The organism is Komagataeibacter saccharivorans (assembly GCF_004348195.1).
Taxonomy (GTDB): Bacteria; Pseudomonadota; Alphaproteobacteria; order Acetobacterales; family Acetobacteraceae; genus Komagataeibacter; species Komagataeibacter saccharivorans.
On record NZ_CP036404.1, the window covers coordinates 353,358 to 467,939 of the forward strand.

Consider the following 114,582-nt stretch of genomic DNA (forward strand, 5'->3'; position numbering starts at 1 on the left):
TGCAGACCCCCAACCTGCGCGCAACACAGGTCGAGATCCATGACGGCCTTGTCGCCATCAGCCAGAACCGCTTTCCATGCCTGAAATTCGATCTGGGCGCGGTCAACACGCTGGCTGCCCCGCTGCTGCCTGCCGGCTTCTACTACAAGACCTTCATGTGGCCGCGCAGCTTCTGGGACAAGGTGTACGAGCCGATCATCCGTGCCTCAGCCGGGCTGGGTGTAGCACCCACCGCGCCGGACCCGGACCAGTATGCTTTCCGTTATGAACACTGCGATGTGCTGGTGGTGGGCGCCGGGCCTGCCGGTCTTGCCGCGGCACTGGCGGCGGGCCGGGCTGGCGCGCGTGTCATCGTGGCTGATGAAACGGCGGAAGCCGGTGGCTGGCTGCTGTCGGACACGACATCGCGCATTGATGGCAAGACGGGCGCCGCCTGGGCGCGTGAAGTCGTTGATGAACTGAACGCCATGCCCAATGTGCGGCTTCTGACCCGTTGCACGGCGTTCAATTACGGCCCGCATAACATGGTCGCGCTGAATGAGCGCATGACCGATCATCTGGCGCATCCGGCCGTCGGCCAGCCAAAAGAACGGCTGTGGCAGGTCCGGGCGAAGGAAGTCGTGCTGGCGGCGGGCGCGCTGGAACGCCCGCTGGTATTCGATGGCAATGACCGCCCCGGTGTCATGCTGGCGACTGCGGCGCGTACCTATCTGAACCGCTACGGCGTGGCCTGCGGCAGGCGGGCGATCGTGGTCACGGCGGATGACGCCGCCTACCGCGTGGCGCTGGACCTGAAGGATGCGGGGGTGACGGTCGCGGCCATTGCCGACCTGCGGCCCGCGCCGGATGGCGTGCTGGTGGCGGCTGCCATCCGTGCGGGCATTACCGTGCTTCCCAACACCACCATCCAGCGCGCGCATGGTCTCAACCGTGTGTGCAGCGTGGAACTGGCGCAACTGCTTCCCGATGGTTCGGTGGGCAAGGGGCACCAGTGGCGGGCCGATCTGGTGCTGATGTCGGGCGGATTTACGCCCAGCGTCCACATGTTCTCCCAGTCGCGTGGCAAGCTGGTGTTTGATGAGGAACTGGGCGTTTACGTGCCCGGCCAGTCGGCTGAACGCGAACGTTCCGCCGGTGCGTGCCGTGGCGTCTATCGTCTGGACAGGGTGCTGGAAGACGGCGCGCGGGCAGGGGCCGAAGCCGCTGCCGCCACCGGGTTCGATGGATCGGCCCCGCAATGGCAGACGGGCGATCTGGACGAACCGGGCCGGGGTGGTTTCGCCGGTGCGCTGCCACGACGCGGCAAGGGCCTGCGTGCCATGGCTTTCGTCGATTACCAGAACGACGTGACGGCCAAGGACGTAAAGCTTGCCGTGCGCGAGGGCTTCCGCTCCATCGAACATATCAAGCGTTACACCACGACCGGCATGGCGACCGATCAGGGCAAGTCATCCAATGTGAATGCGCTGGGCATTGCATCCGAAGCGCTGGGCCGCCCGGTGGAAAAGGTTGGCCTGACCACCTTCCGCCCGCCGTTTACGCCGGTCACGTTTGGCGCTTTTGCCGGTCATGCGCGCGAATTCCTGTTCGATCCGGTGCGGCGCACGGCAGCGGATGGCTGGGCGCGGGATCGTGGCGCGGTGTTCGAGGATGTCGGCCTGTGGCAGCGCGCGCGGTATTTCCCGATCAACGGGGAAGACATGGAAGCGGCTGTCCGGCGCGAATGTCTGGCCACGCGCAGTGCGGTGGGCATTTTCGATGCCTCCACGCTGGGCAAGATCGAGGTGGTCGGCCCCGACGCCGCCACATTCATGAACCGCATGTATGTCAATGGCTGGACCAAGCTTGCGGTCGGCCGGTGCCGGTATGGCCTGCTGTGCCGTGAAAACGGGTTCGTGTATGATGATGGCGTTGTGGGCCGGGTTGCCGCGGACCGCTTCCACGTCACCACCACCACGGGTGGGGCCGCCGGCGTGCTGAACATGATGGAGGACTATCTCCAGACCGAATGGCCGGATCTGGATGTGTGGCTGACCTCCACTTCGGAAGAATGGTCGGTCATTGCGGTACAGGGGCCGCTGGCGCGCAAGGTGCTGGCGCCGCTGGTCGATGGTCTGGACATCTCCGCCGAGGCCCTGCCGCATATGAGCATGGCCGAAGGCAGCATCTGCGGTGTGCCGATGCGACTGTTCCGCGTCAGCTTCACCGGTGAACTCGGCTTCGAGGTCAACGTGCCCAGCAGGCATGGCCGCAGGATCTGGGATGCGATCTGGGCTGCGGGCGAGCCGCACGGCATGACGCCGTATGGCACCGAAACGATGCACGTGCTGCGTGCGGAAAAGGGCTACATCGTCGTCGGTCAGGAAACCGATGGCACGGCAACGCCTGATGATGTCGGATGTGGCTGGGCGGTCAGCAAGGTCAAGAAGGACTTTGTCGGCAAGCGGTCGCTGGCGCTGCCCGCGCTCAAGGCCCCTGACCGGCTGCAGCTTGTCGGCCTGCTGACGCTGGACCCGTCCGAGGTGCTGGAAGAAGGCACGCAGCTTGTGGCCCGTCCCGATGAGGCCGTGCCCATGCACAAGCTGGGTCATGTCACGTCATCCTATTTCAGCGCGACGCTGGGTCATTCCATCGCGCTGGCGATGGTGGCCGGTGGCCGCGCCCGTATGGGGGAGACGCTGTATGTGCCCGTGGAAGGCCGGTCGATCCCGGTCAAGGTTACCAATCCCGTGTTTTATGATGTCGAGGGAGCCCGCCTGAATGTCTGATGTCATGACAGCGTCTCAAGCCCGTTTTGATGTGGCGGCGGGACCGGATCTGCGCCGCTGGGTGCTGCAGGGGCGCGATGCCGGACTTGCGGCGGGGGCTGCGGCGTTTGGCCTGTCCGGTGTGCCGGACATGCTCCGTACGGCGCAGGTGGCTGGCGGTACTGCCGCCCGCCTCGGCCCGCACGAACTGGTCTTTTTTGCCGAGCCGGACAGGGCGGACGCCATTTACTCCGCCCTGCAGGCCGGGTTGAAGGATATCCCTTCCAGCCTTGTTGAAATCAGCGACCGGCAGGTTGCCATCGATATCAGCGGGCCAGACGTGGAACTGGTTCTGTCCAGCCTCTCCCCGATGGATTTCAACATCCGCGCCTTTCCCGTCGGCATGGCCACGCGCACGCTGCTGGCCAAGGCGGATGGCATGGTCTGGCGCACGGGGCCGCAATCGTTCCGGCTGGAGGTGTGGCGTTCGTTCGTCCCCTACATGACGGAATATCTGCAGAAAGTAGCCTGCGATGTCAGGTTCTGACGACGCAGCGAGCAGCGAAACAGGGACGGCATGATCAGCCTTTTTGAGTTGTTCAAGATCGGTATCGGCCCATCGTCCTCCCATACGGTCGGGCCGATGCGCGCGGCGCATGACTTCGCGGTCGCGCTGCGCGCCTGTCCCGATGTGGCGCGGATAGAGGTCACCCTGCTGGGATCACTGGCCTGGACCGGCGTGGGACATGCGACGGACAAGGCCGTCATTCTGGGGTTGATGGGGTATCTGCCCGATACCGTCGATCCAGACATGGCCGATGAACTGGTCGCCCATGTCAGGGCGGCCCACAGGTTGTCGCTGCCGGATCGGACGCTGTCCTTCGATCCGGCCGGTGACATCGTATTCGACCGTGTGACGGTGCCACCCGTCCATCCCAATACGGTGCAGTTCATCGCCTATGATGCGGTCGGCGAACAGGTTGCGTGCCAGCGGATCTGTTCGATCGGTGGTGGCTTTATCGTGGCCGAGGCCCATGCCCATGATGCGGTGATGGCCACGGCGGATGTGCCGTTCGAGATTACATCGGCCCGCGACCTGCTGGAGATCACGCGCCGTACCGGCCTGACGATTGCCGAAATCGTGCTAGCCAATGAACGCGCCCTGCGCCCGGAACATGAAATCACCGCCGGGATTGACCGGATCATTGCAACCATGATGGGTTGCGTTGACCGGGGCATGCACCAGCAGGGGGTCCTGCCGGGGCGTCTGGCGGTGCGACGGCGGGCGGCGGCCATTTATGACCGGCTGAAAGGGGACCGTTTCCGCAATGTGCGCGCGGCGCACGAGGTCATGGACTGGGTCAGCCTTTACGCCATTGCCGTGAATGAGGAAAACGCGGCCGGGGGCCGTATCGTAACCGCGCCCACGAACGGGGCGGCGGGCGTGGTGCCCGCCGTGCTGCGGTATTACCGTGACTTCTGCCCCGGCGCCACGCCGGAGCGGGAATATGACTTCCTGCTGACCGCAACGGCGGTGGGCGGCCTGTTCAAACGCAACGCCTCCATTTCCGGCGCGGAAGTTGGTTGCCAGGGGGAAGTCGGGGTTGCGTGTTCCATGGCGGCGGCGGGCCTTGCGGCGGCTCTGGGTGGCAATGTCCAGCAGATCGAGAACGCCGCCGAAATCGGCATGGAACATCATCTGGGCATGACATGCGACCCGGTTGGCGGCCTGGTGCAGATTCCCTGTATCGAACGCAACGCCTTTGGCGCGGTCAAGGCGATCAATGCGGCGTCGCTTGCCATGCGGGGGGACGGCACGCATTTCGTGTCGCTCGATCAGGTGATCGTCACCATGCGCGAGACGGGTGCGGATATGAGCAGCCGCTACAAGGAAACCTCGCAGGGGGGGCTGGCTGTCGGATTTCCTGAATGTTAGCGCCGTATACAAGAAAGTCGTTCTGATATAATAATATGTCGCATATACGCATAAGATGTTATTGTGTTGGAACGATACTGGTAATCGCATAACGCGTATTTCTAAGGAAAGGTCCACCGTGCGATGGCCAAGGATAGCGTGGTTTCAGTCAGCGAACTGATCGCCCGGCGCAAGCCGGGGTTTTCGCTGGAAGCGCCGTTTTATACCAGTCCCGAAATCTTTCGGATGGATATGGAGGCGATTTTCGGCCGTCACTGGATCTATGTCGGTGTTGAACCCGACGTAGCCGAGGAAGGTGACGCGATGGTGGTCAATATCGGCAATTCCTCCGTCATCATCGTGCGTGATGATGAAGGTGCCGTCAGGGCCTACCACAATGTCTGCCGCCATCGCGGCGCGCGCATGATCCCTGAAGGCAAGACAATCATCGGCAATATTGTCTGCCCCTACCATTCATGGACCTACGGGCTGGACGGCGGCCTGAAATTCGCGGAACACATGACCCCCGATTTCGACCGCGGCTGCCACGGGCTGAAGCCGGTCCACCTGCGTTCGGTGGGGGGGCTGCTGTTCATCTGTCTGGCCGAAGATGCGCCCGACGATATCGACGCGATGGCCGAAATCATGGAACCGTATCTGGCCCCCCATGACATCCGCAACACCCGCGTTGCCCATCAGGCTGACCTGATTGAAAACGGCAACTGGAAGCTGGTGATGGAAAACAACCGCGAGTGCTATCACTGCGGCCCGAACCATCCCGAACTGACCATCCCGCTGTTTGCCTATGGTTTCGGTTTCGCGCCGGAATCCCTTGATGAGGAAGGGCGCAGGGAAGCCGAACGCTATAACCAGCTTAGTGAATCGTCGCGCGCGAAATGGGAAGCTGCGGGCCTGCCATCGCGTGAGGTCGAGCATCTGAGCGACCGGGTCACCGGCTTTCGTACCGAACGCCTGCCGATCGACCGCGCGGGCGAAAGCCAGACGATGGACACCCGCGCCGCATGTCGCATCCCGCTGGGGACGATAGGCGACATGGCGGCTGGTGGCCTGTCGTTCTGGACACAGCCCAATTCCTGGCATCACTTCATGGGCGATCATATCGTCACCTTCTCCGCCATTCCCATTGACGAGGGCCATACGCTGGTCCGTACGCGCTGGCTGGTGAACAAGGATGCGGTGGAAGGCGTCGATTACGACCTGACCCGCCTGACCGAAGTGTGGAACGCCACCAACCAGCAGGACGCCGACCTTGTCGCCATCGGCCAGCAGGGGGCTATGGACCCGGCCTATGAACCCGGTCCCTATTCGCCCCATACAGAAGGTCTGGTTGAGAAATTCGTGAGCTGGTACATCGACCGCCTCTCCCATAACGTGAAATGAACGGAGGCCGCGCATCCATGTCGGCTATTGTGACACATCCACCAGCCCAGGGGGTCCCGTTCTGGGATCCTGAACGTGATGAGGTTCTGGTCTGCCGTCAGGTACGCGATGAAACGCACGATGTCCGTACATTCGTGTTTACCGCTCCGCAGGCACGGCTGTTTTCCTACGCACCCGGACAGTTCATGACGCTTACGGTCATGATCGACGGGCAGGAAATCAACCGCTGCTACACGATTTCCTCCAGCCCCACGCGGCCCAACACGCTGGAAATCACCATCAAGCGCGTGCCCGGTGGCGTGGTGTCGAACTGGTTGCATGACAACCTGCGTCCGGGCATGGAAGTGCGCGCCCTTGGCCCGATGGGTGATTTCACCTGTGCGGGGTCCAAGGCGCGGAAAATGCTGTTCCTGTCCGGTGGCAGCGGCATTACGCCCATGATGTCCATGTCGCGTGCGTTAAGCGACATGGCGGCTGATGTGGATATCATGTTTGTCCATGCGGCCCGTAGCCCGCGCGACCGCATCTTCCGCCACGAACTGGCGGCACTGGAACAGGCGAACGCGCATCTGCGCACGGTGACGCTGTGCGAACATGATACGCCTGCTGACCGCTGGGATGGCTATCGTGGCAGGCTGTCGGCCAGCGCGCTGGAACTTGCCGTGCCCGACTGGCGTGAGCGTGAGGTATTCGTATGCGGTCCCGCGCCCTTTATGGATGCGGTCCGGAACATGCTGGGGCAGGGCGGTTTCGACATGACCCGCCACCATGAGGAAAGCTTCGATTTCGGTACGCTGGTTGCCGACGAACCCGAAATCATCGAAGCTATCGAGGAACTGGAAGCGGCCCAGTTCAGCATTTCATTCACCAAAAGCCAGCGCGATATCCAGTGCGGCGCGGATACGCCGGTACTGTCCGCCGCGCGGGCGGCGGGCATGCGTCTGCCCGCATCGTGCGCCAAGGGCATGTGCGGGACGTGTAAATGCCGTCTGGTATCCGGCACGGTGGAAATGAAGCACGATGGCGGCATTCGCCAGCGTGAGATCGACCGCGGCATGATCCTGCTGTGCTGCGCGAAACCGACCAGCGATCTGGTTATCGAACGCTGATCATGAATCGTAAGCTGGATCTCGCCGGGCTGAGCCGTTTTGGTTTCCTGACACTCAACAGCTATTCGATGATCGCGGTCAGCAATGCGATCGAAGTCCTGCGCATGGCCAACCGCGTAACGCAGCAGGATGTCTATGAATGGGACATCCTGACCCAGAGCGGGGAGGCCGCGACCGCCAGCAACGGCCTCATGCTGCATCCCACCGTCGCGCCCGAGCGTACGCGGCCATACGATGTCATATTCGTGTGCGGCGGCATCAATGTCCGTGCGGCCAGTTCGGCATCGCTGCGTAACTTCCTGCGTGTGCAGGCCCGGGCGCATGTGGTGCTGGGGGCGTTGTGCACGGGCACCTTCACACTGGCGGAAGCGGGGCTGCTGCGCGGTTACAAATGCGCCATCCATTGGGAAAACCTGTCCGCGATCCGGGAGGAATTTCCGGAAATCGACATTACGGACGAAATGTTCGTAATCGACCGTGACCGTTTGACCTGCGCGGGCGGTTCCGTGCCGCTGGACATGATGCTGCGCATTGTTGAAGCCCGTTTCGGGCGCGAGCGGATGCAGGCGGTTGCCGCGCAGTTCATCCTTGATCGCAGCCGCACGGGAAACGAGGCCCAGCCCGTCTCCACGCTGGCGGATGCGCCGCCCGCCCTCATGCGGGCGATGCGCCTGATCGAACGCGATATTGACCGCCCCCTGCGGATCAGCGGCATCGCCGCCGATGTCGGGCTGTCCGTCCGCCAGCTTGAACGCCTTTTCCGTCGTCATGCCGACTGCACGCCTGCGGTGTATATCGTGGGTGTGCGCCTTGAGCGCGCGCGGCGGCTGCTACAGCAGACGGGCATGTCGATCACCAATGTCAGTCTGGCCTGCGGTTTCGTATCGCCAGCGCATTTCAGTACGGCCTATCGCAGCCGTTTCGGCTGCGCACCGCGTGATGAACGGCGGCTCCGTCCGTCCATGTCGCGCCTGAACGATTATCTTTCCCGACAACCAAGCAATGCTGGATTCCCTGAATGAACGCCAATGCAGAGGTGCTGTTCAAGCCACTACGCATCAAGGGTCTTGTAATTCGCAATCGCATCATGAGCACAAGCCACGCGCCGGGCTATGCCCGCGATGGCAGGCCGCAGGAGCGTTATCAGCTTTATCATGCCGAAAAGGCGAAGGGCGGCATTGGCCTGACCATGTTTGGCGGCTCGTCCTCGGTTGACTGCGACAGCCCGGCAACGCCGTGGAATCAGGTTGCGGTGGCGGATGACGGGATCATTCCGTATTTCCAGCAGTTTGCGGACCGTGTGCACCAGCATGGCGCGGCACTGATGATCCAGCTTACGCATATGGGCCGTCGCACGCGATGGGATACGGATGCGTGGCTGCCGGTCATCGCCCCATCCGTCGTGCGCGAACCCGCATCGCGCTCGGTGCCCAAGGATATGGAAGTGGAGGACATCCGCCGCGTTATCCGCTCCTTCGCCGATGCCGCGCGGCGGTGCCGGCAGGGGGGGCTGGACGGGTTCGAGATTTCGGGTGCGCATGGGCATCTGCTGGACCAGTTCTGGTCGCCCGGGGTCAACCGCCGTACGGACGCCTATGGCGGATCGCTGGAAAACCGCATGCGCTTTGGCATCGAAATCCTGACCGCCATGCGTGAAGCCGTGGGTGATGATTACATCATGGGCATGCGCATGAGCGGCGACGAACTGCTGAAGGACGGCGTGTCGCACGAAGATGCGATCGCCATCGCCACCGAATATGCCCGCCGTGGCCTGATCGATTTCGTCAATGTCCTTGGCGGTCAGGCGCGCGATGACATGTCGCATGCCGTCAGCCTGCCGAACATGGCCTTTCCCGTGGCGCCCTTCCTGCATCTGGCCAGCGGCATCAAGCGTGAGGTCGACATCCCGGTTTTCCACGCCCAGCGCATTACCGATGTCGCAACCGCCGCGCGTGCGGTGGCCGAAGGGCATATCGACATGGTGGCGATGACGCGCGCCCATATTGCCGACCCGCATCTGGTCAACAAGCTGGCGCAGGGGCGTGAGGAGGATATCCGCCAGTGCGTGGGGGCGGGGTACTGCATCGACCGCATTTACGTCGGCGGCGATGCCTTGTGCCTGCAGAATGCCGCCACGGGGCGCGAAGCGACCATGCCCCACGACATTCCCCGCGCGGACATCAGCCGCCGGGTGGTAATCGTGGGCGGCGGGGTGGCGGGGCTTGAGGCCGCGCGCGTCTGTGCGCTGCGCGGGCATCATGTCGTATTGTTCGAGCAGGAAGCCCAGACGGGCGGGCAGGTAACCATCGCCGCGCGGGCGGGCTGGCGCGAAGCGCTTTCTGGCATCGTGCGCTGGCTGGACGCGCAGGTGCGCAAGCTGGGGGTTGACCTGCGGCTGGGCACCCGCGCCACGCCCGAACTGATCGCGGCGGAAAAGCCGGACGTGGTGATCGTGGCCACCGGCGGCCATGCCTCGGTCGGGGACCGTCCGGGTTCCGATCTGGTGCATGATGCGCGCGCCGTGCTGGAAGGCACGGTGGAACCCACGGGCAGCGTGCTGCTGTATGATGACATGGGCCAGCATAACGCGGCATCCGTGGCGGAAGTTCTGGCCACGCGCGGCTGTCTGGTGGAAATGGCGACAGGCGACCGCCTGATCGCGCAGGAAGTGGGAACGACCAACCAGCCGGTGCATCTGCGTGAACTCTACCGCCTTGGCGTGGTGCTTTCGCCCAACATGGAACTGACGGAAGTTTACCGCGAGGATTCCCGTCTGGTCGCCGTGTTGCGCAACACCATGACGGATGTGGAGGAAGAGCGCGTCGTCGATCATGTGATTGTCGAATACGGCAACCTGCCGCGTGAGGATCTGTATTTCGCGCTCAAGGAAAATGCCGCAAATCACGGCCAGACCGACCTGCCCGCCCTGCTGGAAGGCAGGACCCAGCCCGTTTTTGCCGAAGGACAGGATGGTTACGCGCTGTTCCGTATCGGCGATGCGGTAGCCGGGCGCAATATCCATGCCGCCCTGTATGATGCGCTGCGCCTGTGCAAGGATCTGTAACACCCATGGCATGGCTTATGATCGGGCTGGTCTGGCTGCTGGCCATCGCGGTTGCGGTCGGGGCTGCGGGTTTCGTGCGCCTGTGGCGACGCGGCGCTCCTGCGCGGGTGGACTGGGTCGGTGGCCTGCTGGCGCTGCCCCGGCGGTATCTGGTGGATGTGCACCATGTGGTCGAACGTCGCCCCGGTGCCGGGCGCATGCATGTCCTTGCCGCCGGTGGCCTGCTGGGCAGCCTTGTGCTTGTGATGCTGGCCATGCTGCCACCGCTGGGATCAAGCCGGATTTACTGGGGGCTGGTTCTGGCATGTGCGCTGGCGGGCATGGCCGGGTCGGCGCTGGTGCGGGCGCGGCGGGTGCCGGTGCGGCCGTCTTTCCTGTCCGGCGGTCTGTTCAACTGGCTTGCCTCCGTCCTTGCTGCCATGACCGGGGCGATCGCCGTGCTTGCGGCCTGTCAGGTTGTCCTTGCCTACACGCCCGCGCGGCAGGGGGTAATGGCGTTCGCCACCATGCTGCTGGCGGTGGGTGGTTTCGGCCTGCTGGGCCTGTTCCTGTATGGCCCGATGCGCCATGCCTTCGCGGGTTCCACATGGCTGGTGGCCCATTCCCGTCCCGGCCGGTTCGGTGGCGGGCGCGATACCGCGCTGCAACCGCTTGATCTGACCCAGCCGGTGCTGGGGGCGGTGACGCCGGGCGATTTTGCCTGGAATATGCTGTCCAGCTTTGATGCCTGCATCCAGTGCGGGCGGTGCGAGCAGGCCTGTCCCGCCTTCGCCGCCGGGCAGAGGCTGAACCCCAAGGCGCTGATACAGGGCATGGTCAGCGCCATGCGTGACGATGGCGGCGCGTCCTATACCGGCAGTCCGGCCCCCAACGCCCCACCCGTGGCAGGGAATGGCGGCATGGACCATCCGGTTGTCGGAACGGACGCCATGATCCACCCTGACACGTTATGGGCATGCACGACCTGCCGTGCCTGTGTCGAGGAATGCCCGATGATGATCGAACATGTCGATACGGTCATCGCCCTGCGGCGCGGGCAGACCCTTATGCATGGCGATGTCCGCCCCGGCGCGGCACAGGTGTTGCGGCGCATGCGCGACAGCGCCGAACCGGGCGGTCGCCCCCTGTCCGAACGTGCGGACATGCTGGCGATGGATATTCCCGTCCTGAAGGAAGGGGAAGAAACCGACATCCTGCTCTGGCTGGGGGAAGGGGCGTATGACCGGCGGTATGCCCGCACCCTGCAGGCACTGGTCCGGTTGATGCAGCAGGCGGGCCTGCGCTTTGCGATACTGGGTGAAGCCGAGAGTGATTGCGGCGATCTGGCCCGCAGGCTGGGCGATGAAGCGACATTCCAGATGCTGACGGCGGATGTCATCACGACGCTGGGGCGGCGTAAATTCAGCACCATCGTCACTGCCGATCCGCATTGCTATAATATGCTGCGTAACGAATATCCGGCGCTTGGGGGCATATGGCGCGTCCGGCATCATACGGCCCTGCTGGATGATCTGGTCACACAGGGCAGGCTGGTGCTGGCGGCGCGCGACCTGCCGCCGGTCGCATGGCATGATCCATGTTATCTGGCGCGCTACAATGGGGAAACACAGGCCCCGCGCCGCCTGCTGCAGGCCGCCTGCACCCGGACCGTGGAAATGGAACGCCATGGCATGCAGGCCATGTGCTGCGGTGGTGGTGGGGGTAATCCGGTCAGCGATGTTGACGCGCAGGTGCGTATACCCGACCTGCGCATGGGGCAGGCGCGTGATGCGGGGGCGCGTATCGTTGCCGTTGGCTGTCCCGGCTGCACCGCCATGCTGGAAGGTGTGACGGGCGACCGACCGGACGTGCGCGATATAGCCGAACTGGTTCTTGACGCCGTGGTGCGGGCATGACCCGGCTGCGGCCTGATCCCCGGGCACTGCGCCTGCGCCGGATGACGGCGGGGCAGGCCGGGCGTGTGCGCCTTGTCCCGGCAGCACTTGCAGACAGGGCAGGGCAGGTCTCGCCGTCCGGTCGCCTGCGTCGGGACCCGCGCGCGGAACGTCAGCGCCTGCTGGTGCCCGGTCTGGCCCGTGCGCGCCTTGTTCGTGACGGGCGGGCAGGCACGGGTGGCAGCGCCACCCCCGTTCAGGAAGCACGCAGTCAGGTCATCCGCATTGATGACCCGCAATGTCTGGTCATGGTGGTGCCTGACCTGCCTGATGGCCGCCCTGGGCGTCTTGACCGGCAGGTGATGGGCGCGGCCCGCCTGTTGGCCGATGCATGGAAGGGGGCTGTTGTCCTGTGCTGTCCTGCCAGTCTGGACAGTGCAGCCTATACTGATTTTGCTCAGGCAGGCGCGGACCGGGTGCTGCCGTTGCCGCTGGACCCCACCGACCCCGAACGCAGTGTCGCGGCAATCGGTGACGCAGTGGCCCGGTTTATGCCCCGGACGGTGCTGTTTGGCGAAAGCACCAATGGCGGCGACATGGCCCGGCGCGTGGCGGTTGCGACCGGACGCAGTTTCATGGGTGATGTGGAGGTTCTCAATCCCCGCAACGCCATCCGTCCCGCCATGGCCCGCCGGTCGGAACAGGTTGCATCCACCCTGCCGGGCATCATGGCCCTGTCGCCCGATCGGGTGGCGCCCTATGGCGGGAATGCGCACGAAGCCCGCGTGACGGGGATGGATGGTGATGACCGTCAGTCCCCGGTCCATGGCGGGGGGCGCATACGTGTCGCCCCGCCCCAGCCGGGCGATCCGGCGACGATGGCGCTGGCGGAAGCGCCCTTTGTTGTCTCCGCCGGGAATGGCGTAACGGATTTCGACATATTCCGGCAGATGGTGAGCGCGCTGCATGCTTCCCCCGGTGGCAGTCGCATGGTCTGTGATGCAGGGCTCCTGCCACGGGAGATGCAGGTGGGCGCATCGGGTACGGTGCTGGATGCCATATGCTATGTCGCCATGGGCATATCCGGCGCGCCGCAGCACCTGCAGGGGCTGGGACGGGTCGAGCATGTCGTGGCGGTGAATACGGACCTGCACGCGGCCATGGTTGAGCGCGCGGGGCTGGCGATCATCGCGGATGCCCAGCTTGTCATGCCAGCCCTGCTGGACGTGTTGCGCAACGGGACGGAAGAATAGGATGCGCACGATCATACTGCTGTCAGCCGGATACGATACGGTATCAGGCAGGCCCGCACCCGTTGCGGGGGAAATCGGCGCGATTGGCATGGCGCTGGCGTTAGGTGGCGAAGTACTGGGCGTGCATGTCGGTCCTGCTGGCCCCACGATGCGTGAATATGCAGGCTACGGGCTGGAACGCATTGTCGCCCTTGGGGCGGGGCAGGCGGGAGTGGTGGAAGCCCTTGCGGCCTATATCCGTTCCGGCGCGCCGGTCGATCTTGTGCTGACCGGGCGACGGGGTTCGGGCGGCGAGGATAGCGGGCTGTTTCCCTACGCGCTGGCGCATGCGCTGGACTGGCCCATCATGCGCGATATCGTTGCCATTCAGGCGACACAGGGCGTGGTCGAGGTTGAACAGGCCCTGCCACGCGGGGTGCGGCGCAGGGCGCATGTAAAAGGTCCGTGCGTGTTGGGCGTGCATGAAATGGCGCCCTTCACCCCTGCATTTTCCTTCGCCGCCATGCGGCGGGGCGAGGTGCTGACATATGGCGAGACAGCCGACAGCCCCCCTGCCGACATGGCAGGGGCAGACATGCAGATCCGGCCCTACCGCGCCCGGCCACGCCTGATACAGGCTCAGGCATCGGGCACGGGGGGACAGGTCATGATTGATCCCACGCCGCGGGCAGCGGCGCAGGCGATCAGGGACCATCTGGTCATGCTGGGTGTCCTGCAAACCGATAGGTAGGCAGGTCGTGGCATGAATTTTTCATAAAAGACCGGGAGTTTAAGGTTATGGATGTAAGGGCAGCCGTTGCATTTGAAGCGGGCAAACCGCTGGAAATCGAGACCGTACAGCTTGAAGGCCCGCGCGAGGGCGAGGTTCTGGTGGAAATCAAGGCCACCGGGCTGTGCCACACGGACAAGTTCACCCTGTCCGGCGCGGACCCCGAAGGGCTGTTCCCGGCCATTCTGGGCCATGAGGGCGCAGGCGTGGTGGTGGAAGTTGGCGCGGGCGTGAAGCACCTGCGGCCCGGCGATCATGTCATCCCGCTCTACACCCCGGAATGCCGGGAGTGTAAGTCGTGCCTGTCGCGCAAGACCAACCTGTGCACGGCCATCCGCAGCACGCAGGGCAAGGGCCTGATGCCCGATGGCACGTCGCGCTTTTCGTTCAGGGGGCAGCCGATCCATCACTACATGGGCTGCTCGACCTTTGCGAACTACACGGTCCTGCCTGAAATCGCGCTTGCGAAAATCCGTCCCGACGCGCCGTTCGACAAGGTCTGCTACATCGGCTGCGGCGTCACCACGGGTATTGGCGCGGTGCTGTTCACGGCCAAGGTGGAAGCCGGTGCGTCCGTTGTGGTGTTCGGGCTGGGCGGTATCGGCCTCAACGTGATCCAGGGTGCGAAGATGGTCGGGGCTGACAGGATCATCGGCGTGGACATCAACCCCGCACGCGAAGCGATGGCGCGCAAGTTCGGCATGACCGATTTCGTCAACCCCAACGATCTGGGACCGGATGGCGATATCGTGGGCCATCTGGTGGAACTGACCGGTGGTGGGGCGGACTACTCGTTCGAATGCGTGGGTAATCCCACCCTCATGCGGCAGGCGCTGGAATGCGCGCATCGGGGCTGGGGCGTGTCCACCATCATCGGTGTTGCGGGTGCGGGACAGGAGATCAGCACGCGCCCGTTCCAGCTTGTGACCGGACGGCGGTGGATCGGCTCGGCCTTCGGTGGCGCGCGCGGGCGTACGGACGTGCCCAGGATCGTTGACTGGTATATGGAAAACCGCATCAACATCGACGACCTGATTACCCACACCCTGCCGCTGGAGCGCATCAACGAAGGCTTCGACATGATGGCCCGTGGCGAGAGCATCCGTACCGTCGTGGAGTTCTGAGCCGTGACGGATACCGGCCAACGGCTGCTTGACCTGCTGGCCGAACTCGACATCCAGCCCGAAATCCTGTCCCATCCGCCGGTGCGCACCGTTGAGGACGCGGAGGCCTACTGGGGGGATATACGCGGCCAGCACACCAAGAACCTGTTCCTGAAGGATGCAAAGGGGGCGATGTTCCTGCTGACGGTCCCGGCGGACAGGAAGGTCGATCTCAAGAAGCTGCCGCAACTGCTGGACTGCAAGCGGCTGTCCTTTGGCAGTGCGGAGCGGATGATGGAAAGACTGCAGACCATACCGGGGTCACTCGGCCCGCTCAGCATGATTGCGGATACGGATCATCAGGTGCGTTTCGCCATTGATGCCGCACTTCTGCAGGGTGATTACATCACCATGCACCCGATGGATAATACGCAGACATTTTCCATCAGTCCTGATGACCTGCGTAAATTTCTCCACGCCCTCGGGGTGGAACCACTGGTCGTCACCTTTACCGATGCGGAGACGGTCTGACCGTCTCCCCCGTAACATGGCGCAGGCTGTCCATATGGATGGTCCGGAAAGGGGGACAGGACCATCCTGTCCCCCTGTGTGCATCTGGCGCGGATGCGCATGGCCACAGCCGGACAGATTATATTCAATGCCGTAATGAAATAAATTTCTGTCGCATAAGGAAAAGTCTGGGGCGATACTGTCTCATACTCTCATGAATACGCCATCGGGATAATCGGTCGGTCATTGCCGTGCGGCCAGGCTGTGCAGGGGTAAGCATGATGCGTTTTCAGTCCGATAGTGCCAGGCCAACCCCACGTCTGCGGGTCGGCATCATACTGGCCGAAAATTTCACGCTTTCCGCTTTTTCGCTGTTTGTCGATTACCTGCGTCTTGCAGGGGACAAGGACGATAACAGCCGTCCCATCCTGTGTAACTGGACGATCATGAACAGTCGCCCCGATCCGGTGCGTTCAAGCTGCGACATCCCGATCAGCCGCCATAGCGAGTTCCGCGATCCTTCCGAATTCGACTGTATCGCGGTTGTCGGCGGCCTGCTGCATGGCAGGCGGCAGGTGGATGACAGCACGCTGCAGTACCTGCGCCGCGCCGCCAGCGCGGGTGTCACGCTGATCGGGCTATGCACCGGCGTCTTTGTCCTGTGCCGTGCGCGGGTGATGGAAGGCCGTGCGTGCTGCCTGAGCTGGTATCACCGGCAGGACTTCATGGAGGAGTTTCCCGAACATGAAGTCGTCAGTGACCGGATGTACCTGGTCGAAGGCGATCGCATTACCTGTTCGGGCGGCGGCGGGACCGCGGACATGGTGCTGTACCTGATCGAACAGTATCTGGGCCGTCAGGTCGCCAAGAAGGCAAGTCATATCCTGCTTCTGGACCGTCCGACGCGAAGCAATGCGCCATTACTGCAACCCTATCCCCCCATTATTGATGAAATAAATCATATTACTGATTCCCGTATCCGTCGCGCGGTGCTGGAAATGGAACAGAATATGAATGAACCGGTTTCGATCAGTCGGCTGGCATCCTATCTGGGCATATCCTCGCGCCAGCTTGAACGCCTGTTCCAGACGACGCTGGGCATGAAACCGACGGATTTTTACCGCCTGATCCGCCTGCGTTACGCGCGCTCCCTGCTGCAGCAGGGGGAACTGTCGGTCACGGAAATCGCGGTCGAGACAGGGTTTTCAGACTGCGCGCATTTTTCCCGGCATTTCAAATCCATGTTCGGCCAGAGCCCGAGCGAGGTCAGGGGCGCGAAACGTCTGGTGCCCGACGGTGGCATATCCTTCATGCCCGAACGTTCGCTGACGGAACGTGTCGGCGTGCGTCTGTTTGAGGAGTTGTAACGGGTGTCTCCATCACAGGAAACGACTGCGTGGGTCCTGATTGTCACCTGCGACAGTGTTCCCGGCATTGTTGCTGCGTTTTCCCGCACGCTGTTTGAAACCGGCGGCAATATCATTGAAATGAATCAGTACAATGACGTTGCCAATGGCCAGTTTTTCATGCGCATCTATTTCACCCATCCCGGTGGGATGCCCGATGATGGACTGCATGATGAACTGGCGGTGGTTGCAGGTCGTTTCGGGGCCATGTGGTCGCTGCGCAATACGGCGGTACGGCAGAAAGTGCTGATCATGGTCTCCCGCTTCGATCACTGTCTGGCGGACCTGCTTTACCGCTGGCGTATTGGCGAACTGCATATGGACCCCGTCGCCATCGTATCGAACCACCCGGTCGAGGCCTGCGGGCAGGTGGATATGGGCACCATCCCCTTCCATCACCTGCCAATTACGCCACAGACCAAGGCCATGCAGGAAGACCGCCTGCGCGAACTGATCGGGCAGACCGGCGCGGAACTGGTCGTTCTTGCACGGTATATGCAGATACTGTCTGATGAGCTTTCGCGTGAACTTGCGGGGCGCTGCATCAATATCCATCATTCCTTCCTGCCTGGCTTCAAGGGCGCGCGGCCCTATCATCAAGCGCATCGGCGGGGGGTAAAGCTGATTGGCGCGACCGCTCATTACGTTACGGCCGATCTGGATGAAGGGCCGATCATCGAACAGTCCGTGGAACGCATCAGCCATTCGGATACGGCGGAAGACCTGATCCGCAAGGGGCGTGATATCGAAAGCCGCGCCCTGTCGCGTGCCGTACATTACCATCTGGACGGGCGGGTCATCATGCACGGCATGCGCACGGTGGTATTTGGCGATTAGGGGCGCGGATCAAACACGTTTCCTTGTCAAAACATTTGTCCTGACATACAGATTGACCGCCGCAGGCGCATCCGTGCGGCAGATCAGCGGGGACAGGGCATGACCGGATCGCAGGCCGCCGAAATGAAAGCCGGACGCACGCTGGCAGGACGCATGCTGGTGCAGGGCAGGGCGCAGGCCCCGCTGCTTTATGCCGATGTGGGGCTGAGTTTCTGGGGCGCGGTCGATCCCTTCACGGGGATGGTGGTTGACAGTCACCACCCGTTAAGGGGGGCCTGTCTTGCGGGCAAAATACTGGCCATCCCCAAGGGGCGGGGGTCATGCACCGGCAGCAGCGTCATGCTGGAACTGATACTGAACGGACATGCGCCAGCGGGCCTGATACTGGCGGAACCTGACGAAATTCTGGTGTTGGGTGTGGTTGTGGCCAATTTCATGTTTGGCCGCTCCCTGCCTGTGATCAGCGTCGGTCACGATGCCTTCACCACCCTTGAACATGCGCGGTCCGCCTGTATGGCGGATGGTTGCGTCATGGTGGGTGAAAATGTCCATATTGCCGATCCGAAACCAGCACAACGGCAGGCCGGGCATACGGTTTCCTTAAGCGCATATGACCGTCGCGTGCTGGATGGTGCGCATGGGAAAGCCGCGCAGGCCGCCATGAATATCGTGCTGGAAATGGCAGCGCTACAGAATGCGGACAGGCTGATTGACATCGGGCAGGCGCATATAGATGGCTGTATCTACACCGGCCCCGCAAGCCTGCGTTTTGCACGGCAGTTTGTGGAATGGGGTGCGAAGGTCCGGGTCCCCACCACGCTCAATTCCATTTCCGTCGATCAGCGGCGCTGGCGTGCGCAGGGCGTCGATCCATCATTGGGCGACCCGGCGGCAGCACTGGGTAATGCGTATGTGGAAATGGGTGCGCAGCCCAGCTTTACCTGTGCGCCCTACCTGCTGGATGGCGCGCCGGTGCGTGGTGAACAGATTGTATGGGCGGAATCCAATGCGGTCGCGTTCGCCAATAGTGTGCTGGGCGCGCGCACGCTGAAATATCCGGATTATCTGGACCTGTGCGTTGCACTGACGGGGCGCACGCCTTTTGTCGGTACGCATTGCGATAGCGGACGGCACAGGACCGTACATATTGCGGTGCAGCCGCCCGATAATGCCGATGAATCCTTCTTCCCGCTGCTGGGCTATCATATTGGCCTGTTGAGCAGCACCGAAATCCCGGTGGTAAGCGGGTTGCAGGACATGGCGCCGGATCGGGACGCGCTCAAGGCCTTCAGCGCGGCGTTCGCCACGACTTCCGCCGCGCCGATGTTTCATATCGTTGGTGTTACACCCGAAGCCCCCACAGCGCAGGCCGCCCTTGGCCATAAACCGGCGCGGCGTGAATATGGGGTGCGGCCGGGCGATCTGGTCCGGTCGTGGCAGGAACTCGATAGCGCCGCGGAAACGGCCATACAGCTTGTATCGCTTGGTAATCCGCATCTCTCCCTTGAGGAGTGCGGGCATCTGGCTGCCCTGTGCAACGGCAGGGTCAGGCATGGCGGGACCGAATTCATTCTGACCATGGGACGCGAGATCCATGACCGGGCCAGCGCGGCCGGTTATATCAAGGTACTGGAAGCATTCGGCGCGCAGATCATAACCGATACATGCTGGTGCATGATCGGGGAGCCGGTCATTCCCCGCAACGCCCGGACATTGATGACCAATTCCGGTAAATATGCCCATTACGCGCCGGGTCTGGTCGGCAGGCAGGTGCGTTTCGGCAGTCTGGCCGCCTGTGTTGATGCGGCAGAGACCGGAACAGCCCTGAAGAAACTGCCCGTATGGCTGATGCCGCCCGGATGATACATGGCGTAAAGATACTGATATGGTGACGTTTTCGTCTTTTTGCTTTTGGGCGTCGTCAAAAGAAAGTTTTTTGTGAAGCTTTTTTCAAAAAGCTTCGGAATCTGTCACACCAGAATTTTCCGCCGACATCTGGCGTCTCCATGCGTTTATCCCATCAGGCGGGCAGGGCGTGCGCCCGGCTGGCCGGGTTGCGCGGCGGCCCCTTTTTGTACGATGCTGCCTGCCTGAACGGATATGGGAAAACGAGATGCGCATTGATCTGACAGGTCGCAAGGCCATTGTAACAGGTTCGACAGGCGGTATCGGACTGGCCATTGCAAAGGGGCTTGCCGCCAGCGGGGCACAGGTCGTGGTGAATGGGCGGCGGCCCGAAGCGGTTGAACGGGCCGTGGCTGCGCTGTCCGGCCTTGGTTCTGGCGGTGCGGTCGGCTTTACGGAAGATCTGGGCACGGCTGCCGGGTGTGCGGCGCTGGTCAAGGCCCATCCGGATTGCGATATCCTGATCAACAATCTGGGGATATTCGAGCCCAAGGATTTTTTCGACACCCCCGATGAGGACTGGAGCCGGTTTTTCGAGGTCAACGTCATGTCCGGGGTACGGCTCTCGCGTGCCTACCTGCCGGGCATGAAGGCGCGGGGCTGGGGGCGTGTCGTGTTCATATCGTCGGAATCCGCGTTCAATATCCCGGTGGAGATGATCCATTACGGCTTCAGCAAGACAGCACAGGTTTCCGTCGCGCGCGGTCTGGCCGAACGGATGGCCGGAACCGGGGTTACGGTGAATTCCGTGTTGCCGGGGCCGACCCTGTCCGAAGGACTGGCGGAGATGCTCAGGCCCGAGCAGGAAAAAACCGGCAAACCGCTGGAAGAAGTGGCAGCGGAATTCGTCATGGCGCATCGGCCCAGTTCGATCATCCGCCGTGCCGCCACGGTGGAGGAGGTGGCGAATATGGTGGTCTATCTTTCATCCCCACAGGCATCGGCCACGACCGGGGCATCCGTGCGCGTGGATGGGGGCGTGCTGAGCACGATCTGAACGGCGTGAAACGGGCCGGGACGGCAGGGAATGGTACACAGCCGTGCATCCGTTCCCCGGCTGCGTTAGGCCCTGCCAGACCGGTATGGCAGGAAGGGGAACGACAATGAAAACGGCACTGGTCATCCTTAACCGCCCGCAGGATGTGACCGGCCTTCTGGCTGCCGGGCTGTCGGTTCTTCGTGCTGTTGGGGGCATGACGATGAGTGTTCTGGCCGCGCGTGAACCGCCCGAGGACACCATCGTACCGACCGAGGAAATGCTGACCGACACGGATCGCGTCCGTATCCGTGCGCAGCAGCGTGAATGGGCCGACGGGCTGCATGACCGCTATCACGACTGGCTGGCAAAGTGCCGCGCGGATGGTACGCTGGGGGAGATGGAAACCAACTGGCTCGATCCCGAAATATCGGTTGAGCGGATGATCCGTGCCTATGCCAGTGAGACCGACCTGATCGTAATCGGTTTTCCCCAGTCGCATGATAGTGACCAGAAACGCCGCGCCGTGCGGGCCGCGATATTTGATTCTGCCCGGCCCGTGCTGTTCATCCCGCCTGGCTGGGATGGCCCCGTGGGTCGTAATGTCCTGCTGGCATGGAAGGATACGGCCTCCTGCCGCAGGACATTCCTTTCAGTAAGGCCCATCCTTGATGCGGCGCGGGATGTGGAAATCGTGGGTGATGGCGCGGGGTCCGCCGTGGATAAACTGCTGCCGGGGCTACAGGTCACGCCTGTCATGGCGGATGATGGCGGGGCCCCGGTGGAACTCGCCGCAGCCCTCCTGCGGCTGTGTCGTGACAACGGGCGCGATATGCTGGTTATGGGGGGATACGCGCATGGCAGGCTTTATAACCACATTATTGGAAGCGTTACGCAGATCATGCTCGAAAGTCCCGAAATCCCGATTTTCCTGCAGCACTGATCGGGTCATGTGGAACCGTATTAAACAAGAGAATGTTCATGGATTTCGATAGATTGCCCGCAACCCTGTGGATTGCGGCGGGCGGTGCGCTGGGCACGGTCGGGCGCTACTGGGTCGGTATCTGGATGGCGCGATGGAGCCAGAGCCTGCCATGGGGCACAATCGCGATCAATGTGACCGGGTCTTTCGCCATCGCGTTTTTCGCCACGCTGACAACAGCGGCGGGGCGCTACCCGGTCTCGGATGTGGGACGCCTGTTCTTCATGGTTGGCATCTGTGGCGGGTATACTACGTTTTCATCATTCACGTTACAGACGCTTGACCTGCTGCGTGGTGGTGCGCCGGGTCGTGCCCTGCTGAATATCGGCATTTCCGTCGTTTTGGGCATGCTTGCGGTATCAGCGGGTTATCTGGTCGCCGAACGCCTTAACCAGACAACCGTATAGGAGTGCCGCGCATGCCGTGGACACCTGACGAGGCCGAAAAGCATACGCACAAAGCTACTACCCCGGTCCTGCGCAATCTGTGGGCGAAGGTCGCCAATGAATGTCTGGACCGTACAGGTGATGAAGGCCGCGCGATCCGCGAGGCAAACGCCGTCGTCGCCCGTCATGCACAGGCGGATGGCTGATTACGGAACGATATCTGCAAACGGAAGCCCGTTACTGTCCGGGCTTCCATCCGCATCTTACTGTCATACGAAAAATATCAGCGCGGTTGAAATCGCGAATGCCGTTGCCAGCAGGGCGGGGCCGATGATGTCCCATCTGTCAAGACGTCCGGCCTGTGAAGTGCCAGTATTACGCTGGCGGCGCGAATACATCCACATTGCAAGGCTCCTGTAGCCATATTCCCGGTTGGGTCGTGTGTGTCAGCAATGACTGTACGGATCGGGCTTTATATGAAGATCAGCGACAGCCATAATGCCAGTGTCAGCAGAAGAACCCCAATGCCCAGTATGGTCATGATATTGGGATTTGAGCGGTATCCAGTTCCCATAACCATGGCAACCTCCAGTTCGGCAGGAAGATCCTTCCGATACCACGCCATATGGGTGGGCGCAGGGTGGCCGGAAAGGGGCTGCTACCGCGTGAAGGCCCAAAAAGAAGCACGCCCGATCACAAAACAGGCATCACCCACTGGTCCTGTTACCGCCCGGTTTCCGGGGTAGGGCGTCAGGTCGCCGCCTGCGTATCGCCGGGACGGGTCAGGCGTTGCCGTTCTGCCGGGGTGATGACATCAGCCAGCGTATGGCTGTCCAGCACGGCCATGAAGGAGCCCATCGCCTGTCCCAGCACGCCGCGCAGGCGGCACGCATCGGCCAGGATGCAGGGTGCGTCCTTGCCCGGTTCCATCTGCATGCAACTGACCAGCGCCATATCGTCCTCGGTAAAGCGTACGACATCCCCGATCCTTATGGTGGCTGCCGGGCGGGCAAGACGCAGCCCGCCGCCACGCCCGCGCACGGTTTCGATGAAACCGCCAAGGCCAAGCCGGTGGATGATCTTCATCAGGTGATTTTCCGAAATACCGTAGGTTGTCGCGATTTCACGGATGGATGAAAGCCGTTCGGTATGGACGGCCAGATACATCAATGTTCTCAGCGCATAGTCGGTATGTAGGGTCAGTCGCATGCTTAAAGATATACAGACTTGACATCTTTTTTCCAGCGGACTTTAAAGATGTGCGAAACATACATCTTAGGAGTCAGAGATGGCCGCTCCCCTGGACGACAAGACCCGCGCGATCATCACGGCCTGCGTGCCGGCACTGGAAGGTCACGGACTGGCAATCACGACCGAAATGTACCGGCGCCTTCTGGCCAACCCGGCCATTCGTGACCTGTTCAACATTTCCCACCAGAAGGATGGGGAGCAGCCCCGCGCGCTTGCGCTGGCGGTTCTGGCCTATGCGCGGCATATCAATGATCCGGGCGTACTGGGCGCGATGGTCGAACGCATTGCTGAAAAGCATGTCGGCCTGAATATCCTGCCCGAACATTACCCGTATGTGGCCGAGGCCCTGCTGGGGGCGATCGGGCATGTTCTGGGCGATGCCGCCACGCCGGAAATTCTGGATGCGTGGGGCAAGGCCTACTGGTTCCTTGCCGATATCCTGATCGGGCGTGAAAAGGAGATTTATGAGGCGCATGAGGCAGCGCCCGGCGGCTGGATCGGCTGGCGGCCCTTCCGCGTAGCCCGTCGCGTGCGTGAAAGCGAGACTGTTACGTCCTTTGAACTTGTCCCCACCGACGGCCAGCCTGTCATGCGTCATCAGCCCGGTCAGTATCTCAGCTTCCGCCTTGACGTGCCGGGGCATGGATCGCAGCGGCGCAATTACAGCATTTCCTCCGCCCCTGATGACAGCGTCTATCGCATCAGCGTGCGCCGGATCGAAGGCGGTGTCGTATCGGACTGGCTGCATGCCAGCGTGGATGAAGGCACCGAACTTCTGGTTTCGGCCCCGGCGGGTGATTTCGTGCTGGAGCAGGCGCCTGCAATTACCCTGCTGAGTGCGGGTGTGGGTCTTACGCCGCTTATGTCGATGCTGGATACGCTGATGGGTGCAGGCAATGCGCCCGCCCTGCATTATATTCACGCCACCCGCACCCCGCAGACCGAGGCATTCGGCAGCCACGTGCGCACTCTCGCGGCTGGCGGGCGTATCCGTCATGATGTGTTCTACAGCCGTGAAACCCCGGCGGACGACGTGGTGGATGCGGGCACGACGCAGCACGCCGGTCACCTTACCCCCGAGTGGCTGAAGGCGCAGGTCCAGCCCGGCAGTGTCTATTACATCTGTGGTCCCGATGCGTTCATGCGCAGCATGGTCGCCACGCTGAAGGAAGCCGGAGTACCCGAAAAGGCGATCCGGTTTGAATTCTTCGGTTCCGCAGCGGATGCCGAACTGGCGGCGTAAGGGACGCCGCCATCCGTTACCGCCCTCTGTCGTCAGGCAGGGGGCGTTTTTTACCAGTGTCCCCTTGGTCCACCCCGGTAGGGGCCGGGTCCGTTGTGGCCGCCACGGTAATAACCATCATGCCAGCCGCGATGGTGATAGCGTGGTCCGTAACAGCCTGCGACGGAGAGCGCCAGAACAAGCGTGGTCAGTATCCTTAGGGTTCTGTTCATCGCAACCTCCTGCGGGATGCAGGTAGGAACGCCACGGGACAGGAAAGGTTTTGCGGGCGGTGGCGGGGTTCAGGTCCGGTCCGGCACGGCGAAGCAGGCCATGGCATGGGCATGCAGCGTTGCGCAGGCCGTGCTGGCATCGGCGGGCGCGAAACCGATCAGGCGCGCGCGGTACAGCGTGCCCCCGCTTGCCGGAACCGGCATGACCACGGCGGAAAGCTGAGCGCCATTGATGCCAATCATGCGCCGCGTGGTATCCAGTGCGCTGCGGGCCTCGTTACTGGTGGAAAACGCACCCACCTGAACCGCCCAGCTTCCGTGGGTCGCGGCGGTGTAGCTGACCGGCTGGACAAAGGCCGGTCGCGCGGGCAGGCCCGGTTCACCCACGGGCTGCGCGCCATCGGGTATGACAGCATCGCGCGATACCGTATCATCCGCGACCGAGGCCACCTGCCGGGTTCCCGCGCTATCGGCATGCGGGGTGTCCTGATCCATCAGGCACGGCGAAGCAGGGTCATAGGCGGCATCGGCATTGCGCAGGCATCCATCCGCCGTGCGTGACAGGGCAGCGGCCTGCGCTGGCATGACCTGCGCGCCACCACCACCGGCATAGGCGGCATTGGCATTGATGCCATCAGCACTGACCAGCATGACCGGGGCCGCCATAGGGGCCGACGGGGCAACGCCACCACCCAGATTGGGCGTGATCGCCGCGACGTACTGCACGGTTTCATCGGGCAGGGGCGTGCCGTTCTGCCGCCATGAATCCACGCGCTCCGGCCCGGCGTTGTAGGCGGCCAGAAAATCCGGTGCGCCAAACCGGTCATACATCAGCCGGATATAGGCAGTCCCGGCCATGATGTTGTCATGGGGTTCGTACGGATCGCCGCCCAGCCCGTACTGGGCCTGCATGTCGGCATAGGTTTCGGGCATTAGCTGCATAAGGCCCATCGCCCCGGCATCCGATGTGGTGAGCTGGCCACCCAGATACTCCTTACCGCCGGATTCCTGCTGCATGACGGCGCGTATCCATGAATCCGGCACGCTGAAGCGGGTTGCGGCTTCCTGTATATAGGGGCCCCATGGATCATCAGCCGTGCCCGGCGCGTGGTAGATGCGCTGTCCTGCCGTGGCGAGGGGACCGCGCACCGTCTGCGGTGCCGTGGTACACGCCGCCATGGCCAGCGTTAACGCGACAGACAGCCCGAACCGGCATCGTGCGATGGCATCCGTGCCCACGGCCATGATCTTCTACCTTTGCCCTGTAATATGTCCCCTCATATCAATCCCGGCCCCTGCGCCGCAATCAACTTTGTGCAGGGACGGGCAGGGAAGGCCGGTTTTCGATCAGGGCAGGAAACCCGCGCCCATCACATCGTCAATCAGGTTGTCAAGGAAAGTGCGGTGGCGTCCGCTTCCCCCGTCGGAAGGGGACTGCTCCCCGGCCTGCGCCTCAGCGGGTGGCGGCGGGTTCTGGCCTGACGCCAGACGCCACAGATAGTCGGAGCGCGTGCGTTCCTCTTCCATGGAAACGGCGGCCCTGCGCAGGTTCTCCAGCGCCGTTTTCGCGGCCGGGTTGCCATGTTTCACAAGGGGAAGCAGGGCTTCAGCCGCGTCGCTGACACGGGCCTGACTTTCCTCGATCTGGGCGCGGACGTTGAAATAGGCTTCCGCGATGGCTTTTGTGTCCATGACCTCTCTCCGCATGCATCTGGAACATGAACGTAGCGCAACGCCGGTCCGGACGCCAATCAATGCAGGTGTGAAGGGGAAGCGGGGAAGGAAGGGGGCGGTATGGGCCGTGGCGTCCCCTACGCATCGTGAACCGGATACGGTCACGGTCCGTGCTATCGTGACAGTTGCGGGGTCTGCCGGTTTTTCATTCCGCAAATCGAAATCGTCATCTGCCGGAAATGGGGGTTGTCGCGGCGCGGGGCGTGGGGATCAAGTGCGCACATGAACAACCTTGCTACTGCACAGGCGGCTGACGGGCCTGTCATTCATGCCTCCCCGCCACGGCCTTCGTATATTCCGCCGTTCGGGCTGCGGACGGTCATCGGCTGCCTTGGCATGCTGCTGGCTGTGCATGTGGCGGGTTTTAATGAACACGTAACCGAAATCGGCCTGTCCGATATCCGTGGGGCGATGCATATCGGCCACGACGAGGGCACGTGGGTCATCGCCATCTATGAAGCGTTCAATATTGCCGCCATGGCTTTCACGCCGTGGTTTTACATGACGTTTTCCATCTACCGTTTTTCCATTTTCATGACGGCGATGCTCGCGCTGCTGTCCATCCCGGCGCCCTTCATGCCCGATGTGACGTCACTGTGCATCCTGCGTGCGTTCCAGGGACTGGCGGGCGGGTGCCTGCCGCCGGTGCTGATGACCGTCATGCTGAAATACCTGCCACCACAGATCCGGGTGTTCGGCATCGGCGGCTATGCCATGAGCGCCACCTTCGGCCCCAATCTCGGCCTGCCGCTGGAAGCGTTCTGGTTCGAGCATGTGGGCTGGCACTGGCTGTACTGGGAAATCATACCCACGGCCGCCGCCGCCATCGCCATGATGGCTTACGGCCTGCCGCGCGATCCCATGCATTTCGAACGGTTCGAGAAGTTCAACTGGTTCGGCATCCTTGTGGGCCTGCCTGCCATCTGCTCGCTGGTCATCGTGCTGTATCAGGGCGACCGGCTGGACTGGTTCCGTTCCCCAATCATCACGGATCTGGCGTTGTGGGGTGGTGCGGCCTTCGTCGTCTTTGTCATTAACGAGGCGTTTCACCCCAGCCCCTATTTCCGCATCCAGTACTGGCGGTCGCGCAACATTCAGGCGTCGCTGCTATCGCTGGTGGGGATTCTCGCCATCTGCGCGATGATGGGGGATATTCCGGCGGTCTATCTTGAGGGCGTGCGTGGTTACCGTCCCATACAGGCCGCGCCCGTGGCGCTGGTGGTGGCGCTGCCGCAGCTTATCATGCTGCCGCTGATCGCGGCCATCTGCAACCGGCGCACGGTGGACTGCCGCTATGTGCTGGCGGGGGGCATGCTGTGCCTGGCGGCAGCGGCGTGGCTGGGCACGTGGCTTACGGTGGACTGGGTGCGCGACAATTTCTACGTGCTGCAGGTGCTGCAGGTCTTTGGCCAGCCCATGACCGTCATCCCCACGCTCATGCTGGCGACCATGGCCATGGGGCCCGCGGACGGGCCGTTCATTTCCGGCATGGTGAACATGCTCAAGGGGCTGGCCAATGCGGTGGCCTATGCCCTGTTTGCCGCGCTGACCCGGCGGCGGGAACAGTATCATTCCACCATGCTGCTGGACCATAACGGCACGCACGGCCTTGCGCTGCAGGGCATGGGCAACCCCATCGGGCAGCAGCTGTCCGCAACATCACCCGACAGTGCGCATGTGGCGCGCAACACGCTGCAGGTTTTCCATACCTACGTGCATGAACAGGCGCTCGTACTGGCGCTGAACGACATCTATTACATCCTCATCTGGGTCTGTCTTGGCTACGCCGTCATGAATCTCATCCTGCCGCACCGGGTCTATCCGCCGCGTGCGCCATCCCCCGATACTCCAGCCCGCTAAACCGGAATTACCGATCATGATTTACAAGAAACCGCTGCTTTACGCCGGTTGCGCCGCAGGTGTGCTCGCCCTTGTCGCCTGGGGTGGCACGCGGCTGGTCAATGGCGATGGTGTCAACCAGTACACGAACGATGCCTATGTCACGGCGGATTTCCCCACCGTGGCCCCCAAGGTTTCGGGACGTATCGACCGGGTGATCGCGCAGGACAACCAGCAGGTCCACACCGGCGAGGAACTGGCCCATATCGAGGATGACGACTACCGCGCGGCACTGGAGGTCGCACGCGGCAACCGGCAGGCGGCGCAGGGCGATGTCGCCAATCTGGAAGCGGAAATCGCACGGCAGGATTCCGTAATCGCGCAGGCCCGCGCCGCCGTGCTGGCCGATCAGGCGGCACTGGTGTTCGCGCGCCAGAACGCGACGCGGTACCGCAACCTGTCGTCAGGCGGGGCAGGCACCATCGAGCAGAAACAGGCATCCGATGCCCATGAGAAGGAAGCCGAAGCCGCCATATCACGCGATCAGGCCGGCGTGGACGCCGCCATCCGTCAGGTTGCTGTCCTTCAGGGCCAGCTTGAACGCGCCCGTGGCGTGCTGCTGCGCGCGCAGGGGGATGAAAAACAGGCCGAACTGAACCTGTCCTACTGCACCATTCCCGCCCCCATGGATGGCGTTGTGGGCGAACGCGGGGTGCGCGTGGGTAACTACGTCCATCCGGGCACGGGCATCCTTGCCGTCGTTCCAACGCATGAAGCCTACGTGCTGGCCAATTTTCAGGAAACCCAACTGACGAAGGTGCAGACCGGGCAGCGCGCGACCATATGGGTCGATACGTTTCCCGGCCATCCGCTAAAGGCGCATGTGGACTCCCTTGCGCCCGCGACCGGCGTGGCTTTCGCCCCCATCCAGCCCGATAACGCAACCGGCAACTTTACGAAGGTGGTCCAGCGCATCCCCGTCAAGCTGACCTTCGACCCCGGCCAGCCGCTTGCGGAGCGGGTGCGTGTCGGCATGTCGGTCGAAGCGAATATCGATACATCTTCCACGCCGGAAGGCCCGCATGCCAGTGACGCGCGCTATGTCTGGCAGTAACGCGGTGAAGCGCCTCCTCCTTCCGGGGCTGTCGATGCTGGCGCTGGCGGCATGCACCGTTGGCCCGGACTATCACAAGCCGCAGGTCAGGGCGCCCGAGGCATGGCGCGCGACCCAGCCGCCAGCCGAAAGCCAGGTGACGGGCGCCACCGCCGATCCGCAGTGGTGGAAACTGTTCAACGATCCCGTCCTGACCCGGCTGGAAAACGAGGTCGCGGCTTCCAACCTCGACCTGCGTGCGGCGAGCCTGCGTCTCATGCAAAGCCAGGCGGAGCGGCGGATCGCCAGCGCCGCGCAGTTTCCGCATGCACAGGCCAATGCGTCCTACGGTCGTGAACGCGCCAGCACCAATGGCGTGCTGGGCCTGCTGGGCACGATGGAGCGTGAGGGAGCGGGTTCCATCGCATCGGGCACGCAGGGCTTTGGCCCCACCGCGCTGCCCGGCAGCATTGGCAATCCGTCCTTCAACCTGCCGCAATATGGCATGAACGCGTCATGGGAAGTGGATTTCTGGGGCCATGTGCGCCGTCAGGTGGAAGCCGCCACCGCCGCCATGCACGAAACCGAGGAAATGCGGCGGGACATGCTCGTCTCCCTCATGGCCGAGACGGCGCAGGATTACATCGACCTGCGTGCCGCGCAGACCCAGCTTGGCATCCTTGAACATAATATCGAGATCTCCACCAATAGCGTCAGGCTGACGACCCTGCGTTTCCAGCAGGGGGCTGCAACCCGGCTGGATGTGGCCGAGGCCACGGGACAGCTTCATACATTCACATCCCGTCTGGCCCCGCTGCGCGCGCAGGTGACGCACAGGCTCAATGCCCTGAGCTTCCTTGTGGCGCGTGAACCCGGCGCGCTGGATGCCGAACTGGGCAAGGCGGGGGATATTCCGGCCGTGCCCGCCGTGGTGCCTGTCGGCCTGCCATCGGAACTGGCTGAACGCCGCCCCGATATCCGCATGGCGGCGGATCACCTGCATGCCGCAACCGCCAGTATTGGCGTGGCAATCGCCGATTTCTTCCCGCGCGTGACCCTGTCGGGCAGTCTGGATGTGCAGGCGCTCCAGTTCAGCGGGCTGGGGTCGTGGGCATCGCGGCAGTACGGTTTTGGCCCCACGGCGACCCTGCCCCTTTTTGAAGGGGGACGCCTGACGGGGCAGTTGCACCTGCGTCGCGCGCAGCAGAAGGAAGCGGCGACGATGTTCCAGCGTACAGTGCTGAAGGCATGGCAGGAAATCGACGATGCGATGGCCGATTTCACGGCGGCCCAGCGGCAGCGTGATGAACTGGCCCTTGCCGTGCAGGAAAACGAGATCGCGGTCGAGACGGCGAAGGCACAGTACACGCAGGGCTCATCCGACTTCCTGAACGTGCTGACATTGCAGAACGCATTGCTGTCATCCCAGAGCGCACTGGTGGACGCCACGGCGCATGTGGCAGGATCGGTAACGCATCTCTACCGCGCGGTAGGGGGCGGATGGGAAGATATCTATCCGCAGAAACAGAAGACGAAAAAGCGGGCATGAGGGACAGGGCATGATAACGATCCGGCGCGCGGATACACTGGGCAGCGCCCGTTCGGAAGGCCTGACGCTGCGGTGTCATTTCGCATTTGCGGATTACCGCGATCCGGCCTGCATGCACGAAGGACGCCTGCGCGCCATCAATACGGGTACGCTGCCACCCGGCGGGTCCTACCATCTGGGCCCGGAAGCCAGCGTTGATATCCTGACCTGGTTGGGCAGCGGGCGTGTCACTGCCCATGCCGATGACTTCGCGCCCGAAGATGTATGTGCGGGCGGCCTGCATCTGGCCAGCACGGGCAGGGGATGCCGGACACTGGAATGGACGGCGGGTGCAGATGGCGCGTCCTTCATTCAGTTCTGGCTCATGGCCGATACGGAGGGCACGACCCCCGCGCAGGAAACCCGCGCCGCGCTGGCGCAGTTCGAGGATGGGGGGTTTACGATCCTTGCATCCGGCTTTCCCGAAGATGACCCGGAGGAAAGCGAAAGTGTATCGGACGGTGCCCCCGTCACCCTGAGTGCGCGCGCACGCCTGCTGCACGCCGCCATTGCGGCGGGGGAGGGCGCGGCCTACCAGACCAGCGCCGGACGCGACCTGTATCTTGTGGTGGTGTCAGGCACAGTAAGTATTGACGCCAGCATACTGCACGCGGGCGATGGCGCCGCTGTAACCGATGCCACGGACCTGACCGTAATTGCACACGAAGCAGCGGTCGTGCTGCTGACAGACGTTGCGGCGTAAATGGGCCTGCGCGTCCCTGTGACCTGACCTGCCGCCAGGGCAGCTAGAATTTGGGCAGGGGAATATGGGGCGAGAACAGGCACCCGATAACAATTCCGCCCAGAAAAAGAATGACCATCAAGGTGGTCAGCATGCCGTTCCTTCGTTCCAGAGGCGTGGCGAAAGGGGGCTTGATGCTTCGGTCCGCCAGGGGAGGGGGTTCGCCATCCGTCCTGAAATTCCTGCTCATGGCCGTATTCCTGTTGCTGGATTGCGCTGCCTGAACGTTACCCCCGCGCCGTAAGTTTCGTAGTGGAACAATAAAGGCGTCAATAAAGAAGTGAAAACGTCGGCACACGACGGAGAATTATTATTCACTGCGTTGTGAAGGGATCGTTTTTTACGTCCACGGCGTTCTGCCTGCGCAATGGTCGGGGCAACCTGATATCATGCGGTAACCGGAAGTATAAAGCGTAATATAAAAAACGGGATGCAAACGGATGGCAGCGCTGTTCACGCCCCGCGCCAATGTCATCATGACTGCATCCCTGCTTGCCATCGCCTGCGCGGTCACAAGCGGCTGCCTGCTGTGGTTCGCGTGGCCGTATACCGATTATGCACGGCAGGTGGGGTGGACGATCGAACAGCCGGTTCCCTTCAGTCACCAGCATCATGTCGCGGGGCTGGGCATTGACTGCCGGTTCTGCCACAGCAGCGTCGAACGCAGCGCGCAGGCCAGCATGCCCCCGACCTTTACCTGCATGACATGCCATTCACAGATATGGACGGATGCAGCGGTACTGGCGGGCATTCGTGACAGCTTCCTCAGGAATACACCGATGACCTGGCAGCGCGTGACCGATGTTCCCGATTATGTCTATTTCAACCATGGCATCCACGTCACGAAGGGTGTGGGCTGTGAAAGCTGCCATGGCAATGTCGCCACCATGGCGCTGACATACAAGGCAAAGAGCCTGACAATGCAGTTCTGTCTGGACTGCCATCGCGATCCCGGCCCCAGCCTGCGTCCCGCTGAAAACATATTCGATACCGACTGGCATCGCGTCCCGTCCACGCCCGGACCCGCGGCGCTGCTGGCGCGTTATCACGTAGGCGGGCGTAATCTTACGGAATGTTCGATATGTCACCGCTAGGCCGGTTTTCCGGTGCGCAGGCGGCGCGGCGGCTCATGGCCCTGCCGGATAGCGAACTGGCACGCCGGTTTCCCCACCTTGAAGCCGCCCTGTCGCATCCGCTGGACCGTCGGCGGACGCTGCGGCTGCTTGCACTGGCGCTGGCTGGCGGGGGAATGGCCGGGTGCGGTCCGGGCACGCCTGACCGGGGCTTCGTTTCCGCCGTAAGGGCTGCCGAAGGCGTGGTGCCGGGTATCCCCAACATCTACGCCACCGCCCATGTGCGCGATGGCTATGCCGAGGGCATTCTGGTGACGCACCAGATGGGCCGTCCCATCAAGGTTGAAGGCAATCCCGCCCATCCCGCCAGCCTTGGTGCGACCGATGTCATGGCGCAGGCCCTCATCCATGATTTTTACGATCCCGACCGCGCCACCGGCCCGCTGCATCGGGGCATGCCGGTATCGTGGCAGGATCTGGCGGATGCGATGCATGCAATGCGCGCTGCCGTCACGGCCCCGCGTTCCGATGGGGGCCAGCCGGGCCGCAGGCTGCGTATCCTGACGGGCACGGTCACGTCGCCTGCGCTGGGCCGGACCATAGATCAGCTACTGGCTGCCTGTCCGGGTGCGGTGTGGCACCGATGGGATGCGATCGGGCGGGAGAATGTCAGCCGGGGGACCAGTCTCGCCTACGGGCAGCCGACTGCGGTTACTGCTGATCTGACGCAGGCGGATGTGCTGCTTGCGCTGGACAGCGATCTGCTGGACAGCGCGCCGGGGCATCTGGCCCATGCGCGCGCCTTTGCCGCGCGGCGCAATCCGGTTCGGGGTGTCATGAGCCGGGTATACGCGGTGGAATCCACGCCATCGCTGACCGGCGTGGCGGCGGACCACCGCTTCAGCGTGTCGCCTGCCGTGCTGAACGAGGTCATTGGCCGGTTATCCGCCCGTATCCTGCAAAACGAAGCGCCATCGGGTGGCCCGGACTGGCTGGGTGCCGTAGCCACGGACCTGCGTGCCAGTCGGGGGCGGGCCGTCATCCATCTCGGTCCCGACCACGCGCCGGAGGTCCACGCCGTGGTACACGCCATGAACGAGGCCCTTGGCGGGCGCGGTCGGGTGTTCGACGTGATCGCAACGCCCGAATATCAGCCCGCTGCCCCACAGGGCACGCTGTCGGATCTGATCGCGGATATGGAAAGCGGGGGCGTGGACGCGCTGCTGATTTTGGATGTCAACCCGGTCTATCAGGCTCCGCGTTTCGCTGCCGCGCTTGGCCATGTGGCGCACAGCATCACCCTTGCGGACCGCCCGCATGAAACGGCGCAGGCCGCGCGCTGGCATGTCCCGCTGGCGCATGGGATGGAGGACTGGGGCGATGCGCGTGGGCATGACGGTACGGTCGCCATCGTGCAACCACAGGCCATGCCGCTTTATGGCGGGATGAACCTGCTCAGCGCCCTGCATGCCTGCATGGGCCAGCCGTTGCGCCCCGCATCCGATCTGCTGCGTGCGACGTGGCGCGAGCATATGCCATCGGCACGGGACTGGCATGATGCCCTGGCGTCGGGCGTCATCGCGCGGACCCGCTCCCCGTCCGTCAGTGCGGCGTTGCAGCCCGCGGCCGTACGGGTGGCGTCTCCCGCCTCATTTCCCCGCACGCCCGCGCAGCCCGTCCTGCTGCTGCGGCCAGATCCCCATCTATGGGACGGGCGGGGGGCGAATAATCCATGGTTGCAGGAACTGCCGCGCCCATTGAGCAAGGTGGTGTGGGACAACCCGCTTCTGGTCCCGCCGGACCTTGCGCGCGACCTGCACCTGCGCAACGGCGATGTGGTGGATCTGTCGCAGGGGGAACACCATGCGCGGCTGCCCGTATGGATACAGCCGGGACAGGCGGCGGGATGCGTGGTTGGCTTTCTGGGCTGGGGGCGCATTCATGCGGGGGAGACGGGCAATCACGTCGGCACCGACCTGTATCCGTTCCGTGACGCGACCGGCCCCGTGCGGGTTGACGTGACGAAGGTTCCCTCCGTTCCGGTGGCGTGTACGGAACATCACGCCACGATCATCAACACCGCACCATCGGACATCGCCCGTCATGGCACGCTGGAGCAGTACAGGGCCAACCCGGCATTCCTGAAGGATACGGAGGCGGGGCAGGAGGATACGCTGTACCGCAGGCCCCCGGATGCAACCGTGGCATGGGGCATGGGCATCGACCTGAATGCCTGCATCGGCTGCAATGCCTGTGTCGTCGCCTGTCAGGTGGAAAACAATGTGCCGGTGGTTGGACGCGATGCGGTGCTGCATCAGCGGGAAATGCACTGGCTGAGGATTGACCGCATCTACGAAGGAACGGAGGCCGCGCCCGATACGTTCTTCCAGCCAATGCTGTGCATGCATTGCGAGCAGGCCCCGTGCGAGACCGTCTGTCCGGTGGGGGCGACGACACATGATTCCGAAGGCCTGAATGTCATGGTCTATAATCGGTGTATCGGGACCAAGTTCTGCTCCAACAACTGCCCCTACAAGGTCCGGCGGTTCAATTACTTTGCCTTTGCCCAGCGCGAAAACCGCCCCGCCCCCAGTCGCAATCCCGATGTATCGGTCCGCACGCGCGGGGTCATGGAAAAATGCACGTTCTGCGTGCAGCGTATAGCGCAGGCCCGGATCGTGGCGGACCGTGATGGCGTGCCCGAACAGGTAGTCACCGCCTGTCAGGCCGCCTGTCCCACGCAGGCCATAAGCTTTGGCGACATCAACGATCCCATTGCGGACGTAACGCGGCGCAAGGCCAGCCCGCTGGATTATGCCGCCCTGCCTGAACAGGGCACGCATCCGCGCGTGACATATGAAGGACGCATCCGCAACCCGAACCCGGATATCGGGTCATGACCGGACGCATCGTCCATCCTGGCGAGACCCCGTGGTCCATGACGGAACGGGTATGCGTCACCACCCTGCGCCCCGATGCGGGGCTGTGGACGCCGCTGTGGTGGTGGCTGTGCCTTGGCGCGGCGCTGGCGCTGCTGGCGGGGGGCATGGTGTCGGTTGCGTGGCTGTTTTACGCGGGGCTGGGGATATGGGGCATCGACTGGCCCGTGGCGTGGGGTTTCGATATCCTCAATTACGTGTGGTGGATTGCCATTGCATCGGGCGGTACGTTCATTTCCGCCCTGTTTTTCCTGCTGCGCGCGCCATGGCGGACATCGCTCAACCGGCTGGCCGAAAGCCTGACGCTGTGCGCGGCACTGTGTGCGGCCATATTCCCCATCCTGCATCTGGGACGGCCGCAGTTTTTCTACTGGCTGTTTCCCTATCCCAACACGATGGGGCTGTGGGCGCAGTTCCGCAGTCCGCTGGTATGGGATTTCTTCGCCATTCTGGCCTACGTGCTGTGTTCCGTCCTGTTCTGGTATTTCGGGCTGCTGCCTGACCTTGCCACCCTGCGCGAACGCGCGCAGCGCCGGTGGCAGCGCGTGTTCTATGGCGTGCTGGCGCTGGGGTTCCGTGGGTCGGCCCGGCAGTGGCGGCATTACCAGCCGGTCTACGGCGTCATGGCGGCCCTGATGGCCCCGCTGGTGGTGTCGGTGCACAGTATTGTAGGCATGGATTTTGCCGGTGGGGCCGCAACCGGCTGGCATTCCACACAGTTCCCGCCATTTTTTGTATTCGGCGCGGGACTGTCGGGGTTCGCCATCGTGCTGCTGGCTGTCATTCCCCTGCGTCCGGCCCTTGGGCTGCAACCCTATATCACCGACTGGCATATTGATGTGCTGGGCAGGCTGCTGCTGACCGCCAGCCTGTGCGTGGCATATGCCTATGTCATGGATGTCTTTTCGACATTCTACGGCCCCGATCAGGCTGACCGGACCATGTTCGCTTTCCGGCTGCATGGACTTTATGCGCCCGTCTACTGGGGCACCATCATGCTGAATATCGTGTTCCCGCAACTGCTGTGGTGGCGCGGGGTGCGGATGAACCAGCCGGTGGTATGGGCAATCAGTCTGGGCGTGCTGGTCGGCATGTGGCTCGAACGTTTCCAGATCATCGTAAGCAGCCTTGCACGCACGCAGCTACAGTCCGCCTGGGGTCAGTATACGCCCACGCTGTGGGAATGGAGCCTTCTGGCGGGCACGATCGGGCTGTTCCTGACCGCTTTCCTGCTGCTTGTCCGCTTCATCCCCATGCTGGCCATGGCGGAGATGCGGGCAGTGCTGGAGGACAGGCCCTGATTATCGCCGCCTTCGCCACGGAGGCGACCCTGAACGACGCCGCCACCACATTGTGGCGGGAGGGGGCATGCGTGGTCGAAACCTATACCGGCACGCAGCCCGGGGATAATGGCGGCGGCTCCATCCTGCCTGTACTGATGCTGGGTGGGGGTGTTGCGGGGGGCATGGGTGGTTTTGGCATGCAGGTCTATGCCACGACCATAAGCTATCCGCTTGATATTGGCGGCAGGCCCAACCTGTCATGGCCGTCCTATATCCCCGCCACCTTTGAACTGGCGGTACTGGGCGCGGTGCTGGCGGGAATTATCGGCTACTTCGTAACCGTGCGCCTTCCACGCCTGTATGACCCGGTGGATGAAAGTGCCTCCATGCGCGATGTGATGAAGGGGGCGCATGTCCTGGTCGTGCGTTCAGGCGACCGTGCCAGGGCGCGCCAGATGCTGTCGCGCTACGAGGTGCTGGGTATTGAGGAAATCGGGCCATGAACGCGGTGCGGCCCGTGTGCATCATGGCCATTTCCCTGCCGCTTCTGGCCGGTGGGTGCGATGACATGTCGAAGCAGGACCGGGAAAACCCGTACGCCAGCCGTAACAGCGCACCGGCGGATATTGCGCAGGGAACCGTGCCCTATCACGACGCGCCGCATCCCGTGCCCCCGCTTACGGCGGGCCTGCTGCAACGCGGGCGCAACGAATATCATGCCTTCTGCGCCCCATGCCATGCCGAAACGGGCAATGGTGACGGCATGGTGGTGCAGCGCGGCTTTCCCGCCCCCCTGCCGCTGGTCACGCCGGATGGCCATGCCCTGCCGTCGCGCCACGTCTATGATGTCATTACCGTGGGGCAGGGGATCATGTACGGCTTTGCCCAGCGGATCGCGCCGGAGGACCGATGGGCCATCGTCGCCTATCTTCACGCCCTTGCGCGCAGCCAGCATGCCACCCGCGCCGATATGACGCCCGAACAGCAGGCGAGCGCGCAATGAAGCACGCGCTTCGTATCGCCGCCGGTGTCGCGGCTGTTGCGCTGGTGGCTGTGGTGGCAGCGGCGATCCGGGTGCCGCAGGCGGTTTTCCCGGCGTGGCTGGCGGTATGCGCCGCATGGATCGGATGGCCGCTGGGCAGTATGGCGCTTGTGCTGGTGCATGCGCTGACGGGGGGACGGTGGGGGGATATCCTGCGTCCCGCCCTGCGCGCCGGGATTGCCACATTGCCGCTGGGCATACCCGCGCTGGCGGGTGTGCTGTGGGGCGCGCGCCACCTGTATCCGTGGGTGCAGCCCGGCGGCGGGGCGCGGATCACCAACGGTTTTTACCTGAACGTGCCCTTCGCCATGGGGCGGGTGGTGGCCTACGTGCTGGTATGGGGATGGCTTGGGACTGTCTGCCTGCGCGGGCGTGATGTGGGGCGTACTGCGCCTGTCGGGCTGATCGCGCTGGCGTTTACCTCCGGCTTTGCCGCGATTGATCTGACCGAATCCCTTGATCCGCATTTCAGTTCCAGCGCGTACGGGCTGATCGCCGCCGCCGGTTCGGTGCTGCTGGCCTTCGCGGTGGGTGTGCTGATGGAAGGGATGTGGGCGCGGGGGCAGGACCTGCGCGACCTTGCACGCCTGCTGCTGGGGCTGACGGTGCTGTGGGCATATCTGGATTTCATGCAGTTCCTGATTGTGTGGCAGTCGAACCTGCCGGTGGAGGCCGCGTGGTACGCGCCCCGGCTGCGGGGCGCATGGGGGGGCGTGGCGCTGACTATCGTGGCGCTGCATTTCCTGCTGCCCTTTGCCGTGCTGGTGCTGTCGCCACTTCAGGCCTGGCGGCCTGCCATCATGCTGGCGGCGGGACTGCTGACAGGCATGGAAATACTGCGCAACCTCTGGCTGGTCCTGCCCACATGGACACAGCCCGTACCGCTGGCGGGGGTGGGACTGTCGCTTCTCTTCTTCGGTGGCGGCAGCGCGCTGCTGGTCCTGCGCCACAGGAACCGCGAAAGCGTCCTGTCATGTTCCGTACAGCCGGGAGACGCCCATGTCTGAACATCCTGCATCAGCGCAACCGCACCATGAAACCCGAGACATTTCCCTGCGTGCGGCGGTCATGGGGGGCGTGGTCATCGGCATGGTGGTGGGCGGGCTGGTGATACTGGCGGACGTGCTGTTCCCGCAGAAATCACTCGACCGGCTGCTCCGGCCGCCCTTTCCCGTCATTGCGGAACCGGCCCTGCAATCCGACCCGCCGGCGGACATGGCGGCGTTCCACACGCGGGAAATGGCCATCATGAACAGTTTCGGCTGGACCGACCGGCCACGCGGCATCGGGCATATCCCCATCGATCAGGCCATGCAGGAGACCCTGCGCGATGGTATTCCCGACTGGCCCCAAGGTGATGCGCCATGAACACGGTGGGGGCAATGGCGGCACGATGGCGCAGCGTGATGCTGGCGGCCATGCTGGCATGCCCGGTCATTATTGCGTGGGGTGGAACCGGTGTCGCGGCGGATGAGGCGATACAGGCACTGGCCTTTACGCCCCGGCAGGGTGTCGCCCTGCCACTGGATGCCCGCTTTGCCGATACCACGGGACAGGTGCGGCCGCTGGGGGCGTTCCTTGGTGGCAGGCCCGCCATTGTATCAATGGGGTATTACGCCTGTCCCAACATGTGCGGACTGGAACGCGCGGACCTGCTGCATGCGCTGGCGCGTAGCGGGCTGCACAGCCCGGCCGACTATACCCTGCTGGTTGTCAGCATCGACCCGTCTGAAACGCCAGTGCAGGCGCGTCAGGCGCGCGATGACGATCTGGCCCATTTTCCAGCATCCACGGCGGGGGCAGGATGGCATTTCCTGACTGGGGACGCCGCCAGCATCGGGCGTCTGTCGCGCGCCGTGGGGTTCCATGCGCGCTTTGATCCCCGGCTGGGGCAATATCTCCATCCCATGGGGCTGGTGTTCGTGACCCCTGCGGGCGTGGTGTCCGGTTATGTGCTGGGGGTGGGCTACCAGCCCGGCGATGTGCGCCAGGCGGTGGCCCATGCTGCGCGGGGCGAGCGCGTTGCGGCATCGCCGGTCCTGCTGCTGTGTTTCCATTACGACGAAACGACGGGGCGTTACACGCTGGCGGTGGAAAAGCTGTTACGGATCGGCGGTGGGCTGACCGTACTGATGCTGGGGACGATGCTGTTCATGGCGCACAGGCGGGGCCTGCGATGAGCTGGCTGCCTGAAGCCTCGGGGCATGCCACGCGGGTTGATGTCCTGCTGGCGGGGCTGCTGCTTATCAGTCTGGCGGTGCTGGGGCTGGTGTTCGGGCTGATGGTTCTCAACATCATCCGCTTCCGGGTTGGAAGCGGGGTGCCGGTTTCGCATGAAGCCGTGGTCCATAAAAGCTGGGGGTTTGAAATCGGCTGGACCGTGGCGACGCTGGTGATTTTCTTCGCCCTGTTCATATGGGCGGCACGGCTGTACGTAGTGGGGTTCCAGCCACCATCGGGTGCGATCCAGATCTATGTGACCGGCAGGCAGTGGATGTGGAAGGTGCAGTATCCCGGCGGCCAGCGGGAGATCAACGCGCTGCATGTCCCGCTGGGACGGCCGGTGCAGCTACTGATGACATCGGAAGATGTCATCCATGATTTCTCGATCCCCGTGCTGCGGATCAAGCACGATGTCCTGCCTGGACGGTACCAGAGCCTGTGGTTCATTGCCACGCGTCCCGGTTCCTTCCGTTTTTACTGCACGCAGTTCTGTGGCATCGGGCATTCGCGCATGACGGGTACGCTGGTGGTGCTGGACAGCACCGAATACGCCGACTGGCTGGATCATACCCCAGCCAGTGGCAGTCTGGCCACGGCGGGGGAAATGCTGTTCATCCATAATGGATGCAGCGGCTGCCACGTATCGGGGCGTTACGCGCCCGATGCGCAGGACACCAGCCGCGCACCGTCCATGGTCGGGCTGTATGGCAGCCTGGTCCCCGGCCCCGACGGGCGGCCCGTGCGGGTGGATGGCGGCTTCCTGCATGACGCCATCCTTCATGTTGGGCCCGCGCGCACACCGCAGGCAAATTATACCACCACGATGCCGTCCTTCCGTGGCGTGCTGGGGGAAGATGATCTGGCGGCACTGGTGGCCTATCTCCAGACACTGTCGCCATCCGTGCCTGCGGGCATGGGGGCTGCGGCCGTTACCGCGCGTGACGGGGGGTGAATGTCCATGGCACCGATGGCAGACAGCGCGAACGGTTACCTGTGGCAGGACGGCACCCTGCGGTCATGGCTGCTGACGACCGACCATAAACGGATCGCACTTCTTTACATGGCGTCCATCACCGCGTTTTTCATACTCGGCGGCGTAGGGGCGGCCCTGATCCGGTTGCAACTGCTCGTGCCTGCCGGGGCCATCCTGTCCGATGAGACCTACAGCCGCATGTTCACCCTGCATGGCGTTGTCATGGTCTGGCTGTTTCTGGTGCCTTCCATTCCCGTCACGCTGGGCAATTTCCTCGTGCCGCTGATGCTGGGCGCGCGGGATCTGGCCTTTCCAAGGCTGAACCTGCTGAGCTGGTACCTGTTCGTCATGGCCGGGATGCTGGTGGTTTACGGGCTGTTCCGGGGCGGACTGGAAACGGGGTGGACGTTCTATACGCCGCTATCGACCGATTATACGCAGGGCCATGTGCTGCCGGTGGTGGCGGGGGTGTTCCTCAGCGGTTTTTCCTCCATCGCGACGGGTGTGAATTTCATCATAAGCATCCATCAACTGCGTGCGCCGGGCATGACGTGGTACCGTCTGCCGCTGATGCTATGGGCGCTGTATGCCACCAGTGTCATTTTCGTGCTGGCGACGCCGGTACTCAGCATTACGCTGGTGCTGCTGGCGTTCGAGCATTTTTTCCATGTGGGCGTGTTCGATCCCGCGCTGGGGGGGGACCCGCTGCTGTTCCAGCACCTGTTCTGGTTCTACTCCCATCCGGCGGTCTACATCATGATCCTGCCCGGTATGGGGGTGATAAGCGAGGTGGTCAGCACTTTCTGCCACAAGCCGGTCTTTGGTTACAGGTTCGTGGCCTGGTCTTCCATTTCCATTGCCTCGATCGGGTTTCTGGTCTGGGGGCACCATATGTTCGTGGCGGGCACATCGCTTTACGCCGCCGTGGTGTTTTCCATGCTGAGTTTCCTTGTATCGGTTCCCTCGGCCATCAAGGTTTTCAACTGGCTGGGGACGATGCATGGCGGGGCGATCAGGCTGGATGCCCCCATGCTGTACGCCATGGGCTTTATCGGCCTGTTTACGGTGGGGGGGCTGACCGGGCTGTTTCTGGCATCGCTGGCCAGTGACGTACACCTGACACAGACATATTTCGTGGTGGCCCATTTCCACTACATCATGGTGGGCGGCATGGTTTCGGCCTATTTTGCCGGGCTGCATTACTGGTGGCCCAAGATAACGGGACGGATGTATCCCGAAATGTGGGGACGGACTGCGGCTGGGCTGCTGTTCTTCGGGTTCAACCTGACGTTCTTTCCGCAGTTCCTGCTTGGGTATGAGGGGATGCCACGGCGGTACGCAACCTATCCGGCGCAGTTTCAGGTGCTTAATGTACTGTCATCTGCGGGTGCCAGTATCCTTGCGCTGGCCTATATCCTGCCGCTGGTCTATTTCGCATGGTCATTGCTGCGTGGTGCGCGCGCGAGCGACAATCCGTGGCAGGCAACCGGACTGGAATGGCGCACATCCTCGCCCCCGCCTACGGAAAACTTTGCACATGTCCCCGTCGTAAATCATGACGCATATGATTACGCCGCGCTGGATCAGGCGAACCGGGCCGCCAGTCAGGAGCCGCCCCATGCCTGACGACCTTGCCCCCTATGACACGCCGCAACACCGTGACGAAACGGCGGTGGCGGGAATGTGGCTGTTCCTTGCCAGTGAAGTCCTGCTGTTTGGGGGGCTGTTTCTGGTCGTTCTGGTCTATTCGCACACCCGTAGGGCGGGATGGATCATGGGCGTGCGGCATACCAACCTTATCATAGGCAGCATCAACACGCTGCTGCTGCTGACCAGCAGCGCCATGTACACTCTTGCGGTCGTAGCCGCGCGGGCGGGACGCGCGCGCCGCATCATTGCCCCCGCACTGGCTGCCGCCGGGCTGGGGGTCGCCTTTCTTGGGCTGAAAAGCTGGGAATGGCATCTCGAATTTAGCGAACACCTGTTTCCCGGTGCGGGTTTTTCCATTTCGGGGCCGGATGCGGGTGGCGCGCAACTGTTCTACAGCTTCTATTTCCTGTCTACCGCGCTGCATGGGTTGCACATGCTGGTGGGGATCGGACTGATCCTGTGGGTCTGTTACCGCATGGCCCGGCGCAGGGGGCAGCCCGTGCCCGTCATACCGGTGGAGGTGGTTGGACTGTACTGGAGCTTTGTAGATCTGGTCTGGATATTGCTGTTTCCCGTCCTCTATCTGGTCGGGCGGGTGTGATGGTTCGCGTTATGGCATGCTGGGGCGCGCTCATGGTGCTTTTCATGGGGGAACTGGCTATCGCCACGACCGGTTTCGGGCCGGGCATATGTGCGGTGGCGGTGCTGATGGGGCTGGTTATTGTTTTCGGCTTCATGCGTATTACGCTGGCGCCGCCACTGGCTGCGATCTTTGCACTGGGCAGCCTGTTCTGGCTGGCGATACTGCTGTCCCTTGGCAGTCTGGACAGTTTTAGCAGAACAAATTTTTCCGTGGGCGATACACTTTCGTCGCGCACCCAGAATGCCGTGACTGCACGGGACAGGGCGCCGTGATGCAGGATCGTGCGGACGGCACCCTGAAGCGCGACCGGAACACCGGCGCGGGCCGTTTCAAAGTCAGCCCAACGCATCGGCTTCCGGACGGGCAGATAAAATCTGTCCACCAGTATGAAGCAGCACCATTTTCGCATCCCGCCAGAAACGGGCAGGGACACAGGCCGCCCTGCAGCGGGGCAGGGCGGCTTCGACGTATCAAGCGGTCAGACAGTAATCAGCGGATGACCCCACAGACGACACGGTCGCCCGCGCCACCAATCGGCTGCGTCCTGTAATCGTCGGGGTTGGCGTGAATGACCAGCGCCGCGCCATCGGCATCCAGCAGGGCAGGGCGGCCATCCTTGCCATTAAGCGAAACCAGCGTGGAATAGAGCTCCACCGTCGCCGTCCCGTCCTGATTGACAAAAAGGTTGGGCAGGTCGCCCGCATCATTGGCGTTGGGGTTCAGCAGGCCATGCACGACCGGCGTGGTCGCATGCACATGCGCACCGGCGCTGGTGAATTTCGGCGGGCCGCAATCGCCTTTCTCATGGAAATGGATGCCGTGCCAGCCCGGGGTCAGCCCCTTGGCCATGATGCGCAGGATAACGCCCTTGGGTGCTTCCGCGATGTTGGCTGTCCCCCGGTCGGTTCCGTCCGTTCCGACCAGATGGGCCGTTGCCGTATCGGCGGCATGGGCCATTGCAGGTAGAACGGCCAGACCGATGGCAAGGGCGGCAGATAGTTTAAGGCGGGAGACAGGCATAAGGCATTTCCTTTTCCGGTTCAGGGTGCATCGGGAAAGCGGCGCACCATGCCTGCAAACGCCTGGAATGCTGGCACGATGCACCGCGTGATGCCCCCCGTATGATGGCAGCTTGCCGTAATTACGAGTGCGTCGCAATTACCGAAGAAGTGAGTGCCGCGTCCCTTGCATCACAGTATAAGAAAAGCGTGCTGCCTGCGGTGAAACTCCTGTCCCGTACCGTCCGTTGCACGGGCATCCTTTATGGAGAAGCGCCATGCTCAGGATGCAGGTAAAAGATAACCCGGATATCCCCGTGCCGTCTGAAGCGCCGCCATCCGTGCCGCCGACACCGATATCCGATCCCGGCCCGGACCCCGACGAGGACCCGGATGACGACCCGTTGGGCGATCCCGACAGTCCCGCCCCCGACTGGGATGAGGATGAACCGATAGATCCCGACAAGGACGGCCTGATAGACCCGCTGGAACCCGATGAGGAGGATGAAGGGCCGGTTTCAGACTGGTAAGGGCGTCCGGGACAGCAGGTGACAGCATGGAATAACGGACACCCGCCGCCAGCGCGATGGGGGAGACATGCTGGCTTGGATTTTCCTCTGGCAGCGGCAGGAATGTGAAAATTGATCCCAGAACTGTCCTGTGGTTCCGCTTCGTTGTGAACGCCTTGTCGCAGCGGCATGGTGCCGCGACAGTGTGACCAGCACCAACCGGATGGGTGCCGCAGCGTGTGGATTATAGAGGGAATAGGGCGCGGGTACAAGCCAAAAACACTCCACGGATTTTCCACAGATCGAGGTAGATTACCGTAGACAGATATAGACGCTGGTAGACTTTCCCGTTTCGGGAATTATCACACACAACGCTGGTTTTTGGCGGAATACCCGGAGCCGAGTGGTGGGCGCAACAGGGATTGAACCTGTGACCCCTACCATGTCAAGATAGTGCTCTACCGCTGAGCTATGCGCCCAATCGGCTCCGGTGAGATGGCTTTTACTCACCATTTCAGGGGGATGCAACCCCCCTTTTGAAAAAAATCGCATTGACCCGAAAGCCGCCGCCTGTCCCTATGTCGGGATGTGTCACCATGCCTGCCTGTCCACGCGCATAACGCGGCCTGCCAGCCCGGCTGGGGCGCAGGATCTGCCGTGACGGCCCCTGTCGACCCGCCACTGCGCATCCTTGCGCCGCAGGGCAGGGCAGCCCCCGTCATCGTCGCGTCCCCACATTCGGGGCGTGATTACACGGCTGAATTCCTGCGCATGTCACGGCTGGATGCACATGCGCTGCGGCGCAGCGAGGACTGTTACGTGGAACAGTTGTGCGAAGGGTCGATGGGGCAGGGGGCGACCATGCTGCACGCCACGTTTCCGCGTGCCTATTGCGACGTCAACCGCGAAGCGTGGGAACTGGACCCCACCATGTTCCGCGATCCGCTGCCCCACTGGTGCAATACGACCAGCAGCAAGGTGCGCGCCGGATTTGGTACGATTGCCCGCATCGTCTCCCGCGACGGGCCGATCTATCCCCGTCCGTTACCGTTCAGCGAGGCGGAAACGCGCATCCGTACCTGCTGGCAGCCCTATCACGATACGCTGTCGCGTCTGGTGCAGGCATGCCGGGACCAGCATGGCTGCTGCATCCTGCTCGATGCCCATTCCATGCCGACGCCACAGGGGCGGGGCGAGATGCCGGATTTCGTGCTGGGCAATGCCTGGGGCACGTCCTGCACGGCGGAACTGACAGTGCTGGTGGAAGATGTGCTGAGCGGGCATGGTTACACGGTAGCCCGCAACGTGCCGTTTGCCGGTGGCTATGTGACCCGTCATTACGGTCGGCCACGTCGGGGCGTGCAGGCCCTGCAGCTTGAAATCAGCCGTGGCCTGTACATGGATCAGGATTCGCTGGAACCCCATGCGGGCTTCGTATCGCTACAGGCCGTGCTGACCGACCTGTTCGCCGCCATCGCGCAATACGGCGACCTGCTGGCCCGGCAGGTGGCGGCGGAATAGGAACGGGCCGGAACCGTGACCGGCCCGATCATGGCTTACGCCGTTTTCGGGGGGACGCTGCCCTGCGGGGTCTGGGCGTTGACGGCTTCTGGCAGCAGGTGGGCCAGAACCGGCAGGATGGTTGCGGCGGGCAGGCCGGTCTTGTCCACCATGGCCTGTACCTGCTGGTTGTTCAGCAGCGTGCGCAGTTCATCGGTGGAAATGGGCAGGTTGTGGCCATCGCCAACCCATGAACGGACCTTGTCGCCCAGTCCGGCCTGTTCCGCCTGTGCCAGCATGGTATTGAGGGTATCGGGCGTAAGCAACTGCGACAGATAGGAATGAACCTGCTGCGACAGGCCGGTGGCACCCGCCAGTTCGCTCAGCTTGCCCATCACGTCGTTGAAGATACCGCTCATGCTGCTTCCTTCCGGTCTGTTATGTCGTGGCTGTGATTATACGACACGACATACAGTTATAGGACTTATCTATAAAAAAGGATAAAAAAAAGCGGTGCATGCGCACCGCTGAGTTTAGGGAGGAAACGTCCAAGAAGCAGTTGCACAAGGCAGGTCTGCTTCCCACCCTTATGATTGACCTCACGGGGTTGTGTCAACAAAAAAAGCGGCGCGGTTATTTATGACGTGCCTGATACATATGCCATGACAGCAGGGTCTTGGCGTCCGTCATGCCGATACGGGGCAGGTCAGCCATGTTGACGACGTGCAGGCGGATATATTCATGCTCGCAGGCAAGGCCGGTCTGGCGTTCGGCAAGGCTGCGGGCCAGCGCCTCCTCTATATGCAGTTCGGTGTAATACAGGCCGATGGCTTCGTCACAGCCGCCGGGGGAAAGCCAGACGTCCGTCAGTCTGATCAGGTCCTTTTCCCGCACGCGCAGATCCGCGCCCACTTCTTCCGACAGTTCACGCAGCGCGGTACTGACAAATGCGCCACCATCCAGCATGCCCGCGGGCAGGGCCAGAAGGTCGGGCCGGGCGATGGGTACGCGTGCTTCGCGTGTCAGGATGGTGGGATCGGGATGGCCAGGGCATTTCAGCACGATCAGCACGGAGACGGAATCACCACGCAGCAGGGCGAGGCCGGGGACAGGCTCGCCATGATGCAGGGCATCGGCCTGCACCAGAATAAAGCCCATGCGGGTCGCGCTGAAGGCCACCGCATCGCGCACCAGCACATGGCGCAGGGTGAAGCGGGCGCGCATGCCGTCATACCAGCGGCGGAAATGCGGCGCTGTCAGCACGCGCGCCTGCAATGCCGCGTCGATGCCGGGGGCAAAGGAAATATCGGTTAACGGGTCCATGCGGTTCCTGCCTTGCCTGCCTGCCGGTTCGCCCTGTTGTTCATGCGGCTTCCGGGGCGGCCATAAATAACGGGCGATCCTCTCCATCCCTTGTGCGGCCATGTGCCGGTTTAATCAACCGCGTGGTGGGGGCTGGTCACATGGGAAAGCTGCCCCCGCGATCATCGCGGCCAGCCGCATGACAGGATTGAAAAGTCGCCGCAATGTCATGGGCATCGCCACGCCCACGGGTCATTTCATGCATGGATTGCCGTTCTACCCGATGCGTGGCTGACACGCCGTCAATGCGTGAGCGCAGTCCAGAAACAGTCATCCCGTTTTTCTCGAACGCAGACAGGACGGCAGCATTGCTGTTCATGGGCAGGGGGGCAGGTCCAAAGGATTAATGGCAATACGTGCCCGTCATGGCGGGGGAATTATCTGTGCAACATCTATACACCGCATCCCTGCGGCATGGGCGGCATCCAGACCGGACTGCGTGTCTTCAAAAACAAAACAGCGTGTCGGCGCTGTATTGAGGAGCTGCGCTGCCTTCAGAAATAGATCCGGCGCAGGCTTGGGGTGAGCAACATCCTCGATCGTGACGATCCTGTCGAAAAGATCGAACAGATGTGTCGCCTTCAGGCAGGCCTCGACAATGGGCCGGGCACCGCCGGATGCGACCGCCAGTTGGCGGGTTCCGTGGTTTGATCGCGCGATCTGGGCCACGGTCGCGATTTCCCTAAGGTCGGCAATGTTGGTGAAAAATTCCCGGCGCATGGCTTCGATGGCTCTGGCGCGGCTGGGGATGTGAACTTTGAAATCCCCTTCAAACGCGTCCATCAGAACATGATCGGACATGCCCGCGCGGGCCATGAACCATTCCCGCGGCATCTGTTTCCCGGTTTCCTGAAACCCTTTGGTCCATGCCAGCGCATAAATGGGCGGTGTATTCAAAAGGGTGCCGTCACAGTCAAAAATCAGCGTATCGATGTCCGAAAGATCAATCATGGCCGTAATCCTGCCCTCAGCGATTGCATGATTTATACGGCGGGATTCATGGGGCCGACATCACGTTCCGGGCATTTCGCGCTGCCTCCGAACCGGCTGTCCCGATTACCGAAGGCACCCCATGCGGGTTCCGGTCATCGAAAAGCCAATCAAGCTGTCAGAAGCCGGTCCATAAGCTTTGGGGCACAGGAAACAGTCCCGACATGTCTGACGTTAACGGGGTGGTGCGTATCCGTATTTTTCGGCTTGCCTCCTCTTTTTCGGATCAAAATCATGTCGGAGCCTGTTCTTGTTACCGGCGCTGGGCCTGTCGGGCTGACCATGGCCATTGCACTGGCCCGGTATGGCGTGCCTGTCCGGGTTATCGACCGGCTGCCGACACGGACCACCCGGTCCCGCGCGCTGGCCATCTGGCCCCGAACCCTCGAACTGCTTGACGCGGCGGGCTGCGCGGATGCTTTCGTGGCTGCGGGACTGCATGCGCACGCTGTCAGCCTGCATACTGGTAATACGACACTCGCCCGGATTCCGTTCGGGACGATTGCCTCATCCTTCAATTACCTGTTGATGATTCCGCAGTCTGAAACCGAGCGGTTGCTGGAAGAACATCTCGGCACTTTTGGCGTCACGGTCGAACGCGCAACGGAACTGACCGATTTCGTGGATCGGGGAGCGCGTGTTACCTGCACGCTTACGCATGCACAGGGCGGGATTGAAGTCCTGGAGGCGGCGTGGCTCATCGGCTGCGACGGGGCGCATTCTTTCGTGCGCGGCAGGCTTGGCCTTGTATTTGAAGGCGACACCCTGCCTACGGGTTTTGTCATCGCGGATGCCCATATAGCTGGGGCTGCGATCCCGCCTGACGAGCCGGCGATTTTCTGGCACCCCGACGGGGCTGTCATGTTCTTTCCGATTTCGCATGACCGTTCCCGTATCATAGCCGATTCAGGTCCGGTTCCGTTGCACAGGCCCGATCTTGAGGAAATACAGGCCATTGTTGACCGGCGGGGACCGGACGGGACCATCCTGTCCGATCCGGTGTGGCTGTCGGATTTCGGGGTTAATGAACGCATGGTCCGGGATTACCGCAGGGGCCGCGTGTTTGTGGCGGGCGACGCAGCCCATGTCCATAGTCCCGCCGGTGGTCAGGGCATGAATACGGGCATGCAGGATGCCTTCAATCTTGGCTGGAAGCTGGCGCTTGTCGAGCAGCGGCTGGCGCGGCGATCCCTGCTGGACAGCTACAGTATCGAACGCAGCGGCGTTGCACGGCAGATCCTGTCGGATTCCGGTCGCATGACCCGTGTTGTTCTGCTCAGAGGTCATCTGGCGCAGAAGATACGCAACTTTATTGTAAAACAGGGTTTCCGCATTCCGGCAATCCGTCGCGGCATGGCCAACAGGTTTGCCGGTATCACGACAGGGTATCCTGACAGCCCCCTCAACGCGGGGTCGTCGCGGGGACTGCATGGCCCCGAACCGGGACAGAGATGGGTTTTCGGACATGACGGCGCGGGGGGCGGTATTCCCCGCTTTGTGCTTGCATCCACGGACAATGCCGGAGCGCGGGCCATGATCGCGCGTCACTCATCCTTGCTGGCTCCCCGTGTGTGTCAGCCACCGGATGAAAACGGTATCTGGCTCATACGTCCCGATGGCTACATCGCGGCGGCCGCCAGAAGCACGAACTGGACGGTAATCGATATGGCCCTGACTGGCATAACCGCCGATTGAGGCAATCTCCCTATGAAGCCGGGCAGAAGCTGTCGCCTCATTTGCGATATTTTATGAGTAATGATTTTTTATAATGTTCTGACGATGCTCTTTGAATACTGTTCCATGCTGGCCCCGGCGCGCGAAGTAATTTCATGGAACAGGTGTTGAACATCGCATATCATGTTTCCGTGCCATGCTTTCTATTTTAGGCGCTATCGGAACAGAAAAGGATTGGGCCGTATTTTTGTGAAACAACGGCGCGTCAAAGGAATTTTGCAAAATCCCGTCTGGTTCATGCGAAAGGTATCCATCACGAAAATGATAGCCCTGCGCGGAATGCCAGCATGTATTATTCCGCCCGTCAGAAGGAGACACGGGCATGGTTTACAAGGCACTGGTGGCAGGGGCTAACGGCATTATCGGCAAGGCCCTGCTTGAAGTCATGGCCACGACACCCGACTGGGAAGGGCGGGGTCTCTCCCGTAGTCATGGGGATGTTCGCGCTGACCTGACCGATGCCGGACAGACGCGAAAGGCGCTGGAGACCGCAGCGGACTGCACGCACCTGTTTTACGCAGCCTACGGCCCCGGTGGCGGACTGGCCGAGGAGGATGCCCGCAATTCGGTCATGCTGCGGAACCTGCTGGACGGGCTGAAGCATGCGGGCGCGTCGCTGAAGCGTGTTGTCCTCTATCAGGGCGCCAAGGTGTATGGCGTGCATCTTGGCCCGGTTGCAACGCCATTTTATGAAGACGAAAACCCGCGGCCGATTGGCCCAAACTTCTATTTCACCCAGCAGCGCGAATTGCAGGCACGCCATGAAGCCGGTGGCCCGGAATGGACAATCCTGCGCCCCGATGTGGTTGTGGGCGACGCTGCTGGCAACGCGATGAATATTGCTACTGTCATAGGGGCCTATGCTGCGATCTGCGCAGCGGATCAGGCGGCATTCCGGTTTCCGGGGTCATATCGGACATATGACGGGTGTCTGGCGCAGGTCACGGATGCCCATGCGCTGGCGCGGGCAAGCCTGTGGGCGGCAACGTCCGATGCGGCGGCTGGTCAGGCGTTCAACTATGTGCATCCGCCTTTCCGGTGGCGTCGCATATGGGAACGTCTGGCCCGGCATTTCGGCTTTGAGGTGGGCGAGCCTATCCCGTTCTCGCTGGCCGGACACATGCCCGCACTGACCCCGATATGGGATCGGATCGGCAGGGATCTGGTGCAGCCCGATTTCGCCCGGGCTGTTGGCTGGGGATTTGGGGATTTCGTGTTCGGAACGGAAGCCGATGTCATATCTGACATGACGAAAATCCGGCTGGCCGGATATACGCAGGATGCCGATCCGCTGGCGGTTCTGATCAGTGCGATTGAACGCCAGCAGCAACAGGGCGTGATCCCGCGCATCGGGGCGGGCTAGCGGCCTCTTTCACCGCTCGCCCCATATCTCTGGCGTAGGGGGGCTACGCCATCGCGGCGATCCCCGGTCGCCCACAGCGTTTCAGCTTTTGTCGTAGCGAACGGATGCCGTGCCCGGACTGCCCGAAACCTGCCTGTCCTGTGCCGCGCGGATGCGGGCCTGCCTGCGGTCCGGGTGGCCCCATGTGTTCATGATGATCACGCCCGTCATCACAACCGCACCACCCAGTAGCGTGCGCAGGCCGGGGATCTCACCGGTCAGGATAAAGGCCAGCACCATCGTCACGGGGGGCAGGGTATACAGCAGCGCCGAACCACGCGCCGCCCCCATATGGCCGATTACGAATGTCCACGCCCCGTACCCCAGCGCGGCAGGAAAAACCGCCAGTTCAACCACCGCCGCCGTGCAGGACCACGGAGCATTCGGCAGGATGGAACATGCCCGGGGCAGCCAGGGCAGCAGCAGTATCGCCCCCGCGATCAGGATGTAGCATATGCCCGGCAGGCCGCCGTAACGCTGGATCACCTGCCGCAGCATGATGATGTAGATGGCCGAACACAGGGCCGCCCCAAGCACGAAGGTTGCCCCCGAACCGAACGCGATGCCACCGGCCTGCCCACCCGCGATCAGGATCACGCCGGAAAAGCTGAGCAGCGATCCAATCCAGCCCCAGCCATTCAGCCGTTCGCCCAGGACCGGCATGGCGATCAGCGCGGTCATCAGTGGCGCGGATGCGATCAGCAGGCTTGCCGCACCGGAGGAAACCGTGACTTCCCCCATGTTGAACAGCACATTGTACAGCGAGATGCCAATCCCCGCGCAGGCCAGAACACGCGGCACGTCACGCAGCGCCGGGGGCGGGATGCGGTTATATGCCAGCCATGCCCCGGCCAGAAGGGCGGCGAGGGCATAACGTATGGCCGCAAGCGGTACCGGCGGCATGTCCCGCAACGCGATCCGCACGACAGGATAGGCACTGGACCAGGACAGGATGGCCGTCGCGGCGGCAAGGGGCAGCACGCGGGTTGCAAGCTTGTTCATGTCGTCCGCATAGCAGGATTCGAAACGGGACGATAATGGATTTGGCGTGTGGGCCACCACGCTGTCACCCCGGCCCCCGTGGCTGGCCTTATGCGGCAGGGGGCGCGGGCGGGGCTGAAATCTCGGCTACCTGCGCATTCACCACCTTTTGCGCGTCCGCCGGGGCGATGCAGACCACCAGTCCCTGATCGCCCGCGTTGATGTAGACCTGCGGCTGCGCCATGGCGTCGGCTGACAGGACGACGGGCATTTGCCGCGCCTGACCGAACGGGCTGGTGCCGCCGGAGCGGAAACCGGTCAGATCCGCTGACTTTTCGGGGTTCATCATCCGCGCGTTACGACCACCAAACAGGGCCGCCACCTTCTTGAAATTCACCTTGTGATCCGCAGGCACCACAAGGCAGACGGGCGTGGTGCGATCGACTTCCACCACCAGAGTCTTGAGCACGCAGGCCGGGTCCACACCGATGGAGGACGCAGCCTGCATGCCGATCAGCCCGCCGCCCGGTGCGTATTCATAATCATGCACCGTGAATGCTACGCCGGTGGTGGACAGGAATTCGGTAGCCGGGGTCTGTTTCATGATGCCTCACGCGCGCTGGACGGGTCGCGGACCATGCCCGCCATTTCTGGCACCAAGGATAAACTGGCACCGCGTGGCATGCAACCGCACGCCCGTCAGCCCCGCCGCAGCGTGCGCACAACCCCGGGCAGCGCCAGCGCAATCAGCATCACGCCCATAAGCGGCAGTACCATCACCCCGCACCAGCGGTAAGACAGCGCGCCCGCAATACCCCCCAGTGCGAAGGACAGCACGATTGCCCCATGCAGCCGCAGCCGTTCGCGCACCCGCATGGCCGTTGCATCCGCCCATGGGGTGCGGCGGTGTTCAAGCCACTGGGCCAGTTCTATGCCCAGATCGGTCAGCATGCCGGTCATATGCGTGGTGCGGACCCGCGCGCCGGAAATATGGGTAACGGTGGCGTTCTGCAGGCCCATCAGAAAACTCAGCCCATAGGCCAGCATCCGTGTGGCCTGCCGCGCGGGCAGAAAATCGGCGGTCGCCCCCAGCGCCACCAGCATCATGCCCTCCAGCACGATGCCGCAGGCATAGACCGCATGCAGGTGATGCCTGCGTCCCGCATTGACCAGCAGCGTGGCGGAAATCCCACCCACGACGAATGCGGCAATCAGGCCAAGGCAGGATAGGACGGACACCGCCCCACCACCCAGAATATCAGCAGCCAGCGCCGACAGGTTGCCGGTCATGTTGGCGGAATAGTACCCCACCACAAGAAAGCCGGTCACGTTGATCGCCCCCGCCATTGCCGCCAGTGTGCAGCCCAGCCGCAGGTCGGTACTGATACTGCGTGATGTCCCTTCGTGAACCAGCATTGTTCCTGTCCGCCCGTGCGGGGTGTCGGCATCCGGCCCGCATGGCCATGCCCTCCCGCCGCCGGTTGCGACGTGGCGGCCCCGATACGGATTGTTATCACATCATGCCACGCGCCCGACCCGCGCACAACCGGGGCAGGGCGCGGGTATGGCGGTGTAACGGATGTGAAATGCCCCTTAACCTGAATGCCCACACGCCATGTTACCGTCGGGCGGCATGGTGCGGGGCAATAATATCGGAATGGACGGAAGGCTGGATTTCCGGCGTTCCAGTCCCGCAACGACCCGGCCTTACCCCACAATGGCGCATGCCACTATTGTCAAAACCGGCAGGCTGGTGGAAAACTGATGATGACCAGCAGGCGGATATGGCCGCTGGACTGTTGACCTGGGGTGCGCGGTCTGTCTGGGGGGCGGATCGTGCGGCCTGCATATCAAACCGGGGGAATAACAATGTCTGAACAGTCATGTGCAGCGGCATGGCAGGGTCTTCCTGTCATATCGGTTGCGGGCCTGCGCGCGGATGATCCCGCCCGGCGGCAGGAAGTGGGTGCAACCTTGCACGAAGCATGCCGCGACATGGGCTTTTTCTACTGTGTCGACCATGGCGTGCCAGCGGACCTGATTGCCGCGGTATTTGAACAGTCGCGCCAGTTCTTCGCGTTGCCGGAAACCAGCAAGGAAGCACTGAACAAGAACCGCTCGACCTGCAATCGCGGGTATGAACCCCTGCGCGACCAGACGCTGGAACCCGGCACGCCGCCGGACCTGAAGGAAGGGTTCTATATCGGACCGGAAAAATCACTTTCCGATCCCGCCGTGGTGGCCGGACGCTTCAATCAGGGACCGAACCAGTGGCCGCAGGACATGCCGCGGTTCCGCGCCGTCATGATGGAATACAGCGCGGCCATGACTGCGCTGGGCGAACAGCTCATGCGCGGGATCGCCCTGTCACTGGGGCTGGCGGAAGATTATTTCGCCACTTTCTGTCATGACCCGCTGACCACGCTGCGCCTGCTGCATTATCCGCCCCAGCCCGCCAAGGCCCCGCCGGGACAGAAGGGGGCAGGTGCCCATACCGATTTCGGCGGGCTGACGCTGCTCCTTCAGGATGACAGCGGCGGGTTGCAGGTGCGCGCGCCGGACGGAAACTGGCTGGACGCCACGCCCATTCCCGGCAGCTTCGTCGTCAACCTGGGCGACATGATCTCGCGCTGGACCAATAACCGCTACCGCTCCACCCTGCACCGCGTCATCAATACATCGGGGCGGGAACGGTATTCGGTGCCCTTCTTCCATACCGGCAATCCCGATCAGGTGGTCGAGTGCCTGCCCGGCTGTCTTGCCCCCGGTGAAAGCCCGCTCTGGCCGCCGGTAACGGTGGAAGACCATCTGCGGACCATGTATGACCGGACTTACGGTCGATGAAGGACATATCCGGCCCGTCCGCCGTCATCCTGATCCATGGCGCATGGCAGGGAAGCTGGGCCTGGCAGCGCTTCATGGATGTATGGGCGACGCGCACCGCCATTCCCGCCCATGCCGTCGATCTGCCCGGTAATGGTGTGGATGGCACGCCCGCGCGGGATGCCACGCTGGCGCGTTACGTGGCGCATGTGGCGGAACTGATGGACACGATCGGCACGCCCGTCCACCTTGTCGCCCATTCGGGGGGCGGGGTTGTCGCCTCCGCCGTGGCGGAACGCTTTCCCGCGCGCGTGCGCTCCATCGCCTATCTTGCGGGCATGATGCTGCCCGATGGCATGGGCTTCGGGCAGGTGGTGGAACAGATGGTGCCGCAATACCCGGCGGCGACCGGCATCAACCCCTACCTGCGCTGGCCCGAACCCGGCATGGTATCCGTTGTCCCGCCTGAGGCGGCCGTGGCCATCTTTCTGCAGGACTGTCCGCCCGATGTCGCCATCGCCGCGTCACGCAGGCTGACACCGCAGGGGCTGGGCGGGCTGGACCTGCGCGCATCCCTTACGGCAGCGCGTTTTGGTACGGTTCCCCGCCTGTATGTCGAGGCAACTGGCGACCGTTCGGTCATCCTGCCCGTGCAGCGCCGGATGCAGGCCCTTGTGCCCGGCGCGCAGGTCATTACCATGGATACGGGACATGCCCCGCAGGTTGCGGACCCTGTGGGCACGGTAGACCATCTCCTTCCCTTTATTGAAAGACACGGCGCATGATCCTGCCGCGCAGGCACCTGCTGGCCACGACCGGGGCTGCCCTTTCCACCGGCCTTGCGCCACGACGGGGCCTTGCCGCCCCATCCGGCCCACAGTCAACGGCGCAGATACTGGCCGATCTTGCCGCCCCCTATGTCAGTATGCCGCCCCTGCCGCCGGTAGCGGAGGAGGACGCCCTGCTGGCCATGGGCTATGTCGGACCGACCAGTGATGGCGGCTGGACCGAAATGCACCATGTCGCCCTGCAGGCGGTGCGCAGGGAATTCCCGCGCCTGCGCACGGTCTATGTGGAAAGCGTGCCCTATTCCGCCGACGCCACCCGCCTTTTGCGTGAATTCGTGGCCGAAGGCGCGCAGATGGTCATGACCGGCGCGGATTATGGCGACTTCCTGACCGATGTTGCCGCCCGCGCGCCCGATACCGCCTTCGTACAGTGCGACGGGCGGGCCGTGAAACGCAACGTATCGTGGTATTATATCGCGCACTGGTATGTCAGCTACGTGATCGGGGTTGCGGCCGGGCTGCTCAGCAAGACGGGCAAGCTGGGCTTTATCGGCGCGTTCCCGCTGCCTTCGGCCTATGCCGGGGCCAATGCGGCGCTGATGGGCGCGCGCACGGTCAACCCGGACGCCACGATGCAGGTCATCACCATCAACGCATGGTTCGACCCGCAGGCCGCCATTCAGGCCGCCAACGCACTGGCGGACAAGGGATGCGACTTCCTGTTCGGCATCATGGATGAGGCAGGCTACCTGCATGTGGCGCAGGAACGGGGCCTGTGGGCCGCGATGTGGAACAAGGACATCCGCCAGTTCGGGCCGGATGCGTATGTGGCCTCCGTCGTGCTGGACTTCGCGCAGTTCTACATAGCGCAGGTCCGTGCGCGCCTTGCGGGCACATGGCGGCCCGTGCCGCAACTGCTGATGATGGGTCAGGGCGTTGACCGCGACCCGTGGGGCAGGCGCGTGCCACAGGATGTGCGTGATAAGGCCGATGCGGTGCGCAGCCGTATCATGAACGGCTGGTCCCCCTTCGTCGGTCCCCTGCGTGACCAGCACGGCACGCTGCGCCTTGCGCAAGGGGAGGTCATGAACGACCTCGAACTCTATCACTGGAACTGGGCGGTGGACGGCGTAAGCGGTCTGCCATAACGCCCGCTGCCGTATGCGGGACCGCCGGTTGTGGCGGCCCGCATGGTCCGGGCGTAAGCTTGCGACCGGGTTTATCCGTAGCGGGTCAGACCCATATCACGCCCTGAAATATCGCCCTGACCGGCTGGCCGGACGGATTGGGGTTCAGGTGGACGTACTGGCCCTCAAGCGCGTCGATCAGCACGCAGTCATCCACTTCCATCAGATTGTCCTTGTGCTGGTGTTCGTAATCGACCAGCAGCGTGTTCCTGGCCTTGCGTTTGGCGTCTTCCTCATTTTCCGCGACGAAGAAGGCGAACTGGTGATCCTCGCGCAGCCTGCCGGGCAGATAGCCGCCCATGTTTACAAAGAACAGCCTGCTGGAACCCGCAGGCTTCTCGGGGGAGAGGGTCACGTCATGGCCGTCGGCCCAGTCCACGATGCCGTATGCGTCGATATGCAGGCCCTTGCGCGTGCCGTACCATTTTTCGGCCATGATGGGGTAGGCGTCTTCCGGCTTTCTTACGGCGGCGAACTGTACGTCATGCACTTCAATATTCGCGCCCGGCGCCGACCCGCCAAGGTAGAACACGAACAGTTTCGTTTTTTCCCCGTCCATCCGATTGATGCCTTTCGTCGTGCCCCGGTCATCCGGTTGGCATGATTTCCCGTTTTTACGAAATTGTTTCGATATGATTACATGATGCAAGCGACGGCACAATGGCCGTACCGCCGCGTGGCGCCATCATATTGGCCCGATAGCCCGGTCAGTCCGGGGCTGCGTCAGTTCCATGAACCTGCCGTCCCGCGACCCATACGGTGCGGATATTGGGGCGGCCCATGTTGCACAGGATCTGCTGGGCCACATCCTCCGCCGCGCTATCCTCGCCATGGATGGGGGGCAGGATGTTGCTGCCCGGTGCCGTGCGGTCGATTTCGATGGCGTCGAATGTCATGCCGACCTCAAGCTGGCCTGCGGCAATCCCCAGTGCTTGCGCACCCCCGCGCGTGGCCAGCCACAGCCCTTCGGCAAAGCTGATGCGGGAACCGGGCCGCCCCCGTTGTGCCTGCGGGCGTGCGGGATCGTTACCCGTATCCAGCATGCGGGCCGCAGTGACCGCCATGGCGGCATTGACGGCTACGGAAGGCGAGTAACCGCCGGAAATATCCGTGCCCAGGCCCACATGCACGCCTGCCTGCCATGCCATGCGAAGCGGCAGCACCCCGCCTGCGAAATAGGCATTGGATAGCGGGCAGTGCGCGATGGCCGCCCCGCGCGCCTGCACCAGCGCCATGTCATCCTCGGTCATGAAACACGAATGGGCCAGCACCGTGCCCCGGCGCAGCAGCCCGAAACGGTCCAGCGCAACGGTATCGTTTACTCCCGTGCGCTGGCGCACGTAATCATGCTCCCAGTCGCTTTCCGAACAGTGGGTCTGGATCAGGCAGTCTTCTTCCGCCGCCATGACGCCCAGACCATGCAGCAGCCCGTCCGTGCAGGCGGGAATGAAGCGTGGCGTGACCATGGGGCGCACCAGTCCGCTTTCATTGCCCGGCAGCGCACGCACGGCGTGGATGAAGTGCCGGGTGGCGGCAAGGGCCTGTTCCACGTTGGTATTGCGGTAGCCTTCGGGGCACAGTTCGGGATCGTCCATCGCCACCAGCCCCACATAGGCGCGCAGGCCATGGCGCAGGCAGATGCGTGCAAGCAGCAGGCTGCTTTCTTCATGAATGGTGGCGAAAAAGACCGCCGTGGTTGTGCCGTTGGCCAGCAGGGTGGTGACCATTTCCTCATAGACCGGGCCGGCGAAGTCCGGGTCGGCAAAGCGGGCTTCAAGGGGGAAGGTGCGCTGTTCCAGCCAGTCACGCAGCGGCAGGTCCAGCGCGCGGCCCATCTGCGGCCATTGCGGGGCATGGACGTGCAGGTCGGCAAAACCGGGCATGAGCAGTTGCCCCGGCCCGAGCGTGCGCACCGGTATGCCGCTGCGCGCGGCGTGGGCCAGCAGGTCGGCGGCGGCGGGGGTATCATGTGCATGACGGGCGGCAATGCGGCCATCCGCGGCCACATGCACCACATCGCGGCCCATGCCGACCCGTGTTGCGCTGACCGGCGTAAGAACCGTGCCCTGTATGATGAATTCACCCATTCCCGCACCTCTGCTTTCCTGTATCGCGGGCCGCTCCCGTCCGGGGCCGCCCGCATATGTTTTACAGGTCGTAACAGTATGCCGCGATGGCGGCCGTGCATATGGCCCTGTCAGGGGTAGGGTGCAGAAATCCACACCCATGCGAAAGATCATTGAATTTACAACAGAAATTCAATTCCTAAGGTTTTTTCCACAGGGTTATCTTTCCGACTATCCCCGGAATCTGTGGATAAGAATATGACCGATGGTCACGACTTTTGCGCTATCCGCTGATAACTGTAGTGGAAGGAAAGGTAAGGTTCGTAATCGTAACGAATTGCGATGCAGGTCTGTCCCTGATTGTCCCGTGTGCTCCGTAATCTGGCTCTTTTCTGCCTCCTCCAACCAACCGGATGGGGCTAAGCGTTAGCGATAACGGCAGGGCTGGTTGATGACCGGGGCGCTGGCGGTCTGGATGACCATAAGGGTAACGGGTCCATCGCCGATATTGCCTGCATCATGGCCCTTGCGGCCACGGTAGGGGCCGGTTTCCATCGGGCGGACGTTCTGGTCTTCTCCGAACAGGATATCGCCGGGGCCCATCTCTACGCGCGTGCCGTCCATGGCGCGCACATACCAGCTTCCCTGCAGCGGGATGATCCATTGCGGCCTGGGGTCCGGGTGCCACGCGCCATCCCAGTGGGCGGGCTGGACCGTCATCATGATGGTGGCTACCTGCGGCATCATCGGGTCCTGCCATTGTGGTCCGGCAGGTGGGGACATGCTCTTGAGGAAGAAATTGCTGACCGGGCAGGTGGCGATGTGGCTTATGCCTTTGTCATCGGTCCATAAATGTCGATAGATGCGCTGCGGTGGCTGCCCGGTCTGGCTGGCGGGGGCAGGGGGCCGCGTCGCATTGGCGGGCAGGGTGGATATGGCCAGCATGCAGGCGGCGATCAGGGTGGTGCCACGGATCAAGATGGTCCCTCCTTTATGGGTATGACGGGAACGGGCGGATTACTGCGTGGCGGGGGGCGGGCCATAGGTCAGGCGATAGATCGCGCCTGACAGGTCATCGCTTATCAGCACGCTGCCATCGGGCATGGGCTGCACGTCCACGGGCCTGCCCCATGCCTGCTGCCCCTGCCGGAAGCCACTGACCAGCACGGCGGGCGGCTGGGGCCGGTTATCGGGGCCGAAGCCCACGCTTACGACCTGATACCCCGCAAGCGTGCTGCGGTTCCATGATCCGTGTTCGGCAACCAGCAGGCTGTTGTGATAGGCGGCGGGAAACTGGCTGCCTTCATAAAACCGCAGGCCAAGTGCTGCCACGTGCGCACCCAGCAGCAGGGCGGGCGGGGTGAATTCGCCGCATGCATGCTGGCTACCGAACTCCGGATCGGGCACGTTGCCCTGATGGCAGTAGGGATAACCGAAGGACTGTCCCGGCCGGTCCAGCCGGTTCAGTTCGTCCGATGGCATGTCATCGCCCATGTTGTCGCGCCCGTTATCGGTAAACCACAGCGTGCCGGTGCCCGGCTGCCATGTGAAGCCGACCGTGTTGCGGATGCCGAAGGCCACGTCGCGGCGGTCCCCGCCATCGGGGGTCATGCTGATGATACGGCCGAAATCATGTCCCACGTCGCATATGTTGCACGGCGCGCCGATGGGGACGTACAGCCGGTTATCCGGGCCGAAAGCAATGAATTTCCATGAATGGTCGCCCGCGCGGTAGGGCAGGTCGTCGGCTACGATCTGTGGTACGGGCGGCGTGTCGAGATGGTTTTCGATATCGCGCAGCACCACGATGCGCCGCATGTCGGACACGTAAAGATCCCCATCATGGAACGCCACCCCCACCGGCAGGTCCAGCCCGCGGGCGATGGTGCGCACCCTGACTCGCCCCGGACCGTCAAGCCCGCTCAGCGCGTAGACCCGTCCCGCCCCCATGCTGCCCACGAACAGCATGCCCCGTGCGCCGCGCGTCATTTCCCGCGCGCCGGGCACCTGATCCGATACAAGGCTTATATGAAATCCCGCAGGTACCCGCAGCCGGTCCGCATGCACTGCCGCGCGCGCGGCGGAGGAGGACATGACGCCCAGCGCCAGCATGGCCAGACCGACATGGGTAACGGGGAAACGGGGCAAGGCGGGCACTTCCTTTCCAGCGTCGGGCGTCAGGATATGATCTGGCGGATTTTTTCAGCCAGCGCCGTGGCGGAATAGGGTTTGCGCTCCACCGGCACATCATGCAGTTCGCTGGGGATGAGGGTGCCGTCGGCATAGCCGGTGGCGAAAATGAACGGCACGCCGCGTTCACGCAGGGCACGCGCCACCGCGATCGAACTTTCACCACCCAGATTGACATCCAGTATCGCCACATCGGGCACGCGCTCGCTTATCGCGTTCAGCGCCTCGTAAACCGAGGCCACGGTCCGCACCTGCCCGATCCGGGTGTCCTCGATCGCCTGTTCCGCCTCCATCGCGATCAGGAACTGATCCTCGACCAGCAGAATATCCGCATCCAGCACTTTCTTCTCCTTTCCGGTGGCGGGGGATTGGGGTGGGGGCGACGGGTCCGCGTCATCGGCGGCGTCCGGGGCAGGATTGACGTGGCGGGCAGGCAGGTTGAGCGTTACCCGCAACCCGTCGGGCCTGCAGTCGGCATGGGCGCTGCCGCCCAGTTCATGCGGGAACCCGCGTTCGATCAGCACGGAGCCAAAACCCCGCCGCGTGGGGGGCAGGACCGCATTGCCTACGGTCTCGCGCCATGTGATACGCCATTCATCCACCTTCGCATCATATGTCCAGCTTATGTCCAGCCGCCCGCAGGCCTGCCCCAGCGCACCGTATTTGACCGCGTTGGTGGCCAGTTCATGGATCACCAGCGCCAGCACGGACAGCGCCTGGCCCGTCAGCCATATGCGCGGGCCGGAGCATGTAATGAACGAACGTTCCCGGTACGGTGCAAGTTCCGCATCCAGTAGTGCGTAAAGCAGGCCGCCGCCTTCGCTGCGCACCGCCTGATCGTGCGCCAGCGCCAGTGCGCGGATGCGCCCGCGCAGGCGCTGGACATGTTCGGGGGCCGTATCTTCGGGTGCGACGGGCTGGCTGACCAGTGACTGCACGACGGACAGGATGTTCTTGACCCGGTGGTTCAGTTCCTCGTTCAGCATGCGCTGCCGCTGGTCCGCCGCCGCGCGTTCACGCAACTGCAACTGGTGGTATGCGCCCATCACCTCGATCAGGGCGGAGCGCACCAGTGTCGCGGCTTCCACTTCATCCGCCGTCCATGGCAGGCATTCCTGCGTGACCTGCTGGGTCCATATCTCGAAACTGTTGCGCGGGCCGAAATAGCCGTCCTGCACGTCAACGGGATCGTGCGGGTCCGGTGGCGTATCGGGGGAGGCGCCCCATTTCAGGGTCCGCACCACCTCGCGGCGGAAAACCAGCAGGTAGTCCCCGACGCGCGAAGAAATCGGGACGATCATCACCCCCGCCGCATCGGCTACATAATGCACCGCGTCCGGTATGAAGGTGCTCAGGCGGTTCGTGTGCCATATCTGCGTCCCCGCCTGTTCGCGCGCCAGTTCCAGCAGGGCGTCCATGGCGTCCGGCGGGGGATGCGCGCCGTTATAGGTCCACCGTCCGCCCACCCACAGCGCCGCGCCATCGCACTGCACGAAGGTCAGCATCTCCTTCAGGTGGGCCATGAGATAGGCCGGCATGTCCGAGACCGGGGCCGCCCCCTTGAGGAAGGTTTCGATCAGCGCATGGGTCTGGTGCGTCATGACCAGCCGCTTGGTGCGCAGCAGGTTGGTGATCTGTAGCGACAGGAATTCCCCGAACATGCGGGCCACGACGCGCTCGCTCATGTTCAGCGTGCGCGCGCTGTAATGGTGGCACACGATCATGCCCCACAGCCGCCCGTCCACCATCAGCGATACCGACAGTGATGCGACGACCCCCAGCCCGCGCAGGTAGTCGCGGTGGGTGGGCACCGCCGCGCGCAGGTGGGTATGCAGCAGGTCCGCCGGCGGCAGGTGGGCAGGCGAGATGACAGGCACCGGTTTGGCCGCAAGATCACTGACCGCGCGGATCAGGTTGGTGCTGTACAGCCTGCGGGCCGGGGCAGGGATGTCGCTGGCGGGAAAATGCTGGCCGAGGAAGCTTTCAAGGTCGGGACCGTGATGTTCGGCTTCCACCTTGCCTGACCCGTCCTCGGCGAAGTGATAGAGCATGACCCGGTCGAAGCGCAGCACCCCGGCCATCAGGCGGACAACAGTGCGGTAAAGACGCTCGAATTCCGTAATCTCGCGGATGCGGTCGATCATGGTGCGCAGCAGCGACAGATAGGCCCCGTCCAGCCCCATGCGGGCGGGCGGTTCCCATTCCAGCATGATTTCGTCGCCCGCCGTATGGATCGCGACATCATAAAGGCCGCCAGATGGCAGCTCCTGACCGAATACAAGGGCAGGGCGGCGATGGGCTTCGCCATGGGTGGCCAGCGCGTTGCGGATGCTATGGGTTGCCTCGCGCCCGATCACGTCGCGCAGGCCCATTCCGTAAGCCAGTTTCACGTTACCCAGATGTTCCGGCGCGTTGGCCGACCACCGCGTGATGCGCTCCAGCCGCGCATCGCATACCAGCAGCCATCCATGGGGCTGGATGCATTCCGCCCCGACGGACAGGCTGCATGTCCCGTCATGTCCCGCCATTATGCGCCCCATCCACCCCACCGGAAACCGATCCGCGCCACGGTATGCCCGTATGGGACGTGTCCGTGCAATATGCCCCCGCCTGTGCCATTGCGGCTCCTGCCTGTGGGATGATCGTGCGCGGCGATCCGGGCTGTTCCGCCCCGCCGCTGGCGCCCGCCCTGATTGCGCCCCTGCAGTCCGTACGCCATGTCGCGCCCGTTACCATACAGTCATCGCGACGGCTGCGCCCGATCACATTTGTGTGGTGGTAAAGACATGGTGCAACCCTTCCTCATAACCATGCAGATGATGCGTTATGACCACCCTTATCCATACATTTCCGGTATAGATAAAGTCATCCGTGGCACTGGCATGCCGTGCCCGCGCATCCTGCCCGGCAATGCGGCGGGGCGTGCGGGTATTGCCAGCGGAGGAGTGGTATCGGGGCGCATATCCTTCCATAGCGCGTGTCAATGCCCGGTAAACGGGGCCATAAGGCATGGCCCGCCTGCAGGAGACAGGTATTACCCTGGCGGTAATTTTGGCCATATACTTTCGATATATGCTTTGTTAATACGACCATGCGCATTAAGGCGCGTACTGGCTGGTCACGCGATATGGTTATCGAAATATTTCAGTATATGTCACATTTCCGTCTCCTCATCCCGCGCGTTGCCGATTAGCAGGAGCCCAGCAGCAAGATGCCCCGAGACGTGATAGACAACACGCCGATTACTGTCCTGCCCGCGCTGGAACAGAGCATTCTCGCCGTCGTGCTGATTGATGAGAAAAACGACATCACCTTCTTCAACAGCGCCGCGGAAAAACTGTGGCGCTGCGCGCGTGAAGACGTGATGGGGCGTAATGTGAGTGTCCTCGTGCCCCGCGCGCTGCGCAGCACGCATGATGACCTGATCCGCCAGAACCGCGATGGCGGGGTCAACCGCATCGTCGGCACCAGCCGCGATGTGGAAGTCGAACGTTTTGACGGCACCACCTTCTGGGCCAACCTGTCGCTGTCGCGCATCGCGGTGGGGGGCAAGGTCGGGTACATGGCGCTGATCCGCGACATATCGCGTGAAGTCGCCGACCGCGAAAAAATCCGCATGCTGTCGCTGGTGGTGCGCGAGACCGACCGTGGCGTCGCCATCCTCGATCCTTCCTTCCGCATCATCTACGTCAACCGCGCCTTCAGCGACCTGTTCGGTTTCACCTTTGAGCAGGTGGTGGGGCAGGGACTGTCCGCCCTGCTGACGGGCGACGCGGCAGATATCGGCATCCTGAACGCCCTGCATGAAAGTGCCCGCAACGCCCGGGGCTTCACGGTTGAAATCCGCGCCCGCCACGCCAGCGGGCGCGATATCTGGGTATCCGCCACCATGAATCCCGTATTCGATGCCGATGGCGGGATCGAGAACATCGTGGTGGTGCTGACCGATATTACCGAACAGTATTTCCTCGACAGCCTTCAGCGCGACACGCTGGAAGCGATTTCAAGCGACCTTGGCCTCAACGAGGTCATGGATTTCATCTGCCGCCGTATCGAACAGCATATCCCCGACGTGATGGTGGCCATCTACCTGATCGGTTCGGATGACCGGCTGAAATGCGTGGGCCGCGCCAGCCTGCCGTCCGAACTGGTCGAACTGTATGACGCGCAGCCCATCGGGCCGGACGCCCCGTGTTCCGGCGTGGCCGCCATTACCGGCACGGTGGCGCAGTCCCCCGCCATCGCAACCGACCCGCGCTGGCGGAACATGCGCGATGCCACGCTGCGCCACGGCATCCATACCGCCGTCGCCACCCCCATCATCCTGCGCAACAGCCGCGTGGCCGGGGTCTTCACCTGCTATTCCCGCACCGCCAGCCTGCCCGGTCCCGCCTGCCAGAAGGCGGTGAACGCCAGCCTGCACCTGTGCACCGTGGCCATAGAACGGCACGAGGCGAAGGAACATATCAGCCGCCTGTCGGATTTCGACATGCTGACCGGCCTGCCCAACAGCCGCTGGCTGCGTCAGAACATGGCCCGCCTGCTGCGCCGCCCCGGCCGCGGCAACCTGATGCTGGTTACGGTGGGCATGGACAATTTCAAGCACATCAACGACCTGTTCGGCCATACGGCAGGTGACGAACTGATCGCGCGGGTCAGCAACCAGTTGCGGGAGATCATAAGTCTGGATGATACGCTGGTGCGCAGCGGGGGCGAGCAGTTTACCATCGTGACGGCGGGGGAGCAGCAGCATGCCTCTACCCTGAGCGCCACGATCCTGCATCAGCTTGAAGCCCCGGCGCAGATTGGCGATGTCCGCATTGGCCTGTCCGCCAGCCTTGGCGTGGCCGTTTACCCCGAAAACGGGGAAGATGGCGGCACGCTGCTCAAGAATGCCGAAAGCGCCATGTTCCAGGCCAAGGCCAGCGGGGGCGGGCGGTGCTGTTTCTTCAGCCAGAGCATGAACCAGCAGGCCAGCGACCGGCTGATCCTAGCCGCCGCCCTGCGTGACGCCATTGCCAATAACGACCTGCGCCTGTTCTATCAGCCGCAGGTCCATGCCCGCAGCGGCAGGCTGTACGGGGTGGAGGCGCTGTCGCGCTGGACCGATCCGAAACTTGGCTTTGTCTCGCCCGAACGGTTCATTACCGTGGCGGAGGAAACCGGCCAGATCGAGGCTATCGGCAAATGGTCGCTGCGTGTGGCGTGCGAGCAGATGGCCGAGTGGATACGCGATGGCGTGGATGTGCCGATTGTATCGGTCAACCTGTCGGCGCTGCATTTCCGTGATGAAACGCTGCCCGATTTCGTGCGTGACCTGCTGCGCGAGACCGGGATTCCGCCCAACCGGCTGACAATCGAAATTACCGAAACCACCATGATCGACAGTTACGAGCGGACCATCCACATGGTTCAGACGCTGCGTGAAATGGGTGTTGGCATGTCGATGGACGATTTCGGCACCGGTTTTTCCAGCCTGTCCAACCTTGCGGGCCTGCCGGTGAACGAAATGAAGATCGACCGCAGCTTCATGGTAGGTCTGGAAAGCATCGAGAAGGTGCGCGCGGTGGTGATGGCGTCGGTACGCATTGGCCAGAGCCTTGGCATGACCGTGGTGGCCGAAGGTGTCGAGCATGAGCAGCAGCGCCGCCTGCTGGCGGAAATGGACTGCGACGTGCTTCAGGGATACATGTTCTCCAAACCGTTGCCTGCGAACCAGTTCAGGGACTGGTTTGCAGCCTACCGGCCGGAAGAACTGGGCCTGTAACCACCATGCGCCCCGTCACGGTATGACGTGACAGGCGGGGAGAAAGCCGTACCGTGAGCATTGACGGCCACATCGTCCTGCCCGACCGGGTCATGCCCGGCCGTATTGCGTTCGACACGGTCATTACCGGCATGCAGGACCGCAGCGACGTGCCGGATCGCTATATCCTGCCCGGTTTTATTGACGGGCATGTGCATGGCGGCGGCGGGGCCGATACCATGGATGGGGTGGATGCGATCCGCCATCTGTCACGTTTTCATATGCGCCACGGGACCACCACGCTCCTGCCCACCACCATAACCGCGCCATGGGATGATGTGCTGGGCGCGCTGCGGGCGGTGGCGGATGTCATGCGCGATGGCATGGCGGATGGCCCCGACATTCCCGGCGCACATCTGGAAGGGCCGTTCATCAGCCCCCACCGGCTTGGCGCGCAGCCACCCTTCGCCCTGCTGCCCACACCCGCGCGGGTTGGCGCGGCACTGGATACCGGGGCGGTGCGGGTGGTGACGCTGGCCCCGGAAATCGATCATGCACAGGCCGCAATGCGCCAGTTCGCGCAGGCGGGCGTGCGGGTCAGTATCGGCCATACGATGGCGGATTACGACTGCACGGAACAGGCCATCGGCTGCATCTGCGCGGCGGGCGGGGTTGCCGGTGGCACGCACCTGTTCAACGCCATGCCGCCGGTCATGGCGCGTGCGCCCGGTCCCGTTACGGCGCTTATGTGTAGCGATGCGGGCTATGGCGAGATGGTGTTCGACACCCATCATGTCCATCCGGCCCTGTTCGGGCTTGCGCATCGTGTGATGGGTGGGCGGCTTGTATTCGTGACCGACGCCATGCGCGCCACCGGCACGGGCGATGGCCCGAGCGAACTGGGCGGGCAGGGGGTCATGGTGGCCGATGGCGTGGCCCGTCTGGCCGATGGCACGCTGGCTGGCAGCGTGCTGACGCTGGATGTGGCGCTGCGCAACGCCGTGCGGGCCGGGGCATCACTGCCGCAGGCGGCCGGACTGGTCAGCACGCATGCGGCGAACTGGCTGGGCCTGCCCGATCGCGGCGTGCTCACACCGGGCCGCCGTGCCGATTTCGTCGTCATGGACCGGGATCTGAACGTGCAGGAAGTCTGGGTAGCCGGTCGCCGCTGTATATAAAGACAGCTTCAGAAGACGCCGCAGATCATTTCAGGGAATGTCCCACGGGATGGCCCTATGACTCTGCCGCATTGCCACGCATGCACAGCAATCCCCCCGCAAGGGCAAGACACAGCCCGACCGCATAGGCAGGCAGGAACGGTTCGTGAAAGAACATCACCAGCCACAGCGTTGACAGCACGGGGGTCAGGAAAACCAGCGCGGAAATCCGCACCGCGTTGCCGCGTGCCAGCGCCACTATCCAGAATATGTAGGACAGGCCATTGATCGCCACCCCGTTCAGGACCAGCGTGGGCAGGGCCGCCGCCGGTGGCAGGCTGATCCCGCCCGCCGCGGCCCCCACCGCCAGCGAGGTGAGGGTGGATGTCACGAACAGCCATACCGTGCCCGCCAGCGCATCGTCCATGTAGTATTTGGACAGGACCGACAGCACCGCGAAACACAGCGCGCCGCCGACCACCAGCCCCAGCGCGCCGGGATGGCCCAGTCCGATATGCAGCGGGTCGCCATGGCTTATGGTGATGATGATGGCCAGCACCCCGCAGGCCAGCCCCATTCCCTGCCGCGCGGTGGGCCGGACGTGAAAGAACACGGCGGACAGCACCACAATCAGCACCGGCCAGCTATACTGCGCGATCAGCACCGCAACCCCGTTGCTGATGCGGTAGCCGTGATAGATGCCAAGGTAGAACATGCAGTCCAGCACGCCCGCCATCATCGCCACCTGATTGGTCCGCCGCACGGGCGACAGCCGCGCGAAATTCCCCCGGCACATCACGGCAAATGCCGCGCCCACCGCCACGCAGGAAATGACGTTGGAGATGAACAGGAAATTGTAGAAATTGAGTGATACGAGCGCCAGCTTGGACACCGGGGCGATCAGGCTCCATGCCACGATGGCGGTCATGGCCAGCGCAAGGGGGGAGCGCATCATGCCACCCATCCCGCGCGCGGCGGGGATGATGGCGGCGTCCGGCGCGGGGCGGTCAGTGCGCGGTGGTGACGGCAGGGGTTTTTACGGACGATCATCATGGCATCGCCACTGTGGACCGCACGCGGCGGCTTATCAATACGATTACATAACGATCACGGCAATTGTGCTTTGCGGTTCATGTATGGCGGCAATCGTATTTTCCGTGGTACCGGGCCTGTCCGGCCCTGGCGGTCGGGGCAGGGCACGCTTTTCTTCTGGCCGGCTGTCGTGGCGCGGCTTATTAGTCAGGCGGATACGCAACCCGCAGGAAGGAACAGACCCGCCCCGATGCTTCAGGCCCGCGCATCTTCACCCCGTCCGGTGGTTTCATGTCCCGCACGGTCCTGACCGCGTGCCAGGAACGGGCGCTGGCGGAAATACTCGCCGCGCGCGGGGTCTCGGCCACCCATCTGCTGACCGGCTATGCCGGGACGGGCAAGACCACCCTCATGCAGCAGGTCGCCCGCGCGCTGCGCAAACGCGGGGCGGAAGTGGTGTTCACCGCCGCCACGCACAAGGCGACGGCGGTGCTGCGCGCGCGCGTTGGCAATCTGGCTCCGTGCCGCACCATCCATAATGTGCTGTCGCTGCAACCCGGCGCGCAGGACGGGCGCGAGGTGCTGCAACGCGCCGACCGGCCCGAACCGATCACGGCGGATGTCATCATCATTGATGAATGCAGTATGGTGGGTTCCGAACTCATGCGCTGGGTGCGCGAACTCGTGCCTGACCGCTTCGTGCTGTTCGTGGGCGATCCGGCGCAGCTTCCCCCGGTGGGGGAGGCCATAAGCCCGTCCTTCGCCATCCGTTCCGCCTCGCACCTCAATACCGTGGTGCGGCAGGCCGCCGATAACCCGCTGGTCGCCGCCGCCACCGCCATACGCGAAAGTCAGGGCGGCCCGCTGGACTGGTCATGGTGCCGCGCCAGCCATCATGACGGGGCGGGCCTGTTCGTGCCGCGCGCGCCGGACGAATGGATGCGGCGCGCCTTTACGTCCGATGAGTTCCGCGCGGACAGCGATGCGTTCCGTTACCTGTGCTGGACCAATGCGCGTGTGGACGCCATCAACCGCACCGTGCGGCGCTGGGTGCATGGGGGGGAGACGCCAACGCCCTTCGTCGCGGGGGAACGTGTGATCGCCCGCACCCCGGTCATGGATGTGGAAGGCCGTCGCGTGATGGTCGCCACCAACGAGGAAGCGGAAGTCGCCGCCATCCGCCCCACGGTGCTGCGCCATGCCTTTCCCGCCACGTCGAAGGTGGCGGGGTGGACAACGGAACTGCCGATCCATGAAGTGGTCCTGCGCACGCTTGCGGGGGATGAAACGCCGGTGCCGATCCTGCGCCCCGGCGCGGATATGGGCGCGATCGAGCGCAGGCTTAAAAACGAGGCGGCGCAGGACCGCGCGCGCTGGCAGCACCGTTTCGTGTTCCGCCGTGGCATAGGCAGGTTGCAGGCGGTCTATGCCATGACGGTGCATACCGCGCAGGGCAGCACGTTCGGGCGCGTATTCGTGGATGTGGGCGACATTGCCCGCCGCGCCAGCGCCAACCTGCTGGAAACGCAGCAACTGCTGTATGTGGCGGCGACACGCCCGTCAAAGGCCATGATCCTGACGGGCCTGCCCGGCCAGCTTGCGGGTGCGCAGGGGGACTGAGCGCCACAATACGCGATGCCGGAACCAGCGCAGGAAACGGACCGGCGGGGCATACGTTACAAAACAATATCTCCCCACATGATTTGTATCCATTCATGTTCAGTTATCGTATATTCAATATGCGTATTAATTAATTGTTAAATATTCTCAAATAGGCTGTTTTGTGTTATATCATATAATAACTGGAGCAGAAACCATTTGCGTTAGAGGCATCAATCGCCCGACAGGTCGGATCAATACCTGCCGCATTGGCAATCTGGAACCAGATGAAGTATAAATAGAGAACAGAATTAAAAAATATTACGATTTATGTGCCTTTTATAAATTTCTTATCCGACTGTAACGCCCCCATGGAGAAAACCGGCCCGTTGCCCCCACAGACCGCCCCGATCATTCCCCACGCCGCCATCGCAGGCCGCGCCGCTATGGAACGGAACCGGCTGCCTTCCCATATGAAAGGGGGAAGGGGACGCCGCGTGTCCATTCGTGCGGGGTGCTGTCCGTATTCCCTGTCCCGGTCGTTGCGGCGATGGGGGCGGATGATGAATGCCAGTGACGAAGGACGGTAATGCAGATGCGCGCGCCCCCAGCCCTGACCGCCGACATCCTGCTTCCCGCCCTTCAGCAGGCCATGGATGGCATCATAATCTTCGATCACGACGGTCGTGTCGTCTTCTGCAACCACGCTGCCGAGGGGCTGTGGGGCCTGACGCATACTGACATGATGGGCCGTGACGCCACGCTGCTGATCCCCGCCTGCGCGGGTCAGGCGGCGCGGACGGGCGGACTTGATGCGCTGGTCGGTGCGGCGCGGGAGATGGCCGTTACCCGCGCCGATGGCGATTATGTCTGCGCGGAACTGTCCATATCGAAAGTGCGGGCCGGGAAGGGGGACGCGGCACAGGTCTTTTACATCGCGACCCTGAAGAACGTGACGGAGGAAACCCAGCGCCGCAAGATCCTGATCCTGCAGAATGACGTGGTGCAGGCGCTGACGGGCGATATTGGCATGGCCGAAATCGGCGGCCTGATCTGCCGCAAGGTGGAAGGTTTCGTGCCTGACAGCGTCGGAATCCTGATGGTGCGTGACGATACGCGGCCGGAGTGGCGGGTCATATGCACGTCCGCCCTGCCGCCCCGTATCCGCACGGCGCTGGAAAGCGGGGGGCCGTCCGCTGTCGATCTGGAAAAGCTGGCCGCAACCCCGTCTTATGCCGGGCGGCTGGCATGGGACAGCTACCAGTCCCTGTGCCGTTCACTGGGGCTTCAGTCGTGCTACGCGGCACCTGTCATGGGCGCGGACGGGCAGGTTGGCGGCATTTTCGCGCTGTACCTGCGCGGGGCCAACCATCTTGGCGCATGGCCGCAGCGGCTGGTGGGGGCGTGTGCGCCCTTCTGCGCGCTGGCGATGGAACAGCAGGCGGCACGCACGCGCATTACCCGACTGGCGCGCTTCGACATGCTGACCGGGCTGCTCAACCGTAGCGCGCTGCATCAGGCCCTGACGGACGCCATCGCGCGCTCCGGCAACCGCCGCTTTGCCGTATTCATGCTCGATATCGACCGTTTCCACGATATCAACGACGCGCTGGGCCATATCCATGGCGACGAATTCCTGATGGAAATCGCACGCCGGCTGCGTTCGGTGGCGCAGGATGACTATATCCTCAGCCGCTCCGGCGGGGATGAGTTCGTTATGGTCGTGCCCGACTGCCACGGCGAACGGATCGCCAATGTGGCGGGGGACCTGATCGCGGCCATCAGCCGTCCGTTCCATATCGCCCGCAATACGATCGGCGTGACGTGCTGCATCGGCGTCAGCACCTTTCCCGCCAACGGGCCGGACAGTGAATCCCTGCTCAGCCATGCCGATGCGGCCATGCGGCAGGCACGGCACGACGGTTGCTGCGGCTTCCATGTCGCCAGCCCCACCAAAAGCCATGCCACGCCCGACCGGCTGCTGCTTGGGGCGGCGCTGCGCGATACGGTGGCCCATCATGGACTGGAACTGCACTACCAGCCGCAGGTCCATACCCGTACGCTGGACCTGACGGGGGTGGAGGCACTGGCGCGGTGGCATCATCCGCGCCTTGGCAACATCTTTCCCTCCCGCTTCATCGCGGTGGCGGAAGAAACCGGCCAGATCGAGGCCATCGGCCAGTGGGCGCTGCTTGAAGCATGCCGCCAGATCGTGAAATGGGACCGCGACGGCATCCATGTGCCCACGGTGGCCGTGAACCTGTCCGCCGTGCATTTTCGCAACCAGACGCTGCCCGCCTATATCGACGCGCTGCTGAAGGACCACGGTCTCAGCCCCGCGCGGCTGACGGTGGAAATTACCGAAAGTGTGACGATGGACAGCAGCCACGAGACCGAAAGCGTGCTGCATGCCGTGCGCGCGCTGGGCTGCGGGCTGTCGATGGATGATTTCGGCACGGGATATTCGTCGCTGTCGCGCCTGACACGGCTGCCGCTTACCGAAATCAAGATGGACCGCAGCTTCATCCATAATTTTGAACACGATACCAACGTGCAGGCCGTGACCATGGCGGTCATCGGTATCGGGCGGCGGCTGGGCATGACCGTGGTTGGTGAAGGGGTCGAGACGGCGGAACAGCGCGCGCTGCTGGAAGAACTGGACTGTGACGTGATGCAGGGTTATCTGTTCGCCCGTCCCCTGACCCCACGCAAGATGGAACAGTGGGTGCGCGATGGGGGTGGTCCGGCTGCCATACGCGCGACTGGTGCCGCCTCAGGCCCGCACACATCGGCCACGTCCTGACAGGACCAAGCGGGACCGAGGGGGATTTCCACATAATGCCATTCAAACATGATGACCGCCTGCGCGCGCTGACCCACAAGGATTCCGATTTCTGGGCCGATGTGGTGGACAACGTGCTGATCGTCGCCATTACCGACGTGCGGGGCATCATCACCTATGTCAACGACCGGTTCTGCGAGATCAGCCGCTACTCGCGTGAGGAACTGCTGGGGGCGACGCACCGCATCGTCAATTCCGGCTATCACGACGCGGCGTTTTTCCGGCAGATGTACCGCACCATCCGCGCAGGCGGCATCTGGCGCGGCAATATCTGCAACCGGGCGAAGGATGGCACGCTGTACTGGGTCGGCACCACCATCATGCCCAAGCATAACGCGCTGGGCGCGATCGAAGGCTACGTGGCCACCCGGTTCGAGATAACGGAACTTATGAACGTGCGCGACCGGCTGAAATCGCTGGCCGCGACCGATCCGCTGACCGGCCTGTTCAACCGTGGCGGCTTCAACTCCGTGCTTCAGGCCGCAGTGGAGCGCAAGGCGCAGGACATCGCGCGCGATGCGTTCCTGATGATGTTCGACCTTGACGGCTTCAAGCAGATCAATGACATCCACGGCCACCATGCGGGTGACGTGGTGCTCAAGGTCATGGCGCGCCGCCTGCTGGACCTGATCCACCCCGAAGATGCGGCATGCCGTCTGGGTGGCGACGAATTCGCGCTTATCATAAGCCACACGCTTGACCGCATGCCGCTGCCCGCCCTGCTGGAGCGGCTGCTGTCGGTGCTGGAAACCCCCGTCGAGGTCGGCGGCACCATGGTCAGCGTATCGGGCAGCGTGGGCGTTACCCCCATCGCGGCGCTGGAATGCGCCGAGACATTGCAGAAAAGCGCGGATGTCGCGCTATACGCCGCCAAGCGCGCGGGCGGCAATCAGGCGCGGATGTTCGATATCGCCCTGCACCAGCAGAGCATCGAACGCGCGCAGATCCTGGCCGATGCCCGCCGCGGGGTGGAAGAAGACCAGTTCGAACTGTATTACCAGCCCATCCTGAACCTGCGCACGGGACAGTGCGACCAGATGGAAGCCCTGCTGCGCTGGCATCACCCGCAGCGCGGGCTGCTGGCGGCGGACAGCTTCCGCGATGTGTTTCTGGACGCCGCGCTGGCACGGATGATGAGCCCGCAGCTTGTCCGTGTCTTTCGTGATGACATGCGGCTGTGGGCCAGCAACCTTGATGCCTGTCCAAGCCTTGCCATCAACCTGTCCCGGCTGGACCTGCTGAATGTCAGTTTCCAGAATGAACTGGAAATCGAGATCAGGCGGCAGGGCGGCAAGGCCGCGAATTATGTGCTGGAAATATCGGAATCCGTCCTGTCCGCCGGGCGTTCGGACCGGATGCTGGAACGGCTGCACGAACTGGCGGCGCAGGGGTTCCAGCTTGCGCTGGATGATTTCGGGCAGGCCATGCTGCCGCTTGAGATCCTGCGCAGCATTCCGTTCTCGATGGTCAAGATTTCCCGTACCCTTGTGGCCGGTATCGAACACAGCCAGCAGGCCCGCGCGGTGATCGCGCATCTGTGCGGCCTTGCCCATGCCTATGGGCTGGATGTGACGGTTGGCGGGGTCGAGAGGGAGGAACAGATGGCCATCCTGCGCGAAATCGGGGTGGACCGGATTCAGGGTTTCTATATCTCCGCCCCCATTTCGGCGGGGAACCTGCTGGTCGTGCTGGAAAAGCATATTCCCGACACGGGGCAGGGCGAAATCCCGCAGGATGCCTGACCCATTGGGCAGCCTGCGCGGCTGATCGCCGGGCGGATCATGCCTGTCGGGACGGCTGGCGCCATCATTTCATGAAATCACCCATCACCGCACCGGACAGGCAGGTGCCGCGAAAGCGGTGCGGCGGTCGGAAGATGGTATATATGTGTCGTATACAGAAAATTAAAAAATTATAAATATCAATTGTATTGCACTGTTTTCCGGTGGGAATGCACAGTGTTGCGCAACACCGATTGTTCACGATTTATCGGGGCCTATACGCAAATGACAGGAGCATCATGCCCGCCATGTCATGGCCATACAGTTCCAGCCACGGATGCCGCGCATGACCGGCGCTGCTGACGGGCAGGTGTCCCGGCCGGTCCCGCCCGCACCATGCGGCTGACGTTACACACGGATTACGCGCTGCGCGTTCTGCTCCATCTGGGCCAGAACCCCGGCAGGCGCATCCCGATCCAGTATATCGCCGGCCTGCACGGCATTTCCCACAACCATCTGGTGAAAGTGGTCAGCCATCTGGCCCATGACGGGGTCGTCCTTGCGCATCGGGGGCGCAGTGGCGGGGTGGAACTGGCATGCCCGCCGGAAGATGTCGTGATCGGGACCGTCGTGCGGCGGATGGAAGCCAGCCTGCAACCGGTTGCGGCCTGCACGCCCGCCAATGGACAACAGGACTGCCTGCTGGCGGATATATGCACCCTGCGCCCCATCCTGTCGCGCGCGCTGGACGCATTTCTTGCGGAACTGGACACCGTTACGCTGCGCGATATCCTGCCCCCGCCGGGTCGCCCGCCGCCCGCCGGACAGGCGGATCTGCCCGATGGCATGCCGTAACCACAGGCGGGTTCAAGGGGATGGCTTTATATGTCTGTATATGCCTATATATAAACAAGGCAGATAATTCGCGGGTTTTTGATAGATTTCAGTTATGAAAAGATAAAACTCATTTATCTACAATGTGATATGGGTTTTTCCTGTTGCAATGGCGCAGTCAGGGGGTCTTTCCTTCGGGCAAAGGCCACATGCTGCCAACGCAGAACGATACGGGAAAGCCATGTCCGACAAGCCGCAATACAAGCCCTATACCCATCCCGCCGGTGGCTGGGGGGCGGCGAACGCCACAGCCCGCGTGCTGATGGAACAGAGCGTGCTGGCCAAGGGATCGCGCGCGCTGCTGGCGATGAACCACCCCGATGGCTTCAAATGCCCAAGCTGTGCGTGGCCGGACCCGGACCGGGAAAAAACCCTTGAATTCTGCGAAAACGGGGCCAAGGCACTGGCGTTCGAGGCAACGAAGCGCCACATCGGGGCCGAATTCTTCGCCGCCCATACCGTTACCGAACTCATGGCGCGCAGCGATCACTGGCTGGAAGAACAGGGCCGCCTGACCCACCCCATGCGCTATGACGCCGCGACCGACCATTACGTGCCGTGCACATGGGATGAGGCATATGCCCTGATCGGCCAGCACCTGCAGGCGCTGGACAGTCCCGATCAGGCCGAATTCTATACCTCCGGCCGCACGTCGAACGAGGCCGCGTTCCTGTATTCCGTATTCGTGCGCGCCTACGGCACCAACAACTTCCCCGACTGTTCCAACATGTGCCACGAGCCGACCAGCCGTGGCCTGCCGCTGTCCATCGGCATTGGCAAGGGCACGGTGCGGATGGAGGATTTCGGCAAAACCGAAGCCATTTTCATCATCGGCCAGAACACCGGCACCAACAGCCCGCGCATGATGACCGAACTGGTCCATGCCCGCAAACGCGGCACGCCCATCGTGGCCGTCAACCCCATGCCCGAACGCGCCCTGATCCGCTTTACCGAGCCACAGGACCCGATCAAGATGGCGACGTTCGGCTCCACCCCCATCGCCAGTGAGTTCTGCCATGTGCGCATCGGCGGGGACGCGGCCTTCCTCAAGGGGGTGATGAAAACCCTGTTCGAACTGGATGCCGAAGCTGCGGCCAGGGGCGAACCTGCTGTTCTGGACCATGCGTTCATTGCCGAACATACATTCGGTTTCGAGGCGCTGAAAGCTGATATCGAAGCCACGCAATGGGCCGACATCGTGGCGGTGTCGGGGCTGACGGAAGAACAGATCCGCCGCGTGGGCGCGATCTATGCCGCATCCAGCGCCACCATCATCTGCTTCGGCATGGGGGTGACGCAGCACCAGCAGGGATCGCGCGTGATCCACCAGATTGCCAACCTGCTCATGCTGCGTGGCAATTTTGGCAAGCCGGGGGCAGGGATATGCCCCGTGCGCGGCCATTCCAACGTGCAGGGTGACCGTACGGTCGGCATTGATGAAAAGCCCAGCCCCGTCTATCTCGACCGGCTTCAGGAAGTATTCGGCTTCAACCCGCCGCGCGAACATGGCCACCATGTGGTTGAATCCGTGCAGGCGATGATTGACGGCACGGCGAAGGTGTTCATCGGCATGGGGGGCAACTTCATCCATGCCATTCCCGACACCCCCGTTGCGTATGCGGCCATGTCACGGCTGAACCTGACGGTGGGGATCGCAACCAAGCTCAATCGCGGGCATCTGGTGCATGGGCGTGATGCGCTGATCCTGCCGGTCATCGCGCGTTCCGAAATCGACCACCAGAAAACCGGGCCGCAATTCGTCACGATCGAGGACGCGATGTCCAACGTCACCGCATCGCGCGGGGTGCTGCATCCCGCCAGTCCCGACCTGCGATCGGAAATCGAGATCGTGTGCCGCATGGCGCGCGCGACCCTGCCGGACAGTAGTATCGCGTGGGAATCCTTCATTGATGACTATGACCTGATCCGCGACCGGATCGCGCAGGTCTATCCGGACCTGTACGCCGGTTTCAACACCCGCATCCGCGCCACCAAAGGCTTTGCCCTGCCGGTCCCCCCGCGTGAGCGCCGGTGGAATACCCTGACCGGGCGGGCCAATTTCCTGCTGATCGACGGACTGGACGAGGACACGCCCATTGGCGGCCCCGACATGCTGCGTTTGTCCACCATCCGCTCGCACGATCAGTACAATACCACCATCTACACCAATAATGACCGCTACCGGGGCGTGTACAACACCCGCACCGTCATCTTCATGAACGAGGAGGACATGCGCGAACGCAACCTGAGCGAAGGCATGCTGGCGGATCTTGAAACCATAAGCGATGACGGGGTCGAACGCCGGTTAAGCGGCTTCATGGTGCTGCCGTATCCCATGCCGCGCGGTTCGATCGCGGGGTACTATCCCGAACTCAACCCGCTTCTGCCGCTATCGCATTTTGACCAGATCAGCGGCACGCCCGCGGCCAAGTCCATTCCAGTGCGCGTCCATGCCGCAGCGACCGCCCCGCAGGCCGAAGCACTGCAACCCGCCTGAACGAAGCAGCCAGATGCATCAGGGCCAGATACAGATGAGCGTGCATGACTTCGCCCGCCGGGTGGATTACGCCACCGCGCTGGGACTGGTGCTGGCCCATGCCCGCCAGACGCCACAGCCCGTGGCGCGGGTGCCCCTTACCCAAGCCACGGGAAGGGTGGCCGCCCATGCGGTGCAGGCCACTTCCGCCCGACCGCCCGCCGATATTTCCGCGCTGGATGGCTATGCCTTCGCCCATGCCGATATGCTGGCACAGGGCAGCCTGCCGGTGGACGGGCGCACGGTGGCGGGGGACAGGCCCGCAGCCCTTGCAGCGGGCCATGCGCGCGCCATTCTGACCGGTGCGCGCATACCGGCGGGCGCGGACTGCGTTATGGCGGTCGAACGGATGACGCGGGGTGCGGGCGACAGGGTGGCCCCGGCCACGGCCCTTGCGCAGGCGGGAGCCAATATCCGCTACCGGGGCGAGGAATTCGGCGCGGGCGATGTGCTGGTACGCGCGGGACAGGTGCTGGACTGGCGGCATATCGCACTGCTGGCGTCGCAGGGCATGCGGGACGTGGCGGTGGCCCGCAGGCCGCGCGTATGCGTGCTGTCCAACGGGGCCGAACTGGCCGCCGATGCGCCGGGGGCGTGCGCGGATTCAAACACGCCCATGCTGGCCGCCATGCTGGGCAGTGCGGGTGCGCGGGTGCGGACGTGCAGTGTCGCATCCGATGATGTTGCGATGCAGGCCGCCCACCTGCGCGCGGCCTGCACCGGGACGGATGTGGTGGTGACCACGGGAGGCATATCGGTTGGCGGCACCGATCATATGCTGGATATCCTGCTGGCAATGGGCGCGCGGATCGTTTTCCGTGGGGTTTCCATCCGCCCCGGCAAACCCTTCACCATGCTGGAACATGATGGGCGGGCGGTGTTCTGCCTGCCCGGCAATCCGGGGGCTGCGGCCATCTGTGCGCTGGCCTTCGTGCAGCCTTACCTGCGCGTGCTGACCGGGGCGCCAGCGGACATGGCGCAGGTCAGCGCCACGGCGGATTTTTCAGCCGACGCCCCGCCCGATACCACCGGGTTCATACCCGTATCCATGCGGCGCGGGCCGCAGGGCTGGCACTTCATGCGGGTGCCAACGGCTGGCGCATCGGACATCATCGCGTTTTCCCGCGCCGATGCCCTGCTGGCCGCCAGTGCCGAAAACCCGGTGCGGGCGGGACAGGTGGCGTGGGCCATCCCGCTTCACGCGCCATCCGCGCTGGCCTGACGGCGCGGCATGCCGGGTCAGTCCGGTTGCACGGAACAGGCATGCTCCAGCGCGAACCGCGCCACCGCCGCCGTGTCGTTTACATCCAGAACCGGCAGGTGCGCGGGTAGGCCGGGGGCACCGGGCGTATCGGTGGCGATGGCGATGATGTTGTCCTGCCGCATGAACAGCGGTTCCTTGCCCAATGCGGGGCGATAGACCTCGATACAGGCGGGAACGCTGGCATGGAAACCTTCCACCACCACCAGATCGGTGCGCTGCATGCGCCCCAGCAGTTCCGCAAGGGTGGGGGGCGCATCGGGGCATTCATGTTGCAGGACCCAGCGCCCCGGCGTGGCCAGCATGACCTCGCCCGCGCCCGCATTGCGGTGCAGCCATGAATCCTTGCCGGGACGGTCAATGTCGATATCATGGTGGGTATGCTTGATGGTGGATACGGCCAGCCCGCCTGCGCGCAGCACCGGCAGCAGCCGGGCCAGCAGGTGCGTCTTGCCCGACCCGCTGCGCCCCGTAATACCGATCAGGGCCTGAAGTGCTGGATGGGACATGTGCGCGAAACCTTGTAATCCTGTGGGCTGGCTGTCGCAGCGTATGGTGCGGCAGGCCATGACGCAATGCCACGACATGGCGGGGACCACGCGGCCATGAAGGCTGGCGGGCTGGTCATGGCGGGCGGGGAAGCCCGGCGCATGGGGGGCGTGGACAAGCCGCTCCTGCCGCTGGGCGCGCTGAACTGCATTGAACGGGTGATCGCAACCCTGCGGCGCGACTGCACGCGGCTGGCCATCAGCGCCAATGGTGACGCCGCACGTTATGCACGGTGGAACCTGCCGGTACTGGCCGACCGGGTTGCCGGGGCGGGGCCGCTGGCGGGCGTGCTGCGTGGGCTGGAATGGGCGCATGACGCGGGGCTGGACGTACTGGTGACTGTGCCGGGGGATACGCCCTTCATCCCGGCGGATCTCGTGCCCCGGCTGCTGCCCGCGCCATCCTTCGCCACCAGTCTTGGCCAGCGGCACAGCCTTGTGGCCGCGTGGCCGGTTGCATGCCGCGACATGCTGGCGGCGCAGCTTGCGGCCATCACGCCCGAAAACCGGCGCAGCGCCACGCGTGTCCGCACGCTGGCCGACCGGCTGGATGCGCGCCCGGTCGCTTTCGCGCCGCTGGCCGGTGGGGTGGACCCGTTCTTCAACATCAATACGCCTGATGATCATCAGGCCGCCTGCCAGCATGCCGCCCGCATGGATCAGGCCGGACCCGTCACCCCGTAACGACGCAGCCGTGACCGCTGTGACCGGCACCCCATACGGAAGGAAATGCCGTGTTCATGCGCCGCGTGGATGGATGGGCGGATCGTCATGACAATGCGTGAAAACGGGTTCCCCGCCTGCTGCTGCCGGGCGAGGAGACAGGGGGGCCTGCATGCCCCGGTCCGCCCGGAATCATGACCGCATCGTAATGGTTCCCGTCGGGGCAGGTCCAAGTAAAAAAATATTTTCTTTACCCGTTTATTGCATGTCTGGCGATTATGCCGCACATGACCTTACCCGATTTTTACGAAATGCTAACTTTATCAATACACTCGTAATAAACTTGTTACCAAGATCGCGGTTTCGTTTTTTCGTATTTGTAAAAGCCGGGACTAGCTTCCACCCAACGATACAGAAGGAACATCCATCATGTCTTCTTTCATGAGACCACAGGACGCCGCCGGGTGGGCGACGCTTGTACTGGCGGTCATCATTATCCTGCTGGGTCTGCCGCTTGTTTACATGGGTGCGGAACTCGCTGCCCTTGGCGGGTCATGGTACTACGTGATCTGCGGTCTTGCCGTCACCCTTTCGGGCGTGCTCATGGCGCTTGGCCGCGTGGCCGGGGCGCTGCTTTACCTTGCGGCCTGCGCCTTCACATGGCTGTGGGCGCTGTGGGAAGTGGGGCTGGATGGCTGGGGCCTGCTGCCGCGCGTGTTCGGGCCGAGCCTGATCGCCATTGCCGTGCTGCTGTGTATGCCCGTGCTTAAACGCGCCGAAGCCGCGCATTCACCCTCAGCGCGGAAGGTTGCGTAATGTCTCCCAAACCAATGCTGCGTAACGTCCTGCTGGGCGCCACCATCATCGCGGGCATGACGGCCGCCGCCATCGCGCAGGTGCCCCCCGCCGACCAGCCTCCCGGCACGGGCAATGCCACGCCGCCCGCGGAACAGCCCGCGCCGCCGGCGGACAGTTTTGCCCCCCCGTCGCCCAACGCACCGCAGTCGCCGGGCGTGAACGCCGCCAATATTCCCGACGGGCCGCCCGCCGAACCCAGCGAGGCCACGCCGATGGTCGAGCAGGTCACGGCCAATCCCGCGCATGATGACTGGCCCGGCTATGGCCGCGATGACAGGGCGACCCGCTTTTCGCCGCTGGACCAGATCACGCATCCAATGTCGGCCACCTGAAGCGCGCCTTCATCTACCACACCGGCAGCAAGCCCGCGCCGGGACAGACCAACAAATGGGCCGCCGAAACCACGCCCATCAAGGTGGGTGACGGGCTGTACATGTGTTCGGCCATGAACGACATGATGCGGATCGACCCGGCCACGGGCAAGGAAGTCTGGCACTTCCATGCCAATGAAAAATACGACAGCATCCCCTATACGGCGGCGTGCAAGGCGGTGGTCTATTACACCTCCTCCACCGTGCCGGAAGGCGAGCACTGCCACCACCGCATCCTTGAAGCCACGCTGGACGAACGCCTGATCGAGGTGGACAGCGAGGACGGCAAGGTGTGCGAAGGCTTCGGCTGGCACGGCATGGTCAACCTGATGAAGGGGATGGGTGAGTCCGTGCCCGGCTTCGTGGCCGAAACCGCGCCGCCGCCGATCGTCAATGGCGCGATCATCACCAATCAGGAAATCCTTGATGGCCAGCGCCGCTGGGCGCCCTCTGGCGTGATCCGTGGCTATGACGCCGAAACCGGGCGCTTCCTGTGGGCATGGGATGTCAACCGCCCCCATGAACATGGCGAGCCGAAGGAAGGCGAGCATTACAGCCGTGGCACCCCCAATTCGTGGGCGGCGATGATTGGCGACAACGCGCTGGGGCTGGTTTACGTGCCCACGGGCAACTCGGCCGCCGATTACTACAGCGCCATGCGTTCGCCGGAGGAAAACAAGGTGTCCTCCGCCGTGGTGGCGATCGACGTGAAAACGGGCGAGCCGCGCTGGGTGTTCCAGACCGTGCATAAGGACGTGTGGGATTACGACATCGGTTCCCAGCCCACGCTCATGGACTTCACCAAACCTGATGGCACGACGGTTCCGGCCCTGATCATGCCGACCAAGCGTGGCCAGACCTTCGTGCTGGACCGCCGCACGGGCGACCCGGTGCTGCCGGTGGAAGAACGGCCCGCGCCTTCGCCGGGCATGGTGCCGGGCGATACGCGCGCGCCCACGCAGCCCTGGTCGGTTGGCATGCCGCGCCTTGGCTTCGCCCCGCTGAAGGAAGCGGACATGTGGGGCATGTCCCCCATCGACCAGCTTTACTGCCGCCTGAAATACCGCCGCGCGCATTACGTGGGCGAGTTCACGCCCCCCAGCATTGACAAGCCCTGGCTGGAATATCCCGGCTATAACGGCGGGTCCGACTGGGGCAGCGTCGCCTATGACGAAAAGACCGGCATCCTGATCGCCAACTGGAACAACACGCCGATGTATGACCAGCTGGTCAACCGCAAGAAGGCGGACCAGCTTGGCCTGATGCCGGTGGACGATCCCAACTACAAGCCCGGCGGCGGCGGAGCCGAAGGTGCGGGTGCGATGGCGGAAACGCCCTATGGCATCGTGGTTTCGCCCTTCTGGGATGAATATACGGGCATGATGTGCAACCGTCCGCCCTATGGCATGATTACCGCCATCGACATGCACACGCAGAAGGTGCTGTGGCAGCACCCGCTGGGCAGCGCGCGCGCCAACGGTCCGTTCGGCCTGCCCACGCATCTGCCGCTTAACATCGGCACGCCCAACAATGGCGGGCCGGTCATTACCGCAGGTGGCCTGATCTTTGTTGCCGCGACGACGGATAACATGATCCATGCCTTCGACATCCATACCGGCAAGGAAGTGTGGAACGATGTCCTGCCCGGTGGCGGACAGGCCACGCCCATGACGTATGAATACAAGGGCAAGCAGTACGTCGCCATCATGGCCGGTGGCCATCACTTCATGATGACGCCGGTTACGGACGACCTTGTGGTCTATGCGCTGGACAACGTGAACTGACGCAACACTGGCCATAGCCAGCACCCTGAACCGGGGCCGCACCGTCGGCCCCGGTTTTTTTATGTCGCCGCCGCCACGGCGGGGCAGGGCGGGGGCATCGACACGGAAGTTTATTGTATGATGGCGGCCTTTGCGGCATGAGGGGCCAACAGATTTCATTCATTTCAGTCAGCAGGTCCGCATATGTCCGAATACACCCCCATTGGTCTTGATAATGGGACCACTCCCATCCGGGCGCTGACCCATTCGGGCAATTTCCATGTGGACGAGACGCTGGGCTACGTCATCCTGCATTACGCGCTGGCGCCACAGGGCGACCTGCGCGGCCGTGTGCTGGGGGATGCGCCCGCTGACCGGCTGACCTTCACCCGCACCCGTTCGCCCGAACGCATCCGTGAAGCGGACATCGTATTTGACGTGGGCGGCGTCTATGACCCCGCCCACGGGCGCTACGACCACCACATGAAGGACAAGCCGCTGCGCGACGATGGCACACCGTACAGCGCCGCGGGCCTGCTGTGGAAGGATTACGGCATGGCCGCGATCCGCAACCTGCTGAAAGTGCCGCAGGACGACGCCACCCTTGCCGCGATCTGGAAGGCGCTGGACCGTTCGCTGGTCCTGCCCATCGATCAGGATGACAACGGCGTGGTGAAGATGGGCAAGCTGTCGCTGGCCGATATCGTATCGGCATGCAGCGCGCCGTGGGACACGGCGGAACTGTATGGCGCGGATGAAGCCAGGGCGCGTGAATCCCTTGGCTTCGCCAATGCCGCAACGGCGGTGGCGGCGCATCTGGTCAACATGGTCGATCGCGTGCGCGCCAGCCTGAAGGCCACCGGCCGCGTGCTGGAAGCCTATGCCAATGCGCAGGACAAGCGCATCCTGCTGATGGAAACCGGCATGCCGACCGAAAAGGTGATTTTTGAACATGACCTGCCGGTCGTCTATGTCGTCTCCCCCGTGGGGGCCGACCGCTGGAACGTGAAGGCGGTGCCGCCGGTGCGTGGTGATTTCGGGCAGCGTGTCTCCCTGCCTGAAGCATGGCGCGGGCTGGATGGCAGCGCGCTGGCTGCGGTATGTGGCGTGCCGGATGCGGTTTTCGCCCATCCCGCACGTTTCATCTGCGGCGCGGGCAGCCGGGAAGGGGCGCTGAAAATGGCGCGTCTGGCGCTGGAAATTGACGAACGCGAAAACGGCGCCAGGCCCGCCACGGCCTGAGTGGCCATGGTGGAAACGCAGCCGCCCCGCCTGTCGCTGGCCCCCGTCCGGCGTGCCGACGGGGCCGAACTGGTGCAGGCCAATCGGGACAGCCGCGATTACCACGCCCCCTTCGCCCATCCCTTCATCACGATGGAGGGGTTCAGCGAATGGTTCGCCACGCTGTGTACCGGCGCGCAGGCCGCCTTTGTCGCGCGGGAGGCCGGGTCAGGCCGGATTGTGGGTGTCACCAGCCTGAGCCAGATTTTCCTTAAGGGATTCCAGAGCGCCTATCTGGGCTATTACGGCATGGTGGCTACCGCCGGGCGCGGCCTGATGACCGAGGCCGTGCGCCAGACGCTAGCCCATGCCTTTACCGAAATCGGGCTGCACCGGGTCGAAGCCAACATCCAGCCCGAAAACCTGCGCTCCATCGCGCTGGTCCGCCGCCTTGGCTTCCGGCTGGAAGGGTTTTCCCCGCGCTACCTGCGTATTGGCGGGCAATGGCGCGATCATGAACGCTGGGCGCTGCTATGCGATGATCCCCGGCCCGGCGGCATGCCCTAGCCGATCAGGTCGCGTTCCTTCTTTTCGCGTTCGGCCCCGACGCTGTGTTTCTGGTAAATGCCCAGCGCCACGACCATGGCGGTTGCGACCACCAGCAGCACGGCGGGGTAGAGGATGTCCTGCGGGGCCTTGCTGCTGCGCTCGAACACGCCCACCAGCCCTTCGATAAAGACGGCGATGATGATGGTGGTCATGAACTTGGTCAGGCTGATGCGGGCTTCGGCCAGTGACTGCTTGCCCTTGGGGCGCAGGACCTCCTCCTCGATAAAATACTTGGCCACGTCGAACACGGCTATGGCAATGACGACGTAGCTGATGGTCTGGAGGATTTCCTCGCGCCCGTGGTTCAGCGAGACATTAAAGGCCGAAACAAGGCCCACCATGCCAGAGATGAGCAGCAGGACCGCAAGAAGGATGAGAAGGCTGCTTGCCCCGGCAAATGCCCAGCGGGAGAGTATGCCGATCTTATGAATGATCTGGTGCCCTTATGTGACGGATGCCCCTGCGGAAGCGCAATGGCGTATCCTGAACACACGCATCCACCCGGCGATGGTTCCCTTGCGGATTCAGGGTGCTGCCATGCGTTCCGGCACCGCGATCATGGGCGGGGCAGGGGGAGTGATGCCACCCGATGCCGGATAACCGGCGCGACGCTGGCGGTCAGGACGGGAGCGGTCGCGTCAGTCCGCCTGCTTCAGCGAACCGATACCCAGAGAACCCTCCGCCATGACCGGCTGCGCGGGGGCGGGGTTTTCATCCGCCCCGCCCGGCGTGGCCTGTGGCGCGTTTTCAAGGAATGTGGCGGTGGGAATGAAGAACAGCGTGCCCGTAACCGCGCGGCTGACATCCAGCAGCCGGTCGTAATTGCCCGGCGGGCTGCCGATGAACATGTTTTCCAGCATCCGTTCAACCCGGGCAGGCGAACGCGCGTAGCCGATGAAATAGGTCCCGAATTCGCCCCTGCCCACATCGCCAAAGGGCATGTTGTCGCGCAGGATCTGAAGCTGCTGCCCGTTTTCTTCAATATTGGTCAGCACGTTATGGGCGTAGCTGGGCTTGGCTTCATCCGCCAGTTCGATATCGGACAGCTTTCTGCGCCCGATGATCTTTTCCTGCGCCGCGACGGGGATCATGTCCCATTTCTTCAGGTCATGCAGGTATTTCTGCACGATCACGTAGCTGCCCCCGGCGAAGGGCGCGTCCTCCGCCCCGATGATGGTTGCGTCCGTCGCCTCATCGCTGACCGGGTTTTCCGTGCCATCGACAAAACCCAGCAGGTCGCGCGCGTCGAAATACTTGAAGCCATGCACCTCATCAATAACCTGCGCCACGCCCTCAAGGCGGGAGACGATGTGCCGCGCCAGTTCAAAACACAGGTCCATGCGTTCCGCGCGGATGTGGAACAGCAGGTCGCCCGCCGTGGCGGGGGCGTGGTGAACGCCGTCTATTTCCCGAAACGGGTGCAGTTCCGCCGGACGGGGCGCGCCAAAGACCCGGTCCCACGCATCGGACCCGATCCCCATGATGCAGGACAGGTCGCCATCGGGCACGCGAAACCCCACGCCACGGCGCAACGCCGCCAGATCCCCGCACAGGTCGCGCACCGTGGCCGCGGCCTGCGCGCCATGGTCAAGGGTCAGGACAAGAAACATCGCCGATCGTGTCAGCGCGGTGTCAACGGGTTGGGGTTTAGCTGGAAACAAGCCGGTAATTCCTTAACGATCGGACCGTGCGGCGGCGGGGCATGGCCACCGCATCTGCGCCGACAGCACTACATCATTCGCCCGTAAACTCAAGACTCTACGGGACATGCCACCCGTCGCAGCCCGCGCGGCCGGATGGGCGGATGGTTGCGCGCAGGTATGCGCGGGCCGTATGCTGGCCTGCTCCCGCACGGGCGCGATGCCCCGGCCCCTTCATCCGCATGGACCACTCTGCATGACGCGCCCGCTGCCCCCCGCCATCGTCGCCTGCCGCATGCAGTCCCACCGCAACGCCGTACCCCCGGCCATTGAAACGCTGGATATTGCGGAAGAAACCCCCGTCAGCCTGACCTTCAACACCATGCCCCATGGGGTGATGATGGCGACCCCGCTGGATCTGGAGGATTTCGTGACCGGCTTCGCCCTGACCGAAGGGATCGTGCCCGACGCAAGCGCGCTGAAAGGCATGACGGTGCGGGTGGAAGCAGAACATATACAGGTTGACGCACGGATTGATGGCCCGTCGTTCCAGCGCCTGCTCCAGCGCGGGCGGCGCGCGATCGCCGGGCGCACCAGTTGCGGCGTATGCGGCACCGATGCCAGCGACGTGCTGCAACGGCCCACCCCGCGCGTGCCCTGCGCCCCGCCGGAACTGGCCGCCGTCCATGCCGCGCTGGGCCGGTTGCGCGGGCGGCAGGTGCTTAACGCGCGCGCCCATATGCTGCATGCCGCCGCATGGTGCGCGCCCGATGGTGAAATCGTGCATGTGCGCGAGGACGTGGGCCGCCATAACGCGCTGGACAAGCTGATCGGGGCGGGGGTGCGCGCGGACACGGATTTCGGCTGTGGGTTCTGCCTGATTACCAGCCGCTGTTCCTACGAAATGGCGCATAAGGCCATTATGGCGGGCATGCCCGCGCTGGCCGCCATATCCGCACCCACCGCACGCGCCATCCGCGTCGCCGCCCGGTCCGGCCTGACCCTGCTGGCCCCGGTGCGTGAAAAGGTGGTGATGGCGCCGCTGTCTGTCTGATGGCAATGCTGCGGTATCCCTGTCATAACCAACTGAAACATTGCCAGCCCTGAGCGGATTCCATTAGGAATTGAACATGGACGCGCAGCAGTCAACCGCACTGACATATTCATCTGATACCGGTTCCGGGGTCGGGATCGTCTATATCCTGACCAATCCGGTCATGCCCGGACTGATCAAGATAGGGATTACCGCCGGGGATTTACCGGCCAGAATGAAGCAGTTGTATACCTGCGGCGTGCCGGTTCCATTTGAATGTGCGTATGCCAAGCGCGTTCAGGATTATGCAAGGGTCGAAGCCACGCTGCATACGGCCTTTGGCGATCACCGGATTAATGAAAACCGCGAATTCTTCCGCATTGATCCCGAACGTGTCAGGGTCATTTTCAATCTGCTGCCGGGCGAGGAAATCGCCATAGGCGAAGATGCAGGAGCGGAAGAAAGCAGTGATATCGCAGCCCTGAAATCGGCGAACAGGCGGGCATCCGTTTTCAATTTTAAAATGGTGGATATCAAGCCGGGCACGATACTGGAATGGATTTATGATCCCGATATTACCTGTCGTGTCGTTGATGACCGAAAGATCGAATTCGAAAATAAAATTACCAGCCTGAGTGCTGCCGCCTGCGAAATCGGGAGCCGGACCGGGATTGATAACGTCGCGTATCAGGGACCACGCTACTGGAAATATCAGGGCAGAACGCTGGTCGAACTGCGTGAGGAAATGGAGCAGGGCGAAGATTGACGGATTCCCCTTTGGTCCCCGATCCCGCCCGCCCGCGCTGTGGCTGGGCGCAGGCGGATGCGATGATGATGGCCTATCATGATGACGAATGGGGCCAGCCGGTGCGTGACAGCCGGATGCTGTGGGAAATGCTGGCGCTGGAAAGTTTTCAGGCCGGTCTGTCATGGCGCACGGTGCTGAAGCGGCGCGCGGGGTTCCGCCGCGCCTTCGCCGGTTTTGATCCCGACCGCGTGGCGGCTTTTAATGATACGGATGTGGAACGCCTGATGGCCGATCCCGGCATCATCCGCGCGCGCGCCAAGATCGTGGCGACCATCGGCAATGCGCGCGCCTATATCGCCATGCGGGAAAAGGGGGAGGATTTTGCAACCTTCGCATGGTCGATGGTGCCCGATGCCCCGGTACATAACCACAGCGGGCAGGTGCTGGCGTCGTCCCCGCTGTCGCATGCCATGTCGGCTGCATTGCGGGCGCGGGGGTTTCGTTTTGTCGGTCCCGTCATCGCCTATGCGTGGATGCAGGCGGCGGGCATGGTCAACGATCACGATCCGGCCTGTTTTCGCTACGCCGCATGTGACGGGACGACAAAGCCCGCGTCACCACACGCCGGATAACAGAAACCCGCCGCGCCGGGTGTCACGCCAGCGGGCGGGTCAGGTGGGGCGGGTGCTGCGTGCATCCCGCCCATGCCGTGCCGGCCGGGGCCGGACAGGCGTTAATGCATGTTGGGCTGCTGCCAGCCTGCGCGGGCGCTCAGGGCGCGGTGGCGTACCGCAATCGGCAGCACCTCGCGCAGGATCTGCATCGCGGCAATGCCCGACAGCCCGGTCTGGGTGGAAAAGCGTTCGATTTCCACGGGTTTGAACAGCGCGTGGATCGTGCTTTCGTCCGCCGGTTCCGGGTTGTCCTGTGCCTGCCATGTGCGGATCAGGGGCAGCATGCCCTGCGTCTCGGCACGGTTTTCCAGCATGCTGGGGTGATCGGGGGCAGGCAGCGGGCCAAGGATATCGTTCAGCACCGAGACCGCGCCGGAACGGTCGCCCAGCGCCCCGGTCAGGAAATCGCCGATACGGGTGGTGATGTCGGATACATTACGGGAAATCGTCATGTTAGGCTCCGTTAACACATCAGGGGGAAACGCCGGGGCACTGGGCCTGCGGCATCCCCTTGTTAGCGGGACTCTGCCTTGTGGTTCCTGCACGGTGTCCCGGCATGCAGGGGCGCGGGCGGCGGTTCAGCGCCGCAGGCGCGGTGCGGACATGGCCGTATGCGTACGGGCTGGCATGCGGGACCACGGCAGGGTGGTCCGGCGGCCCAGCGCCTGCTGCAACGGCGCAACGGGTGCGCCATGCGCGTGAACGGTGCGCCCGGTCCCCATTCCCATCGTAATGGGCAGGTGGTGGATAAGCGAATGTTGCATCGTCTGTCCTCCCTTTATCCTGTTGGGGTTACGGGGAAGAAACGTGGGAAAGGGGGCGCGGGTTTGCCGTCATTAGGGTGGCCTGCGCGCACGTTTGTGTGAGGTGTGACGGATCAGGCCAGATCGCGTTCGGGTGTGTCGCTCATGCCGCGGCTGGCCGGTTGCGTGCCGGGTGGGGGTGGCACGATCACCCGTTCTTCCCCCGCCTTGCGCGTGACGGGCTTTCCACCCGGAAGCACCTCACCGGCGCAGGTGATGCACGCATCGCGGCCCACCGCGCGACTGCACCCCGACAGCGCCAGTTGCAGGGCCAGCAGCAGGATCGCAAGCAGCGATGCGGAAAGACGGCACACAACGCCCAGCCGGATGGACCGGCGCGGATGGTTTGCATATGCGGTCGGCACGGCTTCCTCCTCCATATACCGCGAAAAACGGGCGGAAGGATTGCCGGTTGCATCAGCCCCGTGGTGGTCTGGCGCGGGGATGGGGCGCGATGGTCCAGCCCGCTACCCTGCCGCCCGGTGGCAGGGTGCATACCCCCACATGGCCACCGCGCAGGACGCGCCATGACCCGCCCCGCTGCGCGCAGTCCTGCGCCGGGGGCAGGTGATGGTGCATGAGCGCATCGTCACACCCCGCCAGCGCCAGCAGGGCCGCCATCATCACCCCCCGGTACGCCGCCTGCGCCAGCGGCAGGGGCATCAGCGGCGGTGCATGGCGGGATGGCCCGCGCGGAACAGTTTCCATTCATCCACCACCGTCCCGTTGGGCAGGTGGCACCACCCGGCGACCCCGGTTGATGTCCGGCGCATTTCCACCCGGCCGCCGCGATTTTCGCAGTATTTCGATGCCGGGTTGGCCATGCCGATGGGGGTGACGGCCAGCACGCTGGCGCACGGCGCGATGGACAGCACGCATGCGGCAAGGGCCGTGGCGCGCAGGGCGCGGATGGCGGGGCGGGACAGGCGGGCAAACGGGTTCATGTCAGGTCAGGCCACTTTCGGTTCAGGGCATGTCATATCGACCTGCTATCAGCAAAGTCCGGCGGGTTCCAGACCACGCGGGCGCGGGTTCATGTCGATTGCCTGTTTCCTGTTATGCGCCAGATGCCTAATCTGGCGTAATGAGACGGATTTCCATGCGCGCGCGCCGCGCTGTTCAACCCCGTGCGGGCATGGCCATGCGCCGTATGGGCGGGTTTATGGCGCTGGTGATGCTGGCGGGATGCGCGGGGCCGGTTACGGTGCGTCAGGTTTCGCTGGTGCAGAGCTACCGCGCCACCAGCCGCAGCGCGCTACAGGGCAACGCGCCGGGTAATGACACCATGATCGTGCTGCGCCGCCGCGGGCTGCTGGCGCTGTGGCGCAATCACCCCGACCGGGCCATAGCCGCATTGCGCACGCAGGCGGCGGCGGCCATGGCGGATGACAGTGCCGACATGCTGTTCGCGCTGGCGGAACTGAGCTACCGGCAGGGGCTGCGCCATCACCATGCGCAGGATTTCCTTGCCGCCGCCGTTTATGCCTACGCCTTCCTGCAACCGGGGCGCGCGGGTGGCCCCAGCCCGTATGACGAACGCTTCCGGCAGGCATGCGACCTGTACAACCTTGGCCTGACGGCGGCGTTTCCAGCACCCGTAAGCCTTGCGGCGCAGGAACGCGCGCTGCCCTTTGGTACCATCGACCTTGCCGCCGATCCCGCGCAGTTGCGCTGGCAGGGGCGGATACTGGAAAACCTGCGCCCGACCGCAACACTGGCGGTGGGCGGTATCGGCAATGTCTACCGCACCCCCGGTCTTGGCGAACCGCTGACCGCGCTGGGCCGACCTGACCCGGCCTACCCCAACATGGCAGTGCCCCCGTCCACGGCCCGAGCCGCCACGCCAGATGGCGATGATACGGACCGCTTCAGCATATCGGACCGGCTGCGCGTGCCCGCCAGCCTGCTGCTGGAAATCGACGATCCGCGCGCGCAGGTGCTGACGGATCACCTGCACGGGCGGCTGGTGCTGCGGGTGATGGATGACAGCCCCGATACCCGCATCGGTCAGGCCACCGTCCCCGCCGAATACGACCAGACGGCGGCCCGCGCGCTGAGCCTGCGGGATTCCGCGCTGTGGGCGCAGGAATATACCGGCTTCCTGCAGGGCACGACCTTCGACGGCACGCACCCCCATCTGGTGGCCATGACGCCGCACCGGCCGGGCAACATGCCGGTGGTGTTCGTGCATGGCACGGCGTCCAGCCCTTACCGCTGGGCCAGCATGGTCAATGACCTGCTGGAGGACCGGCGCATACGCGACCATTTCGATTTCTGGTTCTACTCCTACGCCACATCCAGCCCCATTCCCTATTCCGCATGGGAACTGCGGCGCGCGATAACGCAGGCGGTGGACAGCCTGGGCGGTGTGAAGGCCGATCCCGCGCTGGGGCACATTACCGTGGTGGGGCACAGCCAGGGCGGGCTGCTGGCGCGCATGCTGGTCATCAATCCCGGCGACAGGCTGTGGAATGGCACGGCGGGCCGCCCGCTTTCCACCTTCCGGCTGGACCGCAGGACCCGGCAGATGGTGCGCGAAACCATGTTCCCGACCCCCATGCCTGAAATCCAGCGCGTGGTGTTCATCGCCACGCCGCAGCATGGCAGCTACCTTGCGGGCATGTCGCTGGCGCAGTGGGTGGGCAGCATGGCCAGCCTGCCGCTGCGCGTGAGCGAGACCGCGCGCGAGATCCTGACCGGATCAGGCGACAGCACCCATCTGGCCAGCCGCGTGTTCCGTCTGGGCAGCGTCTATGCCATGTCGCCACGCAGCGCGTTCATGCGCACGCTGCCCACCATTCCCATCATGCCCGATGTGCATGCCCATTCCATCATTCCCGTCTGTGGTAACGGGGAGCCGCTGGCGACTGCGGATGATGGCGTCGTGGCCTATGCCAGCGCGCATATACCGGATGTGGATTCCGAACTGGTGGTCCGCCATTCGGAACATTCCACGCAGTCCAATCCCTTCACCATTGCGGAAGTCCGGCGCATCCTGCTGCTGCAACTCGCCGCCAATTCCGATCTTGCCCCGCGTAAGGTGCAGGCCCCGGCATCCCCCACAATCGCCACGCCGCAGGCGCCCCGGCCATGACGGGATGGGCCGCGCGGCTGCGGGCACGGATGCGTCGCAACCCGGATGCGGCGGGCCGTCCCACGGTCCCGCGCAGCCGCCGGGCATGGTGGTGGATTACGCGCATGGCGGGCCTTGCGGGCGTGGCGCTGGGGGCAGGGGGGCTGTATTATTCCACCCTCATGCCCGATGCGCTGCGGCTGGGGCTGACCGGCGGGTTCGTGGTGGTGATGGTGGGGGCACGGTGGCTGCGCCCGGTCTGGCTGGCGCGCGCGGGACGGGTGGCGGTGCTTGGCGTGTATGCGGCGTGGTACGTAACCGACCCGCCGCGCAATGACCGTGACTGGGCCGAGGAATACGCCATTCCCGCCGATGCGTGGCGTGACGGCGATGTGGTGCATGTGCGCCATGTCCGCAACTTCCGTTACCGGAGCGAGAGCGATTACATACCCGCATGGTATGACGCCACCTATGACCTGAAGCAGCTTGAGCGCGTGGACCTTGTCACCTCCTACTGGGCGGGGGACGCGATTGCGCATGTGTTCCTCAGCTTCGGCTTCGCGGATGGGAAACACCTCGCCATCTCGATCGAGACCCGGCGGCAGGCGCGTTTTCCCTATTCCACCCTTGCGGGGTTCTTTCATCATTACGAACTGTTTTTCGTCACCGCCGATGAACGTGACCTGATTGGCGTGCGCACCGACACACGGCGCGAGCGCGTATATCTGTACCGCCTGAACATAACCCCCGCCGTGCGTGAGCGGCTGTTCCTGAGCTATGTCGGCGCGATACATGACATCATCGCCCATCCCGTATGGTACAACACGCTGACCGATAACTGCACCACCGGCATACTGGCCCGCGCGGGCGCGCGGCTGCGCTACCGGCTGGACTGGCGGGTCATCCTCAGCGGGCATACGGCGGCCATGGCCTATGACATGGACCTGCTTGGTCCCTACGACCCGGCACGCTACCCCGATTTTAACGCGCTGCACGCCGCAAGCCGCATCATCCGCCCGCCCGGCGCCGTAATCGACCCCGATTATTCCAACGAAATCCGCGCAACCCTGCCCCCACCGGAAGGGCCACCCGCGCGGTAGTCCCTGAAAGCCTGCGGCCGGTCTGGCTGGACGGGGGGCCGTTCCTTAATACGGCTGCTTCAGGGCAGGACGTGCCGCCGTCCCGTTGCGTCATATTGACGCAGTTGAACATCCTCCGTAAAAAGCCCTCGTTTTCAACCAGCGAAGCCCGACCAGGCGCAGCCTTACCGAGCGCCGGAGGCGCCGCTTCACCATGTCCATGACTTTCGCCGACCTCTCCCTCGCGGAGCCCGTGCTCCTTGCACTGGCCGAGGAAGGGTACGTGAACCCGACACCCATTCAGGCCCGGTCGATCCCGATGCTGCTGGAAGGCCGCGACCTGCTGGGCATGGCCCAGACAGGCACGGGCAAGACGGCTTCCTTCGCGCTACCGCTGCTGCATCGCCTTGCCGCGGACCCCCGTCCGGCGCCCCGGGGCGGTGCCCGCGTCCTTGTCCTTGCGCCGACGCGTGAGCTGGTCTCGCAGATCGCGGACGGGTTCGAGAGCTTTGGCCGTCACCTGCCGTTCAGCGTGACAACGATCTTCGGCGGCGTCAGCCAGTTGCATCAGGTCAATGCGCTCAGGGATGGCGTGGATATCATCGTGGCCGCGCCGGGGCGGCTGCTGGACCTGATCGAGCAGGGGCTGTGCGACCTGTCGCAGCTTGAGGCACTGGTGCTGGATGAGGCCGACCAGATGCTCGACATGGGTTTCGCCAGGCCGATCGAGCGCATTGTCGCGACCCTGCCGAAGGATCGCCATACAGTGCTGTTTTCCGCAACGATGCCAAAGTCCATCGCAGCCCTGGTTGAAAGCCTTCTGCGTGATCCGGCCAGGGTGGAAATCGCGCCCCCTTCAACCACCGTGGACCGGATCGAACAGTCGGTCATGTTCCTTGATGCAGCCAACAAGAAAGAAGCCCTCCTCGCGCAACTGAAGGCGCCGGAGATCGGTCAGGCAGTCGTCTTTACCCTGCAGAAGAACATCGCCAACGAAGTCTGCGCCTTTCTGACCGGGGCGGGCATCACGGCCGAGGCCCTGCACGGCAACAGGTCGCAGGGACAGCGGGAGCGGGCGCTGAATGCGTTCCGCGATGGCAGCGTGCAGGTGCTGGTGGCGACGGATATTGCGGCGCGCGGCATCGATGTCGATACGGTCACGCATGTTTTCAACCATGACCTGCCCAGCCTGCCCGAAAGCTATGTCCACCGCATAGGCCGCACCGGCCGCGCAGGACGCAGCGGCATCGCCATTACCCTGTGCGATGCCGAGCAGCGTGCGTGGCTGCATGATGTGGAGCGCGAGATCGGACGCAGCCTGACGGTCCACACCGATCATCCGTGGCATTCGGAAGCGGCGCGGAACTCGACCATGCGGGCACCGGTTCTGGGTGGCGGGCCGGTCAAGAAAATCAAGCCGCAGGTCAAACGCGAGCGCAAGATCTGGACCGAGGAAGAAAAGGAAGCCGCGCGGGCAGCGGCCAGAAAAACAGCCTGATCATGTATGGGTTTTTCAGGTCTTTACGCCCAAAGCGGAATAAATATCTGAAAACCCGCTGGTTTGCAGGAAAGCAGGCAGCGGAAGTCATGCCTGTTGCCGGTAACCCGTCCTGACGTGAGGTTATCGGTCAGGCGGGAACCGTCATGGCGTTGTAAGCTGCAAGGGCCGCATCCACGCCTGCGCCCGCGGTAAAGGCATGGCCCTCCTGACGCAGCACGGCTTCGAGCGCGCCGAGGGTGAGCAGCACCTTCGACTTCTCGGCATTGTAGCCCATGGCCCCGATGCGCCACACCTTGCCCTGCAGCGGGCCGAAGGCGGTGCCGATCTCGATTTCAAAATCCTCGCGCATGCGGCCGCGCACCCGTTCGCCATCGACGCTGGCGGGAATGTACACGCCCGTCACGTTGGTCATGCGGTACGCGTCGCTGCCAAACAGTTCCAGACCCATCGCACGCAGCCCCGCGCACATCGCGCGCGATGCGCTGGCATGGCGGGCAAAGCGGTTTTCCAGCCCTTCCTCCACCATGATGCGCGCGGCTTCACGCGCGGCGTAGAGCATGCTGGTGGCCTCGGTATGGTGGTTGAGGCGCTTTTCGGACCAGTAATCCATGATCATCGCCAGATCGAGATAGTTCGACGGAATGCGCGCCTGCGCGCCATCGGTGGTGTCGCTGCCCCGGATACCGGCTTCGACATGGCGGCGCGAGAAGATATGCGCCGCCGCCCGGTCTGATACGGTAATCGGCGCGGAACCCGGCGGTCCGCCCATGCACTTCTGCAGGCCGCCGCTGACCACGTCCACGCCCCAGCGGTCGGTCGCAACCGCCATGCCGCCCAGCGTCGCCGTGGCATCGACATAGGACAGCACGTCATATTTACGGCACAGCGCGCCCACGCCATCGAGCGGCTGGGCCATGGTGGTGGAGGTATCGCCATGGATGCAGGCCAGCACATGCGGGCGGTGGGTGATGATCGCATCCTCGATCTGTTCAGGGGTTGCGACCTCGCCCCACGGGATGTCCAGCGTTACGATTTCCGCCCCGATGCGCGCAGCAATTTCGGACAGGAGCAGCCCGAAGCGGCCCGCCCGCACCACAAGAAGCTTCATCCCCGGTTCGACCAGCGAGACCAGCGCCGCCTCGATCCCGGCGCGGGCCGTGCCGTCCACAAGGAAGGTCCAGCGGTTTGCGGTCATGAAAACCTGACGGTAGAGGTCCATCGTCTGGTTCATGTAACCCGTCATTTCGGGGTCGAACTGGCCCAGCATGTCGGCCGCCATGGCGCGCAGCACGCGCGGATGCGCGTTGACCGGTCCCGGCCCCATCAGCAGCCGGGCGGGAGGGTTGATCTGGCCGTAAAATGTCTGGGTCATCCGAAACGTCTCTCAAAAAGTCCGATAAAAGTGGTCATCGCGCGCAGGGCTTCGTCCGTGTCCGCACGGGCCGGGGAAGGGGGCGCGCGATCATGGCGGTGCCCGATGGTGGGGGGCGGCCATGTATTCCGGTTACAAATCAGTAGGTGCAGTTGATGCGCGCGCCCACAAAGCGCGGGTTCCCCGGAATGACGGAATAGAATGTGGACTGCGTGCCACCGGACAGCCAGTAATGCCGGTCGGCAAGGTTCTGGCCATATACGGTTACGGACCAGTGCTGCTGGGGGGCGGAGAATGTCAGGAAGCTGTTGACCAGAAAATATGCGGGCGCGCGGTAATATCCGCCATAGCCGATATACTGTGGCTGGGTCTGCGCGCCACGGTAACTGTAATCGACATCGAACGTCATGCGGTAATTGCGCAACAGTTTCCATGTATATGTTGCGGCGCCACTAAGGGTCAGGTTGGCCAGCCCCATGCCCGCACCGTTGTAATTGGTGTTCACCGCCGTCCATTGCCCGGTCGCATTATACAGATCGGTGGTGGCGGATTTGTTGACGCCCTGATACTGGCTGTACACGCCATGCTGGTAGCCGAAGTTCTGTGACAGGGTCATGCCCCGGAACGGGCGGACCATGGCGTTGAATTCCGCACCGTAAATATAGGAACGCGGCGCGTTTACATATGTGCCTTCCGTGCCGTACTGCGGCACCACGATCGTTCCCAGAAGCTGCTGGTCACGATAGTCATAGTAAAAACCGGCGGCATTGAAACGGATGCGGTCATTCATGAAGGATGTCTTGAAGCCGCCTTCATAACTCAGCACCTGTTCAGGCTTGAAGGGGCGTAGCTGCGCGGCAACGCTGGTCATGTTTGCCGAAAAACCGCCCGGTTTGAAACCACGACGGAAATCGACATAGGTCATGATGTCGTGCGTGATCTGGTATTCCAGCCCCACCCGACCCGAAAACTGGTTGGCAAGCGCGCCGCTGGACCCGAATGACTGGACCCTGGGCGCGGCCGTGCCCTCATAGGTCGTGCCCACCAGGTTAATAAGCTGGCGATCATCCGATTCATGGCTGATCGCGCCAATCAGGCGCAACCCGCGAACCAGCCGGTATGAAAGCTGGGCATACTGGTTGAAGGTCTGCTCGTCCTGCCCATAAGCTGTTTTGTAGAAGTATTTGCCGTTATCGCTCGATGCATAGCGGTCGGACATGTCATACCAGAAATTGTCATTCGTCCGGCCACGGTTATAGTACATGCCCACCGCCCATTGCAGCCGGTCCGCCGCATTACTGGATTCCAGCTTTATTTCCTGCGAGAAGAAATTGGTCTGGTTATTACGGTACATGTTGCCATAAGCCAGCGCGGTATTGGTCTGGTCCGACAGTTCATGTTCGTCCAGCATCTCGTACGCGCTGGTTGAACTCAGCTTTCCCCACGTGAAATCCTTGGTGAAATGGATGTTCACGCCCCATGACAGGTTGTTTTCACGCGGCTTCTGGTTGGCCGGGTTCACCCCGATGGCATTGGCGAACTGTTTGCTCAGGCCCCAGTTCGTCTGCATCAGGTCGGTGCTGGCGGGTACGCCATAACTGTTCACCATGACCGCGCCCCCGGGGGCGTCGGACTGGTCGGTGCTCCAGTGTCCACCCACGTCCAGACGGGTGGTGTCGTCAATCTGCCATTTCAGCTTGCCACGCAGCGCACCGATATCCGCATTCCCGTAACCGGCACCCTGACTGTTATGCTGGAATCCCCCGCCCGTCATGGACATGCCCGAAATCCGGTATGAAACCGAACGTGATATCGGGCCGGATACGAAACCTTCCACGCGGTTACGGCCGTAACTGGCGATGTCTTCCGTAACGCCCGCGTGGAACTGGGGCGTGGGGTCCGCCGTATGGAAATTGATCTCGCCCCCGGTGGTGGTCATGCCATGGGTGAAGCCGGACTGCCCCGGATTTACCGACACGTTGTCCATGTCGTACATGATGGCCGATGTCATGACCGTAACGGGCAGGGCGACACCATCGACATACGGCATGACCGACGGGATGTTGTTCTGCGTCAGGTCCGCCATGCCCACCCCGCGCAGCACGAAATTCAGGCCCGCGGACCCGTTGGATGGCTGTATGCTCAGGTTCGGCGCCACGCGGATCAGGTCTGTCATGGCGCGCACGTTCCGCTCCACCAGTTCCTTGCCCGAAATATGGGTGGCGGAATCAGGCACATGCTGTTCGCGGCGGAACTGCACGGCACGCGCGGCGCTGACCTTTATGCTTTCGGGCGCGGCGTGGGGTACGGCGGCATGATCTTTCGCCACGCCCTGCCCGGATGCCTGATGGACATGCGCCCTGGCGGGCTTCTGCGCCACCACGGGCGTCGCCGCAGCAAGGGAGGAGACCTGCATCATCGCGGCACAGGAAACCGATGCCGTAAGACCCAGATGCAGTTTGACGAAGAATGGACGGGACGACATGAAGAACCTCGTCTGGTAACGTTAGGTGTTTTCCACACAGATTTAAGAAATACAGATTTCAGCCTGAACTTATATTTTAACTGTTCTACTGCCCTGACCGCGCCGAACGCAGGACACGTTGGGCCGTGGCCACATCCAGCCGGCCTTCCCATTTCGCGACAGCAATGGTTGCGATGCAGTTGCCCATGACATTGCCCAGCGCCCGCGCAATGCCGATAAACCAGTCCACCGCAACCAGAAGCACCAGCCCGACAGGCGGGATTTCCGGCACGACCGCCAGCGTTGCGGCAAGAATGACAATCGCCACCCCCGGCACGCCATGCGCGCCTTTCGATGTGACGAGGGCGGTACCCGTAACCAGGAATATCTGTGTCCAGGTCAGGTGAACCCCCGATGCCTGGGCCAGAAAGAGAACCGCAAGCCCCAGATAGATGGAAAGCGCATCAAGGTTGAAGGAATATCCCGTCGGGATGACAAGCCCCACGACTTCGCGCGGTATGCCGATGGCGGCCAGCTTTTCCATGATCTGCGGCAGCACCGCATCGGATGACGTGGTTGCCAGAACAACCGTCAGTTCCGTGCGCAGGTACCAGATGAAGGAAAAGATGCTGATGCCACACAGCCGCAGCAGCAGCCCGAGCCCGACCAGAACGAACACTGCAACCAGCGCCGAATACAGCGCGACAAACACCCCAAGCTGCCCAAGGGAGCCTGCGCCGAAATGACCGACGGTATAGGCGATCGCCCCCAGAACCCCGATCGGGGCCACCCGGATGACCATGCCCATTATGCGAAACAGGACAGCCGCGACTGAATCAATCAGCGCCGCCGCCGGTTTTCCCTGCTCCCCGGCCATGGACAGCCCGCAGCCGAACAGGATCGCAAACACAAGAACCTGCAGCACATCGTTATGCACAAACGCGCTGAGGGGATTCTGGGGCACGAGATGTAAAAGGAAACCCACCAGACCATCATGGCGCAGGGTCGCCGCACTGTCCCCGAACTGGCCGGGCAGGCTTTGTGTCAGCGCGCCAGCATCGATATTCATCCCGGCCCCCGGCTGGAATATCGCCGCCGCCGCCACACCAAGGCATAGGGCGATGGTGGTTGTGACTTCAAAATAGACCAGCGCCTTCAGGCCGATCCGCCCCACCGTGCGCAGGTTGCCCGCCCCGGCGATGCCCTGCACCACCACGCAGAAAACAAGCGGCCCCACAAGCATGGCGATCAGCCTCAAGAACAGGTCGCTCAGCGGTTTAAGCGACACCGCGATACCCGGCGTCGCAAGGCCCAACGTGACGCCAAGCACGGTCGCCAGCACGATCTGGAAAAACAGCGATCGGCAAAAACGCATTTCGTTACACTCTATACCTTTCCAGATACCGGGGATTTCCTGCCAGCATCCTTGAACACCAAATGGTCTATCAGGAAACAACCATAACGAATACGATCTTGCATACAAGATGCAATGCACACCGAAACGAGCGCATGTGCGCAGCCGAAACGGTTACGGAAACAGGAATCAGGGTGTTCTGGTATCGTTTTCGCGATATAAACCGTTTTTCATCATATACTTATGTGAAATAAAGCCGGTCCTGCGCCGTTTTGCGTTTTTTGTGTTCTGTTGCCGTTATGAAACACCATGCCGGCGGCGGCGCTGGCCCGCGGCGGCCGGAAACCGGCTGGCACATTGATTGCGTTGCCAAACCCTGTCCGCTTGCGCATACTCACTGGTATGCAAGAGCAAGACAAAACGGCTGACAGAAATCCTCACATCATCGAGGATCGCATCATCCGGGCGGCCCTGTCGGGTCATATCGCCCCGGGGGAGCGACTGGGCGAAAAAGATCTTTCCCAGATTTTCAATGTCTCCCGCACGCTTGTCCGGGAAGCCATGATGCGCCTGCAGGCCCGTGGCATTGTCGAAGTCTCGCCCCGCCGGGGATGGTTCGTCATCGAACCATCCGTGGAGGAGGCACGCCACACGATCGATGCCCGGCGCGCGCTGGAGGTGGGAATGCTCGTCACCATCCATGACATCCAGCCCGCGCAGATCCGCACATTGCGCGAGCATGTCCTGTCTGAACAGCAGGCGCTTGCATCGGGCGACCGCGCGCAGCGCAGCTATCTTCTGGGCCATTTCCATGTCTGCCTTGCCGAAACCCTTGGCAATCCCGTGATCGGTTCCCTGTTGCAGGACCTGACGACACGCACGGTGCTGATTGCGGCCCTGTATCAATCCACCCATGACGCGCACGAATCATGCTGCGAACATGGCCAGATCATTGATGCGCTGGAAAAGGGCGACCCGACGGAAGCCGCGCGGTTGATGGATGTCCACCTGCGCCATGTCGAAAAGGCCCTGAACTACCGCCACGTCGCAAACCGGCTGGAACATCTGAAGGCTGCCCTTCAGGGGATCTGATTTCGACCGGCCGCATCCGTGTCGGGGACAGCATGCGCAGGCATGGCGGAATGTTGTCCGTAGGGCAGGGGTGTTCGCCGTGATGAACGCTTCCTATTTGCAGGTCCATGTGCTTCCCTTCACGCGCCTTAACCAAAGGACGGAACGATGAAGCTTTATTATGCTCCGGGTGCGTGTTCCCTTGCCTCGCATATCATTCTTGTTGAAACGGGATTGCCCTACAGTCTGGAACAGGTGGACCTGAAGGCCAAGACAACAGCCGACGGGCGCGATTATCTGAAGATCAACCCGCGTGGCGCCGTGCCCGCGCTGGAGATTTCGCCCGGCGTCGTCCTTACGCAGAACGTGGCGGTGCTGCCCTATATCGGCAGCCGGTCGGAAAACCCGGCGTTCAGGCCCGCGCCGCATTCGCTGGAACATGCCCGCCTGCTGGAAGCGCTTGGCTTCTGCGAGGATGTGCATTCAGCCTTCGGTCCCCTGTTTGCCCCCGACCTGCCCGATGTCATGCGCGAGCGGATACTGGCGCTCATCACCCGGCGGATGAAGCAGGTCGAAGCCATCCTGACGGCGGGTGAAAACGGCCATCTCCTGCCCGCAGGCTTTACGCAGGCCGATGCGCTGCTGGCGGTGATCCTGAGCTGGGCGCCCCATGTCAACGTGGATCTTTCCGCCTACCCCCGCGCATGTGCGCTGCGCGACCGGGTTTTTGCCCGTCCCGCCGCCCGCAAGGCCATGACGGAAGAAGGGCTGGCCTGACCCCACGCGCCGCAGGGTTCATGCCGCTTTCTGATAATAAAACGTTCCTGATGCCGCCTTTTTTCATAAGGGCGGCATTGGTGAATACTGTCTGAAAAACGCACGATCAGGAAGCACGCAGGCTTCCGAAGCGGTTTTTTATGAAGGTGTCTGAAACACCTGTAGTCAGTGCGTATCTGTCCTGGGAAGAAACCATACCCTTAATCAATTACCTATCTGCCCGCACAATCAGGCAGGTCAGTATCGGGAAATGGGTCTGCCTGATAAATCTTCCAGTCATTTCCATCACGCTGTAACCGGGCACATACTGCAGGTGGCCCACCAGCCCCTTGTGGAAGAGGCATGCGGAGTTGAATGGCCGAATTATTCCAGCTTGTCCTTACTTCCTTGACCGTCATAAAAGAGGTCCGGCATGAATCAAAATACTGCGTATGGGTGAATAATCCCCGTCTCCAGTAAAATTACCGTACGTCCCGGATTTACAGGCGTGAATGATCTGTTTCATGCCTGCTTCTGGATCAGTAACCGGCTGTCAGATGAAGCCGGACAGGATGGGCCTTGAGTTCAGCCCGCCCTGAGTATGCCGTCATATGGGATCAGGATGATTTTGCCTTGCCGCGCGATGGGGCCTTGCGCGTCGGGCGTGGTCTGGCCGGGGCGGGTGCTGTCCGGGCGGCGGCGCGGCGGGATGGTTTGGACGCGGGCTTTGCGGGGGTCGCTTCGTCGGGTTCGACCTTATCAGGTTCGGTCCGGGCGGCGGCCTGCGTAGCAGCGGGGGCTGCCGTGTCCGGCGCAGGGGGTTCGGGCGCGGATGCGGGTGTTGCGGAATGGGGCACGATCCTGCGGCCCAGACCGGTTTCCCGCGCCACATCAGCCCGCTTTTTCGCGTAATCGGGGGCGACCAGCGGATAATCACCCGGCAGGCCCCATTTCGCGCGGTACTGCGCGGGGGTCATATGGTAATTCGTCATCAGGTGACGGCGCAGCATCTTGAGCTTCCGCCCGTCTTCCAGACAGACGATATGGTCGGGAAAGACCGACTGGTCCACCGGCACGGCGGGCGGCTGCACCCGGTGGGCGGGTTCCGGTGCGGGTTGTGGCGCTATTTCGCGTATTGCGGCGTAAACATCGCGGATGAAGGCGGGAACATCCGCCGTAGGCACGGATGTATTGGTATTGCCAAGATGCGCCGCAACAATATCGGTCATGGCCATGATGATGGCGGGGGACATGTCATCTGACTGTTCCATAATACGGCCCTTCCTGAAATGGTGATGGTTTAAATTGAAACAACAGCGCGACCGCAGCGGAGTTTCTTTTTGGCGTGACAGAATATCACGTCATAACACAGTCCCGCCGGGTCATGACCTTCCGGCTTTATTTCCTGTCCGCGCCGCGGGATCACGGGGAATGCGGCCGCGCAAAAGATGGAGCGGGCGCAGGGCAGTTTTTCTGTAACGATAAATAAAATTCATAAAAACCATAAAAAAGACGCGATTAATACTTTATTCATTTCATGAAGGCCCACCCCCGATCCGCCGCGCGGGCGATACGGAAACCTGGCATGGGCAGGGTGCGGGGCAGGGACCGTATTATTTCACGCCATGTCGTGCCCGGTAACAATATGCCACATTCCCCTGCATAGAACGGTTTGATAAACGCGACGTTATGCCCCCGGGCACGCAGCCCGCCGCCCCGGGGGCAGATGACCATGACTTCAGCCCCGCTGGGGGCTTCGATACCCCGGCACGGCAGGAAAGATCACCACGGGCCGGGATCAGGGGCATCCCTGCATCCGGGTGTGCGTAGATATTACAGGAAATACAATCTCTCACCAGGCAGTATAACAAACCTGTCCAGGAGAAAATCCATGGATACAACTGCATCACCAAAAGTAACCGTCATCATCCCGGTATGGAATGGCGGCGACTTCATCGGCAATGCCATCGCATCGGTTCTGGCGCAGACACTGGGCGATTTCGAACTGATCGTGGTTGATGACGCCTCGACCGACAATACGGTCGATGTGGTCGGCGCGATCCACGATCAGGACGCGCGCGTCACTGTGCTCCACCAGCCTGAGCGCATGGGTGTTTCCGCCGCGCGGAACCGGGGGCTGGACATGGCGCGTGGCGCGTTCGTCGCGGTGCTGGATGCTGACGACGTATGGCTGCCGCAGCGACTGGCGATTATGGTGGACGTGCTGGAACAGCATGGCGTCGATCTGGTGGCGGACCAGCAGACACTGGTTGAATTCGGCACCGGGCGCACACTTGGCCTGACCATGCGCGATGCGTGGATGCAGGGCGGGGCGGATATTCCGCTGTCCGATTTCGTGCTGATGGACTGGCCCGGACGCAAGGACACCCGCAATATCGGGCTGATAAAGGCGGTGATGCGCCGCAGCACCATCGAACGCGCGGGCGTGCGCTATGATGAAACGGTCCATCTGGGCGAAGACTTCCTGTTCTATGCCTGCCTGCTGGTTTCCGGGGCGCGGATGCGGTTCGTTTCCACGCCGCTTTACGCCTACTCGGTCCGCACGCATTCCCTGTCGCAACTGACCACGCCCACGACCGGGCAGATAGAGGTCAACCGCCTGCTGCGTGAATGGCTGTGCGCGCATGGGCGGCAGCGCGCGGATTATGCGCGGGTGCGGATGATTCTGGATTACCGGGAAAAGGCGCTGTGGCTTCAGTATCTGCTATGGTCGTTGCAGACGCGGCATTTCGTGCTGGCGCTGCGCACGCTGCCGCGCATCGGCATTGATGTGTGTTTCCTGTGGGTCATGGATTTCGTGCGCCGGAAACTGCATCTGGTCCAGAGCGATTTCAACCCTGCGATCATCGGGAAAATCGAGCGCCGCATGCCCCTGTGCCGACCGCCGTAAACGCCCGCTTTCGTGCCAGATCCCCGTCCGCCCCTGCGCCTGCGCCCGGCCCGTGGGCGGACGGGCCGTTTCAGCGGCCCGCCATGGACGGACCGCCTGTCATCCCCGCCTGCAATCTGCTTGCGGCGCCTGCCGTGCCACGGCACCGACCTACGGACCCCTTCATCCCCGGCATCCTTCACACCGCAGGCGGGGGCCGTAGCCCGCCTGCCTTGCGTTTCCCGTTATCCCGTCCGCACCCAATCGTGAACGATCCCGCGCGACCCGTCGCCCGCGCGGGAATGCCGACCTGTCGCGCTGTCGAAATGACCGGGCGTGGACTGTTGCGTCCAAAGTCGGGGCGGGCTGAATGCTGTCTGCATGCGCAAAGGTACTTTTATATTATAAAATAGTGAGTTATTCGTTTCGAATTGGGGTGAGAAAATAGTCTTCCAGCCGACAGGAGTTTATGGATGCCGGATACCGGACGCAGGGGTCTTCCTACACGCCGACAGCTTTTGACCCGTATCGGCGCGCTTGCGGGCAGTGCGGCGCTTTATCAGGCCATGACCTCCCTCGGCCATGCGCAGGGAACCGACTTTAGCGGCCCACCCGTCCTGACCGGGGCGCGGCGGGGCACGCGCGTACTGGTGCTGGGGGCGGGACTTGCGGGCATGCTGGCGGCCCATGAACTGCGCAAGGCCGGATATCAGGTGCAGGTGCTGGAGTTTCAGGGCCGCAGCGGCGGGCGCAATATCAGCCTGCGCGGCGGCGACACCATTACCGAACTGGGCGGGGCCACGCAGAAGGTCGGCTTCGCGCCCGGCAACTACATCAATCCCGGCCCGTGGCGCATTCCCTACCACCATCAGGGGCTGCTGCATTACTGCCGGGAATTCGGCATCGAGCTTGAGCCGTTTGTGGAACTGAACCACAATTCATGGCTCCATTCCTCATCCGCCTTCAACGGCAGCCCGGTGCGGTATCGGGAGTTTTCTGCCGATTTCCACGGGTTCACGGCGGAACTTCTGGCCAAGGCCATCGACCAGCACCGGCTGGATGACGTGGTTGGCGCGGATGAACACGAATACCTGCGCGCCGCCATGCGCGAATGGGGCAACCTTGATGCCTCCATGGCCTATCGCAAGGGCCGCCTGACATCGGAAACACGCGGGTATGAAAAGGCCGCCGGCGCCGGGCCGGACGGCGCCCCCGTGCCGTCCGGGCTGCTGGCGCGCAAGGACGTGATGCGTTCGGGGCTGTGGACGTGGATGGCCTTTCACGAACATCTTGACATGCAGACCACCATGTTCCAGCCCGTGGGCGGCATGGACATGATCGGCAGGGGGTTCACCCGGCAGGTGCATGACCTGATAACCCTGAACTGCCGCGTCTCGGCCATTCACCAGAATGACAGGGGCGTAAGCGTTACCTATGGCGACATGAACCACGGCGGCGTTGTGCGTGAGGCACAGGCCGATTACTGCGTATGCACCATTCCGCTGCCCGTCCTGTCGCAGCTTGATGTGCAGGTCAGCCCGGCGATGCAGGCGGCCATCATGGCGGTGCCCTATGCGTCCTCCGTCAAGATGGGGCTGGAGTTCCGCCGCCGCTTCTGGGAGGAGGACGAACAGATCTATGGCGGCATTTCCTTCACCGACCAGCCGATCAGCCAGATTTCCTATCCCAGCCACGGCTACCTGTCGCGCGGGCCTGCGGTCCTGCTGGGGGGGTACATGTTCGGTCCCGCCGCCTATGATTTCGCGGGCATGACACCCGCGCAGCGGCTGGAAGCGGCGCTGACGCAGGGGGAAGTGCTGCACCCCCGGCAGTACCGCAAGGAATTTTCCAACGGGATCAGCTTTGCCTGGAGCCGCACGCCATGGACCATGGGCTGCTGTTCCATGTGGAGCGAACAGGCCCGCAAGACACATTACAAGGCATTGTGCACCATGGATAACCGGGTGGTTCTGGCGGGCGAACATGCGTCCTATGTCGGGTGCTGGCAGGAAGGGGCGATCCTGTCCGCCCTGTCCGCCGTCACACAGCTACACCAGCGCGCGCAGGGGGCATGATGATGATGCGCAGGACTGTTTTCGCGGGCGTCATGGCCGCCATGCTGCCGCTGGTGGCGGGCGTCGCCGCACACGCCGATACGGCCAGCGGGTTTTCAGGCCCCGTCCAGCCCCTCAATTCAGGGGAGGCGGTCTACCAGCATGTCTGTCAGGGCTGCCACATGCCCGATGGCCGGGGCGCGATGGGGGCCGGGGCGCGTTTCCCCGCCTTTGCCGACAATCCCAAACTGCAGAGCAGCGCCTACCCCGTCTATGTCGTCCTGAACGGGTATGGCGGCATGCCGTGGCTTGGCGGTATCCTCAATGACCAGCAGATTGCCGAAGTCGTCAATTACATCCGCACCCATTTCGGCAACCATTACACGGATGCCATCACCGCCCGGGACGTTGCGACCCAGCGCCCGCCCCACACCCCGGAAGAGGAATAACGCCATGCCCCGCCACACCAGAGCACTTGGCATCCTGACGCTTGTGTCCGCCATGGCCGCAGCCCTGCCCGCAGCCCACGGCGCGGATGGCGTCGTGCGCCATCATGAGGGCAAGTTCCCCATCGCGTCCGCCATCGAGGTACCGGCAGGGGCCGCCACCATCTACCTTAGCGGCATGGGCGCGCCGGTGGTGGATGCGAAGGCCGACCCGCATTCCATCGCAGCCTATGGTGACACGCAGGCCCAGACGCGCGGCGCGCTGAAACGCATCGAGGACACGCTGAAAACCCTCGGCCTGACCATGGGCGACATCGTGCAGATGCACATCTACATGGCGCAGGACCCCAGCCTGGGCAAACTGGATTTCGATGGCATGATGAAGGGCTATACCCAGTTCTTCGGCACGGCAGCGCAGCCGGACCTGCCCACCCGTTCCGCCTTTGGCGTGGCCCATCTGGCCAATCCCGGCTGGCTGGTTGAAATAGAAGTCACCGCCGTCCGTCCGCCCGCGAAAAAGGCGGGCTGAAACAGGGCGTTATTCCACCGGCCCATGCAGGCCGCCGCCATACGGGGCCGGTGACGCGGATGCAACCGCGGATGCCGCCATGGCGCATGGCTGCCTGTGGCATGGCGTAGGGCGGGGGCGGGGCGTGCTTGCCGCGGGCGGGCGATGGGATCATCATCGCCGCGACAGAACCGTGGAGAGACAGATATGCCAACCCTGTTCACCCCCCTGAAGGTGGGCGCGCTGACGCTGCCCAACCGGATCATCATGGCCCCGCTGACCCGCCTGCGCGCGGGTGCGGGCCATATTCCCAACGATCTCATGGCCACCTATTACGCCCAGCGCGCGCTGGCGGGGCTGATCCTGTCCGAAGCGACGCCCGTTACCCCGCAGGGTATCGGATATGAGGGCGTGCCGGGCATCTGGACGGCCGAACAGGCGGAAGGGTGGAAAAAGATCACATCCGCCGTGCATGAGGTGGGCGGGCGCATTTTCCTGCAACTATGGCATGTGGGGCGGATTTCGGACCCGTATTTCCTTGATGGCCAGCTTCCCGTGGCCCCCAGCGCCATCGCGGCGAAAGGCCATGTCAGCCTGCTGCGGCCAAAGCGCGATTACGTCACCCCCCGCGCGCTGGAAACGGATGAAATACCCGGCATCGTCGCCGCCTTCCGCCGGGGCGCGGAACTGGCGCAGGTGGCCGGTTTCGATGGCGTGGAAATCCATGGGGCCAATGGCTACCTGCTGGACCAGTTCCTGCAGGATTCCACCAACCACCGCACCGACCGCTATGGCGGGTCGATTGAAAACCGCGCCCGGCTGATGCTGGAAGTGACCGACGCCGCCATTGACGTATGGGGCGCGGACCGTGTGGGCATGCACCTCTCGCCGCGCTGCGACCTGCATGACATGGGCGATTCCAGCCCCGCCGCCACCTTTGGCTATGTCGCCACCGAACTGGGGCGGCGCGGCATCGCGTTCATCTGCGCGCGTGAAGCCGAAGGACCGGACAGCCTTGGCCCGCAGCTTAAAAAGCAGTTTGGCGGCGTGTATATCGCCAATGAACGCTTCACCGGCGCCAGTGCTGAAAAGGCGGTTGAGGAAGGCCGGGCCGACGCCGTGGCCTTCGGTCAGGCATTCATCGCCAATCCCGACCTGCCCGAACGCCTGCGCGCGGGCGTGGACCTGACCCCGCCCGATCCGTCCACCTTCTATACCCACGGCCCGCAGGGATACGTGGATTATCCAACCGCAGGCGAATCAGGCGACTGACGGCCCGGCCCGGTGCCATGGCCCGTCCGCCGGGGCGGGCCATGGGTGCCCCCGCATCAATATATTAACCTAAACTGATAAGTTATCCTTCACATGCGGGCGCTGCATGTGCCATCATCACGGCATGGACACGCACACACCCCACGGTGCCCGCGCCGCCCGCGTGGCGGAGGATCTGCGCCTGCTGGTCGGAAAGCTCAAGCGCCGCCTGCGTGAGCAGTCCGACGGGGGCGACCTGACCCCATCGCAGACAGCGGTGCTGCTGCGGCTGGAAAAACATGGCCCCGCCACCGCGTCCGCCCTTGCGCGGGCCGAAGCCATGCGCCCGCAATCCATGGGGCGGATCATCACGGTGCTGGAATCCCATGGCCTGATCGCGGGCACGCCGGACCCCGCTGACGGGCGGCAGACCCTGCTGGCGCTGACCGATACATGCCGCGAATGGCTGGCCAAGGGCCGTGCCGCGCGTCAGGACTGGCTGTGTACCGCCATCACCACACATCTTGACGCGCATGAGCAGGACGAACTGCTTGCCGCCGTAGCCCTGCTGCGGCGCGTAATCGGGGAGTGACAGCCCGCGCCATCCCCCGCCACCCCTTATCCAAGCCGAGGCCCGCATGACCATAACCACACTGGACCCCAAAACGGCCCTGATCGTCATTGACATGCAGAAGGGGATTGTCGATCTGCCGCTGGTCCATCCCATCAAGCCGATCATTGAACGTACGCAGGACCTGCTGAACACGTTCCGCGCGCGCGGCCTGCCTGTCGTGCTGGCGCGGGTGGTGGGCACCGCGCCGGGGCGCACCGAAAGCCCGCGCTTCGACCCCGATGGCGTGCCCGACGACTTTGCCGATCTGATCCCGGCCCTGAACCAGCAGTCCAGCGACATCGTATGCGCCAAGCGGTCATGGGGGGCGTTCGCCACCACGGACCTGGAATCCCGGCTGAAGGGCATGGGGGTGACGCAGGTGGTCGTGATCGGCGTCGCCACCGCTACGGGGGTGGAGGCCACGGCGCGACAGGCCTATGAGGCGGGCTTCAACGTTACCCTTGCATCCGACGTGATGACCGACATCCGCGAGGAAGCGCATGATTACAGCCTGAAGCACGTCTTTCCCCGGTTGGGGGAAGTCGGCACCACGTCCGACATCATCGGCATGATGGGCCGCGAAAAGCGGGGGCAGTGAACCCCACGCGGCCGGGCGGCATCTGGCGGCCCTTCGGGCATTTCAATTACCGGCTGTGGGCGGCGGGCGCGCTGGTGTCCAATATCGGGACATGGGTGCAGCGCACGGCGCAGGACTGGCTGGTGCTGACCGAACTGTCACGCCACAGCGCATCGGCGGTGGGCGTGGTCATGGCGTTGCAGTTCGGCCCGCAGCTTGTCCTGCTGCCATGGACCGGGGTTGCCGCCGACCGTTATGACCAGCGCAGGCTGCTTATGCTGACACAGGCGGCCATGGGCGGGCTGGCGCTGGTTCTGGGCGTGCTGACGCTCATGCATGTGGTGCGGTTGTGGGAGGTGTGCGTTTTCGCCGCCCTGTTCGGTTCGGCTGCGGCATTTGATTCGCCCGCGCGGCAGACTTTCGTGGGTGAACTGGTGGGGGATGCGGACCTGCCCGCCGCCGTGGCGGTCAATTCCATGTCGTTCAATGGCGCGCGGATGATCGGCCCCGCCATATGCGGGCTGCTGATCGCGTGGGTGGGAACGGGATGGGCGTTCATGCTCAATGGCGTGTCGTTCATCGCCGTCCTGATGTCCCTGCGGCTGCTGCGCCGGGGCGATCTGCTGGCCAAGCCGCGCACCCCGCGCGGACGCGGCGCGTTCATGCAGGGGCTGCGCTATGTCTGGGGGCGTCACGACCTGCGCAGCGTGCTGGTGATGCTGTTCCTGATCGGGACGTTCGGGCTGAACTTTCCCATTTTCATCTCCACCATGGCGGTCAAGGTGTTTCATGCCGATGCGCGGCAGTACGGGATGCTGTCCTCCATCATGGCGGCGGGGACGTTCGCCGGGGCGTTCCTGAGCGCACGCAGCACGCGCGACCGTTTCGGGTCCCTGCTGTGGGGGGCGGTGATTTTTGGCATCGGCTGCACGCTGGCGGCGTGCGCGCCGACCTACTGGACATTTGCGGCCGCCCTTATGGTGATCGGGGTTGCGACGCTGCTGTTCACCAGCACGTCCAACAGCCTTATGCAGCTTGCGACCGAACCGGCCATGCGCGGGCGGGTGATGGCGCTGCGCGTGGGCATTGCGCTGGGTGGCACGCCCGTTGGCGCGCCCTTCGTGGGATGGGTGGCGGACAGCTTCGGCGCGCGGGCGGCATTGATGGTGGGGGCGGCATCAGGTTTCGGCGCGGCACTGATCGGCTGGCGCGCCCGGCATGCAGCCGCCACCCGGAACTAGGGCAACACCCGGCGACTTCACAAAACACCACCCGCGCCCATAAGGCGGGCGCGGGCAGGGATCAGATTTCCGCCGCCGGGTCGGGCTGCGTGTTGACCTCGCCAGCCCCGTCGGCTTCGTCGGCATGATCGGGCAGGCGATCGGACAGCAGGGCGCGGGGGCGGCCGATCCACAGCCCGTCGCACAGATGGTCGCGGCGGGGATTGCGCGTATTGGGATGGATCAGGATGTTCAGCCCGCCATGGTTGAGCATGAGCCACGGCACAAGCGCCGCGAATACCGGCGTGGCGAAGGCGATCTGGTACATGGGGGCCACAT

The 114,582-nt window shown here is 63.2% G+C and carries 106 protein-coding genes, 1 tRNA gene and 1 pseudogene (2 of these 108 running past the window's edge); 75 read left to right on the forward strand and 33 right to left on the reverse strand.

Features of this window, described 5'->3' with window-relative positions; genetic code table 11:
- The 19 genes from KSAC_RS01470 to KSAC_RS17180 all read left to right on the forward strand — a co-directional run.
- A protein-coding gene (locus KSAC_RS01470; protein ID WP_132303801.1) for a sarcosine oxidase subunit alpha family protein crosses the window boundary here: on the forward strand, positions 1 to 2,768 show its 3' portion. Its footprint begins 238 nt before the window's first position; 2,768 of the gene's 3,006 nt are visible here — the last part of the coding sequence; the start codon falls outside the window, past its left edge; it ends in the stop codon at positions 2,766 to 2,768.
- 4 nt (positions 2,769 to 2,772) lie between these two features.
- Complete coding sequence (locus tag KSAC_RS01475; RefSeq protein ID WP_165927266.1) at positions 2,773 to 3,294, forward strand: sarcosine oxidase subunit gamma; 522 nt, start codon at positions 2,773 to 2,775, stop codon at positions 3,292 to 3,294.
- Between the two features lie 30 nt (positions 3,295 to 3,324).
- On the forward strand, positions 3,325 to 4,683 hold the full coding sequence (locus tag KSAC_RS01480; protein ID WP_132303803.1) for an L-serine ammonia-lyase: 1,359 nt from the start codon (positions 3,325 to 3,327) through the stop codon (positions 4,681 to 4,683).
- A 123-nt stretch (positions 4,684 to 4,806) separates the two neighbouring features.
- The gene (locus KSAC_RS01485; RefSeq protein ID WP_132303805.1) at positions 4,807 to 6,063 is read left to right on the forward strand and encodes an aromatic ring-hydroxylating oxygenase subunit alpha; all 1,257 of its coding nucleotides are present in this window, start codon (positions 4,807 to 4,809) and stop codon (positions 6,061 to 6,063) included.
- Positions 6,064 to 6,080: 17 nt separating this feature from the next.
- On the forward strand, positions 6,081 to 7,172 hold the full coding sequence (locus KSAC_RS01490; protein ID WP_132303807.1) for a hybrid-cluster NAD(P)-dependent oxidoreductase: 1,092 nt from the start codon (positions 6,081 to 6,083) through the stop codon (positions 7,170 to 7,172).
- Positions 7,173 to 7,174: 2 nt separating this feature from the next.
- Positions 7,175 to 8,194: a GlxA family transcriptional regulator gene (locus tag KSAC_RS01495; RefSeq protein WP_102324260.1), complete on the forward strand. Its 1,020-nt coding sequence runs from the start codon at positions 7,175 to 7,177 to the stop codon at positions 8,192 to 8,194.
- On the forward strand, positions 8,191 to 10,236 hold the full coding sequence (locus tag KSAC_RS01500) for an oxidoreductase (RefSeq protein WP_132303809.1): 2,046 nt from the start codon (positions 8,191 to 8,193) through the stop codon (positions 10,234 to 10,236). Before KSAC_RS01495 ends, KSAC_RS01500 begins: the two co-directional genes overlap by 4 nt.
- A 5-nt stretch (positions 10,237 to 10,241) precedes the next feature.
- The gene (locus KSAC_RS01505) at positions 10,242 to 12,131 is read left to right on the forward strand and encodes a DUF3483 domain-containing protein (protein ID WP_132303810.1); all 1,890 of its coding nucleotides are present in this window, start codon (positions 10,242 to 10,244) and stop codon (positions 12,129 to 12,131) included.
- On the forward strand, positions 12,128 to 13,363 hold the full coding sequence (locus KSAC_RS01510) for an electron transfer flavoprotein subunit alpha/FixB family protein (protein ID WP_132303812.1): 1,236 nt from the start codon (positions 12,128 to 12,130) through the stop codon (positions 13,361 to 13,363). The genes KSAC_RS01505 and KSAC_RS01510 overlap by 4 nt, the downstream gene beginning before the upstream one ends.
- A gap of 1 nt (position 13,364) precedes the next feature.
- Entirely contained in the window at positions 13,365 to 14,093 is a 729-nt protein-coding gene (locus KSAC_RS01515) for an electron transfer flavoprotein subunit beta (RefSeq protein ID WP_165927267.1), read from the forward strand.
- A gap of 47 nt (positions 14,094 to 14,140) precedes the next feature.
- A complete protein-coding gene (locus tag KSAC_RS01520) occupies positions 14,141 to 15,256 on the forward strand; it encodes an S-(hydroxymethyl)glutathione dehydrogenase/class III alcohol dehydrogenase (RefSeq protein ID WP_102323930.1) in 1,116 nt (371 codons plus the stop codon).
- Between the two features lie 3 nt (positions 15,257 to 15,259).
- Positions 15,260 to 15,766, forward strand: coding sequence for a prolyl-tRNA synthetase associated domain-containing protein (locus KSAC_RS01525; protein WP_132303816.1), 507 nt, complete (start codon positions 15,260 to 15,262; stop codon positions 15,764 to 15,766).
- Between the two features lie 257 nt (positions 15,767 to 16,023).
- On the forward strand, positions 16,024 to 17,112 hold the full coding sequence (locus tag KSAC_RS01530; RefSeq protein WP_102323928.1) for a GlxA family transcriptional regulator: 1,089 nt from the start codon (positions 16,024 to 16,026) through the stop codon (positions 17,110 to 17,112).
- A gap of 3 nt (positions 17,113 to 17,115) precedes the next feature.
- Positions 17,116 to 17,988, forward strand: coding sequence for a formyltetrahydrofolate deformylase (gene purU / locus KSAC_RS01535; protein WP_132303818.1), 873 nt, complete (start codon positions 17,116 to 17,118; stop codon positions 17,986 to 17,988).
- Positions 17,989 to 18,087: 99 nt separating this feature from the next.
- The gene (gene lhpI / locus KSAC_RS01540) at positions 18,088 to 19,851 is read left to right on the forward strand and encodes a cis-3-hydroxy-L-proline dehydratase (protein WP_243705255.1); all 1,764 of its coding nucleotides are present in this window, start codon (positions 18,088 to 18,090) and stop codon (positions 19,849 to 19,851) included.
- A 250-nt stretch (positions 19,852 to 20,101) separates the two neighbouring features.
- Positions 20,102 to 20,890, forward strand: coding sequence for an SDR family NAD(P)-dependent oxidoreductase (locus KSAC_RS01545; RefSeq protein WP_102323926.1), 789 nt, complete (start codon positions 20,102 to 20,104; stop codon positions 20,888 to 20,890).
- A gap of 106 nt (positions 20,891 to 20,996) precedes the next feature.
- Positions 20,997 to 21,812, forward strand: coding sequence for an adenine nucleotide alpha hydrolase family protein (locus tag KSAC_RS01550; protein WP_132303820.1), 816 nt, complete (start codon positions 20,997 to 20,999; stop codon positions 21,810 to 21,812).
- 38 nt (positions 21,813 to 21,850) lie between these two features.
- Complete coding sequence (gene crcB / locus KSAC_RS01555) at positions 21,851 to 22,258, forward strand: fluoride efflux transporter CrcB (RefSeq protein ID WP_102324258.1); 408 nt, start codon at positions 21,851 to 21,853, stop codon at positions 22,256 to 22,258.
- An 11-nt stretch (positions 22,259 to 22,269) separates the two neighbouring features.
- The gene (locus tag KSAC_RS17180; protein WP_162900495.1) at positions 22,270 to 22,443 is read left to right on the forward strand and encodes a hypothetical protein; all 174 of its coding nucleotides are present in this window, start codon (positions 22,270 to 22,272) and stop codon (positions 22,441 to 22,443) included.
- 544 nt (positions 22,444 to 22,987) lie between these two features.
- Here KSAC_RS17180 and KSAC_RS01560 read toward each other — a convergent pair.
- Complete coding sequence (locus tag KSAC_RS01560; protein ID WP_102323923.1) at positions 22,988 to 23,446, reverse strand: RrF2 family transcriptional regulator; 459 nt, start codon at positions 23,444 to 23,446, stop codon at positions 22,988 to 22,990.
- A gap of 79 nt (positions 23,447 to 23,525) precedes the next feature.
- Here KSAC_RS01560 and hmpA point away from each other — a divergent pair, with 79 nt between their 5' ends.
- Complete coding sequence (gene hmpA / locus KSAC_RS01565; RefSeq protein ID WP_132303822.1) at positions 23,526 to 24,731, forward strand: NO-inducible flavohemoprotein; 1,206 nt, start codon at positions 23,526 to 23,528, stop codon at positions 24,729 to 24,731.
- 50 nt (positions 24,732 to 24,781) lie between these two features.
- Here the strand turns inward: hmpA and KSAC_RS17185 are convergent, their stop codons facing one another.
- From KSAC_RS17185 to KSAC_RS01575, 3 genes are all read right to left on the reverse strand, one after another.
- Entirely contained in the window at positions 24,782 to 24,943 is a 162-nt protein-coding gene (locus tag KSAC_RS17185; protein WP_162900494.1) for a hypothetical protein, read from the reverse strand.
- Positions 24,944 to 25,012: 69 nt separating this feature from the next.
- Positions 25,013 to 26,188 (reverse strand): lytic transglycosylase domain-containing protein, encoded by a 1,176-nt coding sequence (locus tag KSAC_RS01570; RefSeq protein ID WP_132303824.1) that lies wholly within the window; start codon positions 26,186 to 26,188, stop codon positions 25,013 to 25,015.
- Positions 26,189 to 26,290: 102 nt separating this feature from the next.
- Positions 26,291 to 26,635, reverse strand: a complete 345-nt coding sequence (locus KSAC_RS01575) for a hypothetical protein (protein WP_102323920.1) — start codon at positions 26,633 to 26,635, stop codon at positions 26,291 to 26,293.
- A gap of 264 nt (positions 26,636 to 26,899) precedes the next feature.
- Between KSAC_RS01575 and KSAC_RS01580 the strand changes: the two genes are divergently transcribed.
- Genes KSAC_RS01580 through KSAC_RS01595 form a run of 4 tightly spaced genes read left to right on the forward strand, consistent with a single transcriptional unit; the run spans position 26,900 to position 31,900 of the window.
- The gene (locus KSAC_RS01580) at positions 26,900 to 28,537 is read left to right on the forward strand and encodes an MFS transporter (RefSeq protein WP_102323919.1); all 1,638 of its coding nucleotides are present in this window, start codon (positions 26,900 to 26,902) and stop codon (positions 28,535 to 28,537) included.
- 16 nt (positions 28,538 to 28,553) lie between these two features.
- A complete protein-coding gene (locus tag KSAC_RS01585; protein WP_102323918.1) occupies positions 28,554 to 29,630 on the forward strand; it encodes an HlyD family secretion protein in 1,077 nt (358 codons plus the stop codon).
- A gap of 4 nt (positions 29,631 to 29,634) precedes the next feature.
- Positions 29,635 to 31,158, forward strand: coding sequence for an efflux transporter outer membrane subunit (locus KSAC_RS01590; protein ID WP_102324257.1), 1,524 nt, complete (start codon positions 29,635 to 29,637; stop codon positions 31,156 to 31,158).
- A 10-nt stretch (positions 31,159 to 31,168) separates the two neighbouring features.
- Entirely contained in the window at positions 31,169 to 31,900 is a 732-nt protein-coding gene (locus KSAC_RS01595; RefSeq protein ID WP_132303826.1) for a pirin family protein, read from the forward strand.
- Positions 31,901 to 31,943: 43 nt separating this feature from the next.
- Here the strand turns inward: KSAC_RS01595 and KSAC_RS01600 are convergent, their stop codons facing one another.
- Positions 31,944 to 32,129, reverse strand: a complete 186-nt coding sequence (locus KSAC_RS01600; protein ID WP_102323916.1) for a hypothetical protein — start codon at positions 32,127 to 32,129, stop codon at positions 31,944 to 31,946.
- Between the two features lie 250 nt (positions 32,130 to 32,379).
- Here KSAC_RS01600 and KSAC_RS01605 point away from each other — a divergent pair, with 250 nt between their 5' ends.
- The 12 genes from KSAC_RS01605 to KSAC_RS01660 are packed head-to-tail and all read left to right on the forward strand — an operon-like array spanning position 32,380 to position 44,037.
- Positions 32,380 to 33,033 (forward strand): cytochrome c3 family protein, encoded by a 654-nt coding sequence (locus KSAC_RS01605; protein ID WP_132303828.1) that lies wholly within the window; start codon positions 32,380 to 32,382, stop codon positions 33,031 to 33,033.
- Positions 33,021 to 35,912, forward strand: coding sequence for a 4Fe-4S dicluster domain-containing protein (locus tag KSAC_RS01610; protein ID WP_132303830.1), 2,892 nt, complete (start codon positions 33,021 to 33,023; stop codon positions 35,910 to 35,912). The genes KSAC_RS01605 and KSAC_RS01610 overlap by 13 nt, the downstream gene beginning before the upstream one ends.
- The gene (gene nrfD / locus KSAC_RS01615; protein WP_132303832.1) at positions 35,909 to 37,252 is read left to right on the forward strand and encodes an NrfD/PsrC family molybdoenzyme membrane anchor subunit; all 1,344 of its coding nucleotides are present in this window, start codon (positions 35,909 to 35,911) and stop codon (positions 37,250 to 37,252) included. The genes KSAC_RS01610 and nrfD overlap by 4 nt, the downstream gene beginning before the upstream one ends.
- Before the next feature lie 2 nt (positions 37,253 to 37,254).
- Positions 37,255 to 37,737, forward strand: a complete 483-nt coding sequence (locus KSAC_RS01620) for a DUF3341 domain-containing protein (protein ID WP_408884749.1) — start codon at positions 37,255 to 37,257, stop codon at positions 37,735 to 37,737.
- On the forward strand, positions 37,734 to 38,237 hold the full coding sequence (locus tag KSAC_RS01625) for a c-type cytochrome (protein WP_132303834.1): 504 nt from the start codon (positions 37,734 to 37,736) through the stop codon (positions 38,235 to 38,237). The genes KSAC_RS01620 and KSAC_RS01625 overlap by 4 nt, the downstream gene beginning before the upstream one ends.
- On the forward strand, positions 38,234 to 39,283 hold the full coding sequence (locus tag KSAC_RS01630; protein ID WP_132303836.1) for a hypothetical protein: 1,050 nt from the start codon (positions 38,234 to 38,236) through the stop codon (positions 39,281 to 39,283). Before KSAC_RS01625 ends, KSAC_RS01630 begins: the two co-directional genes overlap by 4 nt.
- Positions 39,276 to 39,644 (forward strand): hypothetical protein, encoded by a 369-nt coding sequence (locus KSAC_RS01635; RefSeq protein ID WP_243705257.1) that lies wholly within the window; start codon positions 39,276 to 39,278, stop codon positions 39,642 to 39,644. The genes KSAC_RS01630 and KSAC_RS01635 overlap by 8 nt, the downstream gene beginning before the upstream one ends.
- Positions 39,641 to 40,456, forward strand: coding sequence for an SCO family protein (locus tag KSAC_RS01640; protein ID WP_243705258.1), 816 nt, complete (start codon positions 39,641 to 39,643; stop codon positions 40,454 to 40,456). Before KSAC_RS01635 ends, KSAC_RS01640 begins: the two co-directional genes overlap by 4 nt.
- Positions 40,453 to 41,451 (forward strand): cytochrome c oxidase subunit II, encoded by a 999-nt coding sequence (gene coxB / locus KSAC_RS01645; RefSeq protein WP_132303838.1) that lies wholly within the window; start codon positions 40,453 to 40,455, stop codon positions 41,449 to 41,451. The genes KSAC_RS01640 and coxB overlap by 4 nt, the downstream gene beginning before the upstream one ends.
- Positions 41,452 to 41,457: 6 nt before the next feature.
- The gene (locus KSAC_RS01650) at positions 41,458 to 43,098 is read left to right on the forward strand and encodes a cytochrome c oxidase subunit I (protein ID WP_110547933.1); all 1,641 of its coding nucleotides are present in this window, start codon (positions 41,458 to 41,460) and stop codon (positions 43,096 to 43,098) included.
- Positions 43,091 to 43,723 carry a cytochrome c oxidase subunit 3 gene (locus KSAC_RS01655; protein WP_132303840.1) on the forward strand — a complete coding sequence of 211 codons (633 nt, stop codon included), beginning with the start codon at positions 43,091 to 43,093 and terminating at the stop codon, positions 43,721 to 43,723. Before KSAC_RS01650 ends, KSAC_RS01655 begins: the two co-directional genes overlap by 8 nt.
- Positions 43,723 to 44,037 carry a hypothetical protein gene (locus tag KSAC_RS01660; protein ID WP_243705259.1) on the forward strand — a complete coding sequence of 105 codons (315 nt, stop codon included), beginning with the start codon at positions 43,723 to 43,725 and terminating at the stop codon, positions 44,035 to 44,037. The genes KSAC_RS01655 and KSAC_RS01660 overlap by 1 nt, the downstream gene beginning before the upstream one ends.
- Positions 44,038 to 44,254: 217 nt before the next feature.
- Here the strand turns inward: KSAC_RS01660 and sodC are convergent, their stop codons facing one another.
- Positions 44,255 to 44,785: a superoxide dismutase[Cu-Zn] gene (gene sodC, locus KSAC_RS01665; protein ID WP_102323907.1), complete on the reverse strand. Its 531-nt coding sequence runs from the start codon at positions 44,783 to 44,785 to the stop codon at positions 44,255 to 44,257.
- 256 nt (positions 44,786 to 45,041) lie between these two features.
- On the opposite strand from sodC, the gene KSAC_RS01670 reads away from it, so the two are divergent.
- Entirely contained in the window at positions 45,042 to 45,293 is a 252-nt protein-coding gene (locus KSAC_RS01670) for a hypothetical protein (protein WP_110547917.1), read from the forward strand.
- 383 nt (positions 45,294 to 45,676) lie between these two features.
- On the opposite strand, the gene KSAC_RS01675 is transcribed toward KSAC_RS01670, so the two are convergent.
- Positions 45,677 to 45,751 (reverse strand) — tRNA-Val (locus KSAC_RS01675).
- 178 nt (positions 45,752 to 45,929) lie between these two features.
- Between KSAC_RS01675 and KSAC_RS01680 the strand changes: the two genes are divergently transcribed.
- A complete protein-coding gene (locus KSAC_RS01680) occupies positions 45,930 to 46,793 on the forward strand; it encodes an N-formylglutamate amidohydrolase (RefSeq protein WP_132303844.1) in 864 nt (287 codons plus the stop codon).
- Between the two features lie 35 nt (positions 46,794 to 46,828).
- On the opposite strand, the gene KSAC_RS01685 is transcribed toward KSAC_RS01680, so the two are convergent.
- The 4 genes from KSAC_RS01685 to KSAC_RS01695 form a co-directional block, all read right to left on the reverse strand.
- A complete protein-coding gene (locus KSAC_RS01685; protein WP_102323837.1) occupies positions 46,829 to 47,191 on the reverse strand; it encodes a YidB family protein in 363 nt (120 codons plus the stop codon).
- A gap of 214 nt (positions 47,192 to 47,405) precedes the next feature.
- Positions 47,406 to 48,095 (reverse strand): NUDIX domain-containing protein, encoded by a 690-nt coding sequence (locus tag KSAC_RS01690; protein WP_132303846.1) that lies wholly within the window; start codon positions 48,093 to 48,095, stop codon positions 47,406 to 47,408.
- A 136-nt stretch (positions 48,096 to 48,231) separates the two neighbouring features.
- A complete protein-coding gene (locus tag KSAC_RS17190) occupies positions 48,232 to 48,408 on the reverse strand; it encodes a hypothetical protein (RefSeq protein WP_165927268.1) in 177 nt (58 codons plus the stop codon).
- An 89-nt stretch (positions 48,409 to 48,497) separates the two neighbouring features.
- A complete protein-coding gene (locus tag KSAC_RS01695) occupies positions 48,498 to 49,085 on the reverse strand; it encodes an HAD family hydrolase (RefSeq protein ID WP_132303848.1) in 588 nt (195 codons plus the stop codon).
- A gap of 273 nt (positions 49,086 to 49,358) precedes the next feature.
- Here KSAC_RS01695 and KSAC_RS01700 point away from each other — a divergent pair, with 273 nt between their 5' ends.
- Together KSAC_RS01700 and KSAC_RS01705 are read left to right on the forward strand one after the other, a co-directional pair.
- Positions 49,359 to 50,819, forward strand: coding sequence for an FAD-dependent monooxygenase (locus KSAC_RS01700; protein WP_132303850.1), 1,461 nt, complete (start codon positions 49,359 to 49,361; stop codon positions 50,817 to 50,819).
- A gap of 361 nt (positions 50,820 to 51,180) precedes the next feature.
- The gene (locus tag KSAC_RS01705) at positions 51,181 to 52,221 is read left to right on the forward strand and encodes an NAD-dependent epimerase/dehydratase family protein (RefSeq protein WP_132303852.1); all 1,041 of its coding nucleotides are present in this window, start codon (positions 51,181 to 51,183) and stop codon (positions 52,219 to 52,221) included.
- Between the two features lie 81 nt (positions 52,222 to 52,302).
- Here KSAC_RS01705 and KSAC_RS01710 read toward each other — a convergent pair whose 3' ends face one another.
- From KSAC_RS01710 to KSAC_RS01720, 3 genes are all read right to left on the reverse strand, one after another.
- Complete coding sequence (locus tag KSAC_RS01710) at positions 52,303 to 53,262, reverse strand: DMT family transporter (RefSeq protein WP_102323833.1); 960 nt, start codon at positions 53,260 to 53,262, stop codon at positions 52,303 to 52,305.
- Positions 53,263 to 53,350: 88 nt separating this feature from the next.
- Positions 53,351 to 53,848, reverse strand: coding sequence for an aminoacyl-tRNA deacylase (locus tag KSAC_RS01715; protein ID WP_132303854.1), 498 nt, complete (start codon positions 53,846 to 53,848; stop codon positions 53,351 to 53,353).
- Positions 53,849 to 53,940: 92 nt separating this feature from the next.
- Positions 53,941 to 54,657, reverse strand: a complete 717-nt coding sequence (locus KSAC_RS01720; RefSeq protein WP_132303856.1) for a YoaK family protein — start codon at positions 54,655 to 54,657, stop codon at positions 53,941 to 53,943.
- A 199-nt stretch (positions 54,658 to 54,856) separates the two neighbouring features.
- On the opposite strand from KSAC_RS01720, the gene KSAC_RS17195 reads away from it, so the two are divergent.
- The 4 genes from KSAC_RS17195 to KSAC_RS01735 all read left to right on the forward strand — a co-directional run bounded on the left by KSAC_RS17195 (position 54,857) and on the right by KSAC_RS01735 (position 58,000).
- The gene (locus KSAC_RS17195; protein WP_165927269.1) at positions 54,857 to 55,006 is read left to right on the forward strand and encodes a hypothetical protein; all 150 of its coding nucleotides are present in this window, start codon (positions 54,857 to 54,859) and stop codon (positions 55,004 to 55,006) included.
- A gap of 104 nt (positions 55,007 to 55,110) precedes the next feature.
- Positions 55,111 to 56,085, forward strand: a complete 975-nt coding sequence (locus KSAC_RS01725; RefSeq protein WP_118963367.1) for an isopenicillin N synthase family dioxygenase — start codon at positions 55,111 to 55,113, stop codon at positions 56,083 to 56,085.
- Positions 56,082 to 56,849 (forward strand): alpha/beta fold hydrolase, encoded by a 768-nt coding sequence (locus KSAC_RS01730; protein ID WP_102323829.1) that lies wholly within the window; start codon positions 56,082 to 56,084, stop codon positions 56,847 to 56,849. Before KSAC_RS01725 ends, KSAC_RS01730 begins: the two co-directional genes overlap by 4 nt.
- A complete protein-coding gene (locus KSAC_RS01735; protein WP_132303858.1) occupies positions 56,846 to 58,000 on the forward strand; it encodes a BMP family ABC transporter substrate-binding protein in 1,155 nt (384 codons plus the stop codon). The genes KSAC_RS01730 and KSAC_RS01735 overlap by 4 nt, the downstream gene beginning before the upstream one ends.
- An 85-nt stretch (positions 58,001 to 58,085) precedes the next feature.
- Here KSAC_RS01735 and KSAC_RS01740 read toward each other — a convergent pair whose 3' ends face one another.
- From KSAC_RS01740 to KSAC_RS01760, 5 genes are all read right to left on the reverse strand, one after another.
- Entirely contained in the window at positions 58,086 to 58,598 is a 513-nt protein-coding gene (locus KSAC_RS01740; protein ID WP_102323827.1) for a DUF1543 domain-containing protein, read from the reverse strand.
- A 148-nt stretch (positions 58,599 to 58,746) separates the two neighbouring features.
- Positions 58,747 to 60,126 (reverse strand): amidohydrolase family protein, encoded by a 1,380-nt coding sequence (locus tag KSAC_RS01745; RefSeq protein WP_132303860.1) that lies wholly within the window; start codon positions 60,124 to 60,126, stop codon positions 58,747 to 58,749.
- A gap of 405 nt (positions 60,127 to 60,531) precedes the next feature.
- Positions 60,532 to 61,050, reverse strand: coding sequence for a cupin domain-containing protein (locus KSAC_RS01750; protein WP_132306025.1), 519 nt, complete (start codon positions 61,048 to 61,050; stop codon positions 60,532 to 60,534).
- A 72-nt stretch (positions 61,051 to 61,122) separates the two neighbouring features.
- Positions 61,123 to 62,217: a PQQ-dependent sugar dehydrogenase gene (locus tag KSAC_RS01755; RefSeq protein WP_132306023.1), complete on the reverse strand. Its 1,095-nt coding sequence runs from the start codon at positions 62,215 to 62,217 to the stop codon at positions 61,123 to 61,125.
- Between the two features lie 65 nt (positions 62,218 to 62,282).
- Positions 62,283 to 64,823: an HWE histidine kinase domain-containing protein gene (locus KSAC_RS01760; RefSeq protein ID WP_132303862.1), complete on the reverse strand. Its 2,541-nt coding sequence runs from the start codon at positions 64,821 to 64,823 to the stop codon at positions 62,283 to 62,285.
- Between KSAC_RS01760 and KSAC_RS01765 the strand changes: the two genes are divergently transcribed.
- The 3 genes from KSAC_RS01765 to KSAC_RS01775 all read left to right on the forward strand — a co-directional run bounded on the left by KSAC_RS01765 (position 64,802) and on the right by KSAC_RS01775 (position 69,219).
- A complete protein-coding gene (locus KSAC_RS01765; RefSeq protein WP_132303864.1) occupies positions 64,802 to 65,077 on the forward strand; it encodes a hypothetical protein in 276 nt (91 codons plus the stop codon). The two genes, KSAC_RS01760 and KSAC_RS01765, sit on opposite strands and share 22 nt — an antisense overlap.
- A gap of 429 nt (positions 65,078 to 65,506) precedes the next feature.
- The gene (locus KSAC_RS01770) at positions 65,507 to 68,062 is read left to right on the forward strand and encodes an EAL domain-containing protein (RefSeq protein ID WP_132303866.1); all 2,556 of its coding nucleotides are present in this window, start codon (positions 65,507 to 65,509) and stop codon (positions 68,060 to 68,062) included.
- A 53-nt stretch (positions 68,063 to 68,115) separates the two neighbouring features.
- The gene (locus tag KSAC_RS01775; protein WP_132303868.1) at positions 68,116 to 69,219 is read left to right on the forward strand and encodes an N-acetylglucosamine-6-phosphate deacetylase; all 1,104 of its coding nucleotides are present in this window, start codon (positions 68,116 to 68,118) and stop codon (positions 69,217 to 69,219) included.
- Positions 69,220 to 69,274: 55 nt separating this feature from the next.
- Here KSAC_RS01775 and KSAC_RS01780 read toward each other — a convergent pair whose 3' ends face one another.
- Complete coding sequence (locus KSAC_RS01780; protein WP_162900492.1) at positions 69,275 to 70,153, reverse strand: DMT family transporter; 879 nt, start codon at positions 70,151 to 70,153, stop codon at positions 69,275 to 69,277.
- Between the two features lie 368 nt (positions 70,154 to 70,521).
- Between KSAC_RS01780 and KSAC_RS01785 the strand changes: the two genes are divergently transcribed.
- The 6 genes from KSAC_RS01785 to KSAC_RS01810 all read left to right on the forward strand — a co-directional run bounded on the left by KSAC_RS01785 (position 70,522) and on the right by KSAC_RS01810 (position 81,044).
- Positions 70,522 to 71,850 carry an ATP-dependent DNA helicase gene (locus tag KSAC_RS01785; RefSeq protein ID WP_102323819.1) on the forward strand — a complete coding sequence of 443 codons (1,329 nt, stop codon included), beginning with the start codon at positions 70,522 to 70,524 and terminating at the stop codon, positions 71,848 to 71,850.
- A 574-nt stretch (positions 71,851 to 72,424) separates the two neighbouring features.
- On the forward strand, positions 72,425 to 74,632 hold the full coding sequence (locus KSAC_RS01790; protein WP_132303870.1) for an EAL domain-containing protein: 2,208 nt from the start codon (positions 72,425 to 72,427) through the stop codon (positions 74,630 to 74,632).
- A gap of 35 nt (positions 74,633 to 74,667) precedes the next feature.
- Positions 74,668 to 76,413: a putative bifunctional diguanylate cyclase/phosphodiesterase gene (locus tag KSAC_RS01795; protein WP_102323816.1), complete on the forward strand. Its 1,746-nt coding sequence runs from the start codon at positions 74,668 to 74,670 to the stop codon at positions 76,411 to 76,413.
- A 375-nt stretch (positions 76,414 to 76,788) separates the two neighbouring features.
- A complete protein-coding gene (locus tag KSAC_RS01800) occupies positions 76,789 to 77,247 on the forward strand; it encodes an RrF2 family transcriptional regulator (RefSeq protein WP_102323815.1) in 459 nt (152 codons plus the stop codon).
- A 220-nt stretch (positions 77,248 to 77,467) separates the two neighbouring features.
- On the forward strand, positions 77,468 to 79,783 hold the full coding sequence (locus KSAC_RS01805; RefSeq protein ID WP_132303872.1) for an FdhF/YdeP family oxidoreductase: 2,316 nt from the start codon (positions 77,468 to 77,470) through the stop codon (positions 79,781 to 79,783).
- Positions 79,784 to 79,817: 34 nt separating this feature from the next.
- On the forward strand, positions 79,818 to 81,044 hold the full coding sequence (locus tag KSAC_RS01810) for a molybdopterin molybdotransferase MoeA (RefSeq protein WP_132303874.1): 1,227 nt from the start codon (positions 79,818 to 79,820) through the stop codon (positions 81,042 to 81,044).
- Between the two features lie 17 nt (positions 81,045 to 81,061).
- Here KSAC_RS01810 and mobB read toward each other — a convergent pair whose 3' ends face one another.
- Positions 81,062 to 81,592, reverse strand: a complete 531-nt coding sequence (gene mobB / locus KSAC_RS01815; RefSeq protein ID WP_207918733.1) for a molybdopterin-guanine dinucleotide biosynthesis protein B — start codon at positions 81,590 to 81,592, stop codon at positions 81,062 to 81,064.
- A 66-nt stretch (positions 81,593 to 81,658) separates the two neighbouring features.
- Between mobB and mobA the strand changes: the two genes are divergently transcribed.
- The 5 genes and pseudogenes from mobA (at position 81,659) to KSAC_RS01840 (ending at position 87,074) form a co-directional block, all read left to right on the forward strand.
- Positions 81,659 to 82,315: a molybdenum cofactor guanylyltransferase gene (gene mobA, locus KSAC_RS01820; protein WP_207918735.1), complete on the forward strand. Its 657-nt coding sequence runs from the start codon at positions 81,659 to 81,661 to the stop codon at positions 82,313 to 82,315.
- A 408-nt stretch (positions 82,316 to 82,723) separates the two neighbouring features.
- Entirely contained in the window at positions 82,724 to 83,110 is a 387-nt protein-coding gene (locus tag KSAC_RS01825) for a glycerol dehydrogenase (protein WP_102323813.1), read from the forward strand.
- A gap of 14 nt (positions 83,111 to 83,124) precedes the next feature.
- Positions 83,125 to 85,307: pseudogene (locus tag KSAC_RS01830) on the forward strand (pyrroloquinoline quinone-dependent dehydrogenase).
- Between the two features lie 183 nt (positions 85,308 to 85,490).
- Positions 85,491 to 86,528: an MYG1 family protein gene (locus KSAC_RS01835; RefSeq protein WP_110548276.1), complete on the forward strand. Its 1,038-nt coding sequence runs from the start codon at positions 85,491 to 85,493 to the stop codon at positions 86,526 to 86,528.
- Positions 86,529 to 86,534: 6 nt separating this feature from the next.
- On the forward strand, positions 86,535 to 87,074 hold the full coding sequence (locus KSAC_RS01840) for a GNAT family N-acetyltransferase (protein WP_132303876.1): 540 nt from the start codon (positions 86,535 to 86,537) through the stop codon (positions 87,072 to 87,074).
- Here the strand turns inward: KSAC_RS01840 and KSAC_RS01845 are convergent.
- Positions 87,071 to 87,550, reverse strand: a complete 480-nt coding sequence (locus tag KSAC_RS01845) for a hypothetical protein (RefSeq protein ID WP_371207660.1) — start codon at positions 87,548 to 87,550, stop codon at positions 87,071 to 87,073. The two genes, KSAC_RS01840 and KSAC_RS01845, sit on opposite strands and share 4 nt — an antisense overlap.
- Between KSAC_RS01845 and KSAC_RS17200 the strand changes: the two genes are divergently transcribed.
- Positions 87,546 to 87,716 (forward strand): hypothetical protein, encoded by a 171-nt coding sequence (locus tag KSAC_RS17200; RefSeq protein ID WP_165927270.1) that lies wholly within the window; start codon positions 87,546 to 87,548, stop codon positions 87,714 to 87,716. The genes KSAC_RS01845 and KSAC_RS17200 overlap by 5 nt on opposite strands.
- A gap of 38 nt (positions 87,717 to 87,754) precedes the next feature.
- Here KSAC_RS17200 and KSAC_RS01850 read toward each other — a convergent pair whose 3' ends face one another.
- The gene (locus KSAC_RS01850; protein ID WP_243705336.1) at positions 87,755 to 88,726 is read right to left on the reverse strand and encodes a Dyp-type peroxidase; all 972 of its coding nucleotides are present in this window, start codon (positions 88,724 to 88,726) and stop codon (positions 87,755 to 87,757) included.
- Positions 88,727 to 88,883: 157 nt separating this feature from the next.
- Here KSAC_RS01850 and fdhD point away from each other — a divergent pair, with 157 nt between their 5' ends.
- The 3 genes from fdhD to KSAC_RS01865 all read left to right on the forward strand — a co-directional run bounded on the left by fdhD (position 88,884) and on the right by KSAC_RS01865 (position 91,169).
- Positions 88,884 to 89,810, forward strand: a complete 927-nt coding sequence (fdhD, locus tag KSAC_RS01855) for a formate dehydrogenase accessory sulfurtransferase FdhD (RefSeq protein WP_243705260.1) — start codon at positions 88,884 to 88,886, stop codon at positions 89,808 to 89,810.
- 76 nt (positions 89,811 to 89,886) lie between these two features.
- On the forward strand, positions 89,887 to 90,555 hold the full coding sequence (locus KSAC_RS01860; RefSeq protein ID WP_110548288.1) for a GIY-YIG nuclease family protein: 669 nt from the start codon (positions 89,887 to 89,889) through the stop codon (positions 90,553 to 90,555).
- Positions 90,556 to 90,617: 62 nt separating this feature from the next.
- On the forward strand, positions 90,618 to 91,169 hold the full coding sequence (locus KSAC_RS01865) for a DNA-3-methyladenine glycosylase I (RefSeq protein WP_132306033.1): 552 nt from the start codon (positions 90,618 to 90,620) through the stop codon (positions 91,167 to 91,169).
- A 101-nt stretch (positions 91,170 to 91,270) separates the two neighbouring features.
- Here KSAC_RS01865 and KSAC_RS01870 read toward each other — a convergent pair whose 3' ends face one another.
- The 5 genes from KSAC_RS01870 to KSAC_RS01890 all read right to left on the reverse strand — a co-directional run bounded on the left by KSAC_RS01870 (position 91,271) and on the right by KSAC_RS01890 (position 92,958).
- On the reverse strand, positions 91,271 to 91,663 hold the full coding sequence (locus KSAC_RS01870; RefSeq protein WP_110548280.1) for a hypothetical protein: 393 nt from the start codon (positions 91,661 to 91,663) through the stop codon (positions 91,271 to 91,273).
- A gap of 126 nt (positions 91,664 to 91,789) precedes the next feature.
- Positions 91,790 to 91,975, reverse strand: a complete 186-nt coding sequence (locus tag KSAC_RS01875) for a hypothetical protein (RefSeq protein WP_102323804.1) — start codon at positions 91,973 to 91,975, stop codon at positions 91,790 to 91,792.
- A gap of 113 nt (positions 91,976 to 92,088) precedes the next feature.
- Positions 92,089 to 92,379 (reverse strand): hypothetical protein, encoded by a 291-nt coding sequence (locus tag KSAC_RS01880; protein WP_132303880.1) that lies wholly within the window; start codon positions 92,377 to 92,379, stop codon positions 92,089 to 92,091.
- Positions 92,380 to 92,431: 52 nt separating this feature from the next.
- Complete coding sequence (locus KSAC_RS01885) at positions 92,432 to 92,722, reverse strand: hypothetical protein (protein WP_243705261.1); 291 nt, start codon at positions 92,720 to 92,722, stop codon at positions 92,432 to 92,434.
- Positions 92,677 to 92,958 carry a putative hemolysin gene (locus tag KSAC_RS01890; protein WP_132303884.1) on the reverse strand — a complete coding sequence of 94 codons (282 nt, stop codon included), beginning with the start codon at positions 92,956 to 92,958 and terminating at the stop codon, positions 92,677 to 92,679. The genes KSAC_RS01885 and KSAC_RS01890 overlap by 46 nt, the downstream gene beginning before the upstream one ends.
- Positions 92,959 to 93,113: 155 nt before the next feature.
- Between KSAC_RS01890 and KSAC_RS01895 the strand changes: the two genes are divergently transcribed.
- The 3 genes from KSAC_RS01895 (at position 93,114) to KSAC_RS01905 (ending at position 97,664) form a co-directional block, all read left to right on the forward strand.
- Entirely contained in the window at positions 93,114 to 95,108 is a 1,995-nt protein-coding gene (locus tag KSAC_RS01895) for an esterase/lipase family protein (RefSeq protein ID WP_243705262.1), read from the forward strand.
- A 104-nt stretch (positions 95,109 to 95,212) separates the two neighbouring features.
- Positions 95,213 to 96,187, forward strand: coding sequence for an Lnb N-terminal periplasmic domain-containing protein (locus KSAC_RS01900; protein ID WP_132306035.1), 975 nt, complete (start codon positions 95,213 to 95,215; stop codon positions 96,185 to 96,187).
- A gap of 193 nt (positions 96,188 to 96,380) precedes the next feature.
- Positions 96,381 to 97,664 carry a DEAD/DEAH box helicase gene (locus KSAC_RS01905; protein ID WP_102323800.1) on the forward strand — a complete coding sequence of 428 codons (1,284 nt, stop codon included), beginning with the start codon at positions 96,381 to 96,383 and terminating at the stop codon, positions 97,662 to 97,664.
- A 130-nt stretch (positions 97,665 to 97,794) separates the two neighbouring features.
- Here the strand turns inward: KSAC_RS01905 and KSAC_RS01910 are convergent, their stop codons facing one another.
- The 3 genes from KSAC_RS01910 to KSAC_RS01920 form a co-directional block, all read right to left on the reverse strand.
- Positions 97,795 to 99,039 carry a pyridoxal-phosphate-dependent aminotransferase family protein gene (locus KSAC_RS01910; protein WP_132303888.1) on the reverse strand — a complete coding sequence of 415 codons (1,245 nt, stop codon included), beginning with the start codon at positions 99,037 to 99,039 and terminating at the stop codon, positions 97,795 to 97,797.
- 139 nt (positions 99,040 to 99,178) lie between these two features.
- Positions 99,179 to 101,524, reverse strand: coding sequence for a TonB-dependent receptor (locus tag KSAC_RS01915; protein WP_243705263.1), 2,346 nt, complete (start codon positions 101,522 to 101,524; stop codon positions 99,179 to 99,181).
- Positions 101,525 to 101,609: 85 nt separating this feature from the next.
- A complete protein-coding gene (locus tag KSAC_RS01920; RefSeq protein ID WP_110547814.1) occupies positions 101,610 to 102,878 on the reverse strand; it encodes a cation:dicarboxylate symporter family transporter in 1,269 nt (422 codons plus the stop codon).
- A gap of 381 nt (positions 102,879 to 103,259) precedes the next feature.
- Between KSAC_RS01920 and KSAC_RS01925 the strand changes: the two genes are divergently transcribed.
- Entirely contained in the window at positions 103,260 to 103,949 is a 690-nt protein-coding gene (locus tag KSAC_RS01925) for a GntR family transcriptional regulator (protein ID WP_102323797.1), read from the forward strand.
- Between the two features lie 147 nt (positions 103,950 to 104,096).
- Positions 104,097 to 104,705, forward strand: coding sequence for a glutathione S-transferase family protein (locus tag KSAC_RS01930; RefSeq protein ID WP_102323796.1), 609 nt, complete (start codon positions 104,097 to 104,099; stop codon positions 104,703 to 104,705).
- Positions 104,706 to 105,301: 596 nt separating this feature from the next.
- On the opposite strand, the gene KSAC_RS01935 is transcribed toward KSAC_RS01930, so the two are convergent.
- Positions 105,302 to 105,955 (reverse strand): MucR family transcriptional regulator, encoded by a 654-nt coding sequence (locus KSAC_RS01935; protein WP_132303890.1) that lies wholly within the window; start codon positions 105,953 to 105,955, stop codon positions 105,302 to 105,304.
- A 620-nt stretch (positions 105,956 to 106,575) separates the two neighbouring features.
- Here KSAC_RS01935 and KSAC_RS01940 point away from each other — a divergent pair.
- The 8 genes from KSAC_RS01940 to KSAC_RS01975 all read left to right on the forward strand — a co-directional run bounded on the left by KSAC_RS01940 (position 106,576) and on the right by KSAC_RS01975 (position 114,264).
- Positions 106,576 to 107,595 carry a glycosyltransferase family 2 protein gene (locus KSAC_RS01940; RefSeq protein ID WP_165927271.1) on the forward strand — a complete coding sequence of 340 codons (1,020 nt, stop codon included), beginning with the start codon at positions 106,576 to 106,578 and terminating at the stop codon, positions 107,593 to 107,595.
- Positions 107,596 to 108,047: 452 nt separating this feature from the next.
- Positions 108,048 to 109,649 carry a flavin monoamine oxidase family protein gene (locus KSAC_RS01945; RefSeq protein WP_102323792.1) on the forward strand — a complete coding sequence of 534 codons (1,602 nt, stop codon included), beginning with the start codon at positions 108,048 to 108,050 and terminating at the stop codon, positions 109,647 to 109,649.
- 5 nt (positions 109,650 to 109,654) lie between these two features.
- Positions 109,655 to 110,077, forward strand: coding sequence for a c-type cytochrome (locus KSAC_RS01950; protein WP_174234164.1), 423 nt, complete (start codon positions 109,655 to 109,657; stop codon positions 110,075 to 110,077).
- 4 nt (positions 110,078 to 110,081) lie between these two features.
- Entirely contained in the window at positions 110,082 to 110,603 is a 522-nt protein-coding gene (locus tag KSAC_RS01955; RefSeq protein ID WP_102323791.1) for a RidA family protein, read from the forward strand.
- Between the two features lie 186 nt (positions 110,604 to 110,789).
- The gene (locus KSAC_RS01960; protein ID WP_132303894.1) at positions 110,790 to 111,854 is read left to right on the forward strand and encodes an alkene reductase; all 1,065 of its coding nucleotides are present in this window, start codon (positions 110,790 to 110,792) and stop codon (positions 111,852 to 111,854) included.
- Positions 111,855 to 111,978: 124 nt separating this feature from the next.
- Positions 111,979 to 112,425, forward strand: coding sequence for a MarR family winged helix-turn-helix transcriptional regulator (locus KSAC_RS01965; protein ID WP_132303896.1), 447 nt, complete (start codon positions 111,979 to 111,981; stop codon positions 112,423 to 112,425).
- A gap of 46 nt (positions 112,426 to 112,471) precedes the next feature.
- Entirely contained in the window at positions 112,472 to 113,044 is a 573-nt protein-coding gene (locus KSAC_RS01970; RefSeq protein ID WP_110547818.1) for an isochorismatase family protein, read from the forward strand.
- Positions 113,041 to 114,264, forward strand: a complete 1,224-nt coding sequence (locus tag KSAC_RS01975) for an MFS transporter (RefSeq protein WP_207918738.1) — start codon at positions 113,041 to 113,043, stop codon at positions 114,262 to 114,264. The genes KSAC_RS01970 and KSAC_RS01975 overlap by 4 nt, the downstream gene beginning before the upstream one ends.
- A gap of 61 nt (positions 114,265 to 114,325) precedes the next feature.
- Here KSAC_RS01975 and KSAC_RS01980 read toward each other — a convergent pair whose 3' ends face one another.
- Positions 114,326 to 114,582: the 3' portion of a DOPA 4,5-dioxygenase family protein gene (locus tag KSAC_RS01980; protein WP_118963344.1), read on the reverse strand. Its footprint extends 172 nt past the window's final position; 257 of the gene's 429 nt are visible here — the last part of the coding sequence; its start codon lies off the right edge, out of view — the gene reads right to left on this strand; its stop codon occupies positions 114,326 to 114,328.

Bases quoted from the DNA above. Each gene is read 5' to 3' on its own strand.
- KSAC_RS01475 (WP_165927266.1), top strand. From the start codon at position 2,773: ATGACAGCGTCTCAAGCCCGTTTTGATGTGGCGGCGGGACCGGATCTG.
- KSAC_RS01480 (WP_132303803.1), top strand. From the start codon at position 3,325: ATGATCAGCCTTTTTGAGTTGTTCAAGATCGGTATCGGCCCATCGTCC.
- KSAC_RS01485 (WP_132303805.1), top strand. From the start codon at position 4,807: ATGGCCAAGGATAGCGTGGTTTCAGTCAGCGAACTGATCGCCCGGCGC.
- KSAC_RS01490 (WP_132303807.1), top strand. From the start codon at position 6,081: ATGTCGGCTATTGTGACACATCCACCAGCCCAGGGGGTCCCGTTCTGG.
- KSAC_RS01495 (WP_102324260.1), top strand. From the start codon at position 7,175: ATGAATCGTAAGCTGGATCTCGCCGGGCTGAGCCGTTTTGGTTTCCTG.
- KSAC_RS01500 (WP_132303809.1), top strand. From the start codon at position 8,191: ATGAACGCCAATGCAGAGGTGCTGTTCAAGCCACTACGCATCAAGGGT.
- KSAC_RS01505 (WP_132303810.1), top strand. From the start codon at position 10,242: ATGGCATGGCTTATGATCGGGCTGGTCTGGCTGCTGGCCATCGCGGTT.
- KSAC_RS01510 (WP_132303812.1), top strand. From the start codon at position 12,128: ATGACCCGGCTGCGGCCTGATCCCCGGGCACTGCGCCTGCGCCGGATG.
- KSAC_RS01515 (WP_165927267.1), top strand. From the start codon at position 13,365: ATGCGCACGATCATACTGCTGTCAGCCGGATACGATACGGTATCAGGC.
- KSAC_RS01520 (WP_102323930.1), top strand. From the start codon at position 14,141: ATGGATGTAAGGGCAGCCGTTGCATTTGAAGCGGGCAAACCGCTGGAA.
- KSAC_RS01530 (WP_102323928.1), top strand. From the start codon at position 16,024: ATGATGCGTTTTCAGTCCGATAGTGCCAGGCCAACCCCACGTCTGCGG.
- lhpI (WP_243705255.1), top strand. From the start codon at position 18,088: ATGACCGGATCGCAGGCCGCCGAAATGAAAGCCGGACGCACGCTGGCA.
- KSAC_RS01545 (WP_102323926.1), top strand. From the start codon at position 20,102: ATGCGCATTGATCTGACAGGTCGCAAGGCCATTGTAACAGGTTCGACA.
- KSAC_RS01550 (WP_132303820.1), top strand. From the start codon at position 20,997: ATGAAAACGGCACTGGTCATCCTTAACCGCCCGCAGGATGTGACCGGC.
- crcB (WP_102324258.1), top strand. From the start codon at position 21,851: ATGGATTTCGATAGATTGCCCGCAACCCTGTGGATTGCGGCGGGCGGT.
- KSAC_RS17180 (WP_162900495.1), top strand. From the start codon at position 22,270: ATGCCGTGGACACCTGACGAGGCCGAAAAGCATACGCACAAAGCTACT.
- KSAC_RS01560 (WP_102323923.1), bottom strand. From the start codon at position 23,446: ATGCGACTGACCCTACATACCGACTATGCGCTGAGAACATTGATGTAT.
- hmpA (WP_132303822.1), top strand. From the start codon at position 23,526: ATGGCCGCTCCCCTGGACGACAAGACCCGCGCGATCATCACGGCCTGC.
- KSAC_RS17185 (WP_162900494.1), bottom strand. From the start codon at position 24,943: ATGAACAGAACCCTAAGGATACTGACCACGCTTGTTCTGGCGCTCTCC.
- KSAC_RS01570 (WP_132303824.1), bottom strand. From the start codon at position 26,188: ATGGCCGTGGGCACGGATGCCATCGCACGATGCCGGTTCGGGCTGTCT.
- KSAC_RS01575 (WP_102323920.1), bottom strand. From the start codon at position 26,635: ATGGACACAAAAGCCATCGCGGAAGCCTATTTCAACGTCCGCGCCCAG.
- KSAC_RS01580 (WP_102323919.1), top strand. From the start codon at position 26,900: ATGAACAACCTTGCTACTGCACAGGCGGCTGACGGGCCTGTCATTCAT.
- KSAC_RS01585 (WP_102323918.1), top strand. From the start codon at position 28,554: ATGATTTACAAGAAACCGCTGCTTTACGCCGGTTGCGCCGCAGGTGTG.
- KSAC_RS01595 (WP_132303826.1), top strand. From the start codon at position 31,169: ATGATAACGATCCGGCGCGCGGATACACTGGGCAGCGCCCGTTCGGAA.
- KSAC_RS01600 (WP_102323916.1), bottom strand. From the start codon at position 32,129: ATGAGCAGGAATTTCAGGACGGATGGCGAACCCCCTCCCCTGGCGGAC.
- KSAC_RS01605 (WP_132303828.1), top strand. From the start codon at position 32,380: ATGGCAGCGCTGTTCACGCCCCGCGCCAATGTCATCATGACTGCATCC.
- KSAC_RS01610 (WP_132303830.1), top strand. From the start codon at position 33,021: ATGTCACCGCTAGGCCGGTTTTCCGGTGCGCAGGCGGCGCGGCGGCTC.
- nrfD (WP_132303832.1), top strand. From the start codon at position 35,909: ATGACCGGACGCATCGTCCATCCTGGCGAGACCCCGTGGTCCATGACG.
- KSAC_RS01625 (WP_132303834.1), top strand. From the start codon at position 37,734: ATGAACGCGGTGCGGCCCGTGTGCATCATGGCCATTTCCCTGCCGCTT.
- KSAC_RS01630 (WP_132303836.1), top strand. From the start codon at position 38,234: ATGAAGCACGCGCTTCGTATCGCCGCCGGTGTCGCGGCTGTTGCGCTG.
- KSAC_RS01635 (WP_243705257.1), top strand. From the start codon at position 39,276: ATGTCTGAACATCCTGCATCAGCGCAACCGCACCATGAAACCCGAGAC.
- KSAC_RS01640 (WP_243705258.1), top strand. From the start codon at position 39,641: ATGAACACGGTGGGGGCAATGGCGGCACGATGGCGCAGCGTGATGCTG.
- coxB (WP_132303838.1), top strand. From the start codon at position 40,453: ATGAGCTGGCTGCCTGAAGCCTCGGGGCATGCCACGCGGGTTGATGTC.
- KSAC_RS01650 (WP_110547933.1), top strand. From the start codon at position 41,458: ATGGCACCGATGGCAGACAGCGCGAACGGTTACCTGTGGCAGGACGGC.
- KSAC_RS01655 (WP_132303840.1), top strand. From the start codon at position 43,091: ATGCCTGACGACCTTGCCCCCTATGACACGCCGCAACACCGTGACGAA.
- KSAC_RS01660 (WP_243705259.1), top strand. From the start codon at position 43,723: ATGGTTCGCGTTATGGCATGCTGGGGCGCGCTCATGGTGCTTTTCATG.
- sodC (WP_102323907.1), bottom strand. From the start codon at position 44,785: ATGCCTGTCTCCCGCCTTAAACTATCTGCCGCCCTTGCCATCGGTCTG.
- KSAC_RS01670 (WP_110547917.1), top strand. From the start codon at position 45,042: ATGCTCAGGATGCAGGTAAAAGATAACCCGGATATCCCCGTGCCGTCT.
- KSAC_RS01685 (WP_102323837.1), bottom strand. From the start codon at position 47,191: ATGAGCGGTATCTTCAACGACGTGATGGGCAAGCTGAGCGAACTGGCG.
- KSAC_RS01690 (WP_132303846.1), bottom strand. From the start codon at position 48,095: ATGGACCCGTTAACCGATATTTCCTTTGCCCCCGGCATCGACGCGGCA.
- KSAC_RS17190 (WP_165927268.1), bottom strand. From the start codon at position 48,408: ATGACTGTTTCTGGACTGCGCTCACGCATTGACGGCGTGTCAGCCACG.
- KSAC_RS01695 (WP_132303848.1), bottom strand. From the start codon at position 49,085: ATGATTGATCTTTCGGACATCGATACGCTGATTTTTGACTGTGACGGC.
- KSAC_RS01700 (WP_132303850.1), top strand. From the start codon at position 49,359: ATGTCGGAGCCTGTTCTTGTTACCGGCGCTGGGCCTGTCGGGCTGACC.
- KSAC_RS01705 (WP_132303852.1), top strand. From the start codon at position 51,181: ATGGTTTACAAGGCACTGGTGGCAGGGGCTAACGGCATTATCGGCAAG.
- KSAC_RS01710 (WP_102323833.1), bottom strand. From the start codon at position 53,262: ATGAACAAGCTTGCAACCCGCGTGCTGCCCCTTGCCGCCGCGACGGCC.
- KSAC_RS01720 (WP_132303856.1), bottom strand. From the start codon at position 54,657: ATGCTGGTTCACGAAGGGACATCACGCAGTATCAGTACCGACCTGCGG.
- KSAC_RS17195 (WP_165927269.1), top strand. From the start codon at position 54,857: ATGTTACCGTCGGGCGGCATGGTGCGGGGCAATAATATCGGAATGGAC.
- KSAC_RS01725 (WP_118963367.1), top strand. From the start codon at position 55,111: ATGTCTGAACAGTCATGTGCAGCGGCATGGCAGGGTCTTCCTGTCATA.
- KSAC_RS01730 (WP_102323829.1), top strand. From the start codon at position 56,082: ATGAAGGACATATCCGGCCCGTCCGCCGTCATCCTGATCCATGGCGCA.
- KSAC_RS01735 (WP_132303858.1), top strand. From the start codon at position 56,846: ATGATCCTGCCGCGCAGGCACCTGCTGGCCACGACCGGGGCTGCCCTT.
- KSAC_RS01740 (WP_102323827.1), bottom strand. From the start codon at position 58,598: ATGGACGGGGAAAAAACGAAACTGTTCGTGTTCTACCTTGGCGGGTCG.
- KSAC_RS01745 (WP_132303860.1), bottom strand. From the start codon at position 60,126: ATGGGTGAATTCATCATACAGGGCACGGTTCTTACGCCGGTCAGCGCA.
- KSAC_RS01750 (WP_132306025.1), bottom strand. From the start codon at position 61,050: ATGCTGGCCATATCCACCCTGCCCGCCAATGCGACGCGGCCCCCTGCC.
- KSAC_RS01755 (WP_132306023.1), bottom strand. From the start codon at position 62,217: ATGCTGGCGCTGGGCGTCATGTCCTCCTCCGCCGCGCGCGCGGCAGTG.
- KSAC_RS01765 (WP_132303864.1), top strand. From the start codon at position 64,802: ATGTCCCGTCATGTCCCGCCATTATGCGCCCCATCCACCCCACCGGAA.
- KSAC_RS01760 (WP_132303862.1), bottom strand. From the start codon at position 64,823: ATGGCGGGACATGACGGGACATGCAGCCTGTCCGTCGGGGCGGAATGC.
- KSAC_RS01770 (WP_132303866.1), top strand. From the start codon at position 65,507: ATGCCCCGAGACGTGATAGACAACACGCCGATTACTGTCCTGCCCGCG.
- KSAC_RS01780 (WP_162900492.1), bottom strand. From the start codon at position 70,153: ATGATGCGCTCCCCCCTTGCGCTGGCCATGACCGCCATCGTGGCATGG.
- KSAC_RS01785 (WP_102323819.1), top strand. From the start codon at position 70,522: ATGTCCCGCACGGTCCTGACCGCGTGCCAGGAACGGGCGCTGGCGGAA.
- KSAC_RS01790 (WP_132303870.1), top strand. From the start codon at position 72,425: ATGCGCGCGCCCCCAGCCCTGACCGCCGACATCCTGCTTCCCGCCCTT.
- KSAC_RS01795 (WP_102323816.1), top strand. From the start codon at position 74,668: ATGCCATTCAAACATGATGACCGCCTGCGCGCGCTGACCCACAAGGAT.
- KSAC_RS01800 (WP_102323815.1), top strand. From the start codon at position 76,789: ATGCGGCTGACGTTACACACGGATTACGCGCTGCGCGTTCTGCTCCAT.
- KSAC_RS01805 (WP_132303872.1), top strand. From the start codon at position 77,468: ATGTCCGACAAGCCGCAATACAAGCCCTATACCCATCCCGCCGGTGGC.
- KSAC_RS01810 (WP_132303874.1), top strand. From the start codon at position 79,818: ATGAGCGTGCATGACTTCGCCCGCCGGGTGGATTACGCCACCGCGCTG.
- mobB (WP_207918733.1), bottom strand. From the start codon at position 81,592: ATGTCCCATCCAGCACTTCAGGCCCTGATCGGTATTACGGGGCGCAGC.
- mobA (WP_207918735.1), top strand. From the start codon at position 81,659: ATGCCACGACATGGCGGGGACCACGCGGCCATGAAGGCTGGCGGGCTG.
- KSAC_RS01825 (WP_102323813.1), top strand. From the start codon at position 82,724: ATGTCTTCTTTCATGAGACCACAGGACGCCGCCGGGTGGGCGACGCTT.
- KSAC_RS01835 (WP_110548276.1), top strand. From the start codon at position 85,491: ATGTCCGAATACACCCCCATTGGTCTTGATAATGGGACCACTCCCATC.
- KSAC_RS01840 (WP_132303876.1), top strand. From the start codon at position 86,535: ATGGTGGAAACGCAGCCGCCCCGCCTGTCGCTGGCCCCCGTCCGGCGT.
- KSAC_RS17200 (WP_165927270.1), top strand. From the start codon at position 87,546: ATGATCTGGTGCCCTTATGTGACGGATGCCCCTGCGGAAGCGCAATGG.
- KSAC_RS01850 (WP_243705336.1), bottom strand. From the start codon at position 88,726: ATGTTTCTTGTCCTGACCCTTGACCATGGCGCGCAGGCCGCGGCCACG.
- fdhD (WP_243705260.1), top strand. From the start codon at position 88,884: ATGCCACCCGTCGCAGCCCGCGCGGCCGGATGGGCGGATGGTTGCGCG.
- KSAC_RS01860 (WP_110548288.1), top strand. From the start codon at position 89,887: ATGGACGCGCAGCAGTCAACCGCACTGACATATTCATCTGATACCGGT.
- KSAC_RS01865 (WP_132306033.1), top strand. From the start codon at position 90,618: ATGATGATGGCCTATCATGATGACGAATGGGGCCAGCCGGTGCGTGAC.
- KSAC_RS01870 (WP_110548280.1), bottom strand. From the start codon at position 91,663: ATGACGATTTCCCGTAATGTATCCGACATCACCACCCGTATCGGCGAT.
- KSAC_RS01875 (WP_102323804.1), bottom strand. From the start codon at position 91,975: ATGCAACATTCGCTTATCCACCACCTGCCCATTACGATGGGAATGGGG.
- KSAC_RS01885 (WP_243705261.1), bottom strand. From the start codon at position 92,722: ATGGAAACTGTTCCGCGCGGGCCATCCCGCCATGCACCGCCGCTGATG.
- KSAC_RS01890 (WP_132303884.1), bottom strand. From the start codon at position 92,958: ATGAACCCGTTTGCCCGCCTGTCCCGCCCCGCCATCCGCGCCCTGCGC.
- KSAC_RS01895 (WP_243705262.1), top strand. From the start codon at position 93,114: ATGCGCGCGCGCCGCGCTGTTCAACCCCGTGCGGGCATGGCCATGCGC.
- KSAC_RS01900 (WP_132306035.1), top strand. From the start codon at position 95,213: ATGGCGGGCCTTGCGGGCGTGGCGCTGGGGGCAGGGGGGCTGTATTAT.
- KSAC_RS01905 (WP_102323800.1), top strand. From the start codon at position 96,381: ATGTCCATGACTTTCGCCGACCTCTCCCTCGCGGAGCCCGTGCTCCTT.
- KSAC_RS01910 (WP_132303888.1), bottom strand. From the start codon at position 99,039: ATGACCCAGACATTTTACGGCCAGATCAACCCTCCCGCCCGGCTGCTG.
- KSAC_RS01915 (WP_243705263.1), bottom strand. From the start codon at position 101,524: ATGTCGTCCCGTCCATTCTTCGTCAAACTGCATCTGGGTCTTACGGCA.
- KSAC_RS01920 (WP_110547814.1), bottom strand. From the start codon at position 102,878: ATGCGTTTTTGCCGATCGCTGTTTTTCCAGATCGTGCTGGCGACCGTG.
- KSAC_RS01925 (WP_102323797.1), top strand. From the start codon at position 103,260: ATGCAAGAGCAAGACAAAACGGCTGACAGAAATCCTCACATCATCGAG.
- KSAC_RS01930 (WP_102323796.1), top strand. From the start codon at position 104,097: ATGAAGCTTTATTATGCTCCGGGTGCGTGTTCCCTTGCCTCGCATATC.
- KSAC_RS01935 (WP_132303890.1), bottom strand. From the start codon at position 105,955: ATGGAACAGTCAGATGACATGTCCCCCGCCATCATCATGGCCATGACC.
- KSAC_RS01940 (WP_165927271.1), top strand. From the start codon at position 106,576: ATGGATACAACTGCATCACCAAAAGTAACCGTCATCATCCCGGTATGG.
- KSAC_RS01945 (WP_102323792.1), top strand. From the start codon at position 108,048: ATGCCGGATACCGGACGCAGGGGTCTTCCTACACGCCGACAGCTTTTG.
- KSAC_RS01950 (WP_174234164.1), top strand. From the start codon at position 109,655: ATGCGCAGGACTGTTTTCGCGGGCGTCATGGCCGCCATGCTGCCGCTG.
- KSAC_RS01955 (WP_102323791.1), top strand. From the start codon at position 110,082: ATGCCCCGCCACACCAGAGCACTTGGCATCCTGACGCTTGTGTCCGCC.
- KSAC_RS01960 (WP_132303894.1), top strand. From the start codon at position 110,790: ATGCCAACCCTGTTCACCCCCCTGAAGGTGGGCGCGCTGACGCTGCCC.
- KSAC_RS01965 (WP_132303896.1), top strand. From the start codon at position 111,979: ATGGACACGCACACACCCCACGGTGCCCGCGCCGCCCGCGTGGCGGAG.
- KSAC_RS01970 (WP_110547818.1), top strand. From the start codon at position 112,472: ATGACCATAACCACACTGGACCCCAAAACGGCCCTGATCGTCATTGAC.